The sequence below is a fragment of the Propionibacterium australiense genome (assembly GCF_003666605.1).
Lineage (GTDB): Bacteria > Actinomycetota > Actinomycetes > Propionibacteriales > Propionibacteriaceae > Propionibacterium > Propionibacterium australiense.
Genome location: NZ_RCIV01000003.1, coordinates 57,046 through 172,388 on the forward strand (window position 1 = coordinate 57,046; position 115,343 = coordinate 172,388).

Annotated in this window: 94 protein-coding genes, 3 tRNA genes and 1 pseudogene (2 of these 98 only partly in view); 28 read left to right on the forward strand and 70 right to left on the reverse strand. The window is 68.5% G+C overall.

The window, feature by feature from the left end; genetic code table 11:
* Positions 1-1,240 carry the 3' portion of a hypothetical protein gene (locus D9T14_RS04275; protein WP_126464224.1) on the forward strand. 218 nt of this gene lie to the left of the window's left edge, so only the last 1,240 of its 1,458 coding nucleotides appear in the window; its start codon lies off the left edge, out of view; the stop codon is at positions 1,238-1,240.
* 233 nt (positions 1,241-1,473) lie between these two features.
* The gene (locus D9T14_RS04280) at positions 1,474-2,781 is read left to right on the forward strand and encodes a purple acid phosphatase family protein (RefSeq protein WP_119162269.1); all 1,308 of its coding nucleotides are present in this window, start codon (positions 1,474-1,476) and stop codon (positions 2,779-2,781) included.
* 51 nt (positions 2,782-2,832) lie between these two features.
* Here the strand turns inward: D9T14_RS04280 and D9T14_RS04285 are convergent, their stop codons facing one another.
* From D9T14_RS04285 to D9T14_RS04325, 9 genes are all read right to left on the reverse strand, one after another.
* Positions 2,833-4,140, reverse strand: coding sequence for an HAD family hydrolase (locus tag D9T14_RS04285; protein WP_119162256.1), 1,308 nt, complete (start codon positions 4,138-4,140; stop codon positions 2,833-2,835).
* Between the two features lie 183 nt (positions 4,141-4,323).
* Entirely contained in the window at positions 4,324-5,058 is a 735-nt protein-coding gene (locus D9T14_RS04290) for a 16S rRNA (uracil(1498)-N(3))-methyltransferase (RefSeq protein ID WP_119162257.1), read from the reverse strand.
* Positions 5,055-6,263, reverse strand: a complete 1,209-nt coding sequence (gene dnaJ / locus D9T14_RS04295) for a molecular chaperone DnaJ (protein WP_119162258.1) — start codon at positions 6,261-6,263, stop codon at positions 5,055-5,057. Before dnaJ ends, D9T14_RS04290 begins: the two co-directional genes overlap by 4 nt.
* Before the next feature lie 12 nt (positions 6,264-6,275).
* The gene (gene hrcA, locus D9T14_RS04300) at positions 6,276-7,286 is read right to left on the reverse strand and encodes a heat-inducible transcriptional repressor HrcA (RefSeq protein WP_119162259.1); all 1,011 of its coding nucleotides are present in this window, start codon (positions 7,284-7,286) and stop codon (positions 6,276-6,278) included.
* A gap of 205 nt (positions 7,287-7,491) precedes the next feature.
* A complete protein-coding gene (locus D9T14_RS04305; RefSeq protein ID WP_119162260.1) occupies positions 7,492-8,277 on the reverse strand; it encodes an inositol monophosphatase family protein in 786 nt (261 codons plus the stop codon).
* 28 nt (positions 8,278-8,305) lie between these two features.
* Positions 8,306-9,181 (reverse strand): DUF3097 family protein, encoded by an 876-nt coding sequence (locus D9T14_RS04310; RefSeq protein WP_119162261.1) that lies wholly within the window; start codon positions 9,179-9,181, stop codon positions 8,306-8,308.
* 62 nt (positions 9,182-9,243) lie between these two features.
* Positions 9,244-10,434 (reverse strand): radical SAM family heme chaperone HemW, encoded by a 1,191-nt coding sequence (hemW, locus tag D9T14_RS04315; RefSeq protein ID WP_119162270.1) that lies wholly within the window; start codon positions 10,432-10,434, stop codon positions 9,244-9,246.
* Complete coding sequence (gene lepA, locus D9T14_RS04320) at positions 10,431-12,263, reverse strand: translation elongation factor 4 (RefSeq protein WP_119162262.1); 1,833 nt, start codon at positions 12,261-12,263, stop codon at positions 10,431-10,433. The genes hemW and lepA overlap by 4 nt, the downstream gene beginning before the upstream one ends.
* A 33-nt stretch (positions 12,264-12,296) precedes the next feature.
* Entirely contained in the window at positions 12,297-12,515 is a 219-nt protein-coding gene (locus tag D9T14_RS04325) for a hypothetical protein (protein WP_126464225.1), read from the reverse strand.
* A gap of 157 nt (positions 12,516-12,672) precedes the next feature.
* On the opposite strand from D9T14_RS04325, the gene rpsT reads away from it, so the two are divergent.
* The gene (gene rpsT / locus D9T14_RS04330) at positions 12,673-12,933 is read left to right on the forward strand and encodes a 30S ribosomal protein S20 (protein ID WP_119714757.1); all 261 of its coding nucleotides are present in this window, start codon (positions 12,673-12,675) and stop codon (positions 12,931-12,933) included.
* Between the two features lie 184 nt (positions 12,934-13,117).
* Here rpsT and holA read toward each other — a convergent pair whose 3' ends face one another.
* From holA to D9T14_RS13595, 7 genes are all read right to left on the reverse strand, one after another.
* Entirely contained in the window at positions 13,118-14,110 is a 993-nt protein-coding gene (gene holA / locus D9T14_RS04335; RefSeq protein WP_170175713.1) for a DNA polymerase III subunit delta, read from the reverse strand.
* A gap of 50 nt (positions 14,111-14,160) precedes the next feature.
* Positions 14,161-16,584, reverse strand: a complete 2,424-nt coding sequence (locus tag D9T14_RS04340) for a ComEC/Rec2 family competence protein (RefSeq protein WP_121587853.1) — start codon at positions 16,582-16,584, stop codon at positions 14,161-14,163.
* Positions 16,571-17,515 carry a ComEA family DNA-binding protein gene (locus tag D9T14_RS13845; protein ID WP_126464226.1) on the reverse strand — a complete coding sequence of 315 codons (945 nt, stop codon included), beginning with the start codon at positions 17,513-17,515 and terminating at the stop codon, positions 16,571-16,573. Before D9T14_RS13845 ends, D9T14_RS04340 begins: the two co-directional genes overlap by 14 nt.
* A 71-nt stretch (positions 17,516-17,586) precedes the next feature.
* Positions 17,587-19,296, reverse strand: a complete 1,710-nt coding sequence (locus D9T14_RS04350; RefSeq protein WP_121587852.1) for an NAD-dependent malic enzyme — start codon at positions 19,294-19,296, stop codon at positions 17,587-17,589.
* A gap of 37 nt (positions 19,297-19,333) precedes the next feature.
* On the reverse strand, positions 19,334-20,623 hold the full coding sequence (locus D9T14_RS04355) for a dihydroorotase (RefSeq protein ID WP_121587851.1): 1,290 nt from the start codon (positions 20,621-20,623) through the stop codon (positions 19,334-19,336).
* Between the two features lie 130 nt (positions 20,624-20,753).
* On the reverse strand, positions 20,754-23,252 hold the full coding sequence (gene leuS / locus D9T14_RS04360) for a leucine--tRNA ligase (RefSeq protein WP_121587850.1): 2,499 nt from the start codon (positions 23,250-23,252) through the stop codon (positions 20,754-20,756).
* 393 nt (positions 23,253-23,645) lie between these two features.
* Complete coding sequence (locus tag D9T14_RS13595; RefSeq protein WP_170175714.1) at positions 23,646-24,578, reverse strand: DUF4192 domain-containing protein; 933 nt, start codon at positions 24,576-24,578, stop codon at positions 23,646-23,648.
* A 144-nt stretch (positions 24,579-24,722) separates the two neighbouring features.
* Here D9T14_RS13595 and D9T14_RS13600 point away from each other — a divergent pair, with 144 nt between their 5' ends.
* From D9T14_RS13600 to D9T14_RS04375, 3 genes are all read left to right on the forward strand, one after another.
* On the forward strand, positions 24,723-25,520 hold the full coding sequence (locus tag D9T14_RS13600) for a hypothetical protein (RefSeq protein WP_170175715.1): 798 nt from the start codon (positions 24,723-24,725) through the stop codon (positions 25,518-25,520).
* A gap of 100 nt (positions 25,521-25,620) precedes the next feature.
* Positions 25,621-25,696, forward strand: a tRNA-Ala gene (locus D9T14_RS04370).
* A 321-nt stretch (positions 25,697-26,017) separates the two neighbouring features.
* Positions 26,018-26,725: an AAA family ATPase gene (locus D9T14_RS04375; protein ID WP_121587848.1), complete on the forward strand. Its 708-nt coding sequence runs from the start codon at positions 26,018-26,020 to the stop codon at positions 26,723-26,725.
* A gap of 177 nt (positions 26,726-26,902) precedes the next feature.
* On the opposite strand, the gene D9T14_RS04380 is transcribed toward D9T14_RS04375, so the two are convergent.
* The 5 genes from D9T14_RS04380 to D9T14_RS14120 all read right to left on the reverse strand — a co-directional run bounded on the left by D9T14_RS04380 (position 26,903) and on the right by D9T14_RS14120 (position 30,207).
* Positions 26,903-27,304 carry a hypothetical protein gene (locus tag D9T14_RS04380; RefSeq protein WP_121592085.1) on the reverse strand — a complete coding sequence of 134 codons (402 nt, stop codon included), beginning with the start codon at positions 27,302-27,304 and terminating at the stop codon, positions 26,903-26,905.
* On the reverse strand, positions 27,304-27,537 hold the full coding sequence (locus D9T14_RS14430; protein WP_121587846.1) for an SMI1/KNR4 family protein: 234 nt from the start codon (positions 27,535-27,537) through the stop codon (positions 27,304-27,306). The genes D9T14_RS04380 and D9T14_RS14430 overlap by 1 nt, the downstream gene beginning before the upstream one ends.
* 333 nt (positions 27,538-27,870) lie before the next feature.
* Positions 27,871-28,368, reverse strand: a complete 498-nt coding sequence (locus D9T14_RS04390) for a hypothetical protein (RefSeq protein ID WP_121587845.1) — start codon at positions 28,366-28,368, stop codon at positions 27,871-27,873.
* A gap of 61 nt (positions 28,369-28,429) precedes the next feature.
* Entirely contained in the window at positions 28,430-28,741 is a 312-nt protein-coding gene (locus D9T14_RS04395; protein ID WP_121592086.1) for a hypothetical protein, read from the reverse strand.
* 953 nt (positions 28,742-29,694) lie between these two features.
* A complete protein-coding gene (locus D9T14_RS14120; protein ID WP_232012273.1) occupies positions 29,695-30,207 on the reverse strand; it encodes a hypothetical protein in 513 nt (170 codons plus the stop codon).
* An 87-nt stretch (positions 30,208-30,294) separates the two neighbouring features.
* Between D9T14_RS14120 and D9T14_RS13850 the strand changes: the two genes are divergently transcribed.
* Both D9T14_RS13850 and D9T14_RS14125 read left to right on the forward strand, forming a co-directional pair.
* Entirely contained in the window at positions 30,295-30,450 is a 156-nt protein-coding gene (locus tag D9T14_RS13850; protein WP_197720553.1) for a hypothetical protein, read from the forward strand.
* Positions 30,441-31,139, forward strand: a pseudogene (locus D9T14_RS14125) (DUF817 family protein). Before D9T14_RS13850 ends, D9T14_RS14125 begins: the two are co-directional and overlap by 10 nt.
* A 58-nt stretch (positions 31,140-31,197) precedes the next feature.
* Here the strand turns inward: D9T14_RS14125 and D9T14_RS04410 are convergent.
* The 10 genes from D9T14_RS04410 to rplU form a co-directional block, all read right to left on the reverse strand.
* Positions 31,198-31,542 carry a hypothetical protein gene (locus D9T14_RS04410; protein ID WP_121587843.1) on the reverse strand — a complete coding sequence of 115 codons (345 nt, stop codon included), beginning with the start codon at positions 31,540-31,542 and terminating at the stop codon, positions 31,198-31,200.
* Positions 31,539-32,873: a TRAFAC clade GTPase domain-containing protein gene (locus D9T14_RS04415; protein WP_197720556.1), complete on the reverse strand. Its 1,335-nt coding sequence runs from the start codon at positions 32,871-32,873 to the stop codon at positions 31,539-31,541. The genes D9T14_RS04410 and D9T14_RS04415 overlap by 4 nt, the downstream gene beginning before the upstream one ends.
* A 909-nt stretch (positions 32,874-33,782) precedes the next feature.
* Complete coding sequence (locus tag D9T14_RS14435) at positions 33,783-34,043, reverse strand: histidine phosphatase family protein (RefSeq protein ID WP_121587841.1); 261 nt, start codon at positions 34,041-34,043, stop codon at positions 33,783-33,785.
* Positions 33,959-34,363, reverse strand: a complete 405-nt coding sequence (rsfS, locus tag D9T14_RS04430) for a ribosome silencing factor (RefSeq protein ID WP_121587840.1) — start codon at positions 34,361-34,363, stop codon at positions 33,959-33,961. Before rsfS ends, D9T14_RS14435 begins: the two co-directional genes overlap by 85 nt.
* On the reverse strand, positions 34,360-35,151 hold the full coding sequence (gene nadD / locus D9T14_RS04435) for a nicotinate-nucleotide adenylyltransferase (RefSeq protein ID WP_121587839.1): 792 nt from the start codon (positions 35,149-35,151) through the stop codon (positions 34,360-34,362). The genes rsfS and nadD overlap by 4 nt, the downstream gene beginning before the upstream one ends.
* A gap of 42 nt (positions 35,152-35,193) precedes the next feature.
* Positions 35,194-36,435: a glutamate-5-semialdehyde dehydrogenase gene (locus tag D9T14_RS04440; protein ID WP_121587838.1), complete on the reverse strand. Its 1,242-nt coding sequence runs from the start codon at positions 36,433-36,435 to the stop codon at positions 35,194-35,196.
* 48 nt (positions 36,436-36,483) lie between these two features.
* The gene (gene proB / locus D9T14_RS04445) at positions 36,484-37,650 is read right to left on the reverse strand and encodes a glutamate 5-kinase (RefSeq protein WP_121587837.1); all 1,167 of its coding nucleotides are present in this window, start codon (positions 37,648-37,650) and stop codon (positions 36,484-36,486) included.
* A complete protein-coding gene (gene obgE, locus D9T14_RS04450) occupies positions 37,643-39,247 on the reverse strand; it encodes a GTPase ObgE (RefSeq protein ID WP_121587836.1) in 1,605 nt (534 codons plus the stop codon). The genes proB and obgE overlap by 8 nt, the downstream gene beginning before the upstream one ends.
* Before the next feature lie 231 nt (positions 39,248-39,478).
* Positions 39,479-39,742: a 50S ribosomal protein L27 gene (gene rpmA, locus D9T14_RS04455; RefSeq protein WP_121587835.1), complete on the reverse strand. Its 264-nt coding sequence runs from the start codon at positions 39,740-39,742 to the stop codon at positions 39,479-39,481.
* A gap of 10 nt (positions 39,743-39,752) precedes the next feature.
* Positions 39,753-40,061, reverse strand: a complete 309-nt coding sequence (gene rplU, locus D9T14_RS04460; protein WP_183085911.1) for a 50S ribosomal protein L21 — start codon at positions 40,059-40,061, stop codon at positions 39,753-39,755.
* Between the two features lie 709 nt (positions 40,062-40,770).
* Between rplU and D9T14_RS04465 the strand changes: the two genes are divergently transcribed.
* Genes D9T14_RS04465 through D9T14_RS04475 form a run of 3 tightly spaced genes read left to right on the forward strand, consistent with a single transcriptional unit; the run spans position 40,771 to position 43,672 of the window.
* Positions 40,771-41,475 (forward strand): phosphoadenylyl-sulfate reductase, encoded by a 705-nt coding sequence (locus D9T14_RS04465; RefSeq protein ID WP_121587833.1) that lies wholly within the window; start codon positions 40,771-40,773, stop codon positions 41,473-41,475.
* Positions 41,472-42,425, forward strand: coding sequence for a sulfate adenylyltransferase subunit CysD (gene cysD, locus D9T14_RS04470; RefSeq protein ID WP_232012275.1), 954 nt, complete (start codon positions 41,472-41,474; stop codon positions 42,423-42,425). Before D9T14_RS04465 ends, cysD begins: the two co-directional genes overlap by 4 nt.
* Entirely contained in the window at positions 42,425-43,672 is a 1,248-nt protein-coding gene (locus D9T14_RS04475; RefSeq protein WP_121587831.1) for a sulfate adenylyltransferase subunit 1, read from the forward strand. The genes cysD and D9T14_RS04475 overlap by 1 nt, the downstream gene beginning before the upstream one ends.
* 75 nt (positions 43,673-43,747) lie before the next feature.
* Here the strand turns inward: D9T14_RS04475 and D9T14_RS04480 are convergent, their stop codons facing one another.
* Both D9T14_RS04480 and D9T14_RS04485 read right to left on the reverse strand, forming a co-directional pair.
* Positions 43,748-46,423 carry an Rne/Rng family ribonuclease gene (locus tag D9T14_RS04480; RefSeq protein WP_121592088.1) on the reverse strand — a complete coding sequence of 892 codons (2,676 nt, stop codon included), beginning with the start codon at positions 46,421-46,423 and terminating at the stop codon, positions 43,748-43,750.
* Positions 46,424-46,678: 255 nt separating this feature from the next.
* Positions 46,679-47,437, reverse strand: a complete 759-nt coding sequence (locus D9T14_RS04485; RefSeq protein ID WP_197720557.1) for a TIGR03936 family radical SAM-associated protein — start codon at positions 47,435-47,437, stop codon at positions 46,679-46,681.
* 199 nt (positions 47,438-47,636) lie between these two features.
* Between D9T14_RS04485 and D9T14_RS04490 the strand changes: the two genes are divergently transcribed.
* Positions 47,637-48,704, forward strand: coding sequence for a TerC family protein (locus D9T14_RS04490; RefSeq protein WP_232012277.1), 1,068 nt, complete (start codon positions 47,637-47,639; stop codon positions 48,702-48,704).
* Between the two features lie 9 nt (positions 48,705-48,713).
* Here D9T14_RS04490 and D9T14_RS04495 read toward each other — a convergent pair whose 3' ends face one another.
* From D9T14_RS04495 to D9T14_RS04505, 3 genes are all read right to left on the reverse strand, one after another.
* Complete coding sequence (locus D9T14_RS04495) at positions 48,714-50,690, reverse strand: TIGR03960 family B12-binding radical SAM protein (RefSeq protein WP_121592089.1); 1,977 nt, start codon at positions 50,688-50,690, stop codon at positions 48,714-48,716.
* Between the two features lie 12 nt (positions 50,691-50,702).
* Positions 50,703-52,298, reverse strand: coding sequence for a CPBP family intramembrane glutamic endopeptidase (locus D9T14_RS04500; RefSeq protein ID WP_126464228.1), 1,596 nt, complete (start codon positions 52,296-52,298; stop codon positions 50,703-50,705).
* A 77-nt stretch (positions 52,299-52,375) separates the two neighbouring features.
* Positions 52,376-53,791: a bifunctional folylpolyglutamate synthase/dihydrofolate synthase gene (locus tag D9T14_RS04505; RefSeq protein WP_121587826.1), complete on the reverse strand. Its 1,416-nt coding sequence runs from the start codon at positions 53,789-53,791 to the stop codon at positions 52,376-52,378.
* Positions 53,792-53,924: 133 nt separating this feature from the next.
* Between D9T14_RS04505 and D9T14_RS04510 the strand changes: the two genes are divergently transcribed.
* The gene (locus D9T14_RS04510; RefSeq protein ID WP_121587825.1) at positions 53,925-54,770 is read left to right on the forward strand and encodes a DsbA family protein; all 846 of its coding nucleotides are present in this window, start codon (positions 53,925-53,927) and stop codon (positions 54,768-54,770) included.
* A 128-nt stretch (positions 54,771-54,898) separates the two neighbouring features.
* Positions 54,899-57,499, forward strand: a complete 2,601-nt coding sequence (gene valS / locus D9T14_RS04515) for a valine--tRNA ligase (protein ID WP_121587824.1) — start codon at positions 54,899-54,901, stop codon at positions 57,497-57,499.
* A gap of 33 nt (positions 57,500-57,532) precedes the next feature.
* Here the strand turns inward: valS and D9T14_RS04520 are convergent, their stop codons facing one another.
* The 8 genes from D9T14_RS04520 to thrC all read right to left on the reverse strand — a co-directional run bounded on the left by D9T14_RS04520 (position 57,533) and on the right by thrC (position 65,937).
* Positions 57,533-58,267 (reverse strand): HAD family hydrolase, encoded by a 735-nt coding sequence (locus D9T14_RS04520; protein ID WP_126464229.1) that lies wholly within the window; start codon positions 58,265-58,267, stop codon positions 57,533-57,535.
* Between the two features lie 135 nt (positions 58,268-58,402).
* Positions 58,403-58,690, reverse strand: a complete 288-nt coding sequence (locus D9T14_RS04525) for a biotin/lipoyl-containing protein (RefSeq protein ID WP_121587822.1) — start codon at positions 58,688-58,690, stop codon at positions 58,403-58,405.
* Between the two features lie 9 nt (positions 58,691-58,699).
* Positions 58,700-59,713, reverse strand: a complete 1,014-nt coding sequence (locus D9T14_RS04530; protein WP_121587821.1) for an alpha-ketoacid dehydrogenase subunit beta — start codon at positions 59,711-59,713, stop codon at positions 58,700-58,702.
* A 16-nt stretch (positions 59,714-59,729) separates the two neighbouring features.
* Complete coding sequence (locus D9T14_RS04535) at positions 59,730-60,710, reverse strand: thiamine pyrophosphate-dependent dehydrogenase E1 component subunit alpha (protein ID WP_121587871.1); 981 nt, start codon at positions 60,708-60,710, stop codon at positions 59,730-59,732.
* 33 nt (positions 60,711-60,743) lie between these two features.
* The gene (locus D9T14_RS04540) at positions 60,744-61,736 is read right to left on the reverse strand and encodes an NAD(+)/NADH kinase (protein ID WP_121587820.1); all 993 of its coding nucleotides are present in this window, start codon (positions 61,734-61,736) and stop codon (positions 60,744-60,746) included.
* Between the two features lie 114 nt (positions 61,737-61,850).
* Entirely contained in the window at positions 61,851-63,209 is a 1,359-nt protein-coding gene (locus D9T14_RS04545; protein WP_121587819.1) for a GAF domain-containing protein, read from the reverse strand.
* A 122-nt stretch (positions 63,210-63,331) separates the two neighbouring features.
* On the reverse strand, positions 63,332-64,453 hold the full coding sequence (locus tag D9T14_RS04550) for an ATP-dependent 6-phosphofructokinase (RefSeq protein ID WP_121587818.1): 1,122 nt from the start codon (positions 64,451-64,453) through the stop codon (positions 63,332-63,334).
* A 32-nt stretch (positions 64,454-64,485) separates the two neighbouring features.
* Positions 64,486-65,937: a threonine synthase gene (gene thrC / locus D9T14_RS04555; protein WP_121587817.1), complete on the reverse strand. Its 1,452-nt coding sequence runs from the start codon at positions 65,935-65,937 to the stop codon at positions 64,486-64,488.
* A gap of 130 nt (positions 65,938-66,067) precedes the next feature.
* Here thrC and D9T14_RS04560 point away from each other — a divergent pair, with 130 nt between their 5' ends.
* Positions 66,068-66,379 carry a hypothetical protein gene (locus tag D9T14_RS04560; RefSeq protein WP_121587816.1) on the forward strand — a complete coding sequence of 104 codons (312 nt, stop codon included), beginning with the start codon at positions 66,068-66,070 and terminating at the stop codon, positions 66,377-66,379.
* Positions 66,380-66,412: 33 nt separating this feature from the next.
* Here D9T14_RS04560 and clpX read toward each other — a convergent pair whose 3' ends face one another.
* The 8 genes from clpX to D9T14_RS04600 form a co-directional block, all read right to left on the reverse strand.
* Positions 66,413-67,687 (reverse strand): ATP-dependent Clp protease ATP-binding subunit ClpX, encoded by a 1,275-nt coding sequence (gene clpX / locus D9T14_RS04565; protein ID WP_121587815.1) that lies wholly within the window; start codon positions 67,685-67,687, stop codon positions 66,413-66,415.
* Positions 67,688-67,917: 230 nt separating this feature from the next.
* On the reverse strand, positions 67,918-68,580 hold the full coding sequence (locus D9T14_RS04570) for an ATP-dependent Clp protease proteolytic subunit (RefSeq protein ID WP_121587814.1): 663 nt from the start codon (positions 68,578-68,580) through the stop codon (positions 67,918-67,920).
* 8 nt (positions 68,581-68,588) lie between these two features.
* Positions 68,589-69,194 carry an ATP-dependent Clp protease proteolytic subunit gene (locus D9T14_RS04575; RefSeq protein ID WP_269471263.1) on the reverse strand — a complete coding sequence of 202 codons (606 nt, stop codon included), beginning with the start codon at positions 69,192-69,194 and terminating at the stop codon, positions 68,589-68,591.
* A 113-nt stretch (positions 69,195-69,307) separates the two neighbouring features.
* Entirely contained in the window at positions 69,308-70,468 is a 1,161-nt protein-coding gene (locus D9T14_RS04580; RefSeq protein ID WP_121592091.1) for an AI-2E family transporter, read from the reverse strand.
* Between the two features lie 168 nt (positions 70,469-70,636).
* On the reverse strand, positions 70,637-72,070 hold the full coding sequence (gene tig / locus D9T14_RS04585; protein WP_121587812.1) for a trigger factor: 1,434 nt from the start codon (positions 72,068-72,070) through the stop codon (positions 70,637-70,639).
* 183 nt (positions 72,071-72,253) lie between these two features.
* Positions 72,254-72,324: transfer RNA gene (locus D9T14_RS04590), tRNA-Gly, on the reverse strand.
* Between the two features lie 86 nt (positions 72,325-72,410).
* Positions 72,411-72,483 (reverse strand) — tRNA-Pro (locus D9T14_RS04595).
* 73 nt (positions 72,484-72,556) lie between these two features.
* Positions 72,557-72,799, reverse strand: a complete 243-nt coding sequence (locus tag D9T14_RS04600; RefSeq protein WP_121587811.1) for a hypothetical protein — start codon at positions 72,797-72,799, stop codon at positions 72,557-72,559.
* Between the two features lie 60 nt (positions 72,800-72,859).
* Here D9T14_RS04600 and D9T14_RS04605 point away from each other — a divergent pair, with 60 nt between their 5' ends.
* Complete coding sequence (locus tag D9T14_RS04605) at positions 72,860-74,257, forward strand: hypothetical protein (RefSeq protein ID WP_121587810.1); 1,398 nt, start codon at positions 72,860-72,862, stop codon at positions 74,255-74,257.
* Between the two features lie 56 nt (positions 74,258-74,313).
* Positions 74,314-75,588: a GNAT family N-acetyltransferase gene (locus D9T14_RS04610; RefSeq protein WP_121592092.1), complete on the forward strand. Its 1,275-nt coding sequence runs from the start codon at positions 74,314-74,316 to the stop codon at positions 75,586-75,588.
* Between the two features lie 48 nt (positions 75,589-75,636).
* Here D9T14_RS04610 and ligA read toward each other — a convergent pair whose 3' ends face one another.
* From ligA to D9T14_RS04625, 3 genes are all read right to left on the reverse strand, one after another.
* Positions 75,637-77,757, reverse strand: a complete 2,121-nt coding sequence (ligA, locus tag D9T14_RS04615) for an NAD-dependent DNA ligase LigA (RefSeq protein WP_121592098.1) — start codon at positions 77,755-77,757, stop codon at positions 75,637-75,639.
* A 94-nt stretch (positions 77,758-77,851) separates the two neighbouring features.
* A complete protein-coding gene (locus D9T14_RS04620; protein WP_126464230.1) occupies positions 77,852-78,604 on the reverse strand; it encodes a nuclease-related domain-containing protein in 753 nt (250 codons plus the stop codon).
* 249 nt (positions 78,605-78,853) lie between these two features.
* Positions 78,854-79,483: a DsbA family protein gene (locus tag D9T14_RS04625; RefSeq protein ID WP_121587807.1), complete on the reverse strand. Its 630-nt coding sequence runs from the start codon at positions 79,481-79,483 to the stop codon at positions 78,854-78,856.
* A 228-nt stretch (positions 79,484-79,711) separates the two neighbouring features.
* Between D9T14_RS04625 and pepN the strand changes: the two genes are divergently transcribed.
* Positions 79,712-82,327, forward strand: coding sequence for an aminopeptidase N (gene pepN / locus D9T14_RS04630; RefSeq protein WP_121592093.1), 2,616 nt, complete (start codon positions 79,712-79,714; stop codon positions 82,325-82,327).
* 198 nt (positions 82,328-82,525) lie between these two features.
* On the opposite strand, the gene uxaC is transcribed toward pepN, so the two are convergent.
* Complete coding sequence (uxaC, locus tag D9T14_RS04635) at positions 82,526-83,953, reverse strand: glucuronate isomerase (protein WP_121587805.1); 1,428 nt, start codon at positions 83,951-83,953, stop codon at positions 82,526-82,528.
* A gap of 228 nt (positions 83,954-84,181) precedes the next feature.
* On the opposite strand from uxaC, the gene D9T14_RS04640 reads away from it, so the two are divergent.
* Positions 84,182-85,501 carry a lactate racemase domain-containing protein gene (locus tag D9T14_RS04640; protein WP_121592094.1) on the forward strand — a complete coding sequence of 440 codons (1,320 nt, stop codon included), beginning with the start codon at positions 84,182-84,184 and terminating at the stop codon, positions 85,499-85,501.
* 43 nt (positions 85,502-85,544) lie between these two features.
* On the opposite strand, the gene D9T14_RS04645 is transcribed toward D9T14_RS04640, so the two are convergent.
* The gene (locus D9T14_RS04645) at positions 85,545-86,585 is read right to left on the reverse strand and encodes a LacI family DNA-binding transcriptional regulator (protein ID WP_232012278.1); all 1,041 of its coding nucleotides are present in this window, start codon (positions 86,583-86,585) and stop codon (positions 85,545-85,547) included.
* Between the two features lie 142 nt (positions 86,586-86,727).
* Here D9T14_RS04645 and gnd point away from each other — a divergent pair, with 142 nt between their 5' ends.
* The 5 genes from gnd (at position 86,728) to D9T14_RS13870 (ending at position 90,410) form a co-directional block, all read left to right on the forward strand.
* Positions 86,728-88,173: an NADP-dependent phosphogluconate dehydrogenase gene (gene gnd, locus D9T14_RS04650; protein WP_121587803.1), complete on the forward strand. Its 1,446-nt coding sequence runs from the start codon at positions 86,728-86,730 to the stop codon at positions 88,171-88,173.
* A gap of 135 nt (positions 88,174-88,308) precedes the next feature.
* Positions 88,309-89,058: an HNH endonuclease gene (locus tag D9T14_RS04655; protein WP_170175717.1), complete on the forward strand. Its 750-nt coding sequence runs from the start codon at positions 88,309-88,311 to the stop codon at positions 89,056-89,058.
* Positions 89,059-89,092: 34 nt separating this feature from the next.
* Complete coding sequence (locus D9T14_RS13280; RefSeq protein ID WP_126464232.1) at positions 89,093-89,449, forward strand: hypothetical protein; 357 nt, start codon at positions 89,093-89,095, stop codon at positions 89,447-89,449.
* Positions 89,449-89,895 carry an HAD family hydrolase gene (locus D9T14_RS13865; protein ID WP_197720559.1) on the forward strand — a complete coding sequence of 149 codons (447 nt, stop codon included), beginning with the start codon at positions 89,449-89,451 and terminating at the stop codon, positions 89,893-89,895. The genes D9T14_RS13280 and D9T14_RS13865 overlap by 1 nt, the downstream gene beginning before the upstream one ends.
* A 71-nt stretch (positions 89,896-89,966) precedes the next feature.
* Positions 89,967-90,410 carry a hypothetical protein gene (locus tag D9T14_RS13870; RefSeq protein ID WP_197720560.1) on the forward strand — a complete coding sequence of 148 codons (444 nt, stop codon included), beginning with the start codon at positions 89,967-89,969 and terminating at the stop codon, positions 90,408-90,410.
* 246 nt (positions 90,411-90,656) lie between these two features.
* Here the strand turns inward: D9T14_RS13870 and D9T14_RS04665 are convergent, their stop codons facing one another.
* The 7 genes from D9T14_RS04665 to D9T14_RS14345 form a co-directional block, all read right to left on the reverse strand.
* Positions 90,657-91,451: a DUF6339 family protein gene (locus D9T14_RS04665; protein WP_121587801.1), complete on the reverse strand. Its 795-nt coding sequence runs from the start codon at positions 91,449-91,451 to the stop codon at positions 90,657-90,659.
* Entirely contained in the window at positions 91,448-92,239 is a 792-nt protein-coding gene (locus tag D9T14_RS04670; RefSeq protein ID WP_147434114.1) for a hypothetical protein, read from the reverse strand. The genes D9T14_RS04665 and D9T14_RS04670 overlap by 4 nt, the downstream gene beginning before the upstream one ends.
* A gap of 92 nt (positions 92,240-92,331) precedes the next feature.
* The gene (locus D9T14_RS04675; RefSeq protein WP_121592095.1) at positions 92,332-94,134 is read right to left on the reverse strand and encodes a hypothetical protein; all 1,803 of its coding nucleotides are present in this window, start codon (positions 94,132-94,134) and stop codon (positions 92,332-92,334) included.
* The gene (locus tag D9T14_RS04680; protein ID WP_121587798.1) at positions 94,131-95,111 is read right to left on the reverse strand and encodes a PD-(D/E)XK motif protein; all 981 of its coding nucleotides are present in this window, start codon (positions 95,109-95,111) and stop codon (positions 94,131-94,133) included. Before D9T14_RS04680 ends, D9T14_RS04675 begins: the two co-directional genes overlap by 4 nt.
* On the reverse strand, positions 95,108-97,477 hold the full coding sequence (locus D9T14_RS04685; RefSeq protein WP_126464233.1) for a Z1 domain-containing protein: 2,370 nt from the start codon (positions 97,475-97,477) through the stop codon (positions 95,108-95,110). Before D9T14_RS04685 ends, D9T14_RS04680 begins: the two co-directional genes overlap by 4 nt.
* Positions 97,478-97,751: 274 nt before the next feature.
* The gene (locus D9T14_RS04690) at positions 97,752-98,123 is read right to left on the reverse strand and encodes a very short patch repair endonuclease (protein ID WP_121587868.1); all 372 of its coding nucleotides are present in this window, start codon (positions 98,121-98,123) and stop codon (positions 97,752-97,754) included.
* Between the two features lie 47 nt (positions 98,124-98,170).
* Positions 98,171-100,048 (reverse strand): DNA cytosine methyltransferase, encoded by a 1,878-nt coding sequence (locus tag D9T14_RS14345; RefSeq protein WP_121587796.1) that lies wholly within the window; start codon positions 100,046-100,048, stop codon positions 98,171-98,173.
* Between the two features lie 435 nt (positions 100,049-100,483).
* Here D9T14_RS14345 and D9T14_RS04700 point away from each other — a divergent pair, with 435 nt between their 5' ends.
* Complete coding sequence (locus D9T14_RS04700; RefSeq protein ID WP_121587795.1) at positions 100,484-101,287, forward strand: hydroxymethylpyrimidine/phosphomethylpyrimidine kinase; 804 nt, start codon at positions 100,484-100,486, stop codon at positions 101,285-101,287.
* 69 nt (positions 101,288-101,356) lie between these two features.
* On the opposite strand, the gene D9T14_RS04705 is transcribed toward D9T14_RS04700, so the two are convergent.
* Both D9T14_RS04705 and D9T14_RS04710 read right to left on the reverse strand, forming a co-directional pair.
* Positions 101,357-102,229, reverse strand: a complete 873-nt coding sequence (locus D9T14_RS04705; RefSeq protein WP_121587794.1) for an acyl-CoA thioesterase — start codon at positions 102,227-102,229, stop codon at positions 101,357-101,359.
* A gap of 3 nt (positions 102,230-102,232) precedes the next feature.
* The gene (locus D9T14_RS04710) at positions 102,233-104,113 is read right to left on the reverse strand and encodes an AMP-dependent synthetase/ligase (RefSeq protein ID WP_121587793.1); all 1,881 of its coding nucleotides are present in this window, start codon (positions 104,111-104,113) and stop codon (positions 102,233-102,235) included.
* Between the two features lie 189 nt (positions 104,114-104,302).
* On the opposite strand from D9T14_RS04710, the gene D9T14_RS04715 reads away from it, so the two are divergent.
* On the forward strand, positions 104,303-104,782 hold the full coding sequence (locus tag D9T14_RS04715; protein WP_121587792.1) for a MarR family winged helix-turn-helix transcriptional regulator: 480 nt from the start codon (positions 104,303-104,305) through the stop codon (positions 104,780-104,782).
* Positions 104,783-104,918: 136 nt separating this feature from the next.
* On the forward strand, positions 104,919-107,756 hold the full coding sequence (locus tag D9T14_RS04720; RefSeq protein ID WP_121587791.1) for an FAD-binding and (Fe-S)-binding domain-containing protein: 2,838 nt from the start codon (positions 104,919-104,921) through the stop codon (positions 107,754-107,756).
* Positions 107,757-107,821: 65 nt separating this feature from the next.
* Here the strand turns inward: D9T14_RS04720 and D9T14_RS04725 are convergent, their stop codons facing one another.
* Positions 107,822-109,873: a M3 family metallopeptidase gene (locus D9T14_RS04725; protein WP_170175721.1), complete on the reverse strand. Its 2,052-nt coding sequence runs from the start codon at positions 109,871-109,873 to the stop codon at positions 107,822-107,824.
* Positions 109,874-109,988: 115 nt separating this feature from the next.
* Here D9T14_RS04725 and D9T14_RS04730 point away from each other — a divergent pair, with 115 nt between their 5' ends.
* Positions 109,989-111,323, forward strand: a complete 1,335-nt coding sequence (locus tag D9T14_RS04730; RefSeq protein WP_197720561.1) for a DUF4921 family protein — start codon at positions 109,989-109,991, stop codon at positions 111,321-111,323.
* Between the two features lie 145 nt (positions 111,324-111,468).
* Here D9T14_RS04730 and D9T14_RS04735 read toward each other — a convergent pair whose 3' ends face one another.
* From D9T14_RS04735 to D9T14_RS04745, 3 genes are all read right to left on the reverse strand, one after another.
* Positions 111,469-112,614 carry an amidohydrolase family protein gene (locus D9T14_RS04735; protein WP_121587788.1) on the reverse strand — a complete coding sequence of 382 codons (1,146 nt, stop codon included), beginning with the start codon at positions 112,612-112,614 and terminating at the stop codon, positions 111,469-111,471.
* A 96-nt stretch (positions 112,615-112,710) separates the two neighbouring features.
* A complete protein-coding gene (locus tag D9T14_RS04740) occupies positions 112,711-114,123 on the reverse strand; it encodes a DASS family sodium-coupled anion symporter (RefSeq protein WP_121587787.1) in 1,413 nt (470 codons plus the stop codon).
* 13 nt (positions 114,124-114,136) lie between these two features.
* Positions 114,137-115,343: part of a sodium/glutamate symporter family protein coding region (locus tag D9T14_RS04745; protein WP_220668338.1), annotated on the reverse strand (this coding region is incomplete at its 5' end). 145 nt of the annotated region lie beyond the right edge of the window; the window shows 1,207 of its 1,352 annotated nt.

A 115,343-nucleotide genomic window follows, 5' to 3' on the forward strand; every position in this document is an offset into this window, starting at 1 on the left:
GGTGTGGCCTGACGCTGACTACAACCAGCACCGGATCGTCGCCATGCAGGTGGGTGATGATTTCAAGGCGACACGGGCTTGGGTGGTCTCCACCGACGGGCACCGAGAGCTCAGAAACGACGAATACGCCGACATCACCCCACCCTCCTCCTATGACAAGATCACCTTCGAGGGTCATCCGTCCATCACCTTGAACTTGGGCTCAACCGCCTCCCTCAGCAATGGATCAGCACCAGAGGACGCCTCATCCAGCACCTCATCCGCCTCGAACGAGACCGGCGCCAACCTGAAGGATCCCGCCACCCTCGCCTTCGGGCTCATGACTCACGAGCTCGTCCATTTCTACTACCAGGGCGAGATCAACGTGACCGCCGAGAGCACCCGGGACACCCCGTACCCGTTCGAGGCGCGCCCGCGAACCCTTCGTCGCATGCTGCTGAACAGTCTCTACCTGGCGGCGACCGAGCAGGACAAGCAGCAGGAGCATCTGGGGCATGCCCGGTACTGGCTCGACACCTGGAAGAAGGAGGCCGCGCAAGAGGCACAGGACATCCACCACTATGACATCGTCGAGGGCGTTGCACGGTACATCGAGTACATGGCGCTGTCGATCGACTCGGGCCAGTCCGCCGAGCAGCTGCGCCGGCAGCAGGCGCCCCTGCTCAAGGAGGGGTTGACTGTCGACATCTCCGTGGATGCCGAGTCCTATGCCCTGGGCTTCCCCACCGGCGTCCTGCTCGATTCACTCAAGCCCGGTTGGAAGGACGGCTTCTACGCCAGTGGTATGACCCTTGCAGAACTGCTTCTGGATGACGTGACGGCCTCCCCCGATGAGATCGACGCCCAAGTGAAGGAGGAGGTCGAGAAGCAGGTCGCCGAGGCAGAGGAAACCAATGGACCGGAGATCAAGAAGATCGACACAGCCGAGGCCGACACCAGTATCGCCTATCTGCGTTGCCTCGAGTACGGCGAGATCGCCTATGTCGGCTCCTTCGCCTACCAGGACAAGGTGGTCCTCACCACCACCATCCTGACACTGAGCAATTCGGGTCAGAACCTCCAGATCATTGGTGCTCCGACCTTCACCGGCGCCGATCGTGAGGCCCTCAACGTTCCTCTGATCGACGTGACCCACAGCTACGACAACGGGGTGCTGACGATCACCGGCGACAACATCACCGGGACCATCAAGGCCGAACGCACCACTGAGAACGGAAGGGAGGTTTATATCGCCAGGTAACAGTCATGTGATGAGCCTGAAAGGGGTGGGCTCATCACAGGCAGACTCCCGATTCGTCATGATCGCGGAGTCGAGGGTGCCTGCAGACGGTGCATCGTCGCCGTCTGCAGGCATCGTGCTGTCGTCAATGTCCCAAGGAAGGACCCAGTGTGCCCGGAAAGCTTGGTGCCCCGTTCGGCATGGATCGGCACGCTGGCGTGCGCCATGCCGTGGACCCGCAGTACTCTCGGCCCGTGCCGAAGCGCTTTCTGGCGACCGATCTCGAGGTCCTCACCATCACCCCCACCAGCGCAGTGATCAGCTGGATCACGCGCCGCATACGCCACGGCCGGCTCGTCCCCGAGCCCTACCCCACCGACGCCCGGGTCTGGTTGGGCGCCGCCGGCAGCCACCTGAGGCTGGTCCACGAGAGCAGCAGGAAGACCGCCTTCCACCAGGTGACGGTGACCGGCCTTGAGCCCGGCCGCGAGTACCACTTCCGCGCCATGTCCGGCGACCAGCAGCCCACGCCGGGCATGGCGATCACGAACCGCCGCCACAGTCCGGAGCGCACCCACCACTTCATGACGCTCACTCCCCCGCCCGGGCGTTACCTGGAGACGATCGTGCTGGCGAACGACACGCACCTGGGCGAGAAGCGCCAGGGCATCGTCCTGGGCCCGCTGCCCACCTCGGTGAAGCCGGGGCCGGGCCAGAAGGACTATGCGCAGGTGATGTTCACGACCATGCTCGACGAGCTCGCCTCGCGCCGCGGGCGCCCGTTCCTGGTGCTCGGCGGCGATGTGACGTCCAAGGGCACGGTCGAGCAGGCGGCCTGTGCGCGTGCCCTGCTGGACGGCTACGGCGTCCGGCACGAGTCGTGGCTGGCGGTGCGCGGCAACCACGACAGGCCGCAGCGGGACGGCACCGATCCCTTCGCCGAGTACTTCACCGATTACCAGACGATGTGCTCGGCCACGACGGCCTCTGGCCTGCGCGTTGTCGGCCTGGACACCACGCGCGGCAGCGGGGGCGGCTGGATCACCCCGGAGCAGATGAGTGGCTTCCGGTCCCTGCTCGCCGAGAACCACGACCACCCCACCATCGTCACCGCCCACCACCCGGCGACCAACGACGCCGCCATGACCTACCCCTCGGGCCCGCAGTTCATGCTGCGGCTGCGTGACCGCATCGAGCTGCAGCACGCCGAACGGAAGGCCCACGGCCTGTTCCTGCACCATGCCGGGCACACCCATCGCATGCGCCGCGACCGGGCCGACGTGCAGGGGACGAGCTCCGAGTACCTGGAGGTGGCGGCCTGCTCGTCCTACCCGGCCGGCTACGCGCTGCTGCACCTGTACGAGGGCGGCTACCTGGTGAACTTCTGGCGCATCGGCGGCGACGACGCCGCCGCCTGGCAGATGCGCAGCCGCTGGCAGGCCATGGGCCTGGGCCCCCTGTTCACCGTCGGCTCCACGAACGACCGCAACCACGTCGTCCTGAAGGACCTGTCCGGCCTGCGCCCCTCCGGCATGCCGGTGCCGCCCGAACTTCGGGTGTGAGGAGGGGCACCCGGTCCGGGCGGCGCCAGCCGATTCGTTCGCGGCCCCGGCTCAGCCTGCGAACACGGTGTCCTCCTGGTCCGGCACCGCCTGACCGTCCTCCCCGGTGAGCGGCCCGGTGCCGCCGTCGGGCAGGATCATGCCCTGAGTGGAGCACGGGTACGGTTCGGCCTGCTGCCCCTTCGGGTCGATGAACATCGGGTTGACGATCCACTTGCCGTCGGCGTTGAAGTAGGCCTGGCACATGAGCTCGGTCTTGTTCCGGTTGATCGCCAGGCGCAGCCCGGTGGCGTCGGACATGAAGGAGACGTCGGTGTCGGAGTCGCCGGCGGCGAACGCGGCCCGCGCCGGTTCATCGGCCACCTCGAAGGCCTCCGACGAGTCGATCCCGAAGACCTCCTCGTTGACCCGGCAGCGTTTCCCCTCGATGTAGGGCATCGACGCCTCGTCCCCGCCGCAGGACGCGAGCGTCGTCGTCAGCTTCTCGCTGTCGGCGGATGAGGTGACGACGCCCATCACCTTGCCGGCGCCGAAGCCGAGGGCCTCACCCCAGACCTCGGCGACCGGTTCCGCGGAGGCCGAGATGATCCTGACGTCGAAGCCGTTGGCCCGCAGCGTCTCGATGAGGTCGACGACCTGGTCGTAGTAGCGGACCCACCCGGTGACCTCGGTGGTACCGACCACCTGGGTGGCGCCCTCGGCGGCGTCGAGGTTCTGCTCCCTCGCCGACGTGGCGAACTCCTTGACCTCCTCGGTGGTCCAGCCGGCAAGCAGCTGAGCGGCGAAGGCGTACTGGGGTTCGATGCGTCGCGCGTTGAACCCGGTGAAGGCCTCCTCGCCGGTCGTGGTGACACCCTCGGAGTAGACCGACAGGATCTCGTCGGCGCACCCCGCACCGTCCTGGGACGCGGTGTCCATCGGCTCGCCCGGTTCGGCGAGCGCGTCGCAGGCCCCGGACAGGACACGGGCCGCCTCGTCGGTGATCCACGGCGAGACCGTGCGCCAGTCCCGGTCGGCGGGCTGGCGGACCTTGCCGTTCGCCAGCATCCAGAACGTCTGGGCGTCGCCGATGTCGTTCTTGACCACCGTGTTGTCCCAGTCGAAGAAGGCCACCGGGGCACCGTCGGCGTACTCGCCGGAGCCGCCGCACTCGCCCAGCTCGGCGATCATCTCGTCGATCCTGGTGAGGTTGTCGCCGAACCAGTCGAGGGATGAGTCCATCACCCGGCACGACGACGTGGCCGAGGACTGCTGAGTGGCGGACGATTCCGATGCGTTCGACTGGCCGGCGGAACATGCGCTGAGCGTGAGTGCGCCCAACACGAGGGGCGCAGCAAGGACGAGACTCGACTTCTTCATGGCAACTCCTTCAGGAGACGAGAGACGGTGAAGGCATGAACCTAGCGGTACGAGGGGATCGGGTGCTCGGATTCGGGTGCAATGCCCGAAAAATGATCAGTTCCTGAAGAAAGGATCACTGGCGGGCTCGTCTGCTGGGCCGCCCGAGGTGGCGACCAGATGTGCCCGCCGGGGGCAGGTGATTCATCGGCCGGCCAGGGCCCTCACCTGGGCGAGCGCAACGACGCCGGCCGTCGACGTGCGCAGCACCGCGTCGCTGACCAGGACGCTGGTGGCGCCGGCGCGGGTGAACGCCTCGAGCTCGGCCGGGGCGATACCGCCCTCGGGACCGATGACCAGGACGACCCGGCCCGAAGCCGGGACCGGGAGGGCCCGCAGCGGCTGCGCGGCCTCCTCGTGCAGGACGAGCGCCAGGTCCGCGCCGGCCAGCAGCCCGGCGACCTGCCCTGTGTCGGCCAGTTCGATCCGCGGGATGCGCAGGCGGCGTGACTGCTTGGCGGCGTTGGCGACACTCGTCCGCCACTTGGCGAGTCCCTTGGCCGCCTTGGCGTCCCAGCGCACGATGCTCCGTGCGGCCTGCCAGGCGACGATGCGGTCCACACCCATCTCGGTCATGGCCTCGATCGCGATGTCGGAGCGGGCGCCCTTGGCGAGGGCCTGGACGGCGGTGATCTCCAGGGGGTCGTCCGGGGCCCGCAGCAGCTCGGTGATCCGCACCTCGATCGTTGACTTGGCGACGGCGGTCACGGTTCCGCGCACACCACTGCCGGCGCCATCGGCGAGCATGACGGACTCGCCCGCCCGCAGGCGCCGGACGGTGGCCGCGTGGCGGCCCTCGTCGCCGGTCACGGTGATGACGGACCCGGCTCGCGCCGCGGCGATGTCGGCCGGGTCGGCGAGGAAGAGCGGGTCGGTCATCCGTTGAAGGCGTCGCGCAGCCGGTCGAAGAAGCTCTTGTCGGCGCCGGACCCGACACCGACGTTCTCGCCGTCCTCGCCACGCAGCTGTGCCAGCCGGCCCAGCAGCTCGCGCTGCTCGTCGGTCAGCCTCGTGGGGGTCTCGACGACGACGGTCACCCCCAGGTCGCCGCGCCGGCCCCTGTCGCGTCCGCGGAGAGCGGGCACGCCCCTGCCCTTGACGACGAGCCGGGTGGCCGCCTGGGTGCCGGGCGGGATCGTGAGCTCGACCGTCGCGTCCTCGGCGGAGGTGCCGTCGAGCTCGGCCTCGAGGGTGGTGATCGGCACGGTGCAGCCCAGTGCGGCGGCGGTCATCGGGATGGTCAGGACCATCTCGAGGTTGTCGCCGTCGCGGCGGAAGACCTCGTGCTCGGCCACCAGGACCTCGACGTACAGATCGCCGGCGGGGCCGCCGCCGGTGCCGACCTCGCCCTGACCCCGCAGATGGATGCGGTTGCCGCTGCTGACGCCGGCGGGGACCTTCACCGAGATCTCGCGGCGGGTGCGCACGCGGCCCTGACCGGAACACTCGGGGCAGGGGTTGGGGATCGTCGAGCCGTAGCCGTCGCAGGTCGGGCAGACGGTGGTGGAGCGGATGTCCCCCAGGAAGGACCGCTGCACCTGCGTCACCGAACCGGAGCCGTGGCACTGGGAGCAGGTGACCGGCTCCGAGCCGGCCGCCGCACCCTTGCCCGAGCAGTTCGGGCAGACGACGTAGGTGTCGAGGTTCAGCTTGGCGGTGGTGCCGAACGCGGCCTCGGCCAGGCTCAGCCGCTGGCGCAGCAGCTGGTCCGAACCCTGGTGGACACGCGAACGCGGCCCGCGGCTGGAGGCGCCGGCGCCGCCGAACATGGCGCCGAGCAGGTCGCCGACGTCGAAGCCGCCGGCACTGGTGAAACCACCGAAACCACCCATGCCGCCGAAGGGGTCGGCGTAGCCCGCGCCGCCGTTGCGCATCGGGTCGCCACCGCGGTCGAAGACGGCCTTCTTCTGCGGGTCGGAGAGCACCTCGTAGGCCTCGTTGACGGCCTTGAACTTCTCCTCGGCATCCGGATCGTCGGTGACGTCCGGGTGCACGCTCATGGCCTTCTTGCGGTAGGCGCGTTTGATCTGCTCGGGGGTGGCGTCACGTGAGACGCCGAGGACCTCGTAATAGTCAGTACTCATCGGTGACGTTGATCAACCTTCTGTCAGGAACTGTCCGACGTAACGGGCGACGGCTCGCACGGTGGCCATCGTCGATGGGTAATCCATGCGGGTGGGACCGACGATACCCAGATGGGCCGGTGAATCGGAGGGACCGTAGCTGCTTGCCACGACCGATGCCGTCCGGAGCGGCGCGTAGGGGTTCTCCTGGCCGATGCGCACGGCGACGTCGCCGGGCAGTTCGGCGGCGGCCGCCCCGAGGAGCTTGAGCAGGACGACCTGCTCCTCGAGGGCCTCGAGCATCGGTTTGACCGTGGTCTCGAACTCGGCGCCGAACCGCGACAGGTTCGGCACACCGCCGACCGCGATGCGGGGGGCCGCGTCGGCGACGAGCATGTCGGCGATGACGGTGATGATGTCCTCGGTGAGATCCGGCAGGCCCTGGCGGTCAAGACCGCGCAGCGCCTCGGCGGCGGCCGGGGTGGGCTGGGCGTCGACCGTGGCGTTGATGCGTTCCCGCAGCACGGTCAGGTCCTCGGCCGAGTGCTCGGGCACCTGCAGGCTGCGCTGGTAGATGGCGCCGACCGAGGTGATGAGGATCACCATGATGGTCCGCGGCGCCAGCGAGACGAGTTCGACGTGCCGCACGCGGGTGGAGCTGACGGCCGGGTACTGCACGAGGGCGACCTGGTGGGTGACCATGGCGAGCAGCCGCACGGTGCGCGAGACGATGTCGTCGAGGTCGACGGCGCCGTCCAGGAACGTCGAGATGGCCCGGCGTTCGGCCGCCGACAGCGGCTTGACCTGCGCGATGCGGTCGACGAAGAGGCGGTAGCCCTTGTCGGTGGGGATCCGTCCGGCGCTGGTGTGCGGCTGGGTGAGATAGCCCTCCTCCTCCAGGGCCGCCATGTCGTTGCGCACGGTGGCCGGGGAGACCTTCATGTGGTGGCGTTCGACGAGGGCCTTGGAGCCGACCGGTTCGCGGCTCGAGACGTAGTCGGTGACGATGGCCTTGAGCACGTCCAGCTTGCGGTCGTCGATCATCGGGACCTCCTGTCCTGCTGGACGTCCGTGCCGGGCCGAGGCCGGCGGCGCCTCGGACTGGTCCTGCTCATGCCATACCGGCAGCACGGCGTCCCGGACCATTCGGACACCACATCCGCCTGGCACTCAAAGGTGCCGAGTGCCAGCATAGCGCGTCACCGCCGGCGGGAGCATCGGCCCGCTCGCCGGCGACCCGTGGGACGGGTCAGTGACGTGGGGGGTAGCTCGGCCAGAGGGCGGCGACCCGCTTGGCGGTGGCCAGGTCGCGGCTGCTGATGATCGGCGCGTCCTCGTCGCCCGGCGCCCAGGAGCTGCCGTCGAGGTGGACGATGCCGCCGCCGAGCTCGGCGAGCATGAGGCCGCCGGCCAGGTGATCCCAGGGCTTGGGGTGACGGTAGGCGATGAAGTCGAGCCGACCGGTGATGACGTGGGGGTAGTCGACCCCGGCGCAGTGCGTGGACTCGCGGACCGGCGAGATGCGTCCGGCCGCGTCGAAGTCGCGCCAGGCCCGCTGTCCGGCAGCGCCGGTCGGCCGCGGATGGGTGGGGCTCGGCGCGATGGGCTCCCCGTTGCAGGTGACTCCCCCGCCGGCGCTGGCCTGGTAGGCGCGCCCGTGGCGGGGCTGCCAGATCCATCCGGCAACGGTCCGGGGGCCGCGCATCTCGGCGACCATGACGGCGAAGTCGTCCTTGCCGCGGACGAAGTTGCCGGTGCCGTCGACCGGGTCGACGACGAAGCAGTGCTCGGCGGCACCGATGGCGCCCAGCAGCGACGGGTCGGCGTAGCAGCTCTCCTCCCCGATGACGACGGCATCGGGACAGGCCTGCCCGAGCCGGGTGATGAACTCGGTCTCGGCCTCGTGGTCGGCGATGGTGACGACGTCACCCAGCCCCTTGGAACGCACGTCGGACCGGCCGAGTGCGCGGAAGCGCGGCTCGACGATGCGGGCGCTGATGTCCTTGATCAGAGTCATCACGTCGTCGGGGTTCATGGCGTCTCCTGTCGGGGTCGTGGCCTGCTCAGTCCAGCTCGCCCAGGTGATCCTGGGTGACGAAGTCGATGAGTTTCTCGACCTCGCGGACGAAGTCGATGTCGAGGTCCTTGTAGCTGCGCACGCGCTTGAGCATGGCCTGCCAGGCCCTGCCCACGTCGTCCTGGCCGATCTGCTCGTAGCGCTTGCCCCTGGGGATGCCGAGGCGCGCCAGCGTGCCCTTCTTCCAGTCCTGGTCGAGCGGCACCTCCGGCCAGGCACTGAAGCCGAGCAGGCGCGGGTCGATGGTCTGCCAGATGTCGATGAACCGGTGGCCGGTGATCATGACGTAGTCGCCGTAGCCGGCATGACGCACCTGGGCGGCGATGCGGGACTCCTTGGTGTTGGCGACCATGTGGTCGATGAGCACGCCGAGACGGCGCCCCTTCTCGGGCTGGAACTCGGCGACGATGCCGAGCAGGTCGTCCATGCCGCCCATGTACTCGACGACCACCCCGACGTGACGCAGATCGGCGCCCCAGATCTTCTCGACGAGTTCGGCGTCGTGGCGGCCCTCGACGTAGATGCGGCTGCCGAGGGCCTTCTTGGCGTCCTCGCGCGGCCCGGCGAGCGAGCCGGAGGCGGTGTACCGGGTCGAACCCTGGCGGGGCGGTATGCGCAGCGCGACGGGCCGGCCCTCGACGAGGTAGCCGTTCTCGCCGACGGGAAAGGCCCGGCGCCGGCCGGCCCGGTCCTCGAGGATGACCAGGCCGTTCTCCCAGCCCATGACCTCCCCGCAGTAGCCGTCGGCCCCGACCTCGACGATGAGTCCGAGCTTGAGGGGCATGTCGATCGTCCTGGGCCTGTCGCCGCGCCTCCGGTCACCAGAGAGCACGTCCGTGCCGTAACGATCGCGACCAGCCATGCCCCCAGCCTAGTGGTCGGCCGGCGCGAGCAGCCTCCCGCCGTGCTGCTGGACGGCCCGGCTCAGCCAAGGATCTCGAGGGTGACAGCGTCGGCGAGCAGCCGGCCGGCCAGTGTGAGACGCACCCGCCCGCCGCGCACCTCGACCAGACCACGCCGGGCCAGGCCGGGCAGCCGGGCGCGTTCTGTCCCGGTGAGTTCGCCGGCCCCCAGGCCCTCGCGCAGCCGCAGCCGCAGCATGACGGTCTCCTCGTGGCTGGTCTGCGCGTCGAGGATCTCGTGGCCGGCCCGCGGGCTGGTGCCGGCGGCGAGTATGGCCGCGTAGCGGCGCGGGTGCCGCACGTTCCACCAGCGTGCCGCCCCGACATGGCTGTGGGCCCCCGGACCGATCCCCCACCAGTCGTCGCTGCGCCAGTAGGCCATGTTGTGGGCGGCCTCGCGCCCGGGCCGGGACCAGTTGCTGATCTCGTAGTTCGCCAGGCCGGCCGCCCCCAGCAGCTCCTCGGCGAGCAGGTACTTGTCGGCCTCGAGGTCCTCGTCGGGTTCGGGCAGCCGGCCGTGCGCGATACGTCTGGCCAGGGCGGTGCCGTCCTCGACGATGAGGCTGTAGGCGCTGACGTGCTCGGGGGCCGCCTCCAGCGCCGTCTCGAGCGAGACCCGCCACTGGTCGATCGTCTCGCCGGGCGCGCCGTAGATGAGGTCGAGCGAGACGTTGCCGAAGCCCGCCCGGTGCGCCCAGCGCGCCACCTGGACGGCGCGGCCGGGTGTGTGCCGGCGGTCGAGGGTGGCGAGCACCCGCTCGTCGCCGGACTGCATGCCCAGGCTGAGGCGGTTGAACCCGGCGTCGAGGAGCCGGGCCAGGCGGCGTTCGTCGAGGCTCTCTGGGTTCGCCTCGGTGGTGACCTCGGCGTCCGGCGCCAGGCCGAAGGTCTGACGCAGGTGGGTCAGCAGCCCGCCGAGTTCGTCGTCGGCGGCCGTCGTCGGGGTGCCGCCGCCGAAGAAGACGGTGGAGACGGCGCGGTCACCGCCCAGCACCTGCGCCGCCCGGTCGATCTCGCGGTGGGCCGCCCGGACGTAGTCACGTGTCGTCATGCCCGGCAGCTGGCTCGGCGTGTAGGTGTTGAAGTCGCAGTAGCCGCAGCGCGTCGCGCAGAAGGGCACGTGAACGTAGAACGACAGTGCCCGCCCGGGCACCGTGGCGAGGGCCCCGGGCTCGATGGGGCCATCGGCGCGGCCCGCCGGCGGCACCGCTATCTCTTCTTCTCGATCGTGTCGGCGTTGGTCAGGGCGGCGACGAAGGCCTCCTGGGGGACCTCGACGTGCCCGACCGTCTTCATGCGTTTCTTGCCCTGCTTCTGCTTCTCGAGGAGCTTGCGTTTGCGGGTGATGTCGCCGCCGTAGCACTTCGCCAGGACGTCCTTGCGGACGGCGCGGATGGTCTCGCGGGCGATGACGCGGGCGCCGATGGCCGCCTGGACGGGCACCTCGAACTGCTGGCGCGGGATGAGCTTGCGCAGCTTGTTCGTCATCTCGACCCCGTAGCTGAAGGCCTTGTCGCGGTGGACGATTGCGCTGAAGGCGTCGACCGGGTCGCCGCTCAGCAGGATGTCGACCTTGACCATGTCGGCGCGCTGCTCACCGCCCGGCTCGTAGTCGAGGCTGGCGTAGCCCCTGGTGCGGGACTTGAGGGCGTCGAAGAAGTCGAAGACGATCTCGCCGAGCGGCAGCTCATACCGCATCTCGACGCGGTCCTCGGACAGGTAGTCCATGCCGAGCTGGGTGCCGCGGCGGTTCTGGCACAGTTCCATGACGGGGCCGATGAACTCGGCCGGGCACAGGATCGTGGCGCGCACGACGGGCTCGTAGACCGCCTCGATCTTGCCGTCGGGGAACTCCGACGGGTTCTGCACCCAGTGCTCGGTGCCGTCCTCCATTACGACGCGGTAGTTCACGCTCGGTGCCGTGCTGATGAGGTCGAGACCGAACTCGCGTTCGAGGCGTTCCTGGATGATCTCCATGTGGAGCAGGCCGAGGAAGCCGGCACGGAAGCCGAGGCCGAGGGCCCCGGAGGTCTCGGGTTCGAAGGTCAGGGAGGCGTCGTTGAGCTGGAGTTTCTCGAGCGCCTCGCGCAGCTCCGGGAAGTCGCCGGCCTCGATCGGGTACAGGCCGGCGAAGACCATCGGCTTGGGGTCCTTGTAGCCGGCCAGCGGTTCCCCGGCCGGGCTGGTGGCCAGGGTGACGGTGTCGCCGACACGTGACTGGCGCACGTCCTTCACGCCGGTGATGAGATATCCGACCTCGCCCACCGACAGGGCCTCGCAGGCGGACGGTTCGGGCGAGTGGACACCGATCTCCAGCACCTCGTGGGTGGCGCCGGTGGACATCATGCGAATGCGGTCGCGGTGGTGCAGGCGGCCGTCGACGACCCGCACGTAGGTGACGACGCCGCGGTAGATGTCGTAGACGGAGTCGAAGATGAGGGCTCGGGCCCTGCCGTCGGCGTCGCCGGTGGGGGCGGGAACCTGCTCGACGATCGCGGTGAGCAGTTCGGGGACGCCCTCGCCGGTCTTCGCCGAGACGCGCAGGACATCGGCGGGCTCGCAGCCGATGATGCCGGCGACCTCCTCGGCGAACTTGTCGGGCTGGGCGCCGGGCAGGTCGATCTTGTTGAGCACCGGGATGATCGTCAGGTCTGCCTCAAGAGCCAGGTAGAGGTTGGCCAGGGTCTGCGCCTCGATGCCCTGGGCGGCGTCGACGAGCAGGACGGCCCCCTCGCAAGCAGCCAGTGAACGGCTCACCTCGTAGGTGAAGTCGACGTGGCCGGGGGTGTCGATCATGTTGAGGACGAACTCCTGGCCGTCGACGAGCCAGGGCATGCGCACCGCCTGGGACTTGATGGTGATGCCGCGTTCACGCTCGATGTCCATCTTGTCGAGGTACTGGGCGCGCATCTCGCGTTCCTCGACGATCCCGGTCAGCTGCAGCATCCGGTCGGCCAGCGTCGACTTGCCGTGGTCGATGTGTGCGATGATGCTGAAGTTGCGGATGACGGCCGGGTCGGTGGCTCCGGGCTGGACGGTCAAGCTCGTCGACTCCTCGATTGATCGTGCGTCTGCTCACGACTGCCTGTGGCACCGGATCGCTGGACCTCGGCGCGGCTGGACGGCAGGCGGGTTCCATTGTCGCACGTCCCTGAAACGCCTCGGGGCCGCCGGCAGAGCCGTGCGCGCCGCCTGGGACGTGATGGTGATGCCGCGTTCACGCTCGATGTCCATCATGTCGAGGTACTGGGCGCGCATCTCGCGTTCCTCGACGATCCCGGTCAGCTGCGGCACCCGGTCGGCAGGGTGGCAGCAACCGACGGCCCGAGCCCACGGCACGTGTTTTGGGGCGGGCGGACTCGGATGATAGAATCATTCGCTGTGTCTGTGCGGCATCGCGGATGCCACCCGGGCACGAACCACCCAGGATCGACATCAGAGGTTTACACACGTGGCAAACATCAAGTCGCAGAAGAAGCGCATCAAGACAAACGAGAAGGCTCGTCGTCGCAACAGGGCCGTGAAATCGGCGCTGCGCACCCATGTGCGTCACTTCCGCGAGGCCGCGGCCGCTGGTGACAAGGAGAAGGCGCTCGAGCTGGCCAAGGTCGCCAACCGCGCCCTCGACAAGGCGGCGTCCGCCGGCGTCATCCACGCCAACCAGGCCGCCAACCGCAAGTCGGCCATCTCCCTCAAGGCCAATTCCCTCTGATCCTGGGCCGCCGCGACGCCGGCCGGGTCAGACCTCATACGACGCAGGCGCCCCGATCCCACTGGGTGGTCGGGGCGTCTGTTCGCGCCTCGGGCGCGACGCCGCTCCTCCCGCCGGTGTGAGCGCCGGTTCTGGGCAGTCAGTCATGACCCTCACGCCGTGACCGCTCCCTGCGGTCAGCAGCTCACGGGCGGCGGGCGCCGCGGCCGGCCGAGCGGGCGTGGTCGATGGCCAGGAGCATCTGCTCAAGGGCGAAGTGCGGGTCGGTGGCGGCTCCCTTGACGGCGGCGTCCGCCGTGGCAACCGCGACGAGTGACCGGGCGACGCCCTCGGGCTGCCAGCCACGGGCCTGGGCACGCAGGGTCTTGACCTTCCACGGACCGACCCCGCAGACCCGGGCCATCTCGGTGTCACGCATCCGCTCCCCCTGGGCGCCGAGGTAGAGACCCAGGGCGCGCAGATCGGCGGCGAAGGCCGCCGTGATGGCGGCCGGGTGAACACCGCAGGACAGGGCCCAGCGCAGTTTCTCGAGGGCCTGGCCGGGCTGCCCGGACAGCGCGTCGGTGCTCACCGTGTAGCCGGTGATGTCGACGCGGCCGGCGAAGTAGCGGTTGACGACCTCGGCGGTGAGGCGTTCGCCCTGCCAGTCGGACGAGAGCTGGTTCACGGCACCGGCCAGGGCGCGCAGGTCCTTGCCGACGGCCTCGACGAGTCCCTGGGCGGCCCGGCCGTCGATGCTCATACCCTGGTCGCGCGCCTCCCTGGTGACGAAGTCGGTGAGTTCCCACGCCTTGAGGGGTTCTGCGGCGATCTGGCTGACACCCGCCTTGCGGAGTCTGGTGAGCAGCCCCCGGCCCTTGGTGCCGCCGGCGTGCTCGACGATGAGGCAGACCGAGTCGGTGGGGGCCGTGGCGAAGTCGAGCAGCCTGGCGGCGAGGGCGTCATCGGCGCTGCCCACGTCGTGGAGGACGACCGCGCAGTGAGTGGCGAACAGGGATCCGCCGGTGGCCTCGAGGAAGTCGGCGGCAGTCGTCGAGGAGGCGTCGAGTTCGTTGACCTGAGCACCGGGTTGCTCCGCACGGGCCTGGTTGAGGAGGCGGGCGGTGGCGCGCTCAGCCAGCAGCGACTCGGGGCCGTGGATGAGTGTCGTCGTGCCGAAGACGGATTCTGGGCTCACCCTGCCATCGTGCCACCGGGCACCGGTTTTTTCTCCCCGCCGGGCGCGCCTCACCGTCTGCTCACCACCCTCAGCGCCCCACCGGTGCCGGCTGCCACGGCGATCGCACCGTTGTGGTCGGTGCGCGCCACCTGCATGCCGAGCCGGTTCAGCTCGGTCAGGGTCCTGCCGGCGGGGTGTCCGTAGGAGTTGGTCGCCCCCACGCTGATGAGGGCCAGCCGTGATCCGGTGGCGGCCAGGAACTCCGGGCTCTGGCGGGCAGAGCCGTGGTGGGCGACCTTGAGGACGTCGGCGTGCAGGTCGAGGCCGGCCGCGACGGCCCTGTCCTGGCCGCTCGTCTCGAGGTCGCCGGTGACGAGGAGGGCGATCCCCTGCACCGTGACCCTGCCCAGGATGCTCGAGTCGTTCTCGGCCGGGTTCTCCTTGCCGGTGTCCGCGGTTCCAGAGGTCTCCGGTGTGGCCGCCTGCAGGGTCTGCCAGTCGACCCGGCCCACGCTGATGCGCTCGCCGGCCCGTGCGGTCCGGGTTGGGACACCGGCAGCGGCCAGCAGGGCCTGCACGTGACGGGCACCGCCGGCCGGGGACTCCAGCGGGTTGAGCAGGGCGAGGTCGATGGGGACGTGTCCGGCGATCTGCTCCAGGCCGCCGATGTGGTCGTCGTGGAAGTGGCTCAGGACGAGCATGCTCACGTGGTCGACGTGCTGTTCGCGCAGGCAGCGGGCCGCGGCGTCGCCGGGCGGACCGACGTCGATGAGGATGGCGGAGCGCCGTCCGGTGCGCACCAGGGTGGCGTCGCCCTGGTCGACGTCGCAGCTGATGATCGCCCAGTCGGACGGCCAGCCCGGTGTGGCGGGCCGCCACAGGCAGCCGACGACGAGGAGCACGGCGAGGGCGCCGCAGGCCAGCGGCCGGTGCGCGACCCGGCCGATGACCTGGGCCAGGGCCAGGCACACGCAGGTCAGTACGATCAGTGACCAGCCGGAGACGGGCCAGCTGAGCGTCCCGGCCGGCAGACTCCCGCACCACCGGGCGATGAGGATGATCGGTTCGACGCACCAGCCTGCGCACCACCCGAATCCCGCCCCCAGCGGTGGGCACAGCGCCCCGGCCAGGGCCGCCATGAGGCCGAGAACGGTGACCGGCGCGACGAACGGTCCTGCCGCCATGTTGGCGGCGACCCCCGCCATCGAGATGCTTCCCGACAGGGCGGTGATGATCGGCTGCGTCGCGAGCTGGGCGGCCGCCGGCACGCAGACGGACTCGGCGAGCCAGTCGGGCGCCCATGCGCCCATGGCACGGCGCCAGCGGCCGGACCAGAGCAGGATCCCGGCGGTGGCCGCGACCGACAGCGCGAAACCCCAGCTGCGGGCCAGCCACGGATCGACGAGGATGAGCAGCCACACCGCGCAGGACAGATGGCGCAGGCCAGCCGGGCCGAGGCCTCGTCGTCCCGTGGCGGCGAGAGCGACGACTCCCATGGCTGCCGCACGCACGACACTCGGCTCGGCCCGGCACAGGACGATGAACGCCATGACGACGAGCACGGCCAGCCCCCTCAGCCACCAGCCGCGCACACCGGCCGCCCTGGCGACCAGGAGGAAGAAGGCGAGCATCAAGGTCAGGTTCGTGCCGGAGACCGCCGTCAGATGGGTGAGGCTGGCGGCCTTGAAGTCCTCCTTGAGGGAGGGGTCGAGAGCGCTGAGGTCCCCCTCGACGAGTGAGGGCACCAGGCCGGCCTGGTCGTCCGGGTTGTGCCGCAGCGACTCGTGCAGACGTGAGCGCACCGTGTTGACGGCCCGGTCGATGGGGCCGGGGTCGGCGACGTGGCCGATGTCGCCCTGCGGCCGCAGGGCCGCGGTGTAGCCGTCTCCCCGGCTCCTCGGGGGAGCGGCCCGGGCGAGCAGGTGCACCCGCTCCCCCACCTGGAGCCGGGCGAGCCGCTCCCCCGTCGTGCCCGACGCGCTGATCTCGACCCTGCCACGGACCCGCCAGCTCCCGCCCCGCAGCTCGATCGTGTCGACGACGGCGACGACGCGGGTCCCGGGCGGGAAGGAGCCCTTCTGCTCGAACCGCACCGGGTCGCCGGCAACCCGCGCGGTGACCTCGACGACCGCCTTGTCCGAGGCGGCCTCGGCGAGTGGTCCGTGCTCGCACCCGTGGACGTGGCCGGTGCTGCAGGCGATGGCGCTGGCGGTCACGAGCGCGGCGCCCGCCACGGCCCACCTGCTGCGGGCGCAGGCGCGGGCCAGCACGACCAGGCAGCACGCGAGCATCGGCAGGCGCAGCGAGGCGGGTGCTCCGAGTGCCAGCAGCGCACCGGCCCAGGCGCACAGTGCGGGTGCGACGAGCCTGAGATCGGGGGTGGGATCGGCCGGCCCGTCCGGTTCGTCGTCGTGGACCGGGCTGGCCGAGCGGCGGGACGCGGCGCCGGAGGCGTCCGGGGCGCGACGGCAACCGTGATCAGACCCGGACATGGTCCTTGATCCGCGCGTAGAGCTTCTCGCCGATGCCGCTGACCTCCTGCAGTTCCTCGACCCGGCTGAAACGGCCGTGCTCGGTGCGCCACTCGACGATGCGTTCGGCGAGCACCGGACCGATCCCGGACAGTTCCTCGAGCTGGGCGGCGGTGGCGGAGTTCAGGTCGATCAGCTCGTCCCGGCCGGCCCCGGCCTGGCCGCTCGCCGCCGGGTCCCCGGCCGCCTGCCCCGAGGAGCCGCCCGGCGGGTTCAGCTCGCCACGCGGGGCGGCGGTGGTGCCGATGACGATCTGGCAGCCGTCGCTGACCGGCTGGGCCTGGTTGAGTTCGCCGGGATCGGCGTCGGCGCTGAAGCCACCTGCTGCGTCGATGGCGTCCGCGACGCGGGCACCGGCCGGCACCTGCACGACGCCGGGCGCCTTGACCGCGCCGATGACGTGCACTCGGATGGCGGCGGGTGACTGGTCCTGCGGCGCCGGCCCGGCGCTCTCGGCCTGCGGCGTGCCCGTCGCCTCGGCCTGGACGCTGGGGCTCGGCGCGTCGACCGTCGTCGCCCGGGCCCGCAGCACCTGGGTGAGGCCGAACACCAGGATGACGGCGCAGACGACGGCGACGACGCCGAAGTGCGCCCGGCCGAACTCGTGCAGCCGGCCGGTGGCCCGCGCAAGGCCGCCGACGGCACCGGGCCGCCTGCTCGGCTCGTCGGCCCCGGGCCAGTCCTCGTCGATGTCCCCGGCGGGCACGGTGGGCTCGCCCGGCGGCTGGACCTCATCGCCCGGCTTGTCCTCATCTCCGCTGCCCCAGCCCTCGGCGGGGCCGGGCAGGACCCGCCGGGGTGCGCCGGGCAGCGGGCCGGAACCGGCTGTGATCACGCGCAGGCGGGCTGCTGGCTCGTCCCACTGCGAACCTCGTCTGAACCCGTGTGTCATGCCCGCAGTGTGGGCTGGCGCGGGCCGGCCCGATCACACGGACAACACCCTGTGGGCCGGCCGCCCTGTGCTCACAGCGAGTCGACGATCTCCACGTCGGGGTAGTCGGCGTGCCACATGCGATCGGCGATCGCCTGCACCGGGTCGTCGGGGACGACGCGGGCCAGACCCTCGGCGATCGCCTGCTGCGCCACGGCCAGGCCGACCTTGGCGCTGATGGCCCGCAGGCGGTAGATGGCGGGCAGCAGGGACGCGCCCTCCTCGCCGGATCCGGCAGAGGCGAGGCACTTGGCCGCGGCGAGGATCATGCCGTCGCTGACCCGTGAGGCCTCGACGGTGATGACGCCGAGTCCGATGCCGGGGAACACCAGCGCATTGTTGGCCTGGGCGATCTCGTAGCGGGTGCCCTTGTGGACGATCGGGTCGAAGGGCGAGCCGGTGGCGATGAGGGCACGGCCACCGGTCCACTCGAGCAGGTCGCTGGGCAGGGCCTCCGACTTCGAGGTCGGGTTGGACAGCGGCATGATGACCGGCGCCTCCTGGTGGGAGGCCATCTCGCGGACGATCTCCTGAGTGAAGGCGCCGGGCTGGGCCGAGCATCCGATGAGCATCGTGGGGTGTACCCGCCGGACGACCTCGGCCAGGTCGTAGCCGTGTGGGGTGGCGCGCCACCCGGCGACATCGCTCGCAGACCGCGCGTAGGGTTCCTGGAAGTCGCGCATGCGGCCGCCCTCGACGATCAGTCCGCGGCTGCCCAGCGCCCAGAAGCGGCGGCGGGCCTGCTGCGGGTCCAGGCCCTGCTCCACCATGAACTGCACGAGCAGGTCCGAGATACCGACACCGGCGGTGCCGGCCCCGTGGACGACGATCCGCTGCTCCTCGATCGGCACACCGGAGCGCCGGGCGCCGGCCAGGGCCGCCGCGGCCACGACGGCGGCCGTGCCCTGGATGTCATCGTTGAAGGTGCACAGCTCGTCGCGGTAGCGGTTGAGGATCCGGTGGGCGTTGGACGCGCCGAAGTCCTCCCAGTGGAGCATCGCGTGCGGGAAGAGCTCGCTGACGGTCCTGGTGAACTGGTCGATGAAGTCGTCGTAGCGTTCACCGCGCACGCGCGAGTGGCGCACCCCGAGGTAGCTCTCGTCGTTGAGCAGGTCGAGGTTGTTGGTGCCGGTGTCGAGGACGACTGGCAGCACCCGGCTGGGGCGGATGCCGGCTGCCGCCGTGTACACGGCGAGCTTGCCGATCGCGATGGAGATGCCGCCGACGCCCTGGTCGCCGATGCCGAGGATGCCCTCGGAGTCGGTGACGACGATGAGGTCGACGTCGTCGGCGCCGTAGCCGTATGCCTGGAGGGCGTCGGTCATGTCCTCGGGGTGGTCGATGTCGATGAAGACGCCGCGCGGGCGGTGGAACCAGTGGCTGTACTCCTCGATGGCGCGACCGATGGTGGGCGTGTAGATGATCGGCAGCATCTGCTCGACGTGTTCGGAGACGAGCCGGTAGAACAGGATCTCGTTGCGCTCCTTGAGGGTGTTGAGGAAGATGTACCGCGCCATGTCGTTGGGCTCGGTCTTGTACTGGGCGTAGATGCGCTTCAGCTGGTCGTTGAGGTCGACGACCCCGGGCGGCAGCAGGCCGACGAGGCCGAGCCGTTCACGCTGCTCCCTCGTGAACGCGGTGCCGAAGTTGGTCAGCGGATGGGTGAGCACCTCGCGCCCTCGCGAGGCGATGCGCACGACGTCGCGGCCGTTCCTGCGGATGTACTCGAAATCCCTGCTCACTGTTCCTCCTCTGCGTGTGGGAGCGGGGCGGCCCGGCTCATGCCGGGGCGAAGACGTTGTCCAGGTCGAAGGTCGGGCGGCCGTGCAGGACGGTGGCCACGACCCGGCTGTGGTAGGTGCGTGCCTTGTACGGGGTGTTGCGGGCGATCGACGACAGTGCGGCGGGGTCGACCTGCCAGGGGCGCTGCGGGTCGACCAGGCACAGGCTCGCCGGGCGGCCGGCCGACAGGTCGCCGCCGTACAGGTGGTCGAGGCCGAGCAGGCGGGCCGGCCGGGTGGACATCGCCTCGGCCAGCCGGGCCCAGCTCATCCGTCCGGTGCGGACGAACAGGTCGGCGACGACGGACAGTGCCGTCTCCAGGCCGAGCATGCCGTTGGCGGCCCGGTCCCAGTCGCAGCGCTTGGCGGCTTCGGGGTGCGGGGCGTGGTCGGTGCCGACCATGTCGATGGTGCCGTCGAGGAGCGCTTCACGTACCGCCGCCACGTCGGCGGTGCTGCGCAGCGGCGGGTTGACCTTGAAGTCGGGGTCGCCGGAGGCGGTGGCGCCCGAGTCGAGCGCGAGGTGATGCGGGGTGGCCTCGGCGGTCACCTGGAAGCCCTGCGCCTTGGCCCAGCGCACGACCTCGACGCCCGAGGCCGTGGAGATGTGGCACACGTGCAGGCGGGCGCCGAGGTAGCCGGCCATGATCGCGTCCCGGGCGATGATCGTCGACTCGGCCATGCCCGGCCAGCCGGTCTTGCCGAGCGCGCGGGACAACTCGCCCTCGTCGAGCTGGGCGCCGGCCGTCAGCGCCGGGTCCTGGCTGTGCTGGGCAAGCACTCCCCCGACGGCGCTGATCCGTTCGAGGGCCTCGCGCATGAGATCGGAACGCCACACGCACATGCCGTCGTCGCTGAACATGCGCACAGCGGCGCGGCTGGCGGCCATCTCCTCGATGGCGGCGAGTTCCTGCCCGGCCAGGTTCTTCGTGACCGCGCCGATCGGGTACAGATCGCACAGGCCAAGGCCCTCGGCGGTGTCGCGCTCGTACTCGACGACGGCCGCGGTGTCCGCCACCGGGTCGGTGTTGGCCATGACGAAGACCGCACCGAAACCGCCGGCCGCGGCGGCGGTCAGGCCCGTGGCGATCGTCTCGGCGTCCCCCTTGCCCGGGTCACGCAGGTGGGTGTGGGGGTCGACGAGGGCCGGCAGCGCGACCAGGCCGGCGCAGTCGACGGACCGTGCACCGGGCCCGAGGGCGGCGGGGTCAACGAGGGTGTCGCCGTCGATGGCCAGGTCGCGCGGCCCGCGGCCGAGGACGTCGACGTTGCGCAGGACGAGCTGCACGGCTTTCTCCTGTTCTCATCGTGACGCAGGGCAGCGGAACCCTGGTCGTTCCGGGTGTGAATGCACGCGGGCGCGCCGAACCGGTCCGGTTCGGCGCGCCCGCGGCATGTCGATCAGTGCTCCCTTGCCATCACGTACCAGGAACAATGCTCACCATACGCGGCAATTTGGTGATCGTCTTCATGATCGGCCGGCCGTTCAGCGCACGCTGGACGTTGGGGTCGGCCAGGGCCATCTCGAGGGCGGCGTCCTCGGTGATGTCGGGGCTGACCTGCAGCTTGGCGCGGACCTTGCCCTGCACCTGGACGACCATCGTCGTCTCGTCGGCGACGAGCAGGGCGTCCTCGGCGGTCGGCCAGGTGGAGTTGGCGATGGACGGGGCGCCGCCGAGCAGTTCCCACATCTCCTCGGCCACGTACGGGGCGAACAGGCTCAGGGCCTGGGCTGTGAACTCGACCGCCTCGCGCACCGCCGGGTCGGCGGCGCCCGCCGTCGTGTCGATGGCCTTGCGGGTCGCGTTGACGAGTTCCATGACCCGGGCGACGGCCACGTTGAACCTGCCGCCGGCGATCAGCTCGGTGATCTCGGCGATGCTCCGGTGGGTGATCCTGCGCAGCTGCCTGTCGCCGGTGGACGGGTCGGCGCCGGGGGGCGAGGCGACGTCCTGGGCGAGGCGGTGGGCGCGCTGCAGGAAGCGCAGCGAGCTGGCCGGGGACAGATCGGCCCAGTCGATGTCGTCGGCGGGCGGGCCGGCGAAGACGACGGTCAGGCGCACCGCGTCGACGCCGAACTCGTCGAGTTGCTCACCGAGGTCGACGCCGTTGCCGAGGGACTTGCTCATGGCCTTGCCCTTGTTGATGACCTGCCCCTGGTTGAGCAGGCGGGTGAATGGCTCGTCGAAGTCGAGCAGGCCGAGGTCGCGCAGCACCTTGGTGAAGAAGCGGGCGTAGAGCAGGTGCATCGTGGCGTGCTCGACACCCCCCACGTACTGGTCGACCGGCGACCAGAGCCTGACCTGCTCGGGCCGGAAGGCGCCTTCGGCGTACCGGGGGGAGCAGTAGCGGAAGAAGTACCAGGACGAGTCGACGAAGGTGTCCATGGTGTCGGTGTCGCGTTCGGCCTCGCCGCCGCACCGGGGGCACGGGACCTGTTTCCACTCGGTGGCGGCCGCCAGTGGCGAGACGCCCTTGGGGGCCAGGGCCTCGCCGCGCAGATCGGGCAACCGGACCGGCAGCTGGTCCTCGGGGACGGGGACCTCACCGCAGCCGGGGCAGTGGACGATCGGGATCGGGCAGCCCCAGAAGCGCTGGCGGCTGAGCAGCCAGTCGCGCAGCCGGTAGGTGACGGCGGACTCGCCCGTGCCGTCCGCCTCGAGCTTGGCGATGATGCGTCTCGTGGCCGAGACCTTGTCGGACAGGCCGTCGAGGAGGCCGGAGTTCACGTAGTCGCCGTCGCCGGTGGTGGCGATGCCGGAGGAGGCCGGGTCGGGCTCGCCGGTGTCGATGACCATGCGGACGGGCAGCCCGTAGGTGCGGGCGAAGTCGAGGTCGCGCTGGTCGTGGGCCGGCACGGCCATGATGGCGCCCGAACCGTACTCGGACAGCACGTAGTCGCCGGACCAGACCGGGATCCGCTCGCCGTTGACCGGGTTGACGGCGCTGACCCCCAGCGGCACGCCGGTCTTGACGTGCTCGGTGGACTGACGCTCGATGTCGTTGGTCTTCTTGACCTTCTCGAGGTACGCCTCGAAGGCCGGGCGGCACTCTTCGGAGACGATCTCGGCCGCCAGCGGGGCATCGGGGGCGACGACCATGAAGCTGGCGCCGTAGAGGGTGTCGGGGCGCGTGGTGAAGACGGTGACCGGCTCGGCGCGCCCCTCGATGACGAACTGCACCCAGGCGCCCTCGGAACGGCCGATCCAGTTGCGCTGCATCGCGAGCACCCGGTCGGGCCACTTGCCCTCCAGCTGGCTCATGTCGTCGAGCAGTTCCTGGGCGTAGTCGGTGATGCGGAAGTACCACTGGTTGAGCTCGCGCTTGGTGACGACCGAGCCGCAGCGGTCGCACAGCCCCTCCTTCACCTGCTCGTTGGCGAGCACGGTCTGATCGGTCGGGCACCAGTTGACGTAGCCGTCCTTGCGGTAGGCCAGGCCCTTGTCGAAGAACTGCAGGAACAGCCACTGGGTCCAGCGGTAGTACTCCTCGTCGCAGGTGTGGAGTTCGCGGCTCCAGTCCAGGCTCAGGCCGTAGCGCTTGAAGGACTTCTTCTGCGTCTCGATGTTCGCGTAGGTCCACCGCGCCGGGTGCTCGTCGTTGCGGATGGCCGCGTTCTCCGCAGGCAGGCCGAAGGCGTCCCAGCCGATCGGGTGCATGACGTTGTAGCCCTGCATGCGCCAGATGCGGGCGAGCACGTCACCCATCGCATAGGCCTCGGCGTGGCCCATGTGGAGGTCGCCGGAGGGGTACGGGAACATGTCGAGGACGTAGCGGCGTTCGCGGGGGTCGTCGTCGTGAGCGACGAAGGTCTCGTCCTCCGCCCAGAACCGCTGCCACTTCGCCTCGGCCGCAGCGGCGTCGTAGCCGCTGTACTCGGCGCGCGGCCGGCCCGCGTCCTGGCTCGTCTCCTCCACCTGACTCACTTCGAGTGCCTCCTGTGCCTCGTCTCCGGGCTCCGTCGGGTATCGGCCACGCCGACGCTGACAGACAAAAACCCCTGTACCCGACGGGGCATCAGGGGCGCTACGACAACCAACCCGCCGGGACGCCGGTGCACCCCCGGATCGGTGGCCGCAGCTGGCCGAGCAGCGCAGCACAACCGTGCATGGGCACAGCATATCGCTCACCGGGAGCGGAGCCGTGAGCGGATCACCGCCGGGCGCACCGGCCACCACCGCCGTCACCCACCCGCACCGGAGCGCGCACCCGGTTCTCGGCGCCGGCCTCCCCCGACCCAGGATGCCGGCCTGGCCGGACGGGCAGTGAGGATTGGGGCGGAGCCGGTACACCCCGGAAGGGCGCGCCCGTCACGCGGCGGGTCGCACGAGCGGGGGACGGCGGGCGCGCAGTTCCCCGAGGATGAGGAGCATCCCCGAGGCTGGGTCGATCGCCTCGAGACGGGCGATGACCTCGCTGAGCAGCGCTCCCCCGCCGCGCCGCCAGGAGGCGATGCCGAGCAGGCCGAGAACAGCGGGCGCCCAGCGGTCCGGGGCGATTGCCACGGCATCGGCCCACAGCTGCTCGTACGCGGCCGGATCCCCCTCCCCCATGCTCGTCCTGACCATGACCTGGTGGCACACCGGGCCGGACACGAGCACGCACAGCCGTCGTAGTCGTTCACGGTCCAGACGCCGACCCTTCTCGGCGGCATCGACCAGGCATTGCTCGACGAACGCCCGCTGGCGTCCCGGCGTCCAGCCCAGGCACTCGCCGGCCCGGCCCCACGCCGCGGTCTCCGCCGCCTTGAGCTCACCCGGCCCGGCGACCATCGCGACGATCTCGTCGCGGCTGGCATGAGCCGACAGGCCCGAGGCGACCGCCTGGGCCGCGACCGGTGACGTGTCCGGGTCGAATGCCCGCCCCGGGCACAGGCCCGGCACGTCCCCCTCACCGACGTCCCAGAACAGTTCGCCGGCCACCACCAGGCAGCAGAGCTGCTCTGCTGGGCGAAGCTGCTCACGGGCGGTCATGACGACCGCATCGGCCCACTCGGGTGGGCCATAGCCGACGACGATGAACTCCGCACCGGGATTGGCGGCCCGCATCGACTCGATGATGGGCGCAAGGGCCCCGGGCTCCTGGCACAGTGCTCTGCTCATGCACGAGGACTGCGCGATGATCCCGTCGCAACAGGCCATGACGAGCAGCGCCTCGTCGGGCCGGTAACCGATGAGAAAGGGGATGAGCGCAAGCAGATCCGCGCGCGAGCCGATGGTGAAGCGCTGGGGAATGGTCGTCATGACCTGACTGTGTGCGCCACGCCCCTGGCTTCTCAGCCCGGCAAGGATCTGTGGACAACATCGGCCTCCGAGGGGGCCGCCACGACCAGACTCGGCGAGCACAGGCGGGCGGGTCCAGCAAGGCTGGCCTAGGCTTGGGTCATCATGAGCGAGCAGAACAGCGGAGGCATCCGTCCCGGCCCGAGCCCGGACTCCCCAGGCCCTGACCGGGCCGGTAACTGGACGACGCCCCCACCGGCCCCTGCCGTCGGCGGCTGGGCACCAGGAGCCGAGTTGCCCGGTTTCGACGAGGTCGCCGCCGGGGATGGCTCGCTGCCCGCGCCCGCCCCCAGGGCCAATCCGTACGGCGACCGGGGCAGCGGCGCCACGAGTACCCCCGCACCCGTCGGGGCTGCGCAGAAACAGGCCGGCCGCCCCGAGCCCCAGCCCGCACCGAGCGATGAGATCACCCAGTACGCGGTGCGCCGCAGCCGTGGCCCGGTCATCGCCATCGCAGGTCTCGTCATCGTGATCCTCGTGACCATGGCGGTCCTTGCCCTGCGCAGGCCGGACCTGAACCAGGACGAGCAGAGCGCCTCCCCCTCGGCCGCCAGCACGACGAGCGAGCCGGGCCCGTCGGTGAGCGTGGTGGGCGCGATCCCCGTCGAGACGGACTCCTTCACCGGCACCTGGCAGATCAACAGCGCGAGCTGGGACCAGACCGGGCTGACGATCGACATGACGATCACGAGCACCACCGGTTCGCTGTCGTTCTCCGTGTTCACCATCGACAACGTCAACACCGGTCAGGTCGATGGCACCGGCGAGATGGCGTCCGGCACCGTCGGGGACGGTCAGACGATGCAGGGCCTGGTGCACTTCGACAAGGACCGCAACGACACGACCATCGTCCTGGCCAACGCCGGCGGGCGTCAGATCACGGCCCTGACCGTGCCGGCGTGAGCTCGGTTGCCCGGCTGGGGGGCTCGATTTTGCTTCCCGGGTGTGGTGCGCTAATGTGTGTCGAGCCGTCGCGGCCCGAGGGTCGCAGCGGCACCCGTCCGGGGCTATGGCGCAGTTGGTAGCGCGCTTCCATGGCATGGAAGAGGTCAGGGGTTCGAATCCCCTTAGCTCCACCAAGGATTCATCACTCGGGCTGCTGCGCTTGAGCCGGACGAGTAACCTTCAATTTCGACGGGTCCCACCACGACGACGGCGAGCACTGGGAAGATGAGTTTCGCCGAGAGCACGACGAAAGTCAGTCATCCGCGGCAGGGGGCCTTCGGCACGTCCTCGTATCAGCGAGTGAAGAGGGCCGTGATCGAGCGACCGGAGGCCGGGAACACCCGTCCCGAGAGGCATCTTGAATGACCACGTGGACGTCGTGCCGGCATCGACCGAGAACACGTTCCCGGATCACCCGGAGAGCCGTATCGCACACATGAGGCAGGGGCGTCATTATGTTTGTCGATGACGTGTTCATCGATTGGAGCAGGATAGCAGCCAGTAGTTATCTCAGAGGGATCGCCGCCATCCGCGACGTGGAGCAGATATCCTTCAACAGCCAGGTCACCTTCTTTGTCGGTGAAAACGGCAGCGGAAAATCAACCCTGCTGGAGGCGATGGCGATCGCCGACGGATTCAACCCAGAAGGCGGCACGAGGAATTACTCATTCTCCACATACGACTCACACTCCGAGTTGTGTTACGCAGTGCGCCTGTCGCGCCAGCAGAAGGCGAAATGGGGCTACTTTCTTCGAGCTGAGAGCTTCTACAACGTCGCGACCAAGGAGGAGGAGTACGGGAGGGAACCGGGAGGGCACTCCCTGCACTTCCACGAGAAATCGCACGGGGAAGGTTTCCTGACAATGGTTCAGAACAACTTCACCGGCAATGGACTGTACTTCCTGGACGAACCAGAATCAGCATTGTCACCACAACGGCAACTCACCCTGCTGTGTGAGATTGATCAATGCCGAAGAGCGGGCGCCCAGTTCTTCATCGTGACGCATTCACCCATCCTGCTCGGTTTACCAGATGCCGAGATACTGACATTCGATGACGGCCAGATTCATCCGTGCGCGTACGAGGAGACGGACAGCTACCAGGTCACCTCCCTGTTTCTCAATGCCCGTGAGCAGATCCTGAGGCGATTGTTGGAGGAGTAGACGGTAGGACTACGGTCAGGCCCATCGCGCAGGTCCGGGCCCTCCGGGACGGTCCTGGGCCTTTCGTGCTCCGGTCACAGCGGGATCACCTGAATACCCTGATCGGGTGACACCACCTGAGACATCTCACCACCGGGGTGGCACCAAGATTCCTGTGGGTGGCGACGCGCTCGTCCATCACTCGAAATAACCCGGGTATTCCGCGTATGGGTCGTGTTCCCTGTGGTCCACCCAGTTGTCGTGAACCTGCTCGGCGGAAATCCCGGGGAAAAGATCAACGTGTCCGGCGAAGGAATCGTCGATGTACCACAGGATCAGATCCGGATCCGGGTGCAGTGACCGCACCCAGGCGGCTATCTCCGCGGCCGTGCCGTCCTCGGCGTCGGTGGAGACCATGTCATCTCCTGGGTAGTGAATCACATTGAATGGAACGCCGCCGACCGGACGCACGTTGACCGCGGCGTCCGAGGTCCTGTTTTCGGAATCGTATCGGAACACGCGACAGCCCGGCCATTTTCGCTGAGCATGCAGCAGGAAGCTGTCCGCGTCGAACATGTGCCGGGTTGAGGTGACGGTCATCACAATATGGTCCCCTCCCATGACGCAGCCCACCTAATTCCCCCGTCGTTTCCTCGTGATGTTCGGCAACCGTCCTCATGGAAGTTGCACCAGCCGTTGGCTGCCAGCAGGAGGGTTCGGTACGATTCGGGCAGTTTGAACCCGAGCCGTTCCTCAACCCGGACGACATCCTCCTCACTGGCCCTCGTCTTCGGCAGCGAGTACTCCCACAGATGTGTCCGGTCCGCCGCCATCCGCTCCTGGTTGACAAGCCACCTCAACCCGATATATTCCGGCCAACCAGCCGCACCAGAGCCAGTGCCATATTCCGTCGCCACCCGGATCGTCCTTCCTCGGTCCGCGGGGTCACTTCCTTGACGCGCTCATGACAACGATCATCGCGCATGTTCACTGCTTCCACCAAATCCGGGACGCTCCGTCCGGGCGGACCTCTTCCGGCCTCGGGTTGACGGCTCGTGACGCGTGCTCTCCTTCGCGACACCTCATCATCCCTCACCATCTCACCAATTCCCGGAGCCCATACTCGACCCCCGTGAGAACGGTTAGCTGTACCCACACAACACGGCTCAGTCGCCGCGTTCCTGCTCGCGCTTGCGCCGGTAGCTCTCACGCCGACGAGCATTGCGCTCCTGCCGCTTCAACTCCGCCTCATAACCCGTGCGCAGCCAATCCGGGATGAACTCACCATCACGCGGATACAGATCCAACTCAATCCAACAATCCCGCGGCCCAGGAGGTCCACCGTTAGGCCCAAGGAAAACCGGCTCACGCATCCAGTCACACTCCTGACGCAACACCCCATCGGCGGCATCCATCCACAACCGACACCACGTCCACGCCCCACGACCAGGCAACACCTGTGCGCGGCGAAGATCCCCCTGCGGGGAACTCAACTCCCACGGGATCCTCGCCCACTCCTTGACCCCATCACGCACAAGCCAAGCGATCTTATCCTGCACGCGACCAATCCCGTTGACTTCAATATGCGCACTGTCCGCGCCAGTATCATCCAACCAAACCCGGAACTCGTGCTCCACACGCTCCCACAGCTCATCCGGGTCCAACCGTCTCATTGTTCACACTCCACTCTGCAACCTGCCGCTACGACCTGACGCCATTGAAACCTCAAGACCACGGCACACCATTCCCGTCCAACCACTCAGACGCGAACCTGGTCGGTACTCTATCACCCGGGTCCACGGCGCTGAGACGGATCACGGAGTCTGCCTTCTGCGGAGGCCGGTCATACTCAATACGGATATCGATGCTCCTGTAGCCTCCCGGGTTCGCGGCAATCTCATCCTCGGACCTCTTAAAGCTCTCCATGAAGGTGCCGCTGGTTCCCCAGGCATCTTTCCATGCCTCATCGTCGATACGCCGTGTCTGGTAGCCGTCCTCACCGGGCAGGTGACTTTGCAGGCAGTCCGTTTCTTTCACGGAACCTGCGAACGTTGCGCTCGTTGTACTCGAGCATGGCCAAGTAGAAATCACGGAAGTCGTCGTAACGGTCGATCACCTCGCCGGCTGCACACCAGCTCACCGTCCCCTCAACTGAGGTGCCGGGCCTACCCATGAGAAAGACGTCCACACCCAGCTCGGACGCGGCAACGAGGAAGTGCTCCCGGCGATGACACCACCCGCGGCAAGAGCCGCCACACATTCCGGCATATCCAAGGCAATGTGAGCGCGCTCATACAAGGAGGCCTATTCATAGCCTCAATGAATCAGCCTATGGCTCGGGGTTTCATTTCCCACTGAGCCTCCTGTGAATAAGGTTCAAGGGACCGCCAGTCAGGTCCCGAGTGAAGAAGATCGCGACGTCGTGATAGAAGTTTGGCCAGCCATCGGCCGCCAGCAGGAAGGTGCGATAGGCAGCGAGTACTCCTACAGATGCGTCAGATCGGCCTCCATCCGCTCCTGATTGATGAGCCCTCCCAGACCGATGTACTCCGGCCAGCCGACCCTCATGGGTGCCCCTGATCGGGACAATCCGGATGGGACGGCTCGCGCTCGGTGCACGGTCCGGGCCTGGCCGGGTGCCCGGTCAGGCGATGAGGGTGGCGGGCCGGGCGCGGCACCCGGTTCGAACAGGACCGGCGACGCGCGCAGTTGATGGCACCGCTCCGGTGGGTGCTGACCATGGTGATCGGCCCCGACTTCATGCCGCAAGCCTACGTGTCACAGGACACCTGCCTGTCAAGAACGTGGTGGGCAACGATCCGATCTCCCTGTCGGCCGCGAAGCGGTAGCGAACGCGTTCGGGGCAGGAGTGTGCAGCACATGACCCAGCGGGTCTGCCCCGTTACCATGACGGAACGGCCGACGCAGAAGCGTGATCCTTCGAGTCGGAGACTGCGGCGAGCCCCGCCAGAGGTCCTGGAACGCTTGACTCAGGCCGAGGCGCCGTAACGTTGTCGAGCGGCCTCGCCGCTGATACCGATCGCCTCGCCCACCTCGCGCCAGGACAGCCTCTGTTCCCGGGCCATCCGCACCGCGTCGGCGAGTTCCTTCTCAGCGACATCGCGCCGCCAAGTGGCGAGCTTGACCGCCATCATGGGCGGGAGGGGCGCGTCCTGGTCACCTGGCTTCGGTTCGTAACGCTCGAAGGCATCGGCGAACGCGTCAGCACGGTCCTTGATCTCTTCAACAGAGCGTCCAGTCATGTTGTTCACCTCAGATACTTGTTCCGAGCAGGGCGCATAGCGTGAGCAATGGCGATGACGCCATGCCACTCGATCACGCCGACCCTCAACGAGGACACCAGTCTCATCAGGGCCGATGAACATGGTCATTGAGTCATCTTGCACGAAGTGGTGGACGGGGAAACGGAGTGCATGAAGCATCGCGGCATCCGAGACGCCGTGCCGGTAGGCACTGACAAGAATGATCGGCTCCGCCTCCACGCCACGAGCTTACGTGGCACCAGTGACTCGCCAACCAGGACGGCACTGCTGAGCTCGGCTGCAGCGAGGACTTGCCATATTTTGCGGATGAGTGAGCGCCCTCCCCTGAGTCGGCTGCGGCTGGCACCACTGAGACTCGTCCAGTTCGCCGCGACCCAACTCGTCTGCTGCGTCTTCCCGATCCCGGTCTTCGTCGGGCTGGCCGCAACGGTGCTCCTCCGGCAGCGCTCGAGATGCCCCTGACCCGCTACGACGCCCTGCTCGTCTCCGTGGTCGTCGTGCAGTTGATCCTCGTGGCGGCCAAGTTCGAGAGCTGGCGCGAGTTGCTGGTGATCTACGCCTTCCACCTCGTCGGGCTGGCACCGGAAGTCTTCAAGGTGCACGTGGGTTCGTGGGTCTACCCCGATGCAGGCATTGTGCGGCTGGGCGGCGCGCCGATCTTCTCGGGTTTCATGTACGCCTCGGTCGACTCGTACATCTGCCAGGCCTTCCGGCGGTTCGGCCTGTCGGTGGACGGCTTCCGCTGATGGCCGGTGACCGGGCTGGCGGCCGCCGCCTACGCGAACTTCTATACCCATCACGCGATTCCCGATCTGCGCTGGTTCATCGCCGCCGGTTTCATCGTGGCGCTGTGGGGCAGCACGATCCGCTTCACCGTCGGCGGAGACCGCTACCGGATGCCCACCGCGCTGGCATTCGTGCTCATCGGGGTCTTCCTGTGGCTGGCCGAGAACGCCAGCGCCTTGCTCAATGCCTGGCGTTACCCGGCCCATCGGGACGGCTGGCACATGGTGCACGTCGGAAAGCTCGGCAGCTGGGCCCTGCTCATCTCGCTCAGTTTCGTGCTGGTCGCCGCCGTGAAGGCGAAGGAGGGCGTGGTCTACGGGGACGGCGCGGCGAGGGTCACCGGGGAAAGGCTGCCGAAGGGCTGAGCGAATCTCACCTGGCGGTGGGCGGACGTCGAAGGACCGGCCGGGTCCACGGCCGCAGTCAGTCGAAGGGGGCTGGGAGCTGCGGCGCGTCCCAGACCTGCGCGTACTCGTCGGCCACCTGTGACCAGACGATCCGTACGGCGTCGTCGACCGATGTGACGGCAACGGCGTCCTCATCGGTGAGCACGAACTCGTGTGGGATGAGCCTCCCGGCACCGTCCCTGCGGCCCAGCGGGTCCGGGAAGCGCACGCCCACGGCGCCCGCCAACCTGCGGCAGGCGGTGGGAGCGGCATCCATGGCGGAGAACACCTTCTCGTAGGGCGCCAGGGGATCCTGGATGCCACCGCGTCTCAGGAAGGTGAACCCCCAGTCCCGGCCCCTAGTCGCCCAGATGATGGTCATCGCTGACTCCTGAGCAGAACCTGGTCCTTCTCTCCCCTTTCCAGGTCCATCTTGAAGCCGGTGAGGACCGAACCCATGGCGTTCCCCTTCTCCATGGATGCGGTGTTGAGCCTTTTCAGCCGCTCCCCCGCGACCTTCGCGGCTTCGGCGACCAGTTCGGCGCCGACCAACCCTAGGATCTTCTTCCCCATGCCGCTCTCCTTCTTCATCTGCATGGCCACGCCCATGATGCCCTTGGCCACGACTTCCACGCTGTCGAGCAGGGTGTTCGCCACCTTGCGCGGCAGCTTCATACGCTGATGCCACCGCACGTGGCGTTCCAAGGGCAGAATGGCGGCGATGGGCAGCACCAATTCGACGCCGATCCGGTCGGCGAGATCGATCCGATCGGGTTCAAACTTCGCCGATGACAGCAGAAGGAAGTCCTCGCCGATGGACAGCGCCTGATCGAACACGATCATGCCGCCGAGGACCCCACGCAGATCATCCAACTCGTCTGCGGCATGACCGATGATCAGATCCCGGAAGCCGTCGACATTGATGCCCGGCATGAGGTCGGCCTTGGACAGGGCGATCACCCATATCCGCGGGAACCGCAGCTGTTTCCCGCCATCGGGCAGCAGATCGTCCTTGAGCACCAGCAGGCTGTTCCGGAGGTTGTGGAACAACGACTTCAGATAGCGCTCCTCCTCACCGGCGTTGTCGAGCAGCTTCTGCGCGTCGACGAGGATGAGAGCGACATCGGAGTCCAGCAGTGATCTGAAGGTCTCAAGACGCCGTTCGGCCTCCTCCGGCCCGCTCACGTCCTGCTCGAACCACTCACCGGGGTAGTCGTGCCACACCAGGCCCAGGGCATCGCCGGAGGAGCTCCCCGTGTTTTCCGAGTCACCATCGGGCTTCAACCTGATGGAGAAGGAGTACGTGGTGGAGGCGAACCGGTTGGCGGAGGGGAGCTCGGCCCGATCCCTCATACCGAGGTAGTTCTTGTACAGCCTGTTACCCTGGCCGGGGTCACTGGCCACGAGGTGGAACAAGGACTTGGCCTGGACGGATCGCTCCTGACTCGCCCCGTAAAAGGAGGACAGCAGCACCGTCTTGCCGCTACCGCTCTCCCCGAAGACCGCGATGTGCTGCTCCCTCTTCTCGTTCCTCGCCATGGGAGAAGGATAGCGGAGCACCGCGCCTCGCTGAGGAAACCACACTGTTGGAGCACTGCATGACGATATCCTGAAACAGGCAAGCAGCAGACACCCCGCGAGAACCAGATCGATTCCGGTTCGGACGCCGCCCAAACAGAGAACGAGCCCGTGAACAAGAAGCAATTCAGGCACCGTGTTCAGGCATACACGGGCTGGCCCGCATTCGTCCTTGCCCTCTGCGGCGCATGGTGCCTCGTCCTGACGGCCATCGACACTCCGCTGTGGCCACGTGATCTCCCCCCGCTGGAGATCACGTGGGGCGCCGCCTCTCCCTCCGCCACTCCCGATCCCGGCCCGCAGAACACGCAGACGGAAGGCGCCGACAAGGAGGACCCCGAGCCAACCCCGGCGGAATCACCAGGCCTCCTTCCCGACTGCGACCGGGAGGACTCGGGGCCCCTGTTCCTCACGGACCGCCTGCCCCAGGCCGGTTCCCCCGCACCAGCGGATCCGCAGCACGATGACAGTGCCGCCGTCTCTCCCCCCGGCCCCGGATCCGAGGGGAGCTCTCCAGGTCAGGACGGCCACGAGGACTCGACCAGCCTCGTCGCGGGGCACGGCAGAAGCCTGCCCGGCATGACGAACCTGACAGACACGACGGCACCACGGAAGGAGCCGGATACCCGACCTCGGGCCGAGGACGAACAGCCCCAGAATCCCGCCGTCCCGCTCCCCGGACCGCTGAAGAAAAGGCTCCGCAGGAGCCTCGGCGAGGACCCGGACCCCCTCCCACCCAGAACCTGGGAGCTCGACATCCAGCCCCCCTGCGACGACGAGCTTCCGGATCCACTCATGAGCCCCCGCAGCTCCTTGCCCGTCCCGCCGGCCCTGCCGGAAGACGCCGGCCAGGACGGAGTCCCGTCGCCCTCGGACGAGACTCGCTCTTCCGACGGGGAGAACCCATCGATGGTGCCCCGGCCCGGCGACACGAGCACCCCGGACGAATCGGATTCCGCAGCAAGACAGGTCACCGATGGCCCGCTCGGCATGTATTCATGGGCTGCACCGAGTGCCGCGGAAACGGATGCTTCGGAATCAAGCTCATCCTGCCCGCCCGACGAGCAGCCGTGAACCGAAGGGCCGCAAGAGAGCCCGCCACGGCTGTCGGGTCACCCTGGCCTCGGCGAGCGGTACGTCCTGCCGCCCCTGGAAGCGGTGGCGCACGTTGAAACCGGTCCGGCCATGACGCCACAGAACCAGCCGGGTCCCCTGATCGATCACTGGCCGTCCACCGCTGAGGCCACCGTCCGGGCGGCGTCGGCCCGGTTCGCCTCGAGGGCGATGGCCGGGCAGTCGCCCCACAGGCGCTCCAGGCCGTAGGTGGCACGATCGTCGACGTGCATGACGTGCACGATGAGATCACCGTAGTCGAGCAGCACCCAGCGGTTCGCCCCGTAGCCCTCGCGGCGCAGCGGTCGCTCACCCCACTCGACGAGCCGCTCCTCGACGGCATCGACGATGGCGCCGACCTGACGCTCGGTCCGCCCGGACAGGACGAGGAAGACGTCGGCGATGGCCAGCTGCTCGCTGACGTCGAAGGCCTCGATGTTCTCGGCCAGCTTGGCCGCGGCAGCAGACGCCGCCGCCTGGGTGATATGGAGTGCGTGATCGGTTGCGCTCATCTGGCTCCTTCGCCGGAGAGGCGTCCGGCAGGTTCGACGGGATGCTGCCGGTCCTGGTGGACCGGCTCGGCCACGAGGACGTCGGACTCGTTGGCGCCGGTGTACAGGCCCCGCTTGGCGACGTACTGGACGACGCCGTCGGGCACCAGGTACCACAGCGGCAGGCCCGAGGCGACGCGCTGCCGGCACTCGGTCGACGAGATGGCCAGGGCCGGCACCTCCAGTAGGGTGACCTTGTCGGACGGCAGGTGACTGATGTCGCTCATGGAGATGTCGACGCCCGGACGGGTCACCCCGACGAAGCGGGCGAGCCCGAAGATCTCGTCCGCGCCGCGCCAGGTGAGGATGGACCGAAGCGCATCGGCACCTGTGATGAAGAACAGGTCGAGGTTCCCGCCCCGCTCGGCACGGATGTCCCTGAGGGTGTCGACCGTGTAGGTGTTGCCGGGCCGGTCGATGTCGACCCGGCTGACGGTGAACCGCGGGTTGGAGGCCGTCGCGACCACTGTCATGAGATAGCGGTCCTCGCTCTTGGAGACCCGCCGGCCGGCCTTCTGCCACGGCACGCCGGTTGGCACGAAGACGACCTCGTCGAGTTCGAAACGTGCCGCCACCTCACTGGCGGCCACGAGGTGACCGTGGTGGATGGGGTCGAAGGTGCCACCCATGATGCCCAGCCGGTAGGGCCGGGCCAGGCTCGCGCGGGGCAGCCCCAGGTCGATCCCCTGCCCGTCGCCGGCGGTCGCCGACCCGTCGGTCACCGGTGACCCCGAACGCTCTCGTGGCATGGCGGTCAGTCTAACGCGGACGCGGCCGGGCCCGGCGCAGGCTCACGCACGGACCTGACCCTCACCGGACAGCAGGTACTTGGTGGTGGTCATCTCGGTGAGCCCCATGGGCCCGCGGGCATGCAGCTTCTGGGTCGAGATGCCGATCTCGGCCCCGAAACCGAACTGGCCGCCGTCGGTGAAACGGCTCGAGGCATTGACCAGGACGACCGCCGCATCGACCTCGGCGGTGAAGCGTCGCTGATTCGCGGCGTCGCCGGTGACGATGGTCTCGGAATGGCCGGTGCTGTAGCGGCGGATGTGCGCCAGGGCGGCGTCGATGTCGTCGACGACGGCGCAGGCCAGGTCGAGGCTGAGGTACTCGGCCTCGTACTCGTGCTCGCCGGCCGGCACGATCCGGGCATCGAGGGCGCGGCTCGCCTCGTCACCATGGACGGTGACACCTGCCGCGGTGAGGGCATCGAGGACCGCCGGCAGGAACTCGGCTGCGATCGAGCGGTGCACGAGCAGCGTCTCGAGCGCATTGCACACGCTGGGACGCTGGGTCTTGGCGTTGAGCATGATCGACAGGGCCATCGCCTGGTCGGCCGAGGCGTCGACGAACAGATGGCAGTTGCCGGTGCCCGTCTCGATGACCGGCACGGTGGCGCCCTCGACGACGGCGCGGATCAGGCCGGCGCCACCACGCGGGATGAGCAGGTCGACGAGTCCGCGGGCACGCATCAGCTCGCCGGTCACCTCGTGGCCGCCCTCGACGAGGTTGACGCAGTCGGCGGGCAGCCCGCTCCGCTCCAGGCCCTCGCGCAGGGCCCGCACGACGACCTGGTTCGTCCGCAGGCAGCTCGAGGAGCCGCGCAGCAGGCTGGCGTTGCCGGACTTGAGGCAGATACCGGCGGCGTCGGCGGTGACATTGGGGCGGGCCTCGTAGATCATGCCGATGACACCGAAGGGCACCCGCACCTGGTCGACGTGCACGCCGTTGGGAAGGTTCCAGCCATGGACCGTCTCGCCGACCGGGTCGGGCAGCAGCGCCAGGTCGCGCAGCCCCTGGGCCATCTCGGCCAGGCGTCCCGGGGTCAGGCAGAGCCGGTCGATGAGGGCTTCGCCGGTGCCGGCGGCACGGGCCGCCTCGACGTCGGAGGCGTTGGCCGCCAGCACGTCGTCGGCGGCCGAGGTGAGCGCATCGGCCATGGACCCCAGTGCCGCATCCTTGCGGTCACGGGTCGCTGTGGCCAGCACGCGTGAGGCTGTCTTGGCGCGTTCGGCAAGGTCACTGATCTGCATTCCCCCACAGTACCGGCGAGGCCGCCGAGCCGTCCCGCAGGGCCGTTCTCAGTCGCCGTGGTGCATGAGCACCAGCATGTCGCGGTGCACGACCTCGCGCTCGTACTCGGCGCCCAGCGCCGAGGCCAGTTCGGTCGAGCTGCGTCCGAGCATGCCGGGCAGGTCCTCGCTGGAGAAGTTGACCAGGCCGCGTGCGACGACCACGCCGTCGGGCCCGACGAGCTCGACCGGGTCACCGGCCAGGAAGTCGCCGCTGACACCGGTGACGCCGGCAGCGAGCAGGGACGCCTTGCGCACCGTCAGCGCGTGGACGGCGCCCTCGTCGAGGGTGAGGCGCCCGCGGCTCTGCGAGGCGTAGGCCAGCCACATGAGGCGCCGCGGACGCATGTGGTCGACCGGCGCGAAGACCGTGCCGGTGGCTCCGGCCAGGGCCTGCTCGGCGGCCGAGGCGCTGGTGAGGAGCACCGGGATGCCGGAGCTCGCGGCGATCTGGACGGCCTGCACCTTGGTGGTCATCCCCCCCGAGCCGATGCCGGCGCTGCCGGCCCGGTGGGTGTCGACCGTCAGGGCGTCGACGTCGGGAACGAAGCCGATGCGTTCGGCGTCGGGCTCGTCGGGGTGACTCGTGTAGAGGGCGCTCACGTCCGACAGCAGGATGAGGGCGTCGGCGCGCACGACCTGGGCGACGAGGGCGGCCAGGCGATCGTTGTCGCCGAAGCGGATCTCGTGGGTGGCGACGGTGTCGTTCTCGTTGACGATCGGCACGGCCCCCATGCGCAGCAGCGTGCCGAGGGTGCGTGAGGCGTTGCGGTAGCTCGCCTGGCGGGTGATGTCGTCGACAGTGAGCAGCAGCTGCCCGGCGAGCAGGCCGCGCGCGGCGAAGAGTTCGGTGTAGCGCTCCATGAGCAGGCCCTGACCGACGGCCGCGGCCGCCTGCTGGTGGGCCAGGTCGCGCGGGCGCCTGGCCAGGCCGAGCGGGCTCATGCCGGCCGAGATGGCCCCCGAGCTGACCAGGACGACGTCCCGGCCGGCGTCGTGGGCGTCGGCCAGTGCCTTGACCAGTCCGGCCAGGCGCATCGTGTCCATGCCGTTCGTGGCGCTGGAGATCGAGGAGGAGCCCACCTTGACGACGACACGCCGGGCCTTGGCGATGGTCTCGCGCAGCCCGGCCTCGTCCCCGTCCCGGCGGGAACCCTGGGTGCGCCGCTCAGACATGGCCCTGCCCCGTCCCGCTGCTGGCGTCCCGGTAGGGATCGCCCTCGACCCATTCGACCTCGACGTCGCCGTCGGCCTCGTGCGCCGAGACGGCCCGGACCTCGTCGAGACGGGCGTCGCGCACCTGGCGCCAGTCGGCGCCGCGATCCTCCCCCATGAGGGCCTCGCGTTCGGCCCGGTAGGCGGCATCGCGTTCACGGCGGCGACGGACGGCGCCGCGGGGCCGGTTCAGGCGCTGGTCCTCACCGCGGGGGGCGAGGATCTCGGCGCCCACCTCGACCTGGGGGGCGAAGTCGAAGATGACGGGGTGCTCGCCCGCACCGATCGCGACGGCGTCATGGGGTTGGGCACCGGCGGCGAGGAGCTCGTCCTCGACGCCGAGGCGGTTGAGCCGGTCGGCCAGGTATCCGACGGCCTCGTCGTTGCTGAAGTCGGTCTGGCGGACCCAGCGCTCCGGTTTGGCCCCGCGCACGCGCCAGACGAAACCGCCCTCGCCGTCGCCCTGACGCTTGATGGTGAACCCCTCGGTGTCCGCCACGGTCCGCGGACGGATGACGGTGCGCGGGACCGGGGCCTCGGCGCGCTCGCGCTGGCGCTGCCTGACGAGCTCGCTCATCGTGAAGACGAGCTCCTGGAGGCCCTCGCCCGTCTTGACGGAGGTCTCGATGACGCGCAGGCCGCGGGCCTCCAGATCGGGTCTGGCCATGTCTGCGATGGCCCTGCCGTCCGGAACGTCGATCTTGTTGATGACGACGATGCGGGGACGGTCCTCGAGCCCGCCGTGGGCGGCGAGCTCGGCCTCGATGGCGTCCAGATCGCTCAGCGGGTCGCGGCCGGGTTCGTAGGTGGCCGCGTCGATGACGTGGACGATGGCCTGGCAACGCTCGATGTGGCGCAGGAAGTCGTGCCCCAGGCCCTTGCCCCGGCTGGCGCCGGGGATGAGGCCGGGCACGTCGGCCACCGTGTAGCTGTGGTCGCCGGCCTTGACGACTCCGAGGTTGGGCACGAGCGTCGTGAACGGGTAGTCGGCGATGCGCGGTTTGGCGGAGCTGATGGCGCCGATGATGCTGGACTTGCCGGCCGAGGGGAAACCCACCAGGCCGACGTCGGCGATGACCTTGAGCTCGAGGCAGATGGTGCGCTGCTCGCCCTCCTCGCCCAGCAGGGCGAAACCGGGGGCCTTGCGTGTCCTGGAGGCCAGCGCCTCGTTGCCCAGGCCTCCGCGGCCGCCCTCGGCCACCACGCACTCGGACAGCCCGCCGGTCAGGTCGGCCAGCACCTCGCCGGTGTCGGCGTCGGAGACGACGGTTCCCTCGGGGACCGGCAGGACGACGTCCTGGCCGTTGGCGCCGGATCGGTGCTCGCCCATCCCGGGCTGGCCGTTGGTGGCCCTGCGCTGGGACTGGCGGTGGTAGTCGACCAGGGAGTTCATCTGGGGATCGACCCGGACGATGACCGAGCCGCCCCGGCCGCCGTTGCCGCCGTCCGGCCCGCCGAGCGGCTTGAACTTCTCACGGTGCACCGAGGCGCATCCGTTCCCGCCGTTGCCTGCGCAGACGACCAGCTGGACTCGGTCGACGAACGAGGGGATTGCCATGGGTGATGCTCCTGTGATGGCTGAGTGGGACCAGTCTATTCGGCTCCGCACCGGCCGGTCGGCGCCGATTCGCCGGAACGGGCCGATCCTGGGGACGGGCAGTGCGCGACGTACGGTTGCCGGCCGCGTCGGGCGATCACCGGGCACCGGTGCTCACCGAATCTGGTCGAGTGCCCGCACAGGCAGGGGCCAGCCCCGAAGGGCTGGCCCCTGCCATGATCTGTTGAGGACTCAGGCGGTGGTCTCCACCGGTTCCACGTTGACGACGCGACGGCCCCGGCGGGTGCCGAACTGGACGGTACCGGCGACGAGGGCGAACAACGTGTCGTCACCGCCACGCCCGACGCCCTCGCCGGGGTGGAAGTGGGTGCCGCGCTGGCGGACGAGGATCTCACCGGCGTTGACGAGTTGGCCGCCGAAGCGCTTCACGCCGAGGCGCTGAGCGTTGGAGTCACGACCGTTGCGCGAGCTGGAACCAGCCTTCTTGTGTGCCATGTCTGTCTCCTCAGGCGTTGATTCCGGTGACCTTGACCCGGGTGTAGTGCTGACGATGACCCTGGTGGCGCTTGTAACCGGTCTTGTTCTTGTAGCGGAGGACGTGGAGCTTGGGGCCCTTGGACTCGCCGAGGACCTCAGCGGTGACGCTCACCTTGCCGAGCGACTTCGCGTCAGAGGTGACGTTCTCACCGTCCACCACGAGCAGGGGCTGCAGCTCGACGCTCGCGCCCACTTCTTCGGCGATCTTGTCGATCTCGACGATGTCGCCCACTGCCACCTTGTGCTGGCGGCCGCCACTGCGCACGATCGCGTACACGCCTGACCCACTTCCTGTCTCGCGCCGCCCGGCAGGGGGCGCAGCCTCGTCCATCACGAATCCGATGGTCCTCTGCCCGATCGGTGGTTTCCTGCCCGGACGACCACTTCCACTCGACTCGAGACGATCGAGCCGGAGCACCGACGAGCAAGAATACCTGCACCTGGGGCAGCTGGTCAAACGACGACGGCAGGCGCCATGAAACTGCCGGGGGCGCAGAGCTGTTTGACCCACCACGGAATGCGTGCCTACCATCGTGGCACCCGCGTCACGGGTTCCCCAACTCGGAGGACGAGCCAGATGAGCACTTTCGGCGACAGCACTGTCATCGGTGTCATGCTCTCCTGCCGCCAGCACATCGACCTGATGCTGGTCACCACCGCGACCTGTTGATCCTGGTCTCCCTCTTCTCCCACGCCTGACGGCCCCGGCCGGGGCGGGCCCGCCGTGCCCGTCGCCTCGGTGCGGCCCCGCCTCCCGCCGGCGAGCCGTCGCAGGCACCGATCCGTACCGGCATGACGCCGCGCCCGGCGACCGCCGCCTGCCGTGCCGCGGGCGAGCCGGCAGGCCACCGGGCACGTCGCCCCACCGGAGCGAGGCGATCAGGCGGGGCGGAGAAGACCACCTGGGCGGTCGTCGAGGCGACGAGGGTCCGCGCGATGTCCGCCGCCCAGCCCCAGGACCACGACGAACGACGAAGGAATTCACGATGACACGAACGAGAACCGAGGCCGAACTACGCGCCATCGCCGACCGGGCCGCGCAGGAGCACGCCGACGACACCGCCGAGGAACTACTGGCCTGGGCAGCACAGAGCTTCGGGCACTCCCTGGCCGTCGCCTGCTCGATGGCGGCCGACACGGTGGTCTCCGATCTGGCCGCCAGGGCACTGCCGGGCGTCGACGTGCTCTTCCTGCAGACCGGCTACCACTTCCCCGAGACCGAGGACCTGCGGAACGACCTGCCGATCCTCCAGGACATCAACCTGGTCGAGCTGGTGCCAGACCAGAGCGTCGCCGAGCAGGACGAGCAGTACGGACCGCGGCTGTACGAGCGTGACCCGAACCGGTGCTGCCGGCTGCGCAAGGTCATCCCCCTCAACCGGGCGCTGGCCGGCTACGAGGCGTGGGTCACCGGCATCCGCCGCGAGGACAGCGCCCTGCGCGCCAGCACCGGGCTCGTCGAGTGGGACGAGCGGCACGCGATGGTCAAGCTCAACCCCATCGCGGCATGGAGTTCGGAGGATCTCTTCGCGTACATCGAGGATCGTGGCGTCCCGGTCAACCCCCTGCTGGGGCAGGGCTACCCGTCCATCGGCTGCGCCGTCTGCACCAGCCGGGTCGAACCCGGCCAGGACCCCAGGTCCGGCCGTTGGGCCGGCCTCACCAAGACCGAATGCGGGATTCACCTATGAGCACCTGGACAACCACAGCACTGCGCCCGGACGTGACGGGCAGCACGGCGTCGGGCCCGGACGGCGGCCACCTGGACGCGCTCGAGAACGAGACGATCCACATCATCCGCGAGGTCACGGCCGAGGCAGAACGGCCCGTCCTGCTGTTCTCGGGCGGCAAGGACTCGGTCGTTCTGCTGCACATCGCCCGCAAAGCATTCTGGCCCGCTCCCCTGCCATTCGGCCTGCTGCACGTCGACACCGGCCACAACTTCCCCGAGGTCCTCGACTACCGCGACCGGGTCGTGGCCCGGTACGGGCTGCGGCTGGTCGTCGAGAGGGTCCAGGACTGGATCGACGACGGCCGTCTCATCGAGCGCCCCGACGGGACGCGCAACCCGCTGCAGACCCAGCCACTGCTCCACGCCATCGCCGCCGGCGGTTTCGACGCCGTCTACGGCGGGGGCCGCCGTGACGAGGAGAAGGCCCGCGCCAAGGAACGGATCGTCTCCCTGCGGGACGCCTTCGGCCAGTGGAACCCGCGCAACCAGCGGCCCGAGCTGTGGGGGCTGTACAACACCCGCCACCTGCCCGGCGAGCACGTGCGGGTCTTCCCGCTGTCGAACTGGACCGAACTGGACGTGTGGCGCTACGTCGTGCGCGAGGACATCGAGCTGCCCGGTCTCTACTTCGCCCACGAACGGCAGGTGTTCCGGCGGGGCGGCATGTGGATGCCGGTGGGCCCCGTCACCGCCCCGCACGACGGCGAGCAGGTCGTCACGAGGACCGTGCGGTACCGGACCGTGGGCGACATGTCGTGCACCGGTGCGGTGGAGTCGACGGCGGCCGATGCCGCGGCGGTCCTCGCGGAGGTGGCGGCCACGACGATCACCGAACGCGGGGCGACCCGCGCCGACGACAGGCTCTCCGAGGCCGCCATGGAGGACCGCAAGAAGGAAGGGTACTTCTGATGAGCGAACTGCTCCGCCTGGCAACGGCAGGCAGCGTCGACGACGGCAAGTCCACCCTCGTGGGGCGCCTGCTGGTCGACACGAAGAACATCATGATCGACCAGTACGCCGCCGTGGAGCGGGCCTCCGCCGACCGCGGGCTCGACCAGGCAGACCTGGCGCTGCTCACCGACGGGCTACGCGCCGAACGCGAGCAGGGCATCACGATCGACGTGGCCTACCGCTATTTCGCGACGCCCAACCGCACGTTCATTCTCGCCGACTGCCCGGGGCACGTGCAGTACACGCGCAACACGGTCACCGGCGCCTCCACGGCGCAGGTCATCATCACCCTGGTGGACGTGCGCCACGGGGTGGTCGAGCAGACCCGCCGTCACCTCGCCGTGGCGGCACTACTGCGTGTCCCGCACGTGGTGGTGGCGGTCAACAAGATCGACCTGGTCGACTACGACCGTGGCGTCATCGACGAGGTCTGCGACCAGGTGCGCGCGGTCGGGGCCGGACTGGGCATCGACGAGCTGACGGTCATCCCGGTCAGTGCCCTGCTGGGCGACAATGTCGCAGAACGCTCCGACCGCACCCAGTGGTACGACGGGCCGAGCCTCATGGCCCACCTGGAGACGGTTCCCGTCGACGGCGGCGCGGACGGGCCCGGCAGGTTCCCCGTGCAGAACGTCCTGCGCCCCCAGTCGGGGGCGGGCGAGGAGTTCCGCGACTACCGCGGCTACGCGGGCCGGGTCGAGCGGGGTTCCTTCAGCGTCGGCGACGAGGTCCGTGTCCTGCCCGGCGGGCAGCGCACCACGGTCACCGGTGTCGACCTGCCAGGCGGCGGCTCGGGACGAACGGCCGGCGTCTCGGAGTCGGTGACGCTGCGCCTGGCGGACGACATCGACATCGCCCGCGGCGAGCTCATCGCCACCGAGCCGGTTCCCGAACCGGTGCGCCGACTGGACGCCCTGGTCTGCTGGCTGGGCGACCGCCCCCTGCGTACCGGGGACCGGCTGCTCGTCAAGCACACGACGAGAACCGTCACCGGCATGGTCACCGCCATCGGCGGCCGCCTGGACCTGTCCTCGTTCGAGGAGGAAGCGGCCGATGAACTCGGCCTCAACGACATCGGACGGATCAGCCTGACGCTCGCCGACCCGATCTGCCCCGATCCCTACGCCGACTCGCGGGCGACCGGCTCGTTCATCCTCATCCACCCCCAGGAAGGCGGCACCCTGGCGGCGGGCATGGTGGCCTGAGCGGGGCATCACGTGGCGAGCTGGGGGCGCGGGCCGTACGGCCCGCGCCCCCAGCTCATCGCGGTGATCCGGCCCTCAGGAGCTCTTCTTCTTGCCGCCGCCCCGCCGGCCACGGCGATGACGCTCACCGCCGTCGGCCGGGGCCTGGCTGGCGACGGGTTCGTCGTGCCGGATGTAACCGCGGCCGCCGCAGGCCTCGCACTCGACGGTGAAGGCCTCGGCCAGCCCGGTGCCGATGCGCTTGCGCGTCAGCTGGACCAGGCCCAGGCTGGTGACCTCGCTCACCTGATGGCGGGTGCGGTCACGCCCCAGGCACTCGACCAGCCGGCGCAGCAGCAGTTCGCGGTTGGCGGGCAGCACCATGTCGATGAAGTCGATGACGACGATGCCGCCCAGGTCGCGCAGGCGCAGCTGGCGGACGATCTCCTCGGCGGCCTCGAGGTTGTTCTTGGTGACGGTCTCCTCGAGGTTGCCGCCCGAACCGGTGAACTTCCCGGTGTTGACGTCGATGACGGTCATGGCCTCGGTGCGGTCGATGACCAGGGAGCCGCCGGAGGGCAGGAAGACCTTGCGCTCGAGCGCCTTGGAGATCTGCTCGTCGATGCGGTACTCGGCGAAGGGATCGCCCTGCTCGCCGTCCCAGCGCTTCAGACGGTCGCGCAGGTTCGGCGCGACGTGCTCGACGTAGGCCTCGATGGTGTCGAAGGCGTCGTTCGGGCCACCGTCACCGGCGACGACGAGCTCGGCGAAGTCCTCGGTGAACACGTCGCGGACGATGCGCAGGGTCAGGTCGGGCTCGGCGTAGAGCTGCTGTGGCGCATTGCCGGCGGCGACCTTCTTCTCGATGACCTCCCACTGGGCCTTGAGCCGTTCGACGTCGCGGCGCAGGTCGTCGGCCGAGACGCCCTCGGCCGCGGTGCGGACGATGACGGAACTGGACTCGTCCACGGCCTCGTTGATGATCTCCCGCAGCCGACGGCGCTCGGTGTCGGGCAGCTTGCGGCTGATGCCGGACAGGTGACCGTCCGGGGAGTAGACGACGTAGCGGCCGGGCAGCGAGACGTGCGCGGTCAGACGGGCGCCCTTGGCGCCGATCGGGTCCTTGCTCACCTGGACGAGCACGGCCTGGCCGGGCTTGAGGGCGGTCTCGATGGTGTGCGGGGCGCTCTTGTCGACCAGGGCGTCCCAGTTGACCTCGCCGGCGTAGAGCACGGCATTGCGGCCCCGGCCGATGTCGATGAAGGCGGCCTCCATGCTGGGCAGGACGTTCTGGACCTTGCCGAGGTAGATGTTGCCGATGAGCGAGGCCGAGGCCTTGCGGTCGACGTAGTGCTCGACGAGGACGTCGTCCTCGAGCACGGCCAGCTGGGTGTACTCCTCACGCTGGCGGATGACCATCTTGCGGTTGACGGACTCACGACGGGCGAGGAACTCGGCCTCGGTCAGGATCGGCGCACGGCGGCGTCCTGCGGCGCGGCCCTCCTTGCGGCGCTGACGCTTGGCCTCCAGGCGGGTCGAGCCCTCAATGCCCGTCACCTCGTCGACGGCGCTGTGGCGGGGCTCGCGGACGCGGACGACGACGTCGCTCGGGTCATCGTCGGAACCACCGGTGTCCTCGCCGCGGCGGCGGCGACGGCGGCGGCGACGGTGCTGGCCCTGACCGCTTTCAGCGGCGTCGGTCTCGGTGTCCTTGGACTCGTCCCTGCCTGCCTCGGCCCTCTCGTCGGACTCGCTCTCGGAGCCGTCCTCGTCGCTCCCGGCCCCTGGGCCGCGATGGCGGCGACGGCCGCCCCTGCGGCGGCGACGGCGGCGCGCGGGCTGCTCCTCCTCGGCGTCATCGGAACCCTCGGCCGGACCGTCCTGGGTCTCCCCGCTCCGCCCGGCCCCGTCCTCCGGCTCACCGGGAGCGAGGGACTCGGCCTCGGGACCGTCCTGTGTCCCGGTCTCGGTCCGGGGCTGCTGGTCGCCGGCGATCGCGGCGGTCAAGGAGTCGAGGACGGCCTGCTTGTCGACCTCCTCGCCGGCTGCGCCGGGGCGGGGGGCCCGGCTCGCGGCCTCACGCTCGGCCTCGGCCAGCAGCGCATCGACCTGATCGGCCGCGGACGCATCCTCCGCAGCGACGGTCCTGCGGCGACGACCGCGAGCGCTCGACGGTTCCGTCCTGTCCTGCTCCTCACCGCTGTCCGGCTCAGCGGGACCCTGCTCCCCGGCAGCGGTCTCGGCCTGGGCCGACCTGGTGCTCGACGAGCGGCGGCGAGCCGGTTTCTGCTCCCCGGTTCCCTGTTCGGCCGCGGATCGCTCCGCGGGCACCGGGAGGGTCCGCTGGGAGCCGGCAGCACCCTCCAGGGCCGGGGGCTCGGGGCCGGCCTCGAGCATGGCACGTTCGGCGGCGCGGTCGGCGGCCACCTCGTCCATGACGGCGGCGATGGCGGCGGCCACCGGGTCGAACCGTTCGGTCCCGGTCCCGGGGGCCGGGGCCTGCTCCGGCTCACCGGCCTCGGCGGTTTCGTCGACCGCCTCGCCCTGCCCGGCGGGCTCGGTGAGCTGCTCGGCGGGTTCTGCCGGATTGAGGTCCTCACCCGGTTCCTCGGCGGCGGATTCTGCTGCGGCGTCGGCCGGACCGGGAGTCGTCTCCGGTTCCGCGATGGCCTGGGGCGGGCCGGCCGGGCGGGTCTTGGCGCGCCGCCCGCGCGGAGGACGCGGCAGATCGTCGGAAACCGTGGCGTCGTCGGGCATCGTGTCATCGAGCATGAAGGCTCCTCTTGCACCCGTGCGGGGTGCGTGTCAGCCGCATCCGCGCCGGATGGGGCACGTGTGCGGCAAAAGCTGGCGGCTCCCGCTGCGCCGGAATCCCCCGCGGTCGGCTCTCGCGTCGCGGTGAGGATGCATCTGGCGTGCGGGCACGGGCGCTTGGTGGCCCTTACCTGGGGCCAAGTATGGCACATGCGCAGAGAAGCGAGCAGGACCAACGCGCCACCCGCGTCCGTCCCAGCCGGCCGGGCCCGCTCAGCCCTGCTGGCCGGCGGGGGCGCTGGAGTCCTCCGCCGCCGAGGGATCGGGCACGTCCAGCGGATCGCCGACCGAACCGTCGGACAGCAGCGGCCCCTGCCGCAGCCGCGTGAACAGTCCGGGGTGCTCCCCGCCCAGTCCGGGACGCAGCACGCGCAGCGCCGCCAGCACGTCGTCGGGTCGCACGAGCGGGGTGCCGTGGGTGACCCGGACCCGGACATGACCGTCGTCGTCGACCTGGGCCGACAGGACCGCCTGGCGCGCGTCGAAGACGCGCTCCCCCTTGCGCGTGATCCGGGAGACCTCGACGCGGTCCGCGGCGAGCAGTGCCCGGACCGCTGATTCGAGGTCCGGCCTCGCGACGTCACCGAGGTCGATCGCCCAGTCCGAGACCTGGAGCAGATCCGACAACGCGGGACGGTGCCTCTCGACGACGCGGAGCACCCGGAAACCGTCCGGCAGTGCGGCGTTGAGGTCCTCGCGCAGCTGGCCGGGGTCAAGCTTCTCGAGGACGGCGATGTCGGCGTACTCGGCGTACGAGGCGGCCGAGGTGGGGGCCGAGTTGGCGTAGCTGATGCGCGGGTGCGGCGAGAAACCCGAGGAATAGGCCATCGGGACGCCGGCGCGTCGAAGCGCCCGCTCGAAGGCCCTGGAGAAGTCACGATGGGATGCGAACCTGGCCACCCCGAGCTTGGAGTAGCTCAGGCGCAGGCGCTGCACCGGTGGCGGCTGACGCGGCGGTTCTCGACGGGGCACCCACGTATGGTAGACGCCCGCAGACACCAGGGGGAACCCGTTTCCTCTCCCGCGTCCGGCCCGCACGGGAGGCCCGGTCACACGTCTCCCCGCGGACAGGACTGCCGACCTTGACGCGTCCGCCGCGAGATCGACTGGGCTCTTCCTGTCCCGGTGAACAGAACCCGCCCTGAAAGTGCTGTGAACCAACGAGCCACATGTGGTTGAAATCGCCACTACTCGCTATCGTGTCGTCACCGACTCGATGAAAGGAAAACAATTGGTCCCGGCCACCGCCTGGATCGTCACGATCATCCTGATCGTCGTCCTGCTGGCATTCGACTACTTCTTCCACGTCCGCAAGGCCCATGTGCCCTCCCTGCGGGAGGCCGGGATCTGGTCGGCCGTCTACATCGGCATCGCCCTCGTCTTCGGAGCCCTCGTGACCGTCCTGGGCGGAGCCGAGATGGGTGAGGAGTACTTCGCCGGGTACATCACCGAGAAGGCGCTCAGCGTCGACAATCTGTTCGTCTTCCTCATCATCATGTCCAGCTTCGCCGTGCCCAGGGCGACCCAGCAGAAGGTGCTGCTGTTCGGCATCATCGTCTCGCTCATCGCCCGCACCGGCTTCATCCTCATCGGTACGGCACTCATCGCGCACTTCACCTGGATCTTCTACATCTTCGGCATCGTCCTGTTCCTCACCGCGGGCCACACGCTGCGCTCGCACGGCGGGCAGGGGCGCGACGAGGCGGGCGAGAACGTCATGATCCAGCTGGCCCGCCGGTCGCTGCGTACGAGCAGCGACTACGACGGCGACCGTCTCGTCACGACCGTGGACGGCCGCCGGACGCTCACTCCCCTCGTCGTCGTCATGGCGGCCATCGGCGGTACCGACATCCTGTTCGCGCTCGACTCGATCCCGGCCATCTTCGGCCTGACGCAGTCGACCTTCGTCGCCTTCACCGCGACGGTCATGTCGCTCCTCGGGCTGCGCCAGCTCTACTTCCTCATCGACGGGCTGCTCGACCGGCTCGTCTACCTCTCGTACGGCCTGGCCGGCATCCTCGCCTTCATCGGCGTGAAGCTGGTCCTGCACGCCCTGCACGAGAACAACCTGCCGTTCATCAACGGCGGGCAGCCGCTGCACGTCGCCGAGATCTCCACACCGTTCTCGCTCGGGGTGATCGTCACGATCCTTGCCGTCACGGTCACCGCCTCGCTGCTGGCACGGCGGGGCTCAGCCGAACGCGAGCGGGCACCCGAGGTGAGCACCCCGGTGCCGTGACGCGGCCCCTCAGGCCGCGCTGGCCCCGGTCCTCCTCCGCCTGGGCGGCATGGGCGCCAGCGGGAGCAGGGTCGTCCCGGAGGGGCCCATCTCGATGTCGACACCGAACCGCGGGCAGACGCCGCAGTCCTTGCAGTCGTCCCAGCGGCAGTCCTCGATCTGCCGGGCCGCGCATCCGGCGACGTGCTCCTGCCACAGCCAGGTGCGGTCGAGCCCCGAGTCGAGGTGGTCCCAGGGCAGCACCTCGTGCTCGCCCCGCGGCCGCGTGGTGTACCAGGCGAGGTCGACACCGAGCGGCTCCAGCTCGATGAGCGCGCAGTCGACCCACCGCTGGTAGTCGAAGTGCTCGCGCCAGCCGTCGAAGCGCCCCCCGTCGAGCCAGACGGCCTCGATGACACGGCCCACCCGCCGGTCTCCTCGGGCCAGCAGACCCTCGACCTGACCCGGCTCGCCGTCGGCCCAGCGGATCGTGATGGCGCGGCTGAACCCGCGGTCTGAGCGCACCGCCTCCCGCAGCACGCCGATGCGGTGGTCGATGAGTTCGGCATCGGCCTGTTCGGCCCACTGGAAGGGGGTGTGTGCCTTGGGCACGAACCCGCCGATCGAGACGGTGCACGAGATGTCACGCCGCCCGGTGATCTCGCGGCCCGTTTCGACGACACGGTGGGCCAGGCGGGCGATGGCGAGCATGTCCTCATCGGTCTCGGTGGGCAGACCGCACATGAAGTACATCTTCACCGAACGCCAGCCCTGGCTGAAGGCGGCCGAGACGGTCGTCATGAGGTCGTCCTCGCTGACGTTCTTGTTGATGACGGCCCGCATGCGTTCCGAACCGGCCTCAGGAGCGATCGTCAGCCCCGAGCGGCGTCCGCCCCGTGACAGCTCGCGGGCCAGATCGACGTTGAAGGCGTCGACGCGGGTACTCGGGATGGACAGCGAGACGTTGCTGCCCTCGTAGCGGTCGGCCAGCTGATGGGTGATCTCGGTGATCTCGGTGTGGTCGGCACTCGACAGGCTGAGCAGCCCGATCTCCTCGTGCCCCGTCGCCCGCAGGCCGCCATCGACCATGGCGCCGATGGTGGCGAGGGAACGCTCACGCACCGGGCGGGTGATCATCCCGGCCTGGCAGAACCGGCAACCGCGGGTGCAGCCGCGGAAGATCTCGGCCGAGTAGCGCTCGTGGATGGTCTCGGCGAGCGGGACGATCGGGGCCTTCGGATAGGGCCAGTCATCGAGGTCGGTGAGCACCCAGCGCTCCACCGATGTGGGCACGCCGTCCCGGTTCGGGCTGATGCGGGTGATCGCGCCGTCGGAGCCGTACGCGACGTCGTAGAAGCGCGGCACGTAGAACCTGCCGGTGGCGGCCAGGGTCTCGAGGACCCCGTCGCGTCCACCGGGGCAGCCGGCCAGACGCCACTGGCGGACGATGCGTGACAGCTCGATGACCGCCTCCTCGCCGTCGCCGAGGACGACGACGTCGACGAAGTCGGCGATCGGCTCGGGGTTGAACGCGCAGTGCCCGCCGACGAGGACGATCGGGTCGTCCATGGTGCGCTCCGCACTGTGGATCGGGATGCCGGCCAGGTCGAGGGCGTTGAGCAGATTGGTGTAGCCGAGCTCGGTGCTCAGGCTGATGCCGAGCACGTCGTAGGCCCTGACCGGGCGGTGGCTCTCCAGGGTGAACTGCGGCAGGCCGTGGGCGCGCATGAGTTCCTCGAGATCGGGCCAGACGCTGAAGCTGCGCTCGGCGCTCGCCCAGCCGAGTTCGTTGATGACCTCGTAGAGGATGGCCAGGCCCTGGTTGGGCTGGCCGACGCCGTAGGTGTCGGGGTACATGAGCACCCAGTGCACCTGTGCGTCGTCCCACTCGCGGCTCTGCGCATTGATCTCGCCGCCGACGTATTGCACGGGCGTTGAGACCCGGGCCAGCAGCGGGCTCAGCTCGTCGAGGAGCCCGGCCGGGGCGGGGCGCAGCTGCTCAGTCATTCATTCCTCCTGTCATGGAGCGGTCCGCTCCGAGGACGGCGGCTCCCCCTCCATGATCCGCGACGGGTCAACGGGCGGCCCCCACGACAACAACTCGGCGTCGCTGGGCTCGGTGGGCGGCGGCGCCATGGTGGCCTGCGCACGCGTGTCCTGTGCACCAGCCGGTGGCGGGCCCCAGGGCTGCTGCGGCGCGGGCGCCGGCCGGTCCCCGGCAGGGGATGTCCACTCGGCATGCGCGCCGGTGCCCGGAGGGTTCGGGCCGTCGAGCAGTTCGTCGAGGACTCCGACCGGCCCATCCGTGCCGGTGCCCGGAGGATTCATGGCAGGCCGGCTGCGGGCGGTCGTCGTGGTCGGTACGTCGGCCTCCGCCGGGGGCCGGGCGGTCCGGTCCGCCGCCCCGGACAGCTGACCGGCCCACTGCTGCGGAAGCCCCTGCTGCGGCACGGGCTGACCGGCCCACTGGGGTACGGGCTGACCGGCCCACTGGGGTACGGGCTGGCCGGCCCACTGGGGTACGGGCTGGCCGGCCGACAGCTGGTACGGCATACCGCCTTGGGAGATCGTCGGGAGGGGAACCTGGACGCCCTGCGGCCAGTGGCCTGCGACCATGGGCTGGGCCGCCGGTTCACAGGTCACGGCAAGTCGCCGGGCCCGGGCGCGCCAGTAGACGAGCAGCACCGCGAGGGCGACGAAGCCGAGCTGCAGCAGGCTCAGGGGGCTGCCGGCCCCATCGGTACGGTCCATCATGTGGCTGATGTCGCTGAACGGCAGCGTGATCATGGCCGTCATGTTGTTGACGATGTGCATGGCCGTCGAGGCCTCCAGCCCGCCGGTGCGATAGCACATGAGGCAGGCGGCGACGCCGAACCCGAAGTAGAAGATGTTGAGCCACGGGTCCTGGGCGCCATGGGCCAGCATGAAGAAGAAGGAGCTGACGACGCAGCCGGTGACGGCCGAGACGAGGCCGAGTGTCCGCGTGTGCTGCGGGAAGCAGCTGGCCACGAGGCGGTTGATGCCGCCGCGGAAGAACCACTCCTCGCCGGCGCACTGGATGGGCGTGGTGAGCAGCACGCCCAGCAGGAGGACGACCGTGTTCTCGTTGACGGACAGCTCCCCCATTCCCTCGTCCGAGAGGACCACGGAGAGCGTGATGAAGACGCCCCAGAGCGGCAGGAACATGAGCAGGCAGCCGCCGAACCAGCGCCAGCGGAAACGCCCCGTCACCGAGTGGACGAAACGGATCGGCTGGGAGTGGATCCGCGCCACGAGCCAGGCGATCGGGATCGAGCAGGCCAGCGCGAGATTGTTCGTGATGAACAGTTCGGGCGTGAAACCGCCGCCGGTCAGGATCTGCTCGAGGTAGTCCTGCACGGCGATGCCCTGTCTGGCGATGGTCGTGGCGATGGCGAGCATGCTGAGGACGAGCGCGGCTGCGAACCACAGCGCACCGGCGACGAGGGCGCCGACGATCGGCCGCCACACCCGCCAGCGCGGTGAACGCCACAGCCCGTGGTAGCGGACCGGCGTCGTGGGAAGCGCAGGCTCGGGGGGCAGTGGCCAGGGCGCGGGCATGGGCGGGTACACCGTCGGAGGGTAGGCGATGCTCATGACGCCACCCTAACGACTCGGCGCACGCCGCGGGGGCCGTCCACGACCCAGCTGGCCCGGGCGGCCCCGGGCGTCGGCTATCGGATGCCGTCCGGGTCGTCGGCGACGGACATGGTGAGCGGGACGGCCCCCTCGCCGGTGGTGTCGTCGGCGAGGATGTCGCGCGCCTCGCCGGCCAGGTGCACCGAGCCGATGACGAGCACACCGGCTTCCTCGCCTGCCCCCCGGGCGAGGGTCATGGCCTTGTTGAGCGCCTCCGCGGTGTCCTGGGCGGTGTGCACGCGGGCCCGGCCGAACGATCCGACGGCGGCCTGGGCGAGGTCCGCGACGCCCATGGCGCGCGGGCTGCCGCGGACGGCGGTGACGACGACCTGGTCGAGTTCGGCGGCGAGCAGGTCCAGCACGGCGTCGACCTGCTTGTCGGCCATCATGGCGAGCACGCCGACAACGGGTTGCATCGCGAAGGCCTCGCGCAGGCCGGCCAGGGTGGCGCGCACGCCGTGCGGGTTGTGGGCGGTGTCGAGCACGACGAGCGGGTCGTGGTGGATCGCCTCCAGCCGACCGGGAGCCCGGACGTTGGCCAGCCCCTCGGCGAGGACCGCTGGTTCGACGGCGCGCCCGCCGCAGAACGCCTCGACGGCGGCGACGGCAACGGCGGCGTTGTGGGCCATGTGGGCGCCGTGCAGGGGCAGGAAGAGATCCCCGACCGGCCCGCCCGTGCCCTCGAGCCGCAGCAGCTGACCGCCGACGGCCGGCTGCCGGTCGAGCAGGGCGAAGTCGGGTCCCTCGCGCACCATCGTCGCCCCCACCTGGGCGCAGTGCCGGGACAGGGCTGCTGCCGCCTCGGGCAGCTGGCCGGCCAGCACCGCGGTCGCCCCGGGCTTGATGATCCCGGCCTTCTCGGCGGCGATCTCGCCGATCGTGCCGCCGAGGTACTGCATGTGGTCCAGGTCAACAGGCCCGACGACCCCGACCTGGGCGTCGGCCACATTGGTGGCGTCCCAGCGCCCGCCCATGCCGACCTCCATGATCGCCACGTCGACGGGCGCGTCGGCGAATGCCGCATAGGCCATGGCGACCATGGCCTCGAAGAAGGTGAGGGCGATGCCATCGATCCGCTCGGCGTCGACCATGCCGACCATGGGGCTGATCTGCTCCCAGAGTTCGTCGAAACGGGCCGCCTCGATCGGGGAGCCGTCGATGCAGATGCGTTCGGTGATGTCCTGCAGGTGCGGGGAGCTGAAACGTCCGGTGCGCAGGCCCATTGAGCGCAGGAGGGCGTCGATGATGGCCGCGGTGCTGCCCTTGCCGTTGGTGCCGGTGACGGCGATCACCGGGCAGGCGTCCTGCGGCGAGCCGAGCAGCTCGCACAGCGCCTCGATGCGCGCCAGGGTGGGGCCGATGCGATGCTCGGGCCACCGCGAGGTGAGGGACTCGACGATACGGGCGTGGCCGGACGGGGGACCGGGATTCTTCTCAGGTGTGCTGGTCATCGCGCTCAAGACTAGTTGCGGATCCTGACCCGGTGTCCCGCCGAGCTCCGAGCGGGCGGAACGCGCCCGGACCCCGGGTAGACTTCCCTAGCAGTCCGGACACGGACCAGGACGCTCGAGCCGGAAGGTTGACATGGCCTCGAAGAACTCAGGCAGGAAACAGGCCCCCCCTGGCGGTGCGGGCACGAGCCGCCGAGAGGCGCTGCGTCAGGCCCAGGCCGCGCAGGCCGCTCACCAGAGGCGGGTGCGCATGGCCCTCATCATCGTGTGCGCCGTCGCCATCATCGCGGTGATCGTCGTCGTGGCGCTCGGCGCCACCGGACGGCTCAGCCCTGGCAAGGACGAGCCGACCGCGACGAACCTGGGCGAGCAGATCACCCCGCCGCACGCGAACGACGACGGCAGCGGCATCCTCTCGCCGCTCAACACGAGCGACTCGGCCCCGACCCTGGTCGTCTACGAGGACTACCAGTGCCCGATCTGCCAGACCTACGAGCAGCAGCTCGGCCCGGTCTTCCGTTCGCTGGCCGCCAGCGGGAAGATCCGGATCGAGTACCGCACCCGCATCTTCCTCGACCGCAACCTGGAGCAGGTGAACGCGGCCAACGGCACCCCGGAGTCCTCCAAGCGTGCCGCGATGGCGGCGGTCTGCGCCGACGAGGTCGGCAGGTTCCAGGAGTACCACGACGCCGCCTACGCCGCCGCGCCCGCGCAGGAGGGCGACGGCTACCCCGTCCAGCAGCTGCGTGAGGAGATCGCCGAGGCGGCCGGCATCACCGGCGACGACCTGACGAGGTTCCAGAGCTGCGTCGACCAGAACCAGGCGCAGTCCTTCGTGGAGAACGTCGAGCAGGCCGGCATGGACGCCGGTGTCACCGCGACCCCGACCTTCCAGGTCAACGGGAACCCGGTGTCGTTCCAGGGCGTCGACATCAAGAGCGAGGAGTCGGTGCTGGAGGCCATCAGGGCCGCAGCCTGAGCCGCTCCCCCGCTTCCCAACCAGCCGAGCCCCCACCCCTCCCGGGCGGGGGCTCGGCGCCGCCCGCCCCTGTCCGCGGCTCCGCGTGACGGGTCGGGCCGCGGTGACCGATTAGTAGGATGTCCCCCATGACTGCCACATCCGCACCGACGACACCCGCTTCGACCGCCCAGGGCTGGCGGGTACCCGATCGTCCGGTGCTCGAGGGGCTCGAGGACAAGTGGTCGGCGGCCTGGGAGGCCGACCAGCTGTACGCGTTCACGCGCCCCCGCGACCGTCGCCAGGTGTTCAGCATCGACACGCCCCCGCCCACCGTCTCGGGCTCGTTGCACGTCGGCCACGTGTTCAGCTACACCCACACCGACGTCGTGGCCCGCTACCAGCGCATGATGGGCAAGCACGTCTTCTACCCGATGGGCTGGGACGACAACGGCCTGCCCACCGAACGCCGCGTCCAGAACTACTTCGGCGTGCGCTGCGACCCGTCGACCCCCTACGATCCCGACTTCGAGCCCCCGGCCAGACCCGACCCGAAGAAGCAGGTGGCGATCAGCCGCCGCAACTTCGTCGAGCTGTGCCACCGCCTCACCGTGGTGGACGAGGAGGCGTTCGCCGATCTGTGGCGCAAGGTCGGCCTGTCGGTCGACTGGAACCAGCTGTACACGACGATCGGCACCGAGACGCAGCGCATCTCGCAGCTGGCCTTCCTGCGCAACTACGAGCGCGGCGAGGCCTACATGAGCGAGGCCCCCACCATGTGGGACGTCACCTTCCAGACCGCCGTCGCCCAGGCCGAGCTCGAGGCCCGCGACTACCCCGGCGCCTACCACCGGCTGGGCTTCCACGCCAAGGACGGCACCGACGTCTTCATCGAGACGACCCGCCCCGAGCTGCTCGTCTCGTGCTGCGCCCTCATCGCCCACCCGGACGACGACCGCTACCGGCATCTGTTCGGTCAGACGGTCACCACGCCCGTCTTCGGCGTCGAGGTGCCGGTCCTGGCGCACCCGACAGCCGAGATGGACAAGGGCGCCGGCATCGCCATGTGCTGCACCTTCGGCGACCTCACCGACGTCCAGTGGTGGCGCGAGCTGAACCTGCCCACGCGCACGGTGATCGGCCGCGACGGCCGCCTGCAGCGCGAGCGGCCCGACTGGCTGCCCGATCCGTCCTTCTACGAGGCCGAGCTGGCCGGCAAGACCGTCTTCAGCGCCCGCGCCGCCATGGTCGCCAGGCTCCAGGCCACCGGCGAGATGGTCGGCGAGCCGAAACCGACCCAGCGCATGGCCAACTTCTACGAGAAGGGCGACAAGCCCCTCGAGATCGTCTCGACCCGCCAGTGGTACATCGCCAACGGCGGCCGTGACGAGGCCCTCAAGGCCCGCCTGCTGTCCCGCGGCGAGCAGATCGACTTCGTGCCCGATCACATGAGGTTCCGCTACTCGAACTGGGTCGAGGGCCTCAACGGCGACTGGCTCATCAGCCGCCAGCGCTTCTTCGGCATCCCCTTCCCCGTCTGGTACCGGCTCGACGCGAACGGTGACCCCGACTACGCCGAGCCGATCATGGCGGCCCCCGAGACCCTGCCCGTCGACCCGAGTTCGGACTGCCCGCCCGGCTTCGACCCGGGCCAGCGCGGCGTCCCCGGCGGTTTCATGGCCGATCCCGACGTCATGGACACCTGGGCCACCAGCTCGCTGACACCCGAGATCGTCTGCGGCTGGGAGCGCGACCCCGAGCTGTTCGGGCTGACCTTCCCGATGGACATGGCCCCGCAGGCCCACGACATCATCCGCACCTGGCTGTTCAGCCGCGTCGTGCGCGCCGACTTCGAGTTCGGCACCGTGCCGTGGCGCCGCGCCACGGTCTCGGGTTTCGTCGTCGACCCGGACCGCAAGAAGATGAGCAAGTCGAGGGGCAATGTCATCGTGCCCACCGACATCATCGACAAGTACGGCGCGGACGCCGTGCGCTGGCGCGCAGCGATGGCCCGCCCGGGCATGGACTCCCCCTTCGACGAACGCCAGATGAAGGTCGGCCGCCGGCTCGCCATGAAGGTGCTCAACGCCAGCCGGTTCGTCCTCGGCATGGGCGCCCCGACCGGCCCCGAGGCCATCACCGAGCCCGTCGACCTGGCCGAGCTCGCCGTGCTCCGCGAGGTCGTCGACAAGGCCGGCCGGGCGCTGGCCGAGTTCGACTACACGACGGCGCTCGAGGCCACCGAGAGCTTCTTCTGGAGCTTCTGCGACGACTACCTCGAACTCGTCAAGGAACGCGCCTACGGCGCCCGCGGCGAGCAGGCCGCCGCCTCGGCGAATGCGAGCCTGCAACTGGCCCTGTCGGTCGTCCTGCGGCTGCTGGCCCCGTTCATGCCGTTCGTCACCGAGGAGGTCTGGAGCTGGTGGCAGGACGGTTCGGTGCACACGGCCGCCTGGCCCGCCGTCGAGGAGCTGCCCGCCGGCGGTGACGTCTCGCTGGTCGCCGACATGGCCGCCGCCCTCATCCTGGTGCGCGGCGCCAAGTCCGACGCCAAGGTCTCCATGCGGACCCCCATCGAGGCCATCACCGTGACGGGCCCGGCCTCCTCGATCGCCAACCTCGCCCTCATCGCAGACGACCTGTCGGCCGTCGGCCACATCGCGTGTCCGATCGCCTTCGTCGAGGGCGGCGAGACCGTCACCGCCGAGATCGCCCTGGGTGAGCCCCCGGCGAAGAAACCGCGCGGCTGACGCAGCCGTCACGGGGCGGCCGCCGGGAAACCCTCAGGTCCCGGCGGGCTCGAGGAGCAGCTGGTCGAGCGAGACGACGGCCGGCTGGTCCGCCGACGCCTGGCCACGGCCGGCCCGGTCGAGCCAGAAGGACTGCATGCCCACCCGGCTCGCGCCCCTGGCGTCGCGCAGGTGGTCGTCGACGTAACCGACCAGGGCGGGCGCCGAACCGAGCCGCGCACACACCGCGCGGTACGCGGCGGGATCGGGTTTGCCGACACCGAGCTGGTCGGAGGAGAAGACCCCGGCGAAACGGCCCTCCAGGCCGAGCCTGCGGACCTTCATCACGGTCATCTGCTGGGCCGAGTTCGACAGCACCGCCACGGGGATGCCCGCCGCGTCGGCACGGTCGATGAGCCCCAGCGCGTCGGGCCACGGGGTGCACGCCTCGGCGAAGGCGCGTCGGTAGATCAGTTCGAAGTGGCGCAGGCGCTCGTCGTCGATCCGCTCGCCGAGGCCGGCCGCCAGGTCCGTCAGGCGTCCGCGCCGCATCGTCTCGAAATCGATCTCGCCCCTGGTGAACCGATCGAACCATCCGGCGCTGTCGGCCACGTAGTCCTCGATGCGCCGGGAGCGGTCCTGCTCGTCGAGCCGGGGCCACAGCGCATTGGTCGCCTGACGCAGACCGGCGCGCATGGCCCGGCCCGTCTTGTTGATGGTGTCGTCCATGTCGAGGACGAGCGCGGCGACACGCAGCACCGGTCGGCGGCGGTCGACAGCAGCGGGCACACGACCAGCATAGGGGCAGGCCGCGTGACGAGAACCCCCGAGGCGCCGGTGTCGACGCCGTGCCCGGTCGTGCTCCTGCGATGAGAGGGCCTGTGGGGGCGCCCGGGAGCGCCCCCACGGATGGCTGCTGATCGATCAGCCGTGCTGTGCGATGAATGCCTCGATCTCGGCATCGGGGGTGTCCGCGTCGGCGATGACGCCGAGCAGCGCACCGACCTCGTAGCTCTGGCCCGGCTCGGCGATGAGCCGGCGGATGACCCCGGCCGCGGGCGAGGGCAGCTCGCCCTCGATCTTGTCACTGGAGATGCCGCCGAGGTTGTCCTCGACCGCGACGGTGTCGCCCTCGGCGACGTTCCACTCGGTGAACTCGCCCTCCTGCATGGTCATGCCCCACTTGGGCATGGTGATCGCTGTGATGGCCATGTCTGCTCCCTATGCGTCGACTGGTTCCAGGGTGGTGCGGATCGCGGCGGCGATCTCGTCGGGGCCGGGCAGGTAGGCCTGCTCCAGCACCTGCGCGAACGGCACCGGGGTGTGCGGCGGGGTGACCAGCCCGATCGGCGCCTGCAGCCGCGGGCCGCGGGTGGCGACGAGGCTCACCAGGTCGGCGCCCATGCCGCAGCGCGGGTTGCCCTCGTCCACGACCACGCAGCGCCCGGTCCTCGTGACGGAGGCGAGGATCGTCGCCTCGTCGAGCGGGGATGTGGTGCGCGGGTCGACGACCTCGACCTCGATGCCCTCGCCATGGAGCGCCTCGGCCGCCCGTTGCGCCCTCGGCACCATCTGCCCCAGCGCGACGACCGTCGCGTCGGTGCCCTCGCGCACGACGTTGGCCTGGCCGAGCGGTACCTCGTAGGACTCGGTCGGGACCTCGCCGCGCACGCCGTACAGCGCCTTGTGCTCGCAGAAGACGACGGGGTCGTCGTCGCGGATCGCCGCGGTCAGCAGGCCCTTGGCGTCGTAGGGGCTGCTCGGTACGACGACCTTGAGGCCGGGGACGTTGGTGAAGATGCTGTACAGCGTCTGGGAGTGCTGGGCGGCGGCGCCGACCCCGGCGCCGTAGCAGGTGCGGACCACCATCGGGGTCCGTGCCTTGCCGCCGAACATGTAGCGGAACTTCGCGGCCTGGTTGAAGATCTGGTCGAAGCAGACCCCGAGGAAGTCGATGAACATGAGTTCTGCCACGGGGCGCAGCCCGCTGACCGCGGCGCCGGCCGCGGCACCCATGATCGCCGACTCGCTGATCGGGGTGTCCAGGACCCGGTTGGGGAACTTCTCCCACAGTCCCTTGGTGAGGCCGAAGACCCCGCCCCAGGCGTCCATGGGCTGGCTGGTCCCGGCACCGCCGGCGACGTCCTCCCCGAACACGACGACCGACGGGTCACGGTCCATCTCCTGGGCGAGGGCCTCGTTGATGGCCTTCATGTAGCTCAGTGTGCGTGCCATTTCTGCGTCCTTCCACCTAGTAGGAGACGTACACGTCCTCGGTAAGCGTCTCCAGTCCCGGTTCGGGTGCGGCCTTGGCCTGCGCCACCGAACGGTCGATCAGCTCACCGACCTCGCGGTCGACGTCCCGGAGCTGCCCGGCATCGAGCAGGCCGGAGGCCGTGACGCGCTGCTCGAACAGGGTCAGCGGGTCGTGCTCGGCCCTGGCGGTGGGCACCTCGTCGGCGGGACGGTAGGCCTGCTGGTCTCCTTCGAAGTGCCCGTAGTAGCGCACCGTCTTGCACTCGAGCAGCGACGGACCGCCACCGCCGCGGGCTCGCCCGATGGCCGCCTGGGCCGCCTCGCGCACCTCGAAGTAGTCCTGCCCGTCGACCGTCATCGCCGGGATGCCGAAGGCGTCCCCGCGCTTGGCCACGTCGATGCCCTTCTGGTGGTACCGGCTCGAGGTCGCCTCGGCGTAACCGTTGTTCTCCACCACGAAGACGACCGGCAGGTCCCACACCGAGGCCAGGTTGAGTGATTCCAGGAAGGTGCCCTGGTTCGACCCGCCGTCGCCGGTGAACGAGACGGCCACCTGGTCGGTTCCGGTGACCTTGGCCTTCAGCCCCGCGCCGCACACCAGCGGCGGGCCGCCACCGACGATGCCGTTGGCGCCGAGCATGCCGACGTCCAGGTCGGCGATGTGCATCGAACCACCGCGGCCCTTGCACAGCCCGGTCGCCTTGCCGTAGATCTCGGCCATCATGGCCATGACGTCGCATCCCTTCGCGATGGCATGGCCGTGCCCCCGGTGAGTGCTGGCGATGTAGTCGTCCTTGGTGAGCAGATCACACACCCCCGTCGCCACGGCCTCCTCCCCCGCGTAGAGATGGACGAAGCCGGGGATCTCGCCAGTGGAGAACTCCTTGTGCAACCGCTCCTCGAACTCCCGGATCGTCCGCATGGTGCGATAGGCGCCCAGCAGCTCGTCCGGGCCGATCCCAGTCGTCTGGCTCATCATGACTCCCTCCATTGGGTTGATGTCTCGAGGCTAGGAGAGCCCGCGTTGCAACCGCGTTGCACGCATGGTGCGGGCCACGTCGACGCGCCACAGCGCTTCCACCAGTTCCATCGCGGCGCCCAGCCCGCCGGGGCGTTCGATGAGCCGTTCACCGTCCACGCTGATCGCGCCGTGCCCGTCCGGGATCTCGGCCACCTCGCCCAGCCGCAGGTACTCGGGCGCCGAGACGGCAAGCTCCTCGACCACCCCGGGCGCCAGGGCCGCCCGCACCCGGGTGCCCTCCCCGACCCGGACCCGGGCGGCGACCGGTTCGTGGCGGGGCGCGTCGGCCCGCGCCGCGACGATCGAACTGAGCCCGATGACGGCCGGATCGGTGAACACGGCGGTCACCTCCTCGACGTGTTCGGCGCGCCAGGAGGCCCGAACCCCGGTGAACAGCGAACGAGTCACGGCGACGTCCACGAGCGCCGCCTCGGTACGGCCGTCGTGGCGGACGAGAAGGGCGTGCTCCCGCACGCAGGCATCCTCGCGGCTCACCTGCCCGGTGGCGACGTAGCCGGTTGCCAGGCCGGCGACGGTGGCCTCCGCCCAGCCGGGGAAGGCATTGTTGGTACCCGTCGACAGCGGGGTGAGGGGGATGCCGCCGATCCTTCCGACGGCCAGCCGCTGGGTGCCGTCCCCGCCGAGCACGCAGACGGCCCCGACCGCTGCCTCGCGCATGAGTTCCAGGGCGCGGCAGGTGTCGACTGCCCGGCCAACGACCGGCATGTCGAGCCAGCGAACCGGTGGCAGCGACGCGCCGGTCTCCAGCTCGACGGCCCTCCTGGCCCTGGCCATCGGACCGGCCACCGTGTCGTCCAGTGGCATGGCGAGCACCTCGTCGACCCCTGCGGCGCCGAGGCCGGCCATCAGACGGACGGCCATCGCGCCCTTCTCCGAGTTGTCGACGACGGTGGCTGCGCTGACCAGCCTCCGCACATCATGACCCGAGGCGCTGTTGACGATGACTCCGACACTCACCATGGTGTGACCTCCCTGCCGGCTGGTCACCCAGTGTGGCGAACCGGGCGTTGCAAGCCCGTTGCACGGTGCTGCGCCCGGCCCGGAGGATGCCCCGTCCGGTTCCCCGGGGACGGCTCAGCCGACCGCCCGGCACAGACCGCTCAGGTGAGCGACCGCGACCGCTCGTTCGGCCGAGCCGGAAGGGCACTGCTCGGCGTAGCGGGCCCAGGCATGATGGTCGGTCTCACCGGGCTCGCCGAGACAGTACTCGCGCAGCGCGGCACCGCCGACGGCCAGGGCACCCGCGCGGACCGACTCGTGCAGTTCCAGGCGCAGCAGCTCGATCGTCAGTGCGTCGGAGCGGGGCAGCAGCCAGCCGGTGTAGGCGCGGACGGCGCCGCCGACGTCGCCGCCGTGCAGCAACGCCTCGACGTCACCGGCGTCACTGCTGACCGGAACGGTGAAGCGGTACGGGTCACCGGCGAGGGCCGTGCCGAGCAGCCTCCGGGCACGGTGCACCTCGGCGCGAACGGTGCCCGGGTTGCCCCGGTCGCCGTAGAGCGCCTCCGCCAGGGCGTCCGCGCTCATCCCGTCGGGGGCGCGGGCGATGAGGGCGAGCAGGTCGGCACGGCGCTGGGTGAGCCCGGTGACGCGACCGGCCATGCTCAGCTCCGGCTGCCCCGGACCCAGCAGACGCAGCCGGACCGGTGCGGCCTCGGTGGATGAGCCGGAACCGGTGGTGATGACGGTGTACCCCTGGTAGTGCTCGTGCTCCCCCGCCGGCTGCTGGTCGCGGCGTCCCCAGACCAGGCGCCCGGATGGTGACAGGACCGCGGCGACCCGCCTGGCCGCTCCCGGCCGGGCGAACAGATCGGCGAGGAGCCGCGCATCGGCGGTCCTGCGCTCGGCAGTGATCCGGCTCTCGATGAGCTTCCCGACAGCGCCGACCAGGGCGGCCGCATCGGGGCCGAACTCGCGTACCGGCCCGGACAGATCGATGACGCCCAGCAGCTCGCCGCTGTCGGGATCGGTGATCGGCGCGGCCACGCAGGTCCACTCGTGATGGGTTCTCACGAAGTGCTCGGCACCGTCGATGCGCACCGGGCAGCGCTGGCTGATCGCCGTACCGATGGCATTGGTCCCGACACTGTTCTCGGTCCACAGGGCCCCGGGTGCCATGCCGATCCTGTCACCACGACGCCGGGCCGCGGTGCCGCCGCGCATGAGCACGATCTCGCCGTCGGCGGCGGCGATGACCAGCAGACGCCCGCTGCCGGCCCGGGCGGCCTCGGCCAGCGGTGCGACCACGTCCATGTGCCGGGCCAGCAGCAACGACTCGAAACGGGACCCGGCCTCGTGATCGTCGTGCCGCACCACCGGGACGGCCTGGCCGGGATCGACCCCGGCACGGAACGCCCGGCGCCACGAGCCGGCGACGAGCGGCCGCAACCGCACCACCCCGTCACGACCGGCTCGCTGGCGAGCCAGTGCCATGACATCCCCTGTTTCCGTGTCCACAGCACTCACCCCGTTGTGGGATCGGTGGGAGATGGCTTCACGGTAACGCCGCGCCGTGGCGGCACGCAACAGGGCCGGGCCGACCGGAGTCGGGACGGTCAGTCCCCGAAACCGGTGTTGACCTCCTTGGCGGCCTTGATCCACGGATGATCGGTGGGCACGTAGCGGATCTTCCCGGCGACCTTCTCAAGCGGGACGGGAACGGCCTTCTCGCCCCTGGAGGCGACCATGATGCCGAACTGGCCCTGGCTGACCAGGTCGGCGCCGGCGGTGCCGAGCAGGGTGGCCAGCTGACGATCCCGGCTGCACGGGATGCCGCCGCGCTGGACGTAGCCGAGGATGGACACCCGCGACTCCAGGCCGGTGGCGGCCTCGAGCTGTTCGGCGAGGGTGAAGATGTGGGCACGGTGCGAGGCCTCGACGTCCTTGCGGTGCTTCTTGGCCGCCTCGCGGCTCTCCGGGGAACCGGCCTCGCGCACCAGCGCGTCGGCGGCGGCGAGTTCGGCGGCGTCGGCAACCGAACGGGCTCCCTCGGCGACGGCCACGACGGAGAAGTTGCTGCCCTGGGCCCGGCGCCGCCTGATGGTCTCGGCGATCGACTCGACCTGGTAGGGCACCTCGGGCAGCAGGATGATGTCGGCGCCGCCGGCGATGCCGGCGCCGAGCGCGAGCCAGCCGGCGCGGTGGCCCATGATCTCGGTGAGGATGATGCGGTGGTGGCTGTGGGCCGTCGAGTGCAGCCGGTCGATGGCGTCCGTGGCGATCTCGAGAGCGGTCGCGAAACCGAAGGTCTCGTCGGTGCCGACCAGATCGTTGTCGATCGTCTTGGGCAGGGTGATGATGTTCATCCCGGCGTCGGACAGGCGCTTGGCGTTCTTGGCGGTGCCGCCACCGCCGAGGCAGACGAGCGCGTCCAGCTTGTCCTTCTCGTAGTTCTTCTTGATCGTCTCGATCATGTTGCGCGGCGCGCCGTCGACCATCATCTTGTGCACCTTGTCGCGGCTGGTGCCCAGGATCGTGCCGCCGACGGTGAGGATGCCGGACAGCGCGGCGGAGTCGAGTTCGACGAAGCGGTTCTCGGCCAGGCCGCGCATGCCGTCCCGGAATCCGATCAGTTTCATGCCGTACGTACCGATGGCCGCCTTGCCGAAACCCCGGATGGCGGCGTTCAGGCCCGGGCTGTCGCCACCGGCGGTGAGGATGCCAACACGCATCGTCATGATCGTCTCCTTCGTTGTGCGGGCGGTCCGCCTCAGCGGACCAGAGTGGGCAGTGACTCGATGGTGCTCACGATGAGCTGCTTGAGGGCGTCCACGTCGTTCGGCAGTCCGACGACACGGCGCGGGCCGTCCTCGATGTGGGCGAACCGCTCGGGCGTGGGCGGCAGCTCACCGGTGGCCTCCTTGATCGTCTCGGCGAACTTCACCGGCAGGGCGGTCTCGAGGACGACGATGGGCTCGTCCGCCACGTACTGCTCGGCGACCTTGACGGCGTCGGCGGTGTGCGGGTCGATGAGGACGCCGTGCTCTCGCCAGAGCCGGCCGATGGTGGCGACCCGGTCGGCGTGCGTCGACGATCCGGAGACGAAGCCGTAGCTGGTCCGCACGGCCTCGAACTCGGGTCTCCCGGAGATGTCGAAGGAACCACCCGCGGCGATGGCGCCGAAGAGTTCCCGGACCCTGGCGCCGTCACGGCCGTAGAGGTCGGCGATGAAACGCTCGAAATTGGAGGCCTTGGAGATGTCCATGCTCGGCGAGCTGGTGGCCCAGGTCTGCTCGGAGCTGCGCGGGCGGTAGACGCCGGTGCGGAAGAACTCGTCGAGCACGTCGTTCTCGTTGGTCGCCAGGATCAGGCGGCGGATCGGCAGGCCCATGGAGCGGGCGATGTGGCCGGCGCAGATGTCGCCGAAGTTGCCGGTGGGCACGGCGAAACTGATCTGCTCGCCCGGGCCGTCGGTGACCCGCAGCCAGCAGCAGAAGTAGTAGACGACCTGGGCAACCAGGCGCGCCCAGTTGATCGAGTTGACGGCGCCCACGTGGCAGGCGGCCTTGAACCCGGCGTCGGTGTGAACGGCCTTGACAAGGTCCTGGCAGTCGTCGAAGACGCCCTCGACGGCGACGTTGACGATGTTGGGGTCGGGCAGCGAGAACATCTGGGCCTGCTGGAACGGCGTCATCCGGCCGGCCGGTGTCAGCATGACGACCGCGATGCCGTCGCGGCCGCGCAGCGCGTACTCGGCGGAACTGCCGGTGTCGCCGCTGGTGGCGCCGACGACCGTCAGCCAGGAGCCGCGGCGGGCCAGCTCGTACTCCATGAACTCGCCGAGCAACTGCATGGCCATGTCCTTGAAGGCCGCAGTCGGGCCGTTGGACAGGTGGCCGAGCCACAGCGGCCCGGAGCCGATCCTGCTGACCGGGACGATCTGCGGATCGGAGAACTTCTCGTCGGTGTAGGCCGCCGCGGTCAGGCGCTCGAGGTCCTCGACGGGGATGTCGTCCATGAACAGGCCGACCACGCGGGCGGCCAGGGCGGCGTAGCCCTCCGTGGCGAGGAGTTCGCGCCACTGCTCGAGGGTCTGGGCGTCCACCTGGGGATACTGCTCGGGCAGGTAGAGCCCGCCGTCAGCGGCGAGACCTTCGAGCAGGATGTCGCAGAACGGCTTGGCGTCGTCGGTGTTCAGGGCACGAGTCGAGAGATAGCGCACGATTGCAGGCTACCGGTCGCCGCTGCGCCTCACGTACCGGCCCACCAGGATCCGTGGCGCGTTGGCCCCCGGCGGCCCTGGGCGGTGGCACACTACGAGCTGTCCCGGCCACGACCAGAAAGGCCATGTCATGCCGTCGTTCCGCGTCGAGCTGCCCGTGCACGGCACACGGCCCGGCCACCACCCGTCCGAGGTCCTCGACCTGGCCCGGCGGGCCCTCCCGGGGCAGGCGCACTGCGACGACGTGCACCTTGCGATGCCGCGCGGGACGCCCGTGGTGACGGTGCGTTTCTCGATCGCCCCGGGCGGCCGGGACGACGAGGACGCCCGGGCACGGGCGTGCGCCGAGGCGATCAGGGAGCTGCTCGGCACGGTCGCCGAGGTCTCGGCACCGCGCATGTGCAGACGACGTGGCGGCAACTGGCTGGTTCTGGAGGGCTGAGGGCGGGCACCGGGCGCCGCCGACGGATCGGCCTCAGGCGGCAGGCTCGCCGGCCCCCGCCCTGACGATGAGCCGGGGCTGCGCGGTTCCTCGTACCGCGTCGCCGGTGATGACGACCCTGGTGACGTCGTCGCGGCTGGGCACCTCGAACATGACGTCGCCGAGGGTCTCCTCGAGGATGGCGCGCAGGCCGCGCGCGCCAGTGCCGCGTTCGATGGCCTTCTCCGCGACGGCGGCCACGGCGTCCGAGGTGAACTCCAGGTCGACGCCATCGAGTTCGAAGAGTTTCGTGAACTGCTTGACGAGGGCATTGCGGGGCTCGGTGAGGATACGGCGCAGGGCCGTCTCATCGAGCTTGGGCACGGTGGCGATGACGGGCAGGCGCCCGATGAACTCGGGGATCAGGCCGTAGGAGTGCAGGTCCTCCGGCCGCACGCCGGTGAACGAGTCGTTGCCGGCCGGCCGGCGCTTCGAGTCGTCGTTGGTGAAACCCACCGAACGCTTGCCGACGCGCTCGGCGATGATGTCCTCGAGGCCGGCGAAAGCACCGCCCACGATGAACAGCACATTGGTGGTGTCGATCTGGATGAACTCCTGGTGCGGGTGCTTGCGTCCGCCCTGCGGAGGCACCGAGGCGACCGTGCCCTCAAGGATCTTCAGCAGCGCCTGCTGGACGCCCTCGCCCGAGACGTCGCGGGTGATCGAGGGATTCTCGGACTTGCGGGCCACCTTGTCGATCTCGTCGATGTAGATGATGCCGGTCTCGGCCTTCTTCACGTCGAAGTCGGCGGCCTGGATGAGCTTGAGCAGGATGTTCTCGACGTCCTCGCCCACGTAACCGGCCTCTGTCAGTGCGGTGGCGTCGGCCATGGCGAACGGCACGTTGAGCATGCGGGCGAGGGTCTGCGCCAGATAGGTCTTGCCGCAGCCGGTCGGGCCGATGAGCAGGATGTTGGACTTGCCCAGTTCGACGTCCTCGGCGACGCGCCTGGCGCCCTCGGCCTCCGTCTGGGCGTTGAGCCGCTTGTAGTGGTTGTAGACGGCCACCGCCAGCGCCTTCTTGGCGTCGTCCTGGCCGATGATGTACTGGTCGAGGAACTCGCGGATCTCGGCGGGCTTGGGCAGCTGCGAGGGAGCCTCTGCCTCACCGAGCTGGGAGAGCTCCTCCTCGATGATCTCGTTGCACAGGTCGATGCACTCATCACAGATGTAGACCCCGGGGCCGGCGATGAGTTTCTTGACCTGCTTCTGGCTCTTGCCGCAGAACGAGCACTTGAACAAGTCACTGCTCTCTCCGATGCGCGGCATGGCCACCTCCTTGATGCACGCTGGTCCGGCGCACGTGGCGCCGGAACGGGCCTGGCCCCACTGCAGTCCATTCAAGCATGCCCGCCTGTCGGGCACACCATCTGTTCAGACACGCCGCACCCGTTGCGGCGGACATGACCACAAAGACTAGCCCCGTCCGCGCAGCGTCCGCACCGAGGACTGCTCCGCGGACGGGGACCGCCATGGCCGGCTCCCCGCAGCCTGGCGGATCAGTCCTTCAGGGAGGTGAGGATGTCGTCGACGATGCCGTACTCGACGGCCTCCTCGGCGGTCAGGAACTTGTCGCGCTCGACGTCGGCGCTGATCTTCTCCTTGGACTGCCCGGTGGCCTCGGCGAGCATGGACTCCATGAGATCGCGGATGCGCAGGATCTCGTTGGCCTGGATCTCCAGGTCGCTGGACTGGCCGTAGCTGCCCTCACCGCCCATGGAGGGCTGGTGGATCAGGATGCGGCTGTTCGGCAGGGCCAGACGCTGGCCCTTGGTGCCGGCCGCCAGCAGCACGGCAGCGGCCGAGGCGGCCTGGCCGAGGCAGATGGTCTGCACGGCGGGCTTGATGTAGCGCATCGTGTCGTAGATGGCGGTCAGCGCGGTGAACGAACCGCCCGGCGAGTTGATGTAGATCGAGATCGAACGATCGGCGTCCATCGACTGCAGGCACAGCAGCTGCGCCATGACCGCATTGGCGATGTCGTCGGTGATCGGCGTGCCGAGGAAGATGATCCGGTCCTCGAACAGCTTGGTGTAGGGATCGACGCGCCGGACGCCGTAGCTGGTGCGCTCCTCCCACTGGGGGATGTAGTACTCGGCCACGGGCGATGCGGCCAGGCCGCCGGGGGCCGGGGGCAGCACCGGGCTGAAGTCGTCAGTCATGGAAGTCCTCACTGGTTCGGCGCGTCGTTCATGGAGATCTTCGACGCGCGATCGTAGACGTGATCGATGAAGCCGTACTCAAGGGCCTCACTGGCCGTGAACCAGCGGTCGCGGTCGGAGTCCTTCGTGATCTGCTCAACGGTCTGGCCGGTGTGCTTGGCGATGAGTTCGGCCATCTCGCGCTTGAGGTGGATGCTCTGCTCGGCCTGGATCTTGATGTCGGAGGCGGTGCCGCCGATGCCGCCCGAGGGCTGGTGCATGAGAATGCGGGCATGGGGCAGCGCGTAACGCTTGCCCGGGGTGCCCCCGGACAGCAGGAACTGGCCCATCGAGGCGGCCAGGCCGATGGCGACGGTGGCCACGTCATTGCTGATCCACTGCATGGTGTCGTAGATCGCCATGCCGGAGTCGATCGAACCGCCAGGAGAGTTGATGTAGAGGTAGATGTCCTTGTGGGGGTCCTCGGCATTGAGCAGCAGCATCTGGGCGCAGATCGCATTGGAGTTCTCGTCCTTCACCTCGGAGCCGAGGAAGACGATGCGGTTGGCCAGCAGGGACTGGTAGACGTTGTCGCTCAGGCCTACGCCACCGTTGCTGACTGCCATCGCGGGCAGCGCGGGGTTCTTGACCATGTCATTCACACCGTCGAACCTACCTGCCGGCACCGGCAAACCGGAGCGGGGCCCTCGCCTTTTCACTGTTGGCATGAAAGTTGAGCGCACCCGACTCATGTCTGATCACTCGCTGTCCGGCTAGGGGCGGGACCACCGCCGGAAGCCGGGGGACCGGCCAGTTCCCGCTGCTGGGCGGCTCCGTCCGCGTCGTGCGGGTCAGAGGCGATGAGCGCGTTGACCCACCTGGCGCGGGGATCGATGTCGATGATGAGCGCCTTGATGAGCAGGGTCATCGGCAGGGCCAGCAGGGTCCCCAGGGCGCCGAGCACACCGCCCCACACGAGCAGTGAGAGGAACGAGACGGTGGGGGTCACACCGACGGCGTCGCCGGTGAAGCGCGGCTGGATGATCGTCTGGACCACGAAGTTGAGCACGCAGTAGACGATGATGACGACGAGCGCTCGCTTCCAGTCCAGGGAGACGAGGGCGACCAGGGCCGGGGGGATCAGGCCGATGACGAAACCGATGTTCGGTATGTAGTTGGTGAGGAAGCTCAGCAGACCCCAGATGATGACGCCCGGCACGCCGATGAGCTGCAGGGCGACGACGTCGAGCACGGCGACGATGAGACCGAAGACGGTGGTGACGATCCAATAGGACCGGACGCCCTGGCTGAAGGAGCGGAAACCGGCCACGACCCTCGAGTGGGTCGAGGCCGCGATCGACAGTCGGCGGGCGAAACCAGCGGTGTCCATGGCCATGAAGACGAGGGTGCAGACCAGGATCGACAGGCCGCCGATGAAGCCGGTCGAGGCGTTGAGCAGCGACGTGGCGGCGCTGACCAGGGAATTCGGGTCGATCCGGCCCAGCGCGCTCGTCAGGGAGGAGGAGTCCAGGCCGAGCCGTGAGGCGAAGCCGAGCAGCTGCTCGTACAGGGCCGAGAACTGACTCGTGTAGTGCGGGAGCATGCGGATCATCTCGTTGACGGCCCAGACCAGGCCGGCCACCATCGCCAGCAGCAGGACGAAGACCATGAGGGCGACGACGATCGCGGACAGGGCCGAGGGGCAGCCCTTGCGCACGAGCCACGTGTGGAGCGGGTAGGCCGTCACCATGAGGTTGAGCGCCAGGAAGATCGGGCCGAAGGTGCCGGAGTAGGTCTTCAGCATCGTGAGGGCCACCAGGACCAGGACGACGCCCAACGTGATCTGCAGGAACCTCGGCAGTCCGTTCGCCGACATCGGGACCCCGACGGCACCGTCCACGTCACTCATGTGCTGATCCTTTCCCTGGCCGGATGAGCGCTCAGCCTAGCAAGACCGGCCCCGGCCAGCAGGTGATCGTGCGCCGCGTCACGGCGTTGCCCGCACGCGAGGTGCCGGCCGCACTGTCCCAGTGCGGCCGGCACCTCATCACGCGTCCGTGTCCGGCTGAGGCCCTGGTCAGGCCTCGCCGTCGGCCTCCTGTTCGGCCTGCTCAGCCGCCGTCTCGTCCTCCTGGGGCTGCTCGGCGTCGGCCTCGTCCACGGCCTCCGGGGCGAGTGAGCCGTCGTTCTGCAGGCGTGAGATCTCCACCCGGTCACCGTTGGTGTCGGTGACGCTGGCCTCGTCGACGATCATGCCGAGGGCCTTGCCCCGGCGGACCTCGGCCATCCACTCGAGCATGTGGTTGTGCTCGGTCATGTGCTGGATCTCCTGCTCCGGGGAGGTGCCGTTCTGCTGGGCCTTCTGGAAGATCAGCTGGGTGAACTCCTCCTGGGAGACGCCGATCTGGCGGTCCTCGGCGAGCTTGTCGAGGACGATCTGGGCTCGCATGCCCCGCTCGGCGCGCTCGTCGATCTGCTTCCAGAACTCCTCGGCCGTCTCGGCGTCCTCGTCCTCGGCATCGGCGAGGTACTGCTCCACGGTCAGCCCGGCGGCGTTGAGCTGGGCCTCGATCTGCTCGTGGTAGGCCTCGATCTCATTGTCGAGAACGGCCTGCGGCAGTTCGAAGTCGAGTTCGCCGACGACCGCCTCGAGCACCTTGTCGCGGGCCGTGTTGGCCTGGTCGAGACGACCGATGCGCTCGAGGTTCTCACGGACGTCGGCGATCATCTCGTCGACGGTGTCGAACTCGGAGACGAGTTGGGCGAACTCGTCGTCGAGCTCGGGCAGTTCCTGCTCGTTGACCTTGGTGACGGTCACCGTGATGTCGGCCTCCTCGTCGCGGTGGGGGCCGCCGACGAGCGCGGACGTGAAAGCCTTGCTCTCGCCGGCCTTGAGGCCGATGAGGGCCTCGTCGAGACCCTCGACCATGCCGCCGGCGCCGATGCGGTACTGCATGCCGCTGGTCTCGGCGTCCTCGATGGCCTCACCGTCCTGGGTGGCCACCAGGTCGATGAGCACGACGTCACCGTCGGCGGCGGCGCGGTCGACGACCTTGAGGGTGCCGAAGCGCTGGCGCAGCAGCTCGACGCGCTCGTCGACATCGGCGTCGGAGACCTCGAGGGAGTCGACCTCGACACTGATCTGGGAGAAGTCCGGCATGTCGAACTCCGGTCGGACGTCGACCTCGGCGGTGATCTCCGCGACGTCACCGTCCTCGAGCCGGGTCAGTTCGATCTCCGGGTTGCCCAGCGGAGTGATCTTGTGCTCGGTCACGGCGTCGGAGTAGGCCTCGGGGATGGCGTTGTTGACGGCCTCCTGGAGCACGGTGCCGCGTCCGAAGCGCTGGTCGATCAGACGCGGCGGCACCTTGCCGCGGCGGAAACCGGGCAGATTGATCTGCTGGGCGATCTGCTTGTAGGCCTCGTCGATCCTCGGCTGAAGGTCGCTGAAAGGCAGTTCGATGGTGAGCTTCACCCGGGTCGGATTCAACTGCTCGACGGTGCTCGGCACTAGGGACTCCTGTCCGTGAGGATATGTGCGCGCCATGACGCGACAAACATGCTTGGGAGTGCGCGCGAACGCACACAACGCCCGCCAATCTTAGCCAGCTGCGCGACGACCACCAAGAAACCGCCGCTACGGCTGAGGCGGGATGATGATGAGGGCACCGCTGACCCAGCTGCGGCGCGTCAGAGCGAACGACGGGAATCGAACCCGCGTAGCCAGTTTGGAAGACTGGGGCTCTACCATTGAGCTACGTTCGCGCGGCCCGGGGGCCATCTCCATGGTAGCCGACCCGCCGACGGCCTTTCATCCTCGCCATGCGGTGCGGGACGAGCCGCGGCTGCGGTCGGGGTGACCGGACTCGAACCGGCGACTTCCTGCTCCCAAAGCAGGCGCGCTACCAACTGCGCCACACCCCGCATGCCCTCGCCGGGCACGCAGTGTAGGTTATCGCACTCGCAGCCCGCCCCGGCCGGGCACCGGACGCCCCGCTCAGTCGCGACGGCGCCGTCCGGTCCCACGGCGTCCCTGGGCCCGGGCGAGCAGTTCGGACAGTTCCCCAGCGGCCTCGCTGCGAGCGGCCTCGCCGGGACGACTGATCTCGCGGGCGCGCAGGGCCCGCTCATGGTTGACCATGACGGTGATGCCGTCCCGTCCCAGGCCCCTGCGGTGTCCGTGCTCGCCCTGGTGAGTGCTCCGGCCATGGCCGCGTGCGCTGTGACCGGTCTCCGTCATGCCAGCAACTCTAGGTCACGCGCCGTCCACAGCCCCCGACGGGGCGCATAGGGTGAGGGGATGAACGCGTCGACGGCCACCGGCCAGCTGGTGTGGGAGCACCTGCGCCTGGAGTGCGCCCCGCGCGAGGTGCGTGTGATGGACCGTGAACAGGACCGGCCCGTCGGCACCGCGACCATCTCGATGGCCTCCCCGTGGCGGCTTGAGGATTTCGCCCTCGAGGCGGACGAGGCGACCTGGCGGTGGCGATCGGCAGGTACCGTGGCGCAGCTGCGGCTGACCGCCGACCGGACCATCAGCGCCCGGCTCGTGCTCACCGCGGACGAGCCGGTCACCGGTCTCGCGGCCGGACCGTCCGTCGGCTGGCGGGGCGCCTTCTCCTGCCCGTCCTGGCCTGGCGGGAGCAGCGGCCTCGTCCTGCTGGACGAGCGCCCCAGTGACGGGCTCGTGGTGACGGCCGGCCAGACACGCGGCCACGTCGACGCAGGCGAGCGAGGCCTGACGCTGACCCCGGCCGGCCTGGACCTGGCGGCGGGCCGCAGCTGGGTCAGCGCCTGGACGATCGATCGCCACCCCCACCGGGCGGCTGCGCTGGCCGCCCTGCCCGGATGGCTGCCCCACCGGCTCGACGTCCCGGCGGGCGAGCCGGTGCCCATCGCCCTGCCCGACGCGGCGGTGAGCGGCCCCGGCCGGATCTCGACCAACGAGAGCGGGAGCCTCATCGAGGCCGAACCGGGGATTCACTGCTTCACCGTCGCCGGCCCGGGCGTGGACGCCCGGCTCCAGCTGGCCTGGGCCGAGTCGCTCGGCGACGTGGCGGCCCGCCGGGCACGGCTCATCGCCGGCAGCGACCCGCGCGGCGCGGACGCGGCCCAGGCGGCGATCATCGCCTGGGCCGACGCCGGCCACGAACTCCCCCACGACCAGGCGATGCGTTTCCTCGCTGCGTGGGCCGACGAGCTGCTGGACCGCCCCGGCCAGCCGGTCGAGCCGCTCGCCGTCGCCCCGCTGCTCGCAGCGGCGGGGACGGATCCGGCACGGCTCGGCGCCGTGGCAGGGCGGCTGGGCGCGCTGCCCGACTCGGCGGGCGCCCTTCTTGCCTGGATGGGCGCCGCACCGGTCCTGGCCGGTTCGGGGATCACGCCGCCCGCGCCCCCGGCGGACCGCGACGACCCGCTCTGCCGGGTGCTCTCGGCCGTCGCCACGCACGCGCCGCGGGTCCCGGACGAGCTGTGGGGCCTGCTCCCCCGCCTGCACAGCGGCCTGCCCTGGCCGATGGCCCCGGAGCATGCCACTGACGCGGCCCTGTGCTGCGCGGGGCTGGCACTGGCGCCCGCGGGCTGGGACGTCGGCGCCCGGATGCCCTGGTCGTTGCCGGAGCTGGTCGCGGCCACCCGGGCCTGGCTCATCGCGGCCGGCCCCGGCGACCAGACCCTGGCCTGGCTCCTGTGGGGCTGACCCTGCTCGCCCGGCGGCCACTGACCGGCCAATGGGCCCCACGCTAGCCTGTCGGGATGATCGCACACAGCATCGAGACCATTGAGGCCCGCGGTGAGCTCACCGACACGGTCCGGCGCTGGGAACACGCCATGAACTGGTCCTTCGGCAACCCGCCCGCCGACGAGGACGGCGTGCAGCGCTGGTGGCGGGCGGTCTGCGCCGATCACGCCCGGCTCCGCGGGGCCTGGCCGTCGGCTCCCGAACCCGGCATGGCCCAGCGCACCCCGTACGCCACCTTCGCGAGCCTGGACGGCACGATCAACACCGGTCACGGAAACCTGGAGCCCGCCGACCTCATCACAGACGTGACGGTGCGCACGAGTGTGCGCCGCAACGGCCTGCTCACCGAGCTCATGCGCATCGACCTGAGCGAGGCGGCCGGACGAGGGCTGACCCTGGCGGCACTCACGGCCAGCGAGGCGACCATCTACCGGCGGTTCGGTTTCGGGCCGGCCACCGAGACCGTCAGCGCGCGCCTGCACACGGGCGCCGGTCTCGCCCTCCGGGCACCGCAGGGGGCCGGCCGCATGGGTGAGATCGACCTCGAGGCCGCACCGGCGATCATGGACGAGGTCTTCGCGGCCTTCCACGCCGCCTCACGTGGCTCCCATGCGCGCCCGGCCTGGTCCAACGACCATGCGACCGGCGTCTGGTCGGCGCTGACCAACAGCCGGACCGAGGCCGTCCGGGCCGCGGCGCACTGGGACGAGGACGGCTCCGCCGACGGCGTCGTCACCTTCACGTACCGTCCGGCGCCCGGCGCAGGCCCGGACTTCACCGTCGAGGTGATCGAGATGATCGCCGCGCACGGCCGGGCCGAGCTGGCCCTGTGGCACTACCTGGCGTCGATCGACCTGGTGGGCTCGGTGAGCGTCCCCCACCTGAACCCGGCCTCTCCCCTGCCCTGGGCGCTCGCCGATCCACGGCACCTGGGCCTGGTCGGCCGGCAGGACCTCACCTGGCTGCGCGTCCTCGACGTGCCCGGGGCCCTGCGGGTCCGGGGCTGGGACGGCGCCGGCCGCCTGAGCATCGAGGTGCTCGACCCGCTCGGCCTCAGCGGCGGCGTCTACGTCGTGGACGCCGGGCCGGACGGCGCCGAGGTTGCCGGGACCGAGGGGCCGGCGGACGTGCGCATGGACGTCTCAACACTGGGCAGTCTCTACTTCGGGGTGGCCGATCCGGTGGCGATGGCGACGGCCGGTCTCATCGAGGGGCCGGCGCGGGCGGTCGCGACGCTGCGCGAGATGTTCGCCACCGACGAGCCGGCCTACGGCATCACCTGTTTCTGAGCGGGGCGCAGCCGTGCCGTCCGGGCCGGGCGCGCCGGCCAGCGGACCTCAGCCCAGCCCCTGCGGGCCCTTCTCGAGCAGGACACGGAAACCGGCCTCGTCGAGCACCGGGCGGCCGAGCTCGGCGGCCTTGGCTGCCTTCGACCCGGCGTTCGCGCCGACCACGACGAAATCGGTCTTCTTGCTGACCGATCCGGCGGCCTTCCCGCCGCGTGCGACGATCGCCTCCTTGGCGCCGTCCCGGGTGAACTCCTCGAGCGTGCCGGTGACGACGACGGTCAGCCCGGCGAGAGTCTGCTCGAGGGCGGGTTCACCACTCGTCTCGTCGGACATGCGCACACCGGCGGCGGCCCAGGCGTCGATGATCTGCTGGTGCCAGTCGACCTCGAACCAGGCCTGCAGCGAGGCGGCGATGACCGCACCGACCCCCTCGGTGGCGGCCAGTTCCTCGGGGCTCGCGGCGCGGATGGCCTCGAGCGAGCCGAACCGGGCGGCCAGTGCCCGCGCGGCGGTGGGGCCGACGTGGCGGATGGACAGGGCCACGAGCACCCGCCACAGCGGCTGCTGCTTCGCCTTGTCGAGATTGGCGAGGAGTTTGGTGCCGACGGCCGACAGCACCCGGCCGTTGACGACGCCCGGGGCGGGCACCGGTTTCTCGCCCGCGATCTCCTTCTTCGTGGCGGCGCGCGTGTAGAACTCGACCCCGACCAGGTCCTCGGCGGTCAGGTCGAACAGCCGGGCCTCGTTGTCGAGCACGCCGGCACCGAGCAGGGCCGCGGCGCCCTCGACCCCGAGCGCCTCGATGTCGAAGGCGGCGCGGGAGGCCGCGGAGAAGAGCCGCTCGCGCAGCTGGGCCGGGCAGTGCTGCTGGTTGGGGCAGCGGATGTCCTTGTCGGACTCCTGCTCGGGCCGCAGCTCGGTGCCGCACTCGGGACAGTGGGTCGGCATGACGAACTCGGTCTCCGCCCCGGTGCGCATCTCGGTGACCGGCCCGACGATCTCGGGGATGACGTCGCCGGCCTTGCGCAGGACCACCATGTCGCCGATGAGCACGCCCTTGCGCCTGACCTCGGAGGCGTTGTGCAAGGTGGCCATCGACACCGTCGACCCGGCCACCCGCACCGGGTCCATGACGCCGAAGGGAGTGACCCGCCCGGTACGCCCGACGTTGACCCGGATGTCGCGCAGCCTGGTGTTGACCTCCTCGGGCGGGTACTTGTAGGCGATCGCCCAGCGGGGGGCGCGGCTCGTGGCGCCGAGCATATCCTGGCTGGCCAGGTCGTCGACCTTGACGACGACACCGTCGATCTCGTGCAGCAGGTCGTGGCGGCGCTCACCGAAACGGGCGATGAACTCGAGCACCGCAGCGCGGTCCCCGAGGCACTCGTAGTAGGGGCTGACCGGCAGACCCCAGGCCCTGAACGCCTCGTAGACCTCGCTCTGTCGGGTGACGTCGAGTCCGGTGTGGACACCGATGCCGTGGCAGATCATCGACAGCGGCCGGCGGGCCGTCACCGAGGGGTCCTTCTGCCGCAGGGAACCGGCCGCGGCATTGCGCGGGTTGGCGAAGACCTGCTTGCCGGCCTGCTCCAGCTCGGCGTTGAAGGCGTTGAACGCCTCGACCGGGAAGAAGACCTCGCCGCGGGCCTCGACGAGGGCCGGGAGCGGGAACGCCTCGGAGACGGCCAGCCGGTGCGGGATGGCCTCGATGGTGCGGGCGTTCGACGTGATGTCCTCGCCGACGTAACCGTCGCCACGGGTGGCGGCGGTCCTCAGCACGCCGCCCTCGTACTGGAGGTCGACGGCCAGGCCGTCGACCTTCACCTCGCACAGCCAGGTGGGCTCGTGACCGAGCGCCTCGATGGTGCGGGACATCCACTCGCCCAGCTCGTCGAGGCTGAAGACGTCGTCGAGGCTGAGCATCCGCTGGGGGTGCTCGACCGGGGCGAAGTCGGTGAGCGCCCGCCCGGCGCCGACCCGCTGCGTGGGGCTGTCGGGGGTGCGCAGCTCCGGGTAGTCGTTCTCGAGTTGTTCGAGTTCGACCATCATCGCGTCGTAGGCGGCGTCGGTGAGCACCGGGGCGTCACGGCCGTAGTAGGCCTGCTGGGCGTCCTCGACGAGACCGACGAGCTCGGCGTGGCGACGTTTCTGGGCCGGGCCGGCCTGCATTGGTTCGGGGGCGGGGTCACCGGCCGGGACGGTGTCGTGGGCTGCATCGATGCTCATGGCACCCAATCATGCCCAATGGCGCCCCCGGAACGGCTCAGGCGGCCGCCCTCTCACCCCAGCCGGTGGCCTCGCTGGCGATGCTGTAGCTGATGATGACCCTGTGCTCGGACAGCTCCTCGGGCCTGTCGAGCAGCCACTCGGCAAGACCGTCGCGCTCGATGACGGCGACGTCGTCCGGGGCCTGCTGGACCACCAGCCGGCGGTCCTTGACCGGCACGATGACGCCGGTGACACCCAGGTCGAAACCGGAGTCGCGGTTCATCAGGTCCATCGCGCGCGAGGCGTTCTGGCGGCTCGTCGCGATGTAGGGCCGGTCCTTGCCGTTGACGCGGAAGACGTCGCCCTCGACGAAGAGCCGGGCTCCGGGGTGGTTCTTGGCGCTGAGCAGGAAGACCCCGCCGGGGCCGACCACCATGTGTTGGGGGACGACGAGACCGTTCTCGGTGCGGGCCATCTGCATGAAACCCCAGCGGGGATCCAGCGCAGAGAGCCGGACGAGTTCGGCGGCGAGCAGCTGGTCGGCGTCCACCTCGAGGCGCTGGGCGCGCGAGCCGTTGCCGAAACCGAGGAGACGGTCGAAGAAGGCCCGCAGCCCTCGGGTGTTGCGGCGGGCCTCGTAGTCGCCGTCCCCGGCCCGCAGCTGCGCGAGGAAGGCGTCCCACTCCTCGCGGGTCTCGGGGTTGGGCATGGCCCGGCGCGCAGAGTAGCTGCCGATGGCCTCGATGAAGGATTGGTCAAGAGGCTCGAGAACCCGCCGGGCAGGCGCATAAGTCAGTGTGGCGCTCACTCAGGTCACCTTGTCAGTTCAGTTCGGTTTTTCGGTTCGGCGGGGTGGAATCAACGGGTCTTGCAGGTGCGCGCCCGTCAGGTCTGTACATGATGAAATCACAACTATTTTATTTGGCAAGGCGGACTCACCGAATCCGCAGCGTCGCGCCCGGTTTGAGAGCCTTCTCAGAGCTGGCTCACAGCCCTGTCATGGTTTCAAGCCCGCTGGCGGCCCGAAATGACCGGATTCTGCCGTCGCAAGATTTTCTTACTCGACGATGGGGCCAACCGTGCGGGTGCGCTTGAGCTCGAAGAAGCCTTCGTAGGCGGTCACGAGCGAGACGCCGTCGAAGAGGCGGCCGGCCTGCTCCCCCGTGGGTGCGGGGCTGATGACCGGACCGAACAGGGCCTTGCCGTTGATGTGGATGACCGGGGTGCCGACCTCGGTGCCGACCGGGTCCATGCCGGCGTGGTGGCTGGCGCGCAGGGCCTCGTCCCAGACGCCGGTGGTGGCCCGCTCGGCGATCGAGGCGTCCAGAGCGAGGGCGGCGAGCGCCGCGCGGACGACGCGGACCTCGCCCTTGGTCTCGCCCCTGAGGTGGTAGCGCGTGCCGAGTTCGGTGTAGAAGGCGCGCAGGGCGCCCTGGCCGTAGGCCTGCTCGACACCGATGGCGGCACGCACGCCGATCCAGCCGCGGTCCATCTCGGCCTGGTAGCCGGGGTCGAGTTCGCGGCCCTCGTTGAGGACGGACAGGCTCATCACGTGGAACTCGGTGCGCACGGGCCGTACTTTCTCGACCTCGAGCATCCAGCGGCTCGCCAGCCATGCCCACGGGCACAGGGGGTCGAACCAGAAACCGACGGTCTGCGGCCGGGCGGTATCAGTGGTGCCAGTCATGTTTCCACTGAACCCGCTCGGGCGCCCTTGCACAAGTACTTCTCCGTTCTCGGCGCGCCGCGGGCACATCGCCCATTCGTAGCGGGCGAGGATGAATTGAGACGCGGTTCCCCGCGCACCGCGGGAGCAGGAGATTGTGCGCGAGTACCGAATGTTGGCTTTGGGATGGCGCTCCGCGTTAGCCTCATAACCGAGCCGATGATTTCTTCGACAGTTGGGAGACCACTGATGAACCCGGCGAACATCACCAGGGACGAGGCCCGTGGCCGGGCCGAGGTGCTGTCCACGACCGCCTACGAGGTCACCGTCGACCTCACCGGCCATGGCGTGGCGGCCTCCCGCCTCGCCGAGCCTGAACAGACCTTCCTGTCGACGAGCACCGTGACGTTCACGAGCACGGAGGCGAGCACCTGGATCGACCTCATCGCCGACGAGCTCGTGACGGCGACCCTGGACGGCGAGCCCCTCGACCCGGCGAGTTTCGCCGACTCGCGCCTGCCCCTGGAGCTGACCGCCGGCGAGCACGAGCTGACCGTCACGGCGATCTGCCGGTACTCGCGCACCGGAGAGGGCCTGCACCGCTTCGTCGATCCGGCCGACGGCAATGTCTACCTGTACACGCAGTTCGAGACGGCCGACGCCCGCCGCATGTACGCCTGCTTCGAGCAGCCGGACCTGAAGGCCACCTTCCAGCTCACCGTGCGCGCCCCGGCCGGGTGGACGGTGCGCTCGAACGCCCCGACGCCCGAGCCGTTCGGCCCGGACCCGGTCGGGGCCGAGATCTGGGACTTCGCGCCCACCCCGCGCATCTCCACCTACATCACCGCGCTCGTCGCCGGCCAGTACCACGTCGACCACGGCACGGTCGAGTCGGCCAAGGGCACCCTGGACGCCGACATCATCTGCCGCGCCTCGATGCTGCCGTACCTGGATGCCGAGCGCATCCGCACGACGACCCAGCGCGGTTTCGAGGTCTACGAGGAGGACTTCGGGCGCCCCTACCCCTTCGAGAAGTACGACCAGCTGTTCGTCCCGGAGTACAACGCCGGGGCCATGGAGAACGCCGGTGCCGTCACGATCCGTGACGAGTACCTGTTCCGCTCGAAGGTGACGAGCGCCTCGTACCAGACCCGCGACAACACGATCCTGCACGAGCTGGCCCACATGTGGTTCGGCGACCTGGTGACGATGCGCTGGTGGGACGACCTGTGGCTCAACGAGAGCTTCGCGGAGTGGAGCGCCTACCACTGCCAGTCGCGCATCGCGGCGCGGTACGGCGGCACCGATCCGTGGGTGAGCTTCGCCAACGCCCGCAAGGCCTGGGCCTACACCGCCGACCAGCTGCCCACGACGCATCCGATCGCCGCCGACATGGTCGACCTGGAGGCGGTCGAGCAGAACTTCGACGGGATCACCTACGCCAAGGGCGCCTCGGTGCTCAAGCAGCTCGTCGCCTACGTCGGGCAGGACGCCTTCCTGGCCGGGGTGCGCCAGTACCTGGACGACCACGCCTTCGCGAACGCCCAGTTCTCGGACCTGCTGGAGGCACTGGGCCGGGCCGGCGGCAAGGATCTGGCCGAGTTCTCCCAGCAGTGGCTGTCGACCAGCGGCGTGAACACGCTGTCGTGCGAGATCACCACCGACGAGGACGGTGTCATCTCCGGCTTCTCGGTCGCCCAGAGCGCCCCGGCGGCCCACGAGACGCTCCGCACCCACCACATCGCCATCGGGCTCTACGACGTCGTGGCGGACGAGCTGGTGGCCACCGACTCGCTGGAGGTGGACGTGCACGGCCCCGCCACGCCGATCGCGGCGCTCACCGGCCGCAGCCGCCCGGCCCTGGTCCTGCTCAACGATCGCGACCTGGGCTACGCCAAGGTGCGGCTGGACGAGGACTCCCTCGCGACGGCCGTCCAGCACGTCGCGCAGATCACCGACCCGCTGGCCCGCGCGCTGGTGTGGAACACGGCCTGGGACATGACGCGCGACGCCCAGCTGACCGCCGCCGACTACATCACGATGGCCATCGGCGGCGCCGGCGCCGAGACCGATATGACGGCCGTCACCACCCAGCTGGCCCGCGCGCTGGTCGCCGCGACGGCCTTCACCGCGCCCGCCCAGCGCGAGACCAACGGCGCCGCCCTGGTCGCCGGCATCGCCGCAGCGCTGAAGGACACGACCCCCGGCAGCGAGCACCAGCTGGCCTTCGCCGACGCCCTGGTGGCCTCCGTCAACAATCCCCAGGGCGCCAGCCTCATCGCCGGCTGGCTCACCGGCGAGGAGGTCCCGCTGGGCCTGAGCATCGACCAGGACCGCCGCTGGGCGATCCTGACGAGCCTGGCCCGCATGGGGGCCGTCGACGACGCGCGCATCGAGGCCGAGACCCTGACCGACAGGACGATCTCGGGTGCCGAGCGCGCGGCCGGAGCCCGCTCGGCGCTGGCCGATGCGGGCGCCAAGGCCAGGGCCTGGGAGCTCGCCACCGAGCAGCTCAGCGTCCCCAACGCCACCCACCTGCACATCTGCCGTCAGTTCATGCAGTACGGCCAGGAGGACCTGCTCGCCCCCTACGCCGAGAAGTACCTGCGGGTCGCCGAGCAGATCAGCTCCAAGTCGGGTCCGTGGGCCACCCAGGGGCACGCCGTCTCGAACGCGGTGCTCACCTGGCTGTGGCCGGCCCCGCTGGCGACCGGCGAGTTCATCGCCCGCCTCGACGAGTGGATGGCCTCGACCGAGCTGTCCGAGCCGGTGCGGCACACGATCTCCGAGCGCCGCGACGCGGCGCTGCGGGCGCTGGCGGCCCAGGAGTTCGGGGCCGGGGCGGCCGGCTCGCCGTCGGACTGAGGCACGGCCCCGCGCCGGCCGGGGCGCAGGGGACAGGAGCGCCGGGGCGACCGTCGCCGGCGGCTGTGAGCCTGCCCGTCAAGGGGCACCCAGGGGCGCCGAGGCGACCGGCCCCGCCGACAGGGCGGCGGTGGATCCGGGGCCGCACCGGATGCGGATCCGCCCGGCCCGTCACGAACGAGGGCCGGGCGGGCCGGCTCACTGGTCCAGTTTGAAGATCCTCGTCGGGTTGTCCACGACGAGGGCCCTGGCCTGCTCGACGGCCTCGTCCTCGTCCAGGCGGTGGGTGGTCACCAGGGCGGCCAGGTGCGCCGCGTCCAGGCGGCGGCTCATGTCGTGGCGCGCCGGGATCGAGCAGAAGGCACGGGTGTCGTCGACCATGCCGCAGATGCGGCTGAAGCCCGCCATCTCGGTGACGTCCTGCTTGAACCGCATGATCGACTCGGGGGCGTCCACGAACCACCACGGCACGCCGATGTAGACGCTGCGGTACCAGGCCGCCAGCGGTGCGATCTCGCGGCTGTACACGTCCTCGTCGAGGGTGAAGATGACGAAGTTGAGGTTCGGGTCGTTGCCGTAGGCGTTCAGCAGCGGCTGCAGGCCGCGGGTCACCTCGAGCTTGGCGGGGATGTCACCGCCCACGTCGGCGCCGTAGCGCGCGAAGGCGTCGGCGTCGTGGTTGCGGACGACGGCCGGGTGCACGGTCATGGTGAGACCGTCCTCGCAGGCCAGGCGGGCCTGGTCGGTGAACAGGTGACGGCGCAGGGCCAGTGCCTCGTCCGTGGTGGCCACACCGCGGCGGGCCCTGTCGTAGAGCCTGGCGGCCTCGTCGTGGTCGAGGATCAGGGTGACCAGATCGGCGTGCGAGTGGTCGGAGCTGACCGCGCCGTGGTCCTTGAAGTACCGGCGGCGTTCGGCCATGGCCTGGGTGTAGCCGTCGATCGTGCCGACGTCGACGCCCGCGGCGGCGCCGAGCGCGTCGACGAGCTCGTTCCAGTCCGGACGTCCCGGCTCCAGGTAGCGGTCGGGGCGGAAGGTCGGCACGACGCGGTGCCGGGCGCTGAACTCGGTGTCGGCGGCCAGCTCGGCGTGCAGGCCGAGGTCATCACAGGGATCATCGGTGGTGGCGATGAACTCGATCCGGAAGGTGTCCATGAGCCGGCGGGGACGGAAGTCCGGGTCGTCGATCCTGGCGGCGATGGTGTCGTAGATCGTGTCGGCGGTGGCGGCGCTGGGGCGCACGTCGACACCGAAGATGCCGACCAGCTGGTCGACCAGCCAGTAGCGCATCGCGGTGCCGTTGAAGTCGGACCAGTGCTCGCACAGCAGACGGAATGCCTTGCGGTTGTCGGCCTCGCTCATCTGGTCCCCTCGCCCGACGCCGAGGTCGGACAGCTCGACGCCGTTCGCGTGCAGGACCCGGTTGATGTAGTGGTCGGGCGTGAGCAACAGCTTGGTGGGGTTGCCGAAGTGCTCGTCGTGGGCGAGCCAGCGCGGCGGGACGTGGCCATGCGGGGAGATGATCGGCAACTCGCGCGTCGTGGCGTAGATCCGGCGCGCAACCTCGCGCGTCCCAGGATCGGCCGGGAACAGGCGGTCGTCATGGAGGGTCAACGGTGAAGCCATGGCGCAATGGTGCCGTCCCCGCCGCGTTCCCGCCCCGTGTTGCCCAGTATTGCGCCGAAGTGTTGCCATTGGTTGCGCGTCCGGGGCCCGAAGACCGCCCTCTCACCGACGATGTCGCCGTGCGGACTCGCGCTGGGCCACCGGCTGGGTCTAGCGTGAGGGCGGGTTCCCCACGAGGACCCGGGCCGGGAGGACCCGGTGCCCACCACACGCGGGAAGGACGACGCAATGGAGTGTCAGACGATCGGCGGAGCCGGCTGCACGATCAGCCCCGAGAGGCTCGACGCCTTCCTGTCCGAGCAGCTCGCCGGACTCGACGTGGACGGCAGATCAGTCGCCCTGGTCGTCCCGGATGACACCCGCTCGTGCCCGCTGCCCCGGCTGCTGCGGATCGTCCACCGCAATCTGGTCGACCGGGCCAGCGAGCTGGTCTGCGTCATCGCCCTGGGCACCCACGAGTACATGAGCCCGGAGAAGATCGCCGAGTGGACCACTGGTGACCCCGGCGCCGACTTGGCCGAGGCCTACCCGGGCATGGAGATCGTCAACCACGAGTGGAAGGACCCCGCCATGCTCGTCGGGGTCGGACGCATCAGCGGCGAGCGCATGGCCGAGCTGAGCGACGGACGACTGTCTGAGGGCTCGGACGTCCACATCAACCGGCGTGTCGTCGAGGCCGACGTGAAGCTCGTCATCGGCCCGGTCCTGCCGCACGAGGTCGTCGGGATGTCGGGGGGCAACAAGTACTTCATTCCCGGCGTGGCCCAGGAGGAGTTCATCTCGCGCACCCACTGGGTGGGCGCGCTCATCACCAGCTCGCACATCATCGGCACCCCGGCGGTCACGCCGGTACGCGCAATGATCAACGAGGGCGCCGCGATGATCCCCGGCGAGCGCTACTGCATCGCCTTCGTCGTCCGTTCGCACACCACCGAGCTGGAGTCGGTCTCGATCGGTTCCCCCGAGGACGCCTGGTACGCCCAGGCCAGGATCGGCGCGCAGACCCACGTCGAGTACGTCGACGAGCCGATGGGGACGGCGCTGAGCGTCATACCGGACCGCTATCACGACATCTGGACCGCCGCGAAGGGCTTCTACAAGATGGAACCGGCCGTCGCCGCAGGCGGCGAGGTCATCATCTACGCCCCCCACATCACCGAGGTGAGCCAGGTGCACACCGAGATCTACGAGATCGGCTACCACTGCCGTGACTACTTCGTGAAGCAGTGGGACCGTTTCCGGCAGGTGCCGTGGGGCGTCCTGGCCCACTCGACGCACCTGCGCGGCCTGGGTTCCTACGACCCCAGCACCGGCGTGGAGGCCGACCGGGTGCGGGTCACGCTGGCCACCGGCATTCCCCGCGAGGTCTGCGAGGCGGTCAACCTCGGCTACCGGGACCCCGCGACGATCGACCCCGACGAGTGGGCGAGGCGACCGGGCGTCACCGTGATCCCCGACGCCGGCGAGGTGCTCTACCGGCTGCGTTCGGGTGGCATCGACGGCGCCGAGGGCCCCTTCACCGTCACCAGCGTCCAGCCGGTCGGCTGACGGCGCCCCGTCCCGGGGCTCTGCCGGTGCGCCCGAGTTCTGCTCAGGCCCCGGCCCGGGCCGGGCCGGTGGAGGCGCGCTCGATGAGCCGCATCGGCATGACGAGCGGCTCCATGAAGTCGGCCGGCTCGTCGTGGTGCTCGATGAGCGAGATGACACTCCGGGCCGCCTTCTCACCGACCAGGCCCAGCGGCGAGGCGATCGAGGTGAGGCGCGGCGTGACCAGGTCGGAGGCGAAAATGTTGTCGAAGCCGATGACGCTGAGCCGATCGGGTACCCGCACCCCGGCGGCAGCCATGCCGCGCAGGACGCCGATGGCGATCAGGTCGTTGTAGGCGATGACCGCGGTGACCTTGTGCTCGTGGATCTGCGGCAGCGCCTGCTCCCCGCCGCGAACGGTCGGCATGACGGGACCGAGTCTGCAGTCGACCATGCCCAGTTCGGAGGCGGCCTCGTGGAAGGCGCGCCAGCGGGCGCCGTCGGCCCAGGACGCCGGGGGGCCGGCGATGTAGGCGACGCGACGGTGCCCCAGCCCCGCCAGGTGCTCGAGGGCCCTGCGCACGCCGCGCTCGTAGTCACTGACGACGCACGGCAGGCCGGCGACGATGCGGTTGAGGACGACGGTGGGGACCTTCTTCGCGAAACCGCGCAGGGCGGTGTCGGACAGGCGCGAACTGGTGATGATGACGCCGTCCAGGACGGGCAGGGCACGCTCGAAGATCTCCCGCTCGTGGGAGCCCGACTCCTGCGCGTCGAAGAGCATCACGGCGTACCCGTGCTTGGTGCAGACCTGTTCGGCTCCGCGCAGCAGCGAGAAGAAGAAGGGGTTCGTGACGTCCGTGACGGCCAGGCCGATCATGTGCGTGTGCGCCGGCACGGCCTGCTGGTGGACGCGGTCGGTGCGGTAGCCGAGTTCGGCGGCGACCCTGCGGATGTGCTCGGCGGTGCGGTTCGACACCCGACCGGGTCTGCTGAACGTACGAGAGACCGTGGAGGGGCTGACACCGGCGGCCTTCGCCACGTCATAGATGGTCGTCTGCTTGGGCAGCTCGAAGGAGCCCTCGTCTCTTGGCGTGTCGCTCACAGCAGAACCTTATCGTCATTCTCGGTGTCCAGCACGCCGGCAAGACGGTGGCAACACCGGCGCGGCGGATGCCGGCGATGGCATGATGTGCGCGGGTAACGCTGCCCATGCGGCGGCTCCCGCAACCACAAGGAGATCCTCAATGACGGAACAGCCCGCCAAGGCGAACATCGGCGTCGTCGGTATGGCAGTGATGGGTTCGAATCTGGCCCGCAACCTCGCGCACCACGGGTACACGGTGGCCGTGTACAACCGCAGCTACGACAAGACCCGGGCTCTCATCGAGAACCACGGGTCCGAGGGCGACTTCATCCCGGCCGTGACCGCTGAGCAGTTCGTGCAGTCGATCCAGGCCCCCCGCTCGATCATCCTCATGGTCAAGGCCGGCGGCCCGACCGACGCCACCATCGAGACCCTGCTGCCCCTGCTGTCGCCCGGGGACATCATCATGGACGGCGGCAACGCCTACTTCCGCGACACCATCCGTCGTGAGCAGGAGATCTCGGCGAAGGGCTTCCACTTCGTCGGCGCCGGCATCTCCGGCGGCGAGTACGGCGCCCTGACCGGCCCGGCCATCATGCCCGGCGGCACCCCCGAGTCCTACCGGATCATCGGGCCGATGCTCGAGGACATCTCGGCCCACTACGAGGGCGAGCCCTGCTGCGCCTGGATGGGCCCGAACGGTGCCGGCCACTTCGTCAAGATGATCCACAACGGCATCGAGTACTCCGACATGCAGGTCATCGGCGAGGCCTACCAGCTGCTGCGCGGCGCCGGCCTGTCGAACGACGAGTGCGCCGACGTCTTCGCCGCGTGGAACACCGGCGACCTGTCCAGCTACCTCATCGAGATCACCGCCGAGGTGCTGCGCGCCAAGGACCCGCGTACCGGCAAGGACCTGGTCGAGATCATCAAGGACCGCGCCCAGATGAAGGGCACCGGCACCTGGACAGTTCAGACCGCCCTCGAGCTCGGTGTCCCGGCCAACGGCATCGCCGAGGCCGTGTTCGCCCGCGCCGAGTCCAGCCACGACGAGCTGCGCGCCGCAGGCCAGGCCGCGCTCCAGGGCCCCGACGGCACCGTCCGCGTGGACGACCGGGATGCCTTCGTCGAGGACGTCCGCAAGGCGCTGTGGTGCTCCAAGGTCGTCTCCTACTCCCAGGGCTTCGACGAGATCCGCACCGGCGGCCGCGAGTTCGGCTGGGACATCGACGTGGCCCAGGCCGCGAGCGTCTGGCGCGACGGCTGCATCATCCGCGCCGCCCTGCTCGAACGGATCCGCAAGGAGTACACCGCCGACCCGGACCTGGTCTCGCTCATGTGCTCCTCCTCGGTGGCCCCCGAGATGGCCGCCAACCAGGACGCCTGGCGCCGCGTCGTGGGCCTGGCCGCCGCATCCGGCGTCCCCGCGCCGGTGTTCAGCGCCACCCTGGCCTACTACGACATGGCCCGCGCGCCGCGGGTGAGTGCGGCCCTCACGCAGGCCCAGCGCGACTTCTTCGGCTCGCACACCTACGAGCGCGTCGACGAGCCCGGCCACTACCACATCGAGTGGACCGCGGACCGCTCCGAGACGAAGATCGACTGAACGGACGGTTTTCTCCGCTTCTTTGATGAGGAGGCCCGGCCGGTGATGGCGGGGCCTCCTCGCTTTCTCGCCCAACAGGGCTCAGCTCGGCCTGAGTATCGGCTCCAGACTGGATCTTCGCATTACGCTCAGAGCATGGCGATCAACTGGACCATGGATGAGCTCATCCTTGTGTGCGACGAGCTCCAGCGCAACCGCTGGGAATCAATCCGGCTGGCCGATGAACGTGTTACCGAGCTCTCAGAGCTCCTACGCCGGTCACCCTTTCATCCCCTAGAGCAACCCGACGACAGCTTCCGGAGCAGAGCAAGCGTCCACCTGAAGCTGGAGAACCTGCGGACCTGTCACCCCTCCTATCAAGGCGCCCCCACACATGCGTCACGTTTGGACAGTGAGGTGGTCGAGAAGTTCATTATTGACAGTGCGGGCATGGCCACTCATGCGCAGATGATCAGGAATGCGATCGTGAATGAGACCGTGAGACCCGATGAGATATCAGCGATCCAAACCCACGATCCAGAGATGACAGTCCGTGAAGGAAGCATAGTCGCCGTTCTGCAGCAGCGCAGGGAACGTGACCCACGCATCCGGAACCATAAGATAAAACAGACCCGAGAACAGCGGGGAAGCATCTCCTGCGAGGTGTGCGGCTTCGATTTCGAAGAGTTCTACGGAGACCTCGGAAGCGGCTATGTCGAGGTTCACCACCGCCAACCTCTTCATGTTTCTGGCACGACCACGACCCGACTGACAGATCTCGCACTGGTTTGCTCGAACTGTCACCGGATGATTCACCGAGGATATCCACTACTTCCGGAAGAACTCGCCAACCGTGTGCAGCAAGCAAAAGAGCGGAACCATTCCGGGGCTAAAATGCCGTGTTGACTCTATCCAACATCAGGACAACCAAAGGAAAGCATTGTCAGACAAATATTCAGCACCCCGGCAAGTACTCGACGCTGCACTTTTTGCTTGGAGCATCCATGGCGAAGCCTGTCAAGTCAGAGACATCACAGATAAAGCCCCCGGCTTGTTCGCCCTGCTGTTCGCGAGCCACTCAAGACAGTTTGAATTCATCATCGATGCAAGAATGAACGAGGTTAGCTGGACACTACTTTCACAATGGCCACGCTTCAAGACGTACAAGTTCCGAGCCCTTGTGCCACGATCATCATTGAACCTCGCCCGTGAATACCTTTACCAAAGTGATTTTGAACTACAGAGCTGGTGGATTGAACACGACAGAGTTTTCTTTGGAACGATGGAGACGGTCTGATGCCCCCTGCAATAAACCCTCAAAACATCATTGCACTTATATGGGATTTTGACAAAACACTTACACATGGCTACATGCAGGAACCGTTATTTGATGCGTTCAACATTGATCCTAATCAGTTTTGGAAAGAAGTCAACGAACTTGAAAGCTACTATAACAACAAAGAGCTCCCCGGAGGCCCTGCAAGAATCGGAAAGGACACGGTTTACCTCAACCACATATTGACATACGTCCGCGCGGGCAAATTTGAAGGGTTGACCAATCAAAAACTGAATGAATTGGGAGCTGATATTAAATTAGCACCAGGCTTACCAAATTTTTTTGAAAGAACACGCGAGCTTGTGAAAGCCAATGATCGGTTCAACAAGCATGGCATCACCGTCGAGCATTACATAGTTTCTACTGGGCTTCGAGCCATGATCGAGGAAGGCTTCCCGGAAACTTAGTTGACGGAATTTGAGCCTGCGATCTATTGCCCGAAGCAGCCCCTCCCGGATTCCTTGAGCAGCTCCCCGACATGAAATCCGAAGTCGTTGCGCAAGTTGGATACACCATTGACAATACGAGCAAAACTCGCGCCATTTTCGAAATTAACAAAGGCGTGAACAAAAACCCCTCAATCGAAGTCAATACAATGATCCCAGAAGACCAGCGGCGCGTACCAATCCAGAACATGATCTATATCGCGGATGGACCGAGTGATATACCGAGCTTTTCTCTCATCAACAGCAAGGGAGGGAAAACCTTGGGGGTTTACGCCCCAGGGGATGAGAATTACGAGAATGCCGCCAAACTCGAAGACCAGCGTCGCGTCAACAGCATCGCCGAAGCAAACTACGACGAAGGAAGCGCCGCAGATAAATGGCTCAGCAGGAGCATCAGAAAAATAGCTGAACGGATAGCAAAGACACGAGAGCAGGTCTTCGCCTCGTACGGAGGAGCACCAAGCCATGTGATATAATTACTGCTGTACCTTGCTGTCAGCGATGTTCCTCCACTTGAAACAAGTTGGCTTGAATCGAAATCAATCACGCGATGAAGACCAGCCACCCCTATCACATCGCCATCTTGGCACTGCGGCACAACCAAACGTAGGACTACGGGTTGGACAGCCAGTGGTTCACGAAACGCTGGGACAATCACTTGACGACGAGACCATGAGCCCGGAACTTATGCCAGCGCTACTTCAAGGACTTCATCCCACCCATCAGACGGCTGCGCGCCGCGCGCCTCTGTACTGCACGGATTTGAAGCAGGCATCGGCCTCGGCGATGACCACGTCCATGAGTTCGTCATCGGTACGGATGTCCAGCAGCAGCGGGCCCGTCCTCGCGGCGATCCGCTTCATGAGCTGACGCGCGAACTCCATGCGCCCACCCGGGTAGCCCGGTCCGCGCTGGATGATGACCCGTGCAGCAGCCACCACCAGTCGTTTGTTCCTGGCAACCGCGGTGCGCTCGAGCAGGGCACCGAACTCGTCCTCACCCAGCAAGGGCCGTGCCTCGCTCATGACCTCACCCAGCACGACCCAGCGTCGCCAGGCGAGCTTCAGGTAGTTGCGGTCACGGCCCGTCGTCTGGCGTCCAATCCAGCGTTCGGCGGGGAGGGTGAACTGGCCGTTCACCCATTCCCCCGGCCACCGGCGGTTCACGACGTCGGGGAACACGACCAGCGCGAGGTACGACCACGTACCATCGTGTGCGGCGTCTGCCGGGATGGGGCAGATGATCTCCTGGATGGCCCTCCCGAGCTGAACGCCCAGTTCGTCCCGTCCCTCGCGGGATCGTGCGTCGATGCCACCGACTCGTTCGACAATTCCCTGGCGCCATCGTTCCAGGTCCGAGGGTGATGCTGCTGCGCCGCCCGTGGGGTTCGGTGTGCCCTGCACATCGAGCCTGACCAGGGAGTCGGGAGGCGCACCACCGCCAAGGACACCGGAGTGCTCCAACAGCAGTTCATGGGCCTCGCTGGTCGACAGTCTCGGGATGAGCAGGAAACTCACTGGTCGCTCCTCAGGAATCTGGTGCTCCCCTGGAGAAGCGCGTAGACCCTGCCGGGGTCATCACGCATGAGTTCTGCCGCGCCCTGCAGGCTCTGATCGAGGAAGAGGTCGAACAGGGAACCGATGACCGCTCCCGCGCTCCCCTCCGGGTATTCCTGCCCCAGGTCGTCCCTGTCCCTGACCACCAGTTTGGTGAGCAGCTGCAGCAGCACGTCCCGTTCGAGCACCGACTTGGCGACGTCGGACCGGCCCTCCACCAGCTTGGCCCCCTCCTCGTGCCCGGTGTTCACGTACAGTCGGACCGCGCTCAGGTACGGTGCCGTGAGATCGTCGTCCTGGAACCTCAGCGACCAGACGCTGTCGCTTGGGAAGTCACCGCCCTTGAACTCGAATGCCTCGATCGGGAACACCGACCCGCTTCCCTCAAGCCTGAACCGGTGGGCCCTGCCTGATTCGTAGAGCCTGCTCCCCCGCAGGTGGGCGGCACGGTCCGCGCGTGACGTGCCGTCGGGGGCGTCCAGGACGATCTCGTAGCGGACCTCGAGTTCCTCGGCCACGGTTCCGGCCGGCAGTTGCGTAACCAGTACCAACGGGTGATCCCGAGGATCGAGAGGACTCGTCCCCAGGAATCGTTCTCCCGTTGCCGGGCAGTCGACGCGCAGCATCGCTCTCACCCCGGCGAGCCCGGGTTCGGGAGTGAGTCCGGTCGAGGAGAGCAGCAGGTCATTCTTGATCGTGAGTTCCCCCTCAACGGTCACCTCGGTGAGGTAATCCCAGTCCGGGATCACGGAGTCCGGCTCGTATGACTTCCCCCGGATTTTGAGCACCGGGGTAGCGCACTCGACCGCCAAGTCGGTCGCAGTTCGGAACGGCATGAGTTTCACTTGGTGACCTCGGTTCGGAAGGCGCAGTTCACCGCGACGTTCTCGGGATATGTGATGTCGATGAAGAAGACATCGCCTCCATGCACTTCCAAGGACTCCCCGCCCGTGACTTCTCCCATCGCGGTGGTCCATGAGTCGATCCGAACGTGATCCATGTCCCTGATCGGCCCGCTCCCATCCACCACGATCGAAAGGTCGGGCATCACCGTCATCGTGTTCACACCCGTCGGGGCCCGCAACTCCATCCGGGCCGACACCTGCCCGGGGGCTGAGTCACGGGACAGAGGCAGCAGGTCGCTGGACAGGACCTCGACAGCTTTTTTCTTCCCATTCCTGCGCAGACCTCCCGTGTTCCTCCTTTTCGAGGATGGGAGTCCGCTCGGATGGCCACCGTCGGTTCCCATGGCCAACACGCGCAGCGAGTCGGCAAGTTCCCCGGTCGAGACGTGTTCGCCTAGCGCAATGGAGGCATCTGCCGGCCTCAGGTACTCCACCAACGCCTCCTTGATCCGTTTCAGGGCGACGTTCACGTAGGTCTTCTGAGGTCTTTGGAGAGAACTGGGATTCCAGTCGTCATGAGTCGGAGGTTCGGCAGCGGCAAAAGCGTCGTCACACTCCTTGACCGGCTTGAACACCGCCACCCAGTTGTCCCTGCCATTCCGTAAGGACGGGTAATCATTCTCGCGCACCACCAACTCGGCCTCGTTGCGCATGAAAGTGACGGTGTTGGTGGTGTCGTTCTCCACGGGGAACAGGCAGGGAGTGATGGCGAGATGGCCGACGAGCATCTTGGGTTTCATGCACCAGATCTCCTCGACTCGGACGAAAACATCAGAGGACTCCTGCCCGGCTTGGGCCTCGCGGATCGCGGTCAGGCATCGTTGCCGCTCAGCCAGCTCTTGGGCGCCGTGCTCAGCGGAGAGCGGCACCTGCTCGCCATCCTTGGTGAGGCTGATCGCCATCTGACGGTCAGCAGGTTGACCTGGGATCATCTTCGGCCACAGGTTGCGGATGGTTGCATCTGCACACGCCCGGATGAAGGCCTCGCGTCCGTCGTCGAACACCGGATCCAAGATCATGATGGATGTGCCGGTCTCACTGTGCTGAAACCCTCGTTCGAAAAGCACCTCTCCCAGCTCATGAGCGTCGGAACCTGTGATCGGTTGCACGTTGTCGACACCCTTGCTGCTCGATCTGACACCCCACCACTGTTGTCCGGTGTAACGCTTCCCGCCCATGCTGAAGTTGGGGCTGACCGAGACCGCGATGAATCGTTCCTCGAAACCTGCCCCATTCCTGATCCTCGTCCAGACGAGGATCGTCCCGCACTGACTCGCCCTGAAGGAGGCGGTCTTCCCGAAGCCGTAGGTGCCACCACCGTACTGCTGGTCTCGCGGAGCACCGACGGTGAGTATGAAGTCCCGGAAGTTCGTGGAACTCCTCTTTGACACTTGAATGTCGTTGCGTGTCGGACCATCGAGACCGGTAGTGCCCCGGTCATGGATCTCCACGACTGGGAGCCTTGACTTCCTGACGGTCTCGGACAGTGGGCTGTCTGGGGCGGTCCGTGGCACGACCATGTCCCGTAGGACACTCATTCTTGCCGCGTCGAGGGTCGTGAACCTCATCTGGTACTCCGGGACGACACCGCTACCGACGCGTGCATCCCAGCTGTTCTGGGCGGTCTCCCTCAGTAACAGACTCGGCACCTCGAGACTCGTCCCGAGGAGCTTCTTCGTTCCTTCCCCAGCGATGTCCCCGTCACGAAATGGTTTGGGCACCCAGTCGAGTTCGATCATGGCTGCTCGCTCATCATCTCGTCCAAGCAGGCGCCAAGTTCCTCTCCGCTGAGCGGTTGCTCGGAAACCAGATCCAGTGTGTACCTCACTCTCGTGATGGCATGGCGACGGTGCTCGGGAAGGTCTGCAGAGCGCAGCCCCGGAAAGTCCTGTCCAACGGACCAGGCGACCGGCGCTCCCACGGTCTCGTAACGCACGTCGTCAGGGTCGGCGCCGAGCAGGAAGCCGTATTCCGCCAGCTTCCCGACCAGTTCAGAGCGCGATACACCGAGGTCCACCAGTTCCTCGACCCGATCCTGGATCGTCTGCCCCGAGGAGGTCTCGCGCACCGGGACCCGTACGAGTACCAAGGGATGGTCGGCAGGGGGATCCAACTGCTCCAGACTTGATACCACGACGGACATCCCCTCCTTGTCCGAGGCCTTGACCTCAAGATCGGCGCGTGGTGTCGTCACGTCGTGCACCGTGCCCGAGGGACCGGTCCAGGAGTCCAGCGCGTAGTTGGCGTTCCTGCTCGCCAGCCAGCTCAGCACTTCCAGTTCACCGAAGAGCCCCCGCCTTGTCTCGCTTCTCATGGCCTTGGCCGGGCGCAGCAGGTGCTTCCATTCCCTGAGCACGCCTTGAAGCACGGATCCCGGCTCGTGATCGGCGATCTGGACACGACGTGTGATGTCGTCGACGAGCGAGGAGAACACCTCGTGGAACTGATCCGAGCCGCACATCAGGTCCATGTGGCGGTGCCCTGTCCTTGGGTCCACCCAGTCGGTCAGGGACAGGACGTCACCATGAACCTCGGTGAAGGCGTAGTCGTCGTCGATCGGCACGAGCAGGTGACGCGCCGCACTCGAGTCCACGGCGTACAGCATGGGGTGGACGCCGTCCGGCACGGGCCGGGTGACCATCGCCGCCGAGTCTCTTTCGTGCCCTTCGTACAAGGTGGCGAAGAGCAGCCCGAAGGCCCTTCTCGAGCCGCTCATTCCTCATCCCTCCACTCGTCGTCCTCCTCGGGCTCACCCAGGTCCACGTCGCTCGAGGGTCTGACGCTGACGAAGCTCCCCTGCTCCGTGTCGTCAGCAACGTTCGGGTAGACGATGCCGAATCCGAAGAGATCCTCACCCACCCCGGGTGGCATGTCGACACGCGTACCGAGTTTCTGGTCCTTGGCGGTCAGGTGACTGATCGGGTAGACCACGATGAGCCCATCACCACCGGCAAGTCTCCTCCTGATGGCCATGCGCTCCGGATCCGTGCTGTGCGGCAGGTCCTTGTAGACGCCCGGATCGATGTCGGCCAGACGGTCCGCCGGGGACATGATGGCCTTGAAGTCCAGCTTCTCCACGGTGCTGCCGCGAAGTGGTGCGCGTCGAAGCATGGGAATGCTGACCCCTGCCACGTGAAGCTCGCCAAGGCTCTCCCCCGCCCCACGAGTTGAGTTGCCGGCCAAGACGACGTTCCAGCCGCTGCTCCGGGCGAAACGGTCGAGCCACTCGATCGCCGAACCGAGCAGATCGGGATCGGCGAAAACCTTCTGGTCCTGGTGAAATCGGTAGCCCCGGAGGAAGTCGATCACCTCTTGTGTGGTGAGCCCGCGGGCGATCCACCGGTGACCGCCCTCCGTCAGCAGGCGCAGTTCGTGGTCCCCCAACAGCTTCTCGAGGGCTCTGAGGTTCTCGTGCGTCAGCCGTGGACTGCCATCCATGATGAAGGTCTGCTGGCGCACACCGCTCATACTGACCTGGACGACACGGGCGTTCGTCATCTTCCCCGCAGCGGTGATCTCCAAGCGACCTGGGTGGCTGCGCACCTTGACCCCGACCTGCCGCGGGGTGAACTCACCGCCCTCAAGGGACCTGATCTCGTCTCGGAGGTCCTTCTCGACGAGCGCCAAGAACGCGTAGTCCCTGTCGAGACCGTCGGCCACCCAGATTCGGGGCAGGTCCTCGTAGCCCGGGCGGTAGCCGAACCAACGTCCCATCTGCATGAGGGTGTCGTAGGTGTTGGAAGTCCTGGTGAAGTAGGAGACGACGAGGCCCTCAAGAGTCAGACCACGGGACAGGGTGCCGCCACCGACGGCGATGACCGTTCTCGGGTTGTCGTCGTAGTTCAGCCTGTCCTCCGACTGCCCGTTGTCGACGATGACCTCCATGTCGCTGAGCACCTGCGGAACCTGTTCGGCGACAGCACCCCAGGAAGGATCGGCCTGTCCCTCAGGGACCTCGATTCTCTTGTACTCCTTCTTCCAGGACTCGTAGAAGGGTGACAGTCCCTCCCCGTGGTGTTGTTCCACGTCACGACGCATCCCGTCGACCACGACCCGCAACCGTCCCTGCATGGCGAAGTGCGGGTCCGTGTAGTGCGTCGTGTGGACCAGCATGGACGAGTGCCCTCGATGCCCGCGTGCTCTCCGCACGGCGCTGGCCACGACGAACCACTTGACAGCATCCACCAAGGAATTGGGCGGTTCGGGGTCGAAACCTTCTCGTTGTGCTTTCCTCGAGGGAGGCCTCAGGAGTTCGGAATCCCCAAGAGGAATGATCCTGACAATGTCGAGGCCCTCCGACTGGGGATCGGGGTTGTCGACATCGGGGTCGGCGAGCCCGAAGACCTGCTCGGCACCGAGATACCCGTCTCCGGGATCGAGGGTGTAGACAAAGTCCGAGGGGAAGAGGTCCTCCTCATCGTCGGGGTCCATGAGCACATTGGCGAAGGGGGTGGCCGTGTAGGCAACGTAGGAGCCACTCGGGACGAGGGCCCAGATCTTGCGCAGTGCAGCATTGATGGCCGAGATTCTCTCACGAGCCTGCTCGCTGTTCGGGGTCGCCTGATCGGCCTCGTCATCGACGATGAGGATCGGGCACTTCTCCCGTATTTCCTCGGGAACGCCCCGAAGACTCACCTCAAGATTTCTCAGCCTGGTCTTGTTCTTCTTGACGACGGCACACAGTCGGAGCCGACTGTTCCTCCCCATGAGCGAGACCATCTCGTTCCCGCGATCGAAGTCGTTGTTGTCGACCCTGGTCAGGTGGTGCCAGAACTCCTCGTCGGTGAAGAGATCCCTGTCCAGACGACTCTGGGTCTGCTCACGAAGGTTGTTGTGCAGTCCCGACAGCACGATGACGAAGCGATAGCCCATGTCAACGGCACGGGCGATCAGCCCAGCGAAATGGCGGGTCTTGCCGGACTGCACATTTCCCATGACGAGGCCCTTGCGACGAGTTCCAATCTCGCTGGGCGCGACTAGGAGAGAGCACACGTCCATGGTCGTACGGCCGAGTTCGTCCAAGCCCAGTGCGCCACCGCTCTCGAGCAGGGCCCTGTACTGCTGCCATCGTTCTCCACTCATCAACGCAGTCGGGCAGGGCTGAGAACCCTCGTACGCATTCACATCAGCGACGACGTTCTCGACCACCCGATTCCGATCCATGTCGTTCCTCAACGAATCGGCGACTTCCTGAACGAATCCCCTCGGTACGTGCTTTCTCAGCTGATGAGTCACGTGATCGACCGCTTGATCCATCGGTTCTCGCTTGACCATGACCCGCCGCAGGATCGCGGCCTCGACCTTGTCCCACGCGGCACTGCGTGAGTCTTGTCCCCCCGAATTCATGACAGAAACGTTATCCCTCCACGACCGCAGCCTTGACAAGGGTGGCTGCCTCCCTCGCCGGTAAGTGTTCCCACAGCCTGATGACGGACCACCCTTGGTCCTCCAGAATCCTCGTGGTCTCCTCGTCCCGGGCGACGTTCCGCGCCAGCTTCTCCCGCCACCAACCACCGTTGTGACGTGGTTCGACAGCGTGCTCGGGGCAGGAGTGCCAGAAACAACCATCGACGAAGACGGCCACCTTTCTTCCGGGGAACGCGATGTCGATGGTCCGGCGAGGTTTGCCCGGGACCGGATAGTTAACGCGATAGCGAAGGCCCTCCGCGAAGAGGAGCTTCCGCAGCTCGAGCTCGGGTTCCGTCCCAGTCCGGGGCTGCGTCTCCATGCGCCGCCTCACGATGTCGGACAGTGGTTCTGGTCTGGTGACATGCGTCATTCCACGTGTCCGTTCGGGTCGAGGCCCAGGGTCGGGTCGAGCGTCTCGGTCCCCCTCGCGTAGGTGCAGTGCGCCACGAGCGGGCAGGCATCGCAGCGTGGTGCACGTGCCGTGCAGACCTGTGAGCCCAGCAGCCGGATCGCCGCCATGCGGGTCGGGGCCTTCGGGCCGGAACCGACCAGACGAGCCACGTCCAAGAGCCCATGTGAGTACTTGTTCCTCTGGTCCGATTCCGTCCCCAACGTCCTAGCCGCTACGCGGAAGCATGCCTGATTCCTCAGCAGGACGTCCTCACCACCGAGGACGAGGAACAGTCGCTTCTCCGCGTTACGCAGCCGCACTTCTTCCGCGAACTCGTCATCGACGGTGACCTGCACGTTCAGCAGCCGTTCGAGATTCGCGAGCAGGTCCATCTGACGCTGACTGCTCGCCAAACCTATGCATCGGTTGAGAAGAGTTCTTGAGAGGACCTGTTTGCCCAGCAGGGGCCGGATGGTCGAGGCCAGCCGCTGATCCCCGAGGTGCAGGCGGGACTGCGCGGCCATTGCCAGTGCCACGAGCGGTGTCACGTCGTGACCCGGGAACCAGACGCGCATGGCGCCCACCGCCTGTTCACGAGCCCAGTCAACCAAGGACACCTGCAGCTGCCTGACATCCTGCCATCCGATCTCCGGGGCCTCGCAACCAAGAGCAGTGGCAGCCGCCCTTCCTAGTGAGGGCGGTACGGCGTTCCCGATCTGCCTGAACGCGTCAGAACGTGTTCCCGCGAACCGGAACCTGTCGGGGAAGGTCTGGATTCGGGCGGCCTCCCGCACTGTCAGCGTGCGGTTCTCCTCGGGATGGATGTACCAGTAGCCATCCTTCGCGATGTGTGCGGTGATCGAACGGCTGAGACCATCGGGGTCCAACCTGTGGTACTTGTCCGTGAAGCTGTCCGCCCGATAACGGCGCAGGTCCGCCGGGATCTCTGAGTAGAGCATGTCCGGCTTCATCATTGAGAAGATGATGCGGTCATCATGCCTGACCGGTCTGGTCATGTGCTCGGTCAGGATCTCTCCTGCACCGCGTCTCATCTCACGCTGGAAGTCGTTCTCGGGGTCCTGCTGGTAAGGCATCTCCCGGCATCCGGTGTCGTCATTCAGGTTGGGGAGATCACTCAGCACGTCCCTAAGCAGAACCTTCGGGTCATCATCGGGCCAAGCGAAGTCCAATCCGTCACGACGAGCCAGCAGGATCATGCGCTGCCTGTGCTGGGGCACCCCGAAACGCCACGCGTCGACGAGGTTGATGCTCGTCGCGTAGCCATGTTCCTGGAGCGTCTCCGACATGTGACGCAGCACATGGAAGTCGTCGCTCAGCCCCATGTCCGGGACGTTCTCCATGAGAACGGCCCTCGGGTTCAACCGCAGGGCGATGTCGAGGAAAGCCTGCCACATCTGTTTCCGTGGATCGACAGCGGGCCGGGCACCGGACAGAACCAAGCTACGGATCTTGCTCCGTCCCGCCCTGCTGAAGGGCTGACACGGCGGCCCCCCTGCGACCAAGTCGATCTCGATGCCCTCGAACATGGTGATGAACTTGTCCCGGGCATCAGGGTCACCAAGATCCCAGTCAAGGGTCATACCGCCGAAGTTGTGGCGGTGGGTCTCCAGAGCGGCCTTGTAGTGGTCAACAGAGGCGGCGATCGTCCACCCAGCCTGCTCGACGCCAAGACTGAGACCTCCCGCTCCTGAGAAGAGGTCCACGGCCAACTTGGCACGGGCTTCCAGTTTCGTCTCGCACCAGTCCTTGAAACCCTCGGGACCGATGGAGTCCTCGTTCGGTGCCAGCTTGAGATATGTGCTGCGCGACATCGGAACAGCAACCGTCGACATGCCTGGCAGCCACCTCACTCAGCGTGTGACCCCACGACCCCGGGGACAGCACAATCATATGCATGCGCGCACCGAGACCTCGCCAGTGACACGAACCGGGACCAAGAGACTGGTCGCCTCACCGCCTTCGTGGCGCCGAACCACACCGAGAAGCCATCGGACACCGGGTCCGAGCCAAGCCCTCGGTTCATGAGGAACCGGGGTCCGACACCGATGAGGGGCGGGCGTTTCAAGACATGCGGGGGCCTCGAACGGCCGGATCCGACTGAGCCCGCTCCCGGGGCACCCCGGGCAGGGATGCTAAATCCAACAGGATTTGGCCGTTTCCGGGCTTTTTCGGCCTGAAACGGCCAGATCCTGTTGAAAAAAGCATGTCCTCGGCGTCCGTTGTGGACCTCACCGACCGGCTGGCCCGGTCTCGGCAACAATGGGCCCATGACCAAGATCGCTCTCGCCATCGCAGGCTCCGAGGCGTCCGGCGGGGCCGGCGCCCAGACCGACCTCAAGACCTTCGCCCAGCTGGGCGTCTTCGGCGCCACGAGCCTCACCTGCATCGTCTCGTTCGACCCCGGCAACGACTGGGCCCACCGCTTCGTGCCCGTCGACCCGCAGGTCATCCACGACCAGATCGAGGCTGCCGTCGCCGTCCACGGCCGCATCGACGCCGTGAAGATCGGCATGCTCGGCACCCCGGCCACCATCGACGTCGTGGCGCAGGCCCTCGAGCAGTACGACTTCGACCAGATCGTCCTCGACCCGGTCCTCATCTGCAAGGGCCAGGAGCCGGGCGCCGCGCTCGACACCGACAACGCCCTGCGCGCCAAGATCCTGCCCCACGCCACGCTGGTCACCCCGAACCTCTTCGAGACCCAGGTGCTCTCCGGCATGGACGAGATCACGACCGTCGAGCAGCTCACCGAGGGCGCCCGCCGCATCCACGACCAGGGCGTTCCCTACGTGCTGGCGAAGGCCGGCACCCTGTTCGACACCGGAACGGCACTCGACGTCTTCTACGACGGCACCACGATGGAGGTGCTCGAGGTGCCGGCCATCGGCAGTGAGCGGGTCTCCGGGGCCGGCTGCACGCTGGCGGCCGCCGTCACCGCCGAGATCGCCAAGGGCGCCGAGCCGCTCGAGGCCGCCCGCACCGCCAAGCAGGTCGTCGTCTCGGCGATCGAGCACCGCATGCACGGCAACGCCCCGTTCGACTGCGTCTACCAGGGCTACTACGGCCGCTGAGCGCCGCGGGACGTGCTGGTCCTGCGGTTCTTGTGCGTCATTGCACGCGAACCGCAGGACCAGGCTCGTTCAGTCGGTGACGAGGCGGGTGCGCATGGCCGCCGCGGTGTGCTCGGGCAGCGGGGCGGGGCGGCCGTCGTCGCCGGTGCGCACGAGCACGGTGCGTGAGCGGGTGAGCACCGGGGCGTCGGCGGCCCGCGGGTCGCAGATCTCGCAGCCGAGTGTCACCGAGGTGGTGCCCACGTGCAGCGGGGCCGTGTAGCCGATGTACGGCTCGGGGCGCCACTGCATCTGCTCCACGTAGTCGATCTCCTGACGGGCCACTACCCACCTGCCCGCCGTTGACCCCAGCCCCATGCCGGCCCGGGCCATCGACGGGTCGATCGCCGTCGTCGCCTCGATGCGGGCCTGCTGGATCCAGTCGATGGTGCGCACGTTGTTGACGTGGCCGTACCTGTCCTGGTCGCTCCACCGGGCGTAGAGCCTGGTCGGCTCGCCACGCCCCCTGAGCCGGGCCTTGGGCAGCGGGCGCCAGCGCGTCTCACCCTCGATGGCGATGTCGGTGAGGGCCCTGCGCTCGTCGGCGGTGAGCGGACGCAGCCGCTGGGTCTCGAAGTCGAAGGGACACATCGAGGTGCGCACGCGTCCGCGCAGCTGCCCCTCGTGCCAGATGCGATAGCCCATGATGAAGCGCGCCGCGCGCACCTCGACGGTACCGAACTCCACGGTGAGCGGCTCGGTGGAGTAGAGCATCGACTTGAGGTACTCGACCTGCTGGCTCACCATGACGCAGCCGTCGAGGAGCAGCTGGGGTGCCTGCGAGTCCATCATGAAGCGGGCCCGGGCCTCCTGGGTGAAGTCGATCGTCATGACGTTGTTGATGTGGCCCTGCGGGTCGAGGTCGGACCAGCGCAACGGGATGTCGACGGTGAAGGAGGCCATGGCTCAGGCCCTGCGGCTGTCGGTGGTGAGATCGGACCGGGAGTCCTGCTCGTACAGGGCGTCGATCGTGTCGGCGTAGCGCTCCAGCACGACGTTGCGCTTGACCTTGAGGCTGGGGGTCAGCTCGCCGCTGTCCTGGCTGAACTCGTGGTCGAGGATCTCGTAGCGCTTGATGGTCTCCCAGCGCTCCAGCCGCGCGTTGGCCCGGCGCACGAAGCGGTCGATGGAGGCCCGGATCTCGGGCAGCTGGGACAGCGTGGCGTAGTCGTCGCCGCCGTGGCCGTGTTTCCTGCCCCACTTGAGCAGGTCGGCACGGTCCAGGGTGAGCAGCGCGACGGCGTACGGGCGTCCCTCGGCGCTCACGACGGCCTGGGTGATGTACGGCACGTTGGCCAGCAGCGTGGACTCGACCTTCTGCGGCGCCACGTACTTGCCGTTCGAGGTCTTCATGAGGTCCTTCTTGCGGTCGGTGATCCTCAGATAGCCGTCCTCGTCGAACTCGCCGATGTCACCGGTGTGGAACCAGCCGCCGGCGAAGGCCCTCGCGGTCTCCTCGGGCATGTTGTGGTACCCGGTGGCGATCGTCGGCCCGCGCAGCAGCAGCTCCCCGTCGTCGGCCAGCTTGTGCTCGATGCCCGGGGTGACGGGCCCGACCGAGCCGAATCGGGGCTTGTTGGGTACGTTCACGGCTGCGATGGCTGCGGTCTCGGTGGCGCCGTAGCCCTCGATGACGATGATGCCGGCCGAGTAGAACCACTCCTGCACCTGCTCGGACAGCTTGGCCGAGCCCGAGATCATGAAACGGACCCGCCCGCCGAGGGTCTGCTTGAGCTTCTGGAACACCAGCCGGTCGGCGAGCGCGTAGCGGATGCGGACCGGCCAGGGCAGCTTCTTCCCGGCCAGGCGGTAGCCCCGCGACTCGCGGCCGACGGCGAAGGCCCAGCGCGCGATGCGGCCCTTGAGGCCCTTGGACGGGTTCATCGTCATGACGGTGGCGCGGATCTTCTCGTAGATGCGCGGCACGCCCACCTGGATGGTCGGGCCGGTCTCGCGCATGCCCTCGACGATGCGGTCGATCCGCCCGTCCACCACGACGCGGAAACCGATGGCCAGCTGGGCGGCGACCAGGTCGCGCCCGAAGACGTGCGACAGCGGCAGCCACAGGTACAGCGAGTCGTTCTCGTCGACGACGCCGTCCCACATGAGGCGCATGGAATGACCCTCGTAGGTCCAGCACCGGTGAGGCAGCTCGACGCCCTTGGGACGGCCGGTGGTACCGGAGGTGTAGATGAGGGTGGACAGGGTCTCGGGCCCCATCGTCGCGAGCCGCTCGGCGAGGACGTCCGGGTTGGCCGCCAGGTACTCGCGCCCCAGCTCGTGCAACCGCTCCCAGGTGACGAGACGATCGTCGGCGTAGCCGACGGGGCGGTCGTCGTCCATGAGGATGATGTGGCGGACCTGCTCGTCGAGATCTGGCAGCCCGATGACCTTCTGGGCCTGGATCCAGTTCTCGGCCACGACCATGACCGACCCGGAGTCCTGCAGGATGTACAGCTCGTCGTCCGGCTTGGTGTTCGGGTAGACGGTCGTCGTGGCGCCGCCGGCGCAGGCCACGCCGAGATCGGCGAGGATCCACTCGATACGCGTCATGGCCGCGATGGCCACCCGCTCCTCACTGCCCAGGCCGAGAGCGACAAGACCGGCGGCGAGTTCGTCGACCTCTCGCTCGGCCTGCCGCCAGGTGATGTCGACCCACTGCTCCGGCTCGGTGTAGAGGGGCACCTGGTAGGCCACGGCATCTGGGGCAATGGCCGCGCGGGCCCGGAACATCGCCGGGTAGCTGGGCTCGCACTCGGCAAGGATCCGTTCGCGAACGTCCGCCATGGGGCCGCCTTCCATTCAGCTGGGTCCGGGTATCGATCCCTGCCCTTCAGAGTACCGCTGCCTCACCGAGGCCACGTCCACCATGACAGACCTGGAGCCCATCACTGTTATGAGACTCTTTTCATAGAAAGTTGCAAGAAAAAACTTTCCACTTTAACCAAACCTGTGAACTCCCATAGGATGTCATGTATGGAAGAGGTCCCCTCCCCCCGCTGGCTCGATGACGAGCAGCAGATGATCTGGCGCAGCTGCCTGGCCGGTAGCGCCTACATCCTCGCCCAGCTGGGCCTTGCTCTGCGCGAGTTCGATCTCGACATCAACGAGTACGAGATCCTTGTGAGACTCTCCGAATCCGAAGCCCACGCGCTGCGCATGTCCGCACTCGCGGAGAACACCTATCAGTCCCGTTCACGCCTGACCCACACCGTCTCCAGGATGGAGAAACGAGGCCTGGTCACCCGCAAGAGGGCCCCCGAGGACCGTCGCGGCATCATCGCCGAGCTCACCGAGGACGGCATGGCACTGCTGCAGTCAGCGGCCCCGGTCCACGTCGAGTCGGTCCGTCAGGTCTTCATCGACCGGACCGATCCCGAGGACCTGAGAGCGGTCGGCCGGGTCATGGCGGCCGTCCTCAAGGACCTGCCCGCCAGCTCGTACGCGCACTGCTGACTCCTCCCCCAGGCCAGGGCCGCCGCCCCCAGGCCGCACCGCGGACCGGCGGGCCGGCGGGGCTGCCTGGGACACGCCGCGGAGCAGCCCGTACCGGGTGGCACACTATATCCTCGTGAGCGCACCAGTACGGGGAATGAGTCGTCTGCGGGTCCTGTCCCGCGAATCCGCGGACCGGGTCAGGGAACTCGACGCGATCCTCGGCCCCGGCAACTGCCTCAACCGTTCCGCGCTCGCCCGGGCCATCTACTCCTCTGACGCCTCGGTCTACCGCATCGTGCCGCAGGCCGTCGCCGCACCCCGCGACGTCGACGAGCTCGAGGGTCTCATCGACGCGGCCATCAAGGTGGGCATACCGATCACCGGTCGCGGCGCGGGCACCAGCTGTGCCGGCAACGCGGTCGGCCCCGGCCTGGTCATCGACATGAACCGGCGCCTGCGCCGCATCATCGACGTCGACCCCGAGGCGCGCACCGCCACCGTCGAACCCGGTGTGATCCAGTCCGAGCTGCAGGCCGCCACCAGACCCTTCGCACTGCGTTTCGGCCCAGACCCGTCCACCTCGGACCGCTGCACGATCGGCGGCATGATCGGCAACAACGCCTGCGGCCCGCGGGCCCTCGGATACGGCCGCAGCTCCGACAACACGCTCGAACTCGACGTCATCACCGGCACGGGCGAGCGCCTGCACCTGGGCGAGCAGGACAGCTCCAGCGAGACGTCCAGGCGCCTGGCCGCCCTCGTCGACGAGAACCTCGCCCCCATCCGCACCGAGTGCGGCCGCTTCACCCGCGAGGTCTCGGGCTATTCGCTGGAGCACCTGCTGCCCGAGCACGGGCGCCACACCGCGCGGTTCTTCGCCGGCACCGAGGGCACCCTCGGGCTCATCACGAGGGCCACCGTCCGTCTGGTCGCCGACGCCCCCTACAAGACGATGGTGGCCCTGGGCTACCCGACGATGCCGGAGACCGGCGCCGCCACCACGGCGATCCTCGAGTACGGCCCGACGGCGATCGAGGGCCTGGACTCCCGGCTCGTCCAGCTGGTGGCCGACCGGCTCGGCTCCTCGGCCGTGCCGGAGCTGCCCCGCGGCAAGGCCTGGGCCTTCGTCGAGCTCGTCGGCGAGGACCCCCTCGAGCTCGCCGACCGCGCCAGGCGGGTCGCCACCGGGTGCGGCGCCCTGGAGAGCTGGGTGATCGACGACGCGGCGCAGGCCAGGAGCCTGTGGGGCATTCGCTCCGATGCAGCCGGCCTGGCCGATGCCGCCCTCGCGGACCCCGCCTACGCCGGCTGGGAGGACTCGGCGGTCCCTCCCGAGAAACTCGGCGAGTACCTCACCGCCTTCAACCAGCTGCTCGCCGAGCACGACCTGCGCGGCCTGCCGTACGGCCACTTCGGTGACGGCTGCGTGCACTGCCGCATCGACTTCCCGTTCGAGACCCCCGGCGGGGTCGAGCGCTACCACGACTTCATGCTGGCCGCCGGCGCCCTGGCCGCCAGTTTCGGCGGTTCGATGTCGGGCGAGCACGGGGACGGCCGCGCCCGCAGCGAGCTGCTGCCGCTCATGTACTCCGACCGGACCATCGCCCTGTTCGGCCGGGTCAAGGACATCTTCGACCCCGAGAACCTCATGAACCCCGGCGTGATCGTCGACCCCGATCCCACGGACGAGGCCATCCGCGTGCCGGCAACGATCGCCGCCCCGCTGCGCATCGCCGACCCCGGCTTCGCCCGCGCCGTCCACCAGTGCAGCGGCGTCGGCAAGTGCCTGGCCGACACGACCGCCACCGGCGGCGTCATGTGCCCGAGCTACCAGGCCACCGGGGACCAGAAGGACTCCACCCGGGGCCGCTCCCGCGTGCTGCAGGAGATGATCAACGGCGGGCTGCTCACCGGCGGCTGGCGTTCCCCGGAGGTCGGCGAGGCCCTCGAGTTCTGCCTGGCCTGCAAGGGCTGCCGCCGCGACTGCCCCACCGGCGTCGACATGGCCGCCTACAAGTCCCGCGTGCTGTACGAGAAGTTCAGGCACCGCTTCTGGGCGCGTCCGCGCTCACACGTGGCGATGGGCTGGCTGCCCACCTGGGGACGCCTCGTCACGAGACTGCACGCCGGCGCGATCGGCAACCTGTTCCTGCAGACCCCCGGCCTGAAGCACCTCGTCCGCTGGCTCGCCCGGGTCGACCAGCGTCGCCCCATGCCCCGGTTCCGCACCGGCGGCTCGGCCCGTTCCGAGGCCGCGGCAAGCCTGCGCACCCGGCCGCAGGGCGAGGGCCGGCCGGTCGCGATCTGGGTCGACTCGTTCTCCGACGCCTTCGAGGGCAACCAGGCGATGGGACTGGTGAGGACGCTCATCGCAGCGGGCTACGCCCCGCGGATCATCGAGCAGGACGCCTGCTGCGGCCTGACGTGGATCACCACCGGCCAGCTCGACGGGGCCCGCCGGCACCTGCAGCATGCGCTCGAGGTCCTGCACCCGATCGCCGCCGAGGGCATCCCCATCGTCGGGCTGGAGCCCAGCTGCATGGCCGTGTGGCGCTCCGACGCCGCCGAACTGCTCGACGGCGATGAGCGCGTCGAGGTCGTCGCCAAAGCGGTGAGCACCCTGGCCGAACTGCTCGTCAGGACCCCGGGCTGGCAGGCTCCCGACCTGAGCGGGCACACGATCGTCGCCCAGCCGCACTGCCACCACTCGTCGGTGCTCGGCTGGGAGGCCGATCGGAAACTGCTCGAGTCGACGGGCGCGACGGTCGTGGCGCTGGCCGGCTGCTGCGGCCTGGCAGGCAACTTCGGGGTCGAGAAGGGGCACTACGAGGTCAGTGTCGCGGTCGCCGAGCACGACCTGCTGCCGGCCATCGACGCAGCAGGGCCGGACGCGATCCTGCTGGCCGACGGGTTCAGCTGCCGCAAGCAGATGAAGGACCTGCGCGACCGCACCGCGATGAGCCTGGGTGAGCTGCTCGCCGCCCACCTGTGACCATCAGAGCACGTGCAACTGCGTTTCTCGTGCGTCATTGCACGAGAAACGCAGGGTGAAGCGGTTCAGCTGGGGCTTCTACGTCTCGTCAGGTGCGCAGGGTCCGGGTCGGCGCCGCGGAAGGCCCGGTAGGCCGCGGCGACGTCGGTCGCGCCGCCGATGGCCAGCACCTCCCGGCGGAAGCGCTCACCGGCGGCCCGGTTGAGGCCGCCGTCATCGCCTGCGGCGTGCTCGGCGAACCAGGCGCAGGCGTCCGCGTCGTAGACCTCGGCCCACTTGTAGGCGTAGTAGGCGCCGTCGTAGCCCCCGCTCCAGATGTGCGAGAAGTAGCGGCTGTGGTAGCGCGGCGGGACGAGATCGAGGGCGAGTGCCCTGTCCCGGAGGGCGGTGGCCTCGAAGACGTCGATCTGCGCGGGGTCGTCCGGCAGCCGGTCCGGCGCCGCCGTGTGCCAGGCCTGGTCGATGCCCGTCGCCGCCAGGACCTCCAGGTCCTCGAAACCGGCGTCGGCGAGACGGCCGTCGAGCAGGCGCTCGACGAGTTCGTCGGGGATCGGCTCGCCGGTGACGTGGTGGCGGGCGTAGCGGGTGATGAGGGACGGCTGCCACGCCCAGTGCTCGTTGACCTGGCTGGGGAACTCGACGTAGTCGCGCGGGGTGTTCGTACCCGACAGGGAGGCGTAGCGGGTGTCGGCGAGCAGGCCGTGCAGGCAGTGACCGAACTCGTGGAAGCAGGTGATGACCTGGTCCCAGGTGAGCAGTGCCGGCTCGCCGGCGGCAGGACGCGTCACATTGGTGTTGAGCGTGACAACGGGTCGGTCGCCGGTCAGGGCGCTGGCGCAGACCAGATCGGTCATCCAGGCGCCGCCCTGCTTGGTGGGACGCGCCCACGGGTCGACGATGCACAGGCCGAGCAGGGAACCGTCCTCGTCGCGGGCCTCGAGGACGACGCAGTCCTCCGTGTAGCCGGCCAGGTCCTCGCGCCTGGTCATGGTGATCCCGTAGAGCTCACGGGCGGCCGCGAAGACGCCCTCGCGCAGCACCTGCCAGAACTCGAGGTAGGGACTGAGCGCGGCATCATCGACGGCGGTGGCGGCGCGCAGCCTGGCGGCGGTCCACGCCCAGTCCCAGGGCCCGAACTCCAGCCCCGGAGCCAGCCGCGCGAAGGCCTGCCGGTGGCGCTGCGCGTCGGCTCGGGCCTGGGTCATCGCCCGTTCCCCGATCCCGGTGAGCAGCGCCTGGATCGCGTCGACGCTCCGGGCACAGCCGTCGTCGGCGACGAGGGCCGCATGGGACTCGAAGCCCAGCAGTTCGGCGCGGCGTCCGCGCAGCCGGGCCAGCTCGATGATGGTCCGGCCGGTGGCGTTGCCGCCAGCGGCGCCGCGCCCGAGGGAGGCCTCGAAGACGCGGCGGCGCACCTCCTGGCGGTTCAGGCTCGCCAGCCAGTCCTGCCCGGTGGTGTTGACCAGCTCCAGCAGCCACCCGTCGAGCCCGCGTGCTGCGGCCGCGGTCGCGGCGGCCTGCCGCTGAGCCGGGGACAGGCCGTCCAGTTCGGTCTCGTCGGTGATGTGCACGGCCGCCTCGTTGCGCCCGGCCACGACGAGTTGCTCGAAGCGGGCCGAGGCCGTGGCGATGGCCTTGTTGAGTCCCCTGAGGGTCTCCTGCTCGTCCGGGGCGAGACCGACGCCGCTGCGCCGGTGGTGCCGGATCCGTTCGGACAGCCAGAAGGTGTCCTGCTCGTCCAGTTCGACCCGGCCGCCGGCTGCCGCCTCCTGGAGCGCCAGCAGCCGGTCGAACAGCGGGCGGCTCAACGCGATGGCGTCCTCGTGCCCCGACAACTGCGGGGCCAGGCGCTCAGCCAGTGCGTCGAGCTCTGGGCTCGTGTCGGCGTCACGCACCGTCGTGAACGCGCCCAGGGCCCGGGCCAGGGGCGTCCCCGCGAGTTCCCAGGCATGAATGACGTTCTCGGCGGTCGGCGGATCAGGGTCGGCAGCGAGCTCGTCGAGTGCCGCTCGCCGGGCCCGCATCGCCTCGTGGATGATGCGGTCGAAGGCCGCCGCGTCGAGACGAGCGAAGTCGGGCAGGTGGCACCAGGATTGTTCGGGCAGGACGGAGCTCATGCATCCATGCTCGTCCGCCGGCACAAGACATCTCCGGCGCGACACCCTGCCGGGAGCCGTGTCCACATTGGGGCGAAACCCGACAACCACTGATGCAGCCCCTAGAATCGCTGGCATGGGCAATGAAGACCATGTCGAGCCGATCCGAGTCATGCCAGATGGCACCGTCAAGCAGATCAACCCCCTGTCGGGTGTCGAGGTGTGGACCGTCCCAGGGCGCGGCAACCGCCCGCTGACGAGACCAGCCGAGAACGTCCACCCGCTGCAGCCAGGTGACAGCACGCACGCCTGCGTCTTCTGTCTGGGCCGGATGTCAGAGACTCCCCCGCCGAAGTCGCGCCGCGTGAAGACGGCGGACGGCTGGCAGACCCTCTCCGGCGTCCTGCCGAACCAGCGCACCGACACGGTGGCCGAGTTTCGGCGCATCCCGAACCTGTTCGAGATCCTCGGCTTCGGGTACTGGCAGACCAACTACGACTACCGGCCCTCTCCGAAGGTGATGGCCGCCTACGAGCGTTACCGGAACGACCCGGCCGGGCGCCAGCACCTGCTGAGCATCTGCCGTTCGAAACTGGCTGCCTCGGGGCTGAGCCCCGACCAGATCGACGAGGTCGGCGAGGAGCAGATGCTCGAGGACTCACTGGCCTTCTTCGCGTCCTCCCACGACGTCATCGTGGCCCGGCGGCACTACATGGACTTCGCCGCCGACAGCAGTCAGCTGGCCGGTTCCGGTTCACTGAGCGTCGAGGAGCACGAGCAGTACATCGCCTTCACGATCGAGGCGCTGCACGACCTGTACGAGGAGAACCGCTACGCCCGTTACGTGGCGGTCTTCCAGAACTGGCTGCAGCCGGCGGGAGCGTCGATCGACCATCTGCACAAGCAGCTGGTGGCGATGGACGAGCACGGCGCCCAGACGAACGCCGAGGTCACCACGCTGCGCGCCAACATCAACGCCTTCAATCAGTACGTGCTCAACGAGGCGGTGCAGCACAACCTGGTGATCGCCGAGAACGACTCCGCGATCGCCTTCGCCGGGTTCGGGCACCGCTACCCGACGGTCGAGATCTATTCGAAGTCGAGCACCTGCGAGCCGTGGCTGCACAGCCCCGAGGAGGTCGCCGACATGTCGGCCCTGCTCCACGCGATCCACGCCGCGACGGGCACCGAGGTGCCCTGCAACGAGGAATGGCATCACCGCTCCCCCGACATGGACGTCCCGCTGCCCTGGCACATCAACCTCAAGTGGCGTGTCTCCACGCTGGCCGGTTTCGAGGGCGGAACGAAGGTCTACCTCAACACGATCGACCCCTGGCATCTTCGTGACCGTCTCGTACCCAGGCTCCACGAGCTGCGTCGCGAGGGTCACCTGGCGGACGGCATCCTCCTGGACGAGCAGTGCCCGGCTCGCTACAACAGCCTGAAGTACAACCCGCTGCTCCAGTCCTGAACGAGCAGATGCGGCCCGGGGAGGCCTGGCCTCCCCGGGCCGCATCATTGTCGGCGTCAGTGCACTTGGTGCCCAGAGGTTCTGCGACGACCAGCCGGCCCTTCACGGATCCGCCCTGCGGACCTGCTCGATCGCCGCACGCGGATCAGAAGGTCAGATTGCGGAACACCATCTCCCCGTTCTTCACCGTGAGCACCGGCTGATACAGCTTGTGGCTCACCCGCGTGTGCTGATCCGGGTCGCCATTGGGACGATCCCCGTGGACGGTGTCCTTCTCCACCGGGCGGAGTACCGCAATGTCCGCAGGATGCCCGATCGTCAGGGACCCCGCCCGGTCCAGGATCTTCAGATCTCTCGCCGGGTTCACTGTCATGCAGCTGATGACGTCCTCGAAAGAGATGCCGAGCGCCGTGTACTTCGCGATCTGCATGGCGAGATTGAACGTCGTCGGGCGCAGATTCATGCTGAGGCGCGTACCGTCTGTCGCAATGAAATCGGGCAGGAACCCTTCCCGGATGGCTACCTCGGCGGAATCGAACCCGAAATGAGCCCTGGCATCCGCGGCCTCGAAGAGCACCCCACGCTCCCTTGCCTGGTGAGCCGCCTCGATCACATGGCCATTCTCAATGAGGTTCGGCCCGATGTTCATGTACATGTGCGTGAGGATGTCCCCGGGACGCAGGATGTCCAGCAGCTCGGAGAGGGGTCCGGGCGGATTGGTGCTGTGCACGAGGACCGGGACGCCGATCTCATCGGCCAGCGCCACCGCCGCCCGCAGCACGTCGTATCCGAGATCCTTCACGATCTGTGCGCCGCACCGCAGCTTCAGCCCCACCAGCACGTCGCCGAAGCGCTCGAAGTTCTCCTTGATCCCGGCGACATCCCAGTGCTCCGGGTTCACGTCCTCAACATAGCCGGGCAGCGTGTCAAGACCCGTCCTCGCGACATGGAGATAGGCCTTGACACCCAGCCTCATCTTCTTGAGAGCACCCTGCCGGTAGACGAAGTTGGACGAACCGCAGCTTCCTGCGTCCGCCACCGTTGTGACGCCCGCTGCGAAGCACTGCGCCTCGCTCGGCAGACCCAGCCTGGAGAGCTGGTGCAGATGCGCGTGGTGGTCGATGAGGCCGGGCACGACATAGCATCCGCCGGCATCAATGACATTGTCCCGCACCTCGGCCGGGATGTCCTTCTCAACCTTCGTGATCCGACTGCCCTCAACCGCCACATCGCGGACCTCGTTGATTCCGTTGAGCGGATCCAGCACATTACCATTTTTGATGATCATCATGGGTTTGCATTCCTTCCTGCCATGCGGATTTGCTTCTTGAAACACCGGCCGACCATCCTTGGTCCATCATCCGGTGTGAGTGGATCTCGGTGATCATCAGACGATGCCGACGAGCTTCCAGAACGGGACACCGACGACGAAGAGCAGTACGACCCCGACCAGCACCATGATCGTCCCGACCCGCCAGAAGTCCTTCTGTGAGACGTAGCCGGGCGCGAAGGAGATCAAGCCTGCCCCGTTTCCGTAGTGCGTGAGCAGGGCTCCGATCGGGGACATGATCGCCAGCAGCATGGCGACCATCATCGGATTCGCCTGGGTGGTCAGCAGCAGTGAGAACAGAACCGGGTAGAAGGAGGCCACGAAAGCGCTGTTGGACACGAAGAAGTATCGGACAGCAAGGCTGATGAACACCAGAATGACGGCAACGAGCATACCGTTCAGGGCACCGAGGTTCAGGACCGACCCGAGCCTCTCGGCAAGCCAGGTGTAGAAACCGGCCTCGGACAGCGCGGTCGCAAGACCGTAGAAGGCGCCGTACCAGATGAAGATGTTCCAGGCACCCTTGGCCGCGATCACATCGTTCCAGTCAAGGACCCCGAAGAACAGGACGAGCGCCAGGAACACGAACCCGACGACCTGCATGCTGAGATCGACGAAGGGCACCTTGGGGCCCAGCATCCAGCCAAGGACGGCCAGGATGAAGAACACCAGCAGCCTCTTCTCCTTGGACGTGATCGGCCCCAGCTCGGCAAGACCCTTCTCCGCAATGGGCTTGACCTCGGCCAGCGACTTCAGGGTCGGCGGGAACACCTTGTAGATGACGAAGGGAGCGGAGAACAGGAAGAGCCCGATCGGCACGAATGACGCCAGGAACCAGGTACCCCAGCTGATGTCAAGACCGAGCATGTCCGCCGCCAGGGATGCCGTGATGGCGTTGGTCGCCATACCGGTCAGGAACAGCGCCGACGTCCCCTGGGAACTGACGTACATGAGGATCGACAGATAGGCGCCGAGCTTTCTCGGCTCCCTGTCGGGATAAGATCCGGTACCCTCCGCGATGTTCTGGAAAATTGGATAGATGATGCTCGTCCGAGAAGAGTTCGATCCGGTCGCCGGGCTCAGCACCAAGTCGGTGAGGACCAGCATGTAACCAAGCCCGAGCGTGGACTTACCAGCCCTCATGAGCAGATTGTAGGCAATTCTCTTGCCCAATCCGGTCTTGATGAATGCCGTGCAGACGATGGTCACGATGCAGATGAACCAGGCCATGTCACTGCCATAGCCGGCCAGCAGCACGTCCCGATCGTAGAACATGGCACCCAGACCAACCATGATCAGCGCGACGACAGGCGCCGGGAACGGGGTTGTGATGAGGCCGATCAGCATGCCGAGGTACAATGCCACGAGGTGCCACGCGTCAGCGTCGAGGCCACCGGGAGCCGGCACGTTCCACAACCCGATCGTGACCAATGCGATCAGGATGATCGATATTAAACGACTCGTTTTCATTTTTCTCCTTTTATCATCGCGTTTCCGCGAAAATGAATGCGCAAACACAGGCTGCAATCATTATGATGAAGCCGACGCCCACCGACAGGGTCAAGCCGGCCGACAGCCACACCGGCGCAAGTCCGACGAAAACATCCTTCCAGGACATGACCGTCGAATATATTCCGTGGGTGTCACCTGCGGATGACCGAGAATCCGGATCCAGCGCCCTGACCAGCGCCAGTCCGGTGGATGTGTTCCCGGTTGCCGCTCCGATCGCCATACAGGCCTTCTCGAACCACTCGTGCGCCAGGCATTTCCTGCTGAGGACCAGGATGATGAGCATGGAGAGCGAGCAGAGCACCGCCACGTAGATCAGCATCGGGACGATGTAGACACTGACGAACTCCAGATCAAGAGTTGCCATGGCCGAGAAGATGACGATCTCCAAGAGGAATCCGGAGATCATCTTGATGGTCTTAAGATCCACGTACCGATCGAGCTTGGTCTTCACCAGGATGAACCAGAGGATGGCCCCACCGAAGATGCCGTGGAGCACACCGGGAAGCGTTGCGAAGAACGAAATATAATTACCCAGGAATCCGAATATTTTCTGCCCGATGAGCAATGCCAGCAGCAACCAGCCGAACTGCAGCGCCAAGTGGTTGATGCTGTTGGCCGTCACCACCGTCATACCTGCAGGTGCCCGCACGTCCTCGGGGAGCACACCACCATAGAAGTAATCCGGCTGACCGGCAGGTTTCTTGACGTACGTGCCCCAGCCCTTACGAATCCCATAGTTGACCAGGACCATGCCTGCGGCCATCGCTATGATCAGGCCGAGCGTCGACAGCACCATGCCAACTGCCATGTTGGCTCCGATACCGAGCCGCTCGAACTCGGCACCGGCGGCAGCTGCCGTTCCGTGGCCACCATGAAATGCGAACACCCCCATGACACCCCAGCCATCGGGAAGCCCCGGCCAGAATCTCGCGAGCAGTGCCCCCAGCAGGACACCGAGCCCCATCTGCATGCCATACGCAGTCATCGTGATGAACGAGTAGTCCAGATAGGAGCGGATCTTCGACCTGTCGATCCGAACCCCGATGACCAGCGAGGCGAGGACGATGCTGATCAATGCGTCGGGGAGTTTTGCAAAACTCTCCGGCACATTGACCAGATCAGCCCCCTGCTGGCCGATGGCCAGCAGAATCAGTCCGGCTCTTCCCAATCGAGGGTGT

Excerpts from the sequence above, each read along its gene's own strand:
- D9T14_RS04655 (WP_170175717.1), top strand. The coding sequence starts at position 88,309 with ATGGCGATCAACTGGACCATGGATGAGCTCATCCTTGTGTGCGACGAG.
- D9T14_RS04540 (WP_121587820.1), bottom strand. The coding sequence starts at position 61,736 with ATGGTGAGTGTCGGAGTCATCGTCAACAGCGCCTCGGGTCATGATGTG.
- D9T14_RS04510 (WP_121587825.1), top strand. The coding sequence starts at position 53,925 with ATGGCCTCGAAGAACTCAGGCAGGAAACAGGCCCCCCCTGGCGGTGCG.
- proB (WP_121587837.1), bottom strand. The coding sequence starts at position 37,650 with ATGTCTGAGCGGCGCACCCAGGGTTCCCGCCGGGACGGGGACGAGGCC.
- D9T14_RS04480 (WP_121592088.1), bottom strand. The coding sequence starts at position 46,423 with ATGCTCGATGACACGATGCCCGACGACGCCACGGTTTCCGACGATCTG.
- D9T14_RS04625 (WP_121587807.1), bottom strand. The coding sequence starts at position 79,483 with ATGACTGGCACCACTGATACCGCCCGGCCGCAGACCGTCGGTTTCTGG.
- hrcA (WP_119162259.1), bottom strand. The coding sequence starts at position 7,286 with ATGATCGACGACCGCAAGCTGGACGTGCTCAAGGCCATCGTCACCGAC.
- D9T14_RS13600 (WP_170175715.1), top strand. The coding sequence starts at position 24,723 with ATGAGCGAGCAGAACAGCGGAGGCATCCGTCCCGGCCCGAGCCCGGAC.
- D9T14_RS04375 (WP_121587848.1), top strand. The coding sequence starts at position 26,018 with ATGTTTGTCGATGACGTGTTCATCGATTGGAGCAGGATAGCAGCCAGT.
- rpmA (WP_121587835.1), bottom strand. The coding sequence starts at position 39,742 with ATGGCACACAAGAAGGCTGGTTCCAGCTCGCGCAACGGTCGTGACTCC.
- D9T14_RS04725 (WP_170175721.1), bottom strand. The coding sequence starts at position 109,873 with ATGAGCTCCGTCCTGCCCGAACAATCCTGGTGCCACCTGCCCGACTTC.
- D9T14_RS04495 (WP_121592089.1), bottom strand. The coding sequence starts at position 50,690 with ATGACTGAGCAGCTGCGCCCCGCCCCGGCCGGGCTCCTCGACGAGCTG.
- D9T14_RS04740 (WP_121587787.1), bottom strand. The coding sequence starts at position 114,123 with ATGAAAACGAGTCGTTTAATATCGATCATCCTGATCGCATTGGTCACG.
- gnd (WP_121587803.1), top strand. The coding sequence starts at position 86,728 with ATGACGGAACAGCCCGCCAAGGCGAACATCGGCGTCGTCGGTATGGCA.
- D9T14_RS04545 (WP_121587819.1), bottom strand. The coding sequence starts at position 63,209 with ATGGCACTGGCTCGCCAGCGAGCCGGTCGTGACGGGGTGGTGCGGTTG.
- D9T14_RS04305 (WP_119162260.1), bottom strand. The coding sequence starts at position 8,277 with ATGAACCCCGACGACGTGATGACTCTGATCAAGGACATCAGCGCCCGC.
- D9T14_RS04570 (WP_121587814.1), bottom strand. The coding sequence starts at position 68,580 with ATGACTGACGACTTCAGCCCGGTGCTGCCCCCGGCCCCCGGCGGCCTG.
- D9T14_RS04730 (WP_197720561.1), top strand. The coding sequence starts at position 109,989 with ATGGGCAATGAAGACCATGTCGAGCCGATCCGAGTCATGCCAGATGGC.
- D9T14_RS04600 (WP_121587811.1), bottom strand. The coding sequence starts at position 72,799 with ATGACGGAGACCGGTCACAGCGCACGCGGCCATGGCCGGAGCACTCAC.
- D9T14_RS04720 (WP_121587791.1), top strand. The coding sequence starts at position 104,919 with ATGAGTCGTCTGCGGGTCCTGTCCCGCGAATCCGCGGACCGGGTCAGG.
- D9T14_RS04715 (WP_121587792.1), top strand. The coding sequence starts at position 104,303 with ATGGAAGAGGTCCCCTCCCCCCGCTGGCTCGATGACGAGCAGCAGATG.
- D9T14_RS04680 (WP_121587798.1), bottom strand. The coding sequence starts at position 95,111 with ATGAGCGGCTCGAGAAGGGCCTTCGGGCTGCTCTTCGCCACCTTGTAC.
- D9T14_RS13865 (WP_197720559.1), top strand. The coding sequence starts at position 89,449 with ATGCCCCCTGCAATAAACCCTCAAAACATCATTGCACTTATATGGGAT.
- D9T14_RS04465 (WP_121587833.1), top strand. The coding sequence starts at position 40,771 with ATGACACGAACGAGAACCGAGGCCGAACTACGCGCCATCGCCGACCGG.
- nadD (WP_121587839.1), bottom strand. The coding sequence starts at position 35,151 with ATGCCACGAGAGCGTTCGGGGTCACCGGTGACCGACGGGTCGGCGACC.
- D9T14_RS04710 (WP_121587793.1), bottom strand. The coding sequence starts at position 104,113 with ATGGCGGACGTTCGCGAACGGATCCTTGCCGAGTGCGAGCCCAGCTAC.
- D9T14_RS04705 (WP_121587794.1), bottom strand. The coding sequence starts at position 102,229 with ATGGCCTCCTTCACCGTCGACATCCCGTTGCGCTGGTCCGACCTCGAC.
- D9T14_RS04410 (WP_121587843.1), bottom strand. The coding sequence starts at position 31,542 with ATGACCATCATCTGGGCGACTAGGGGCCGGGACTGGGGGTTCACCTTC.
- D9T14_RS04440 (WP_121587838.1), bottom strand. The coding sequence starts at position 36,435 with ATGCAGATCAGTGACCTTGCCGAACGCGCCAAGACAGCCTCACGCGTG.
- obgE (WP_121587836.1), bottom strand. The coding sequence starts at position 39,247 with ATGGCAATCCCCTCGTTCGTCGACCGAGTCCAGCTGGTCGTCTGCGCA.
- D9T14_RS04610 (WP_121592092.1), top strand. The coding sequence starts at position 74,314 with ATGATCGCACACAGCATCGAGACCATTGAGGCCCGCGGTGAGCTCACC.
- D9T14_RS04475 (WP_121587831.1), top strand. The coding sequence starts at position 42,425 with ATGAGCGAACTGCTCCGCCTGGCAACGGCAGGCAGCGTCGACGACGGC.
- cysD (WP_232012275.1), top strand. The coding sequence starts at position 41,472 with ATGAGCACCTGGACAACCACAGCACTGCGCCCGGACGTGACGGGCAGC.
- pepN (WP_121592093.1), top strand. The coding sequence starts at position 79,712 with ATGAACCCGGCGAACATCACCAGGGACGAGGCCCGTGGCCGGGCCGAG.
- D9T14_RS13845 (WP_126464226.1), bottom strand. The coding sequence starts at position 17,515 with ATGACACACGGGTTCAGACGAGGTTCGCAGTGGGACGAGCCAGCAGCC.
- D9T14_RS04310 (WP_119162261.1), bottom strand. The coding sequence starts at position 9,181 with ATGGCTGGTCGCGATCGTTACGGCACGGACGTGCTCTCTGGTGACCGG.
- D9T14_RS04525 (WP_121587822.1), bottom strand. The coding sequence starts at position 58,690 with ATGGCCATCACAGCGATCACCATGCCCAAGTGGGGCATGACCATGCAG.
- D9T14_RS04550 (WP_121587818.1), bottom strand. The coding sequence starts at position 64,453 with ATGACGATGCGTGTTGGCATCCTCACCGCCGGTGGCGACAGCCCGGGC.
- D9T14_RS04735 (WP_121587788.1), bottom strand. The coding sequence starts at position 112,614 with ATGATGATCATCAAAAATGGTAATGTGCTGGATCCGCTCAACGGAATC.
- D9T14_RS13595 (WP_170175714.1), bottom strand. The coding sequence starts at position 24,578 with ATGACGACCATTCCCCAGCGCTTCACCATCGGCTCGCGCGCGGATCTG.
- ligA (WP_121592098.1), bottom strand. The coding sequence starts at position 77,757 with ATGCAGGCCGGCCCGGCCCAGAAACGTCGCCACGCCGAGCTCGTCGGT.
- D9T14_RS04690 (WP_121587868.1), bottom strand. The coding sequence starts at position 98,123 with ATGGAGACGCAGCCCCGGACTGGGACGGAACCCGAGCTCGAGCTGCGG.
- D9T14_RS14430 (WP_121587846.1), bottom strand. The coding sequence starts at position 27,537 with ATGGCGGCGGACCGGACACATCTGTGGGAGTACTCGCTGCCGAAGACG.
- D9T14_RS04535 (WP_121587871.1), bottom strand. The coding sequence starts at position 60,710 with ATGAGCCAGACGACTGGGATCGGCCCGGACGAGCTGCTGGGCGCCTAT.
- D9T14_RS04505 (WP_121587826.1), bottom strand. The coding sequence starts at position 53,791 with ATGACCAGCACACCTGAGAAGAATCCCGGTCCCCCGTCCGGCCACGCC.
- D9T14_RS04340 (WP_121587853.1), bottom strand. The coding sequence starts at position 16,584 with ATGTCCGGGTCTGATCACGGTTGCCGTCGCGCCCCGGACGCCTCCGGC.
- D9T14_RS04500 (WP_126464228.1), bottom strand. The coding sequence starts at position 52,298 with ATGAGCATCGCCTACCCTCCGACGGTGTACCCGCCCATGCCCGCGCCC.
- uxaC (WP_121587805.1), bottom strand. The coding sequence starts at position 83,953 with ATGGCTTCACCGTTGACCCTCCATGACGACCGCCTGTTCCCGGCCGAT.
- dnaJ (WP_119162258.1), bottom strand. The coding sequence starts at position 6,263 with ATGAGTACTGACTATTACGAGGTCCTCGGCGTCTCACGTGACGCCACC.
- D9T14_RS04290 (WP_119162257.1), bottom strand. The coding sequence starts at position 5,058 with ATGACCGACCCGCTCTTCCTCGCCGACCCGGCCGACATCGCCGCGGCG.
- D9T14_RS13870 (WP_197720560.1), top strand. The coding sequence starts at position 89,967 with ATGAAATCCGAAGTCGTTGCGCAAGTTGGATACACCATTGACAATACG.
- D9T14_RS04580 (WP_121592091.1), bottom strand. The coding sequence starts at position 70,468 with ATGAGTGACGTGGACGGTGCCGTCGGGGTCCCGATGTCGGCGAACGGA.
- valS (WP_121587824.1), top strand. The coding sequence starts at position 54,899 with ATGACTGCCACATCCGCACCGACGACACCCGCTTCGACCGCCCAGGGC.
- D9T14_RS04560 (WP_121587816.1), top strand. The coding sequence starts at position 66,068 with ATGCCGTCGTTCCGCGTCGAGCTGCCCGTGCACGGCACACGGCCCGGC.
- D9T14_RS04675 (WP_121592095.1), bottom strand. The coding sequence starts at position 94,134 with ATGATCGAACTCGACTGGGTGCCCAAACCATTTCGTGACGGGGACATC.
- rsfS (WP_121587840.1), bottom strand. The coding sequence starts at position 34,363 with ATGAGCGCAACCGATCACGCACTCCATATCACCCAGGCGGCGGCGTCT.
- D9T14_RS14345 (WP_121587796.1), bottom strand. The coding sequence starts at position 100,048 with ATGTCGACGGTTGCTGTTCCGATGTCGCGCAGCACATATCTCAAGCTG.
- D9T14_RS04530 (WP_121587821.1), bottom strand. The coding sequence starts at position 59,713 with ATGGCACGCACACTGAGCTACATGAAGGCCATCAACGAGGCCCTCGCC.
- D9T14_RS04605 (WP_121587810.1), top strand. The coding sequence starts at position 72,860 with ATGAACGCGTCGACGGCCACCGGCCAGCTGGTGTGGGAGCACCTGCGC.
- clpX (WP_121587815.1), bottom strand. The coding sequence starts at position 67,687 with ATGCCGCGCATCGGAGAGAGCAGTGACTTGTTCAAGTGCTCGTTCTGC.
- D9T14_RS04685 (WP_126464233.1), bottom strand. The coding sequence starts at position 97,477 with ATGAGTGGAGAACGATGGCAGCAGTACAGGGCCCTGCTCGAGAGCGGT.
- D9T14_RS04700 (WP_121587795.1), top strand. The coding sequence starts at position 100,484 with ATGACCAAGATCGCTCTCGCCATCGCAGGCTCCGAGGCGTCCGGCGGG.
- D9T14_RS13850 (WP_197720553.1), top strand. The coding sequence starts at position 30,295 with ATGAGTGAGCGCCCTCCCCTGAGTCGGCTGCGGCTGGCACCACTGAGA.
- D9T14_RS04640 (WP_121592094.1), top strand. The coding sequence starts at position 84,182 with ATGGAGTGTCAGACGATCGGCGGAGCCGGCTGCACGATCAGCCCCGAG.
- D9T14_RS04380 (WP_121592085.1), bottom strand. The coding sequence starts at position 27,304 with ATGACCGTCACCTCAACCCGGCACATGTTCGACGCGGACAGCTTCCTG.
- D9T14_RS04285 (WP_119162256.1), bottom strand. The coding sequence starts at position 4,140 with ATGAAGAAGTCGAGTCTCGTCCTTGCTGCGCCCCTCGTGTTGGGCGCA.